This is a genomic window from Actinokineospora spheciospongiae, assembly GCF_003182415.1.
GTDB lineage: Bacteria > Actinomycetota > Actinomycetes > Mycobacteriales > Pseudonocardiaceae > Actinokineospora > Actinokineospora spheciospongiae.
The window spans coordinates 623,767-739,109 of record NZ_QHCP01000001.1; the positions used below are offsets into that span (position 1 = coordinate 623,767).

At 74.0% G+C, this 115,343-nt stretch carries 78 protein-coding genes and 3 pseudogenes (2 of these 81 only partly in view); 63 read left to right on the forward strand and 18 right to left on the reverse strand.

Annotated elements, in window-relative coordinates:
• Positions 1-2,537: the 5' portion of an ATP-binding protein gene (locus DFQ13_RS02640; protein ID WP_146241049.1), read on the reverse strand. 310 nt of this gene lie to the left of the window's left edge; 2,537 of the gene's 2,847 nt are visible here — the first part of the coding sequence; the start codon lies at positions 2,535-2,537; its stop codon lies off the left edge, out of view.
• Positions 2,538-2,762: 225 nt separating this feature from the next.
• Here DFQ13_RS02640 and DFQ13_RS02645 point away from each other — a divergent pair, with 225 nt between their 5' ends.
• From DFQ13_RS02645 to DFQ13_RS02655, 3 genes are all read left to right on the forward strand, one after another.
• On the forward strand, positions 2,763-4,328 hold the full coding sequence (locus tag DFQ13_RS02645) for a S8 family serine peptidase (RefSeq protein WP_110078643.1): 1,566 nt from the start codon (positions 2,763-2,765) through the stop codon (positions 4,326-4,328).
• A gap of 78 nt (positions 4,329-4,406) precedes the next feature.
• On the forward strand, positions 4,407-4,739 hold the full coding sequence (locus DFQ13_RS33515; RefSeq protein WP_181399801.1) for a hypothetical protein: 333 nt from the start codon (positions 4,407-4,409) through the stop codon (positions 4,737-4,739).
• Positions 4,736-6,235, forward strand: coding sequence for a hypothetical protein (locus DFQ13_RS02655; protein ID WP_219994233.1), 1,500 nt, complete (start codon positions 4,736-4,738; stop codon positions 6,233-6,235). The genes DFQ13_RS33515 and DFQ13_RS02655 overlap by 4 nt, the downstream gene beginning before the upstream one ends.
• A 184-nt stretch (positions 6,236-6,419) precedes the next feature.
• Here the strand turns inward: DFQ13_RS02655 and DFQ13_RS02660 are convergent, their stop codons facing one another.
• Positions 6,420-6,914: a sigma-70 family RNA polymerase sigma factor gene (locus DFQ13_RS02660; RefSeq protein WP_035290394.1), complete on the reverse strand. Its 495-nt coding sequence runs from the start codon at positions 6,912-6,914 to the stop codon at positions 6,420-6,422.
• A gap of 244 nt (positions 6,915-7,158) precedes the next feature.
• A complete protein-coding gene (locus DFQ13_RS02665; protein WP_110078644.1) occupies positions 7,159-9,015 on the reverse strand; it encodes an Hsp70 family protein in 1,857 nt (618 codons plus the stop codon).
• Between the two features lie 135 nt (positions 9,016-9,150).
• Between DFQ13_RS02665 and DFQ13_RS02670 the strand changes: the two genes are divergently transcribed.
• The 5 genes from DFQ13_RS02670 to DFQ13_RS02690 all read left to right on the forward strand — a co-directional run bounded on the left by DFQ13_RS02670 (position 9,151) and on the right by DFQ13_RS02690 (position 14,491).
• Positions 9,151-9,699, forward strand: a complete 549-nt coding sequence (locus tag DFQ13_RS02670) for a histidine kinase (protein WP_035285848.1) — start codon at positions 9,151-9,153, stop codon at positions 9,697-9,699.
• On the forward strand, positions 9,690-10,355 hold the full coding sequence (locus DFQ13_RS02675; RefSeq protein WP_084176101.1) for a response regulator transcription factor: 666 nt from the start codon (positions 9,690-9,692) through the stop codon (positions 10,353-10,355). The genes DFQ13_RS02670 and DFQ13_RS02675 overlap by 10 nt, the downstream gene beginning before the upstream one ends.
• A 41-nt stretch (positions 10,356-10,396) precedes the next feature.
• Positions 10,397-12,829 carry a hypothetical protein gene (locus DFQ13_RS02680; protein WP_146241054.1) on the forward strand — a complete coding sequence of 811 codons (2,433 nt, stop codon included), beginning with the start codon at positions 10,397-10,399 and terminating at the stop codon, positions 12,827-12,829.
• Positions 12,830-13,001: 172 nt separating this feature from the next.
• Complete coding sequence (locus DFQ13_RS02685; RefSeq protein ID WP_035285844.1) at positions 13,002-13,565, forward strand: isochorismatase family protein; 564 nt, start codon at positions 13,002-13,004, stop codon at positions 13,563-13,565.
• Positions 13,562-14,491 carry a GlxA family transcriptional regulator gene (locus DFQ13_RS02690; RefSeq protein ID WP_035285842.1) on the forward strand — a complete coding sequence of 310 codons (930 nt, stop codon included), beginning with the start codon at positions 13,562-13,564 and terminating at the stop codon, positions 14,489-14,491. The genes DFQ13_RS02685 and DFQ13_RS02690 overlap by 4 nt, the downstream gene beginning before the upstream one ends.
• Before the next feature lie 89 nt (positions 14,492-14,580).
• Here DFQ13_RS02690 and DFQ13_RS02695 read toward each other — a convergent pair whose 3' ends face one another.
• Positions 14,581-15,567, reverse strand: a complete 987-nt coding sequence (locus DFQ13_RS02695) for a sensor histidine kinase (protein WP_146241056.1) — start codon at positions 15,565-15,567, stop codon at positions 14,581-14,583.
• A gap of 392 nt (positions 15,568-15,959) precedes the next feature.
• Here DFQ13_RS02695 and DFQ13_RS02700 point away from each other — a divergent pair, with 392 nt between their 5' ends.
• The 6 genes from DFQ13_RS02700 to DFQ13_RS02725 all read left to right on the forward strand — a co-directional run bounded on the left by DFQ13_RS02700 (position 15,960) and on the right by DFQ13_RS02725 (position 21,653).
• Complete coding sequence (locus tag DFQ13_RS02700) at positions 15,960-16,472, forward strand: sigma-70 family RNA polymerase sigma factor (protein ID WP_200873425.1); 513 nt, start codon at positions 15,960-15,962, stop codon at positions 16,470-16,472.
• Complete coding sequence (locus DFQ13_RS02705; protein WP_110078648.1) at positions 16,456-17,544, forward strand: hypothetical protein; 1,089 nt, start codon at positions 16,456-16,458, stop codon at positions 17,542-17,544. The genes DFQ13_RS02700 and DFQ13_RS02705 overlap by 17 nt, the downstream gene beginning before the upstream one ends.
• Before the next feature lie 2 nt (positions 17,545-17,546).
• Entirely contained in the window at positions 17,547-18,575 is a 1,029-nt protein-coding gene (locus DFQ13_RS02710) for an ABC transporter ATP-binding protein (RefSeq protein ID WP_110078649.1), read from the forward strand.
• Positions 18,572-19,426, forward strand: coding sequence for an ABC transporter permease (locus tag DFQ13_RS02715; RefSeq protein ID WP_110078650.1), 855 nt, complete (start codon positions 18,572-18,574; stop codon positions 19,424-19,426). Before DFQ13_RS02710 ends, DFQ13_RS02715 begins: the two co-directional genes overlap by 4 nt.
• Before the next feature lie 21 nt (positions 19,427-19,447).
• Complete coding sequence (locus tag DFQ13_RS02720) at positions 19,448-19,981, forward strand: HAD domain-containing protein (protein WP_181399802.1); 534 nt, start codon at positions 19,448-19,450, stop codon at positions 19,979-19,981.
• Between the two features lie 778 nt (positions 19,982-20,759).
• A complete protein-coding gene (locus tag DFQ13_RS02725) occupies positions 20,760-21,653 on the forward strand; it encodes a hypothetical protein (RefSeq protein WP_110078651.1) in 894 nt (297 codons plus the stop codon).
• Between the two features lie 60 nt (positions 21,654-21,713).
• Here DFQ13_RS02725 and DFQ13_RS02730 read toward each other — a convergent pair whose 3' ends face one another.
• Entirely contained in the window at positions 21,714-22,322 is a 609-nt protein-coding gene (locus tag DFQ13_RS02730) for an SGNH/GDSL hydrolase family protein (protein WP_110078652.1), read from the reverse strand.
• 184 nt (positions 22,323-22,506) lie between these two features.
• Between DFQ13_RS02730 and DFQ13_RS02735 the strand changes: the two genes are divergently transcribed.
• From DFQ13_RS02735 to DFQ13_RS35875, 4 genes and pseudogenes are all read left to right on the forward strand, one after another.
• Complete coding sequence (locus tag DFQ13_RS02735) at positions 22,507-22,917, forward strand: hypothetical protein (protein ID WP_146241058.1); 411 nt, start codon at positions 22,507-22,509, stop codon at positions 22,915-22,917.
• A 147-nt stretch (positions 22,918-23,064) separates the two neighbouring features.
• Entirely contained in the window at positions 23,065-24,105 is a 1,041-nt protein-coding gene (locus DFQ13_RS02740; RefSeq protein ID WP_035278886.1) for a YhjD/YihY/BrkB family envelope integrity protein, read from the forward strand.
• 96 nt (positions 24,106-24,201) lie between these two features.
• Positions 24,202-24,855 (forward strand): hypothetical protein, encoded by a 654-nt coding sequence (locus tag DFQ13_RS32925; protein WP_146241060.1) that lies wholly within the window; start codon positions 24,202-24,204, stop codon positions 24,853-24,855.
• A 106-nt stretch (positions 24,856-24,961) separates the two neighbouring features.
• A pseudogene (locus tag DFQ13_RS35875) lies at positions 24,962-25,048 on the forward strand (IS5/IS1182 family transposase); the annotation flags it as partial.
• 489 nt (positions 25,049-25,537) lie between these two features.
• Here the strand turns inward: DFQ13_RS35875 and DFQ13_RS02755 are convergent.
• Complete coding sequence (locus tag DFQ13_RS02755; protein ID WP_110078654.1) at positions 25,538-26,257, reverse strand: hypothetical protein; 720 nt, start codon at positions 26,255-26,257, stop codon at positions 25,538-25,540.
• Between the two features lie 302 nt (positions 26,258-26,559).
• Positions 26,560-26,934, reverse strand: a pseudogene (locus DFQ13_RS35880) (helix-turn-helix domain-containing protein); the annotation flags it as partial.
• Between the two features lie 358 nt (positions 26,935-27,292).
• On the opposite strand from DFQ13_RS35880, the gene DFQ13_RS02770 reads away from it, so the two are divergent.
• Genes DFQ13_RS02770 through DFQ13_RS02785 form a run of 4 tightly spaced genes read left to right on the forward strand, consistent with a single transcriptional unit; the run spans position 27,293 to position 30,607 of the window.
• A complete protein-coding gene (locus tag DFQ13_RS02770; protein WP_219994235.1) occupies positions 27,293-27,973 on the forward strand; it encodes a DNA glycosylase family protein in 681 nt (226 codons plus the stop codon).
• Entirely contained in the window at positions 27,951-29,438 is a 1,488-nt protein-coding gene (locus tag DFQ13_RS02775) for a B12-binding domain-containing radical SAM protein (RefSeq protein ID WP_110078656.1), read from the forward strand. Before DFQ13_RS02770 ends, DFQ13_RS02775 begins: the two co-directional genes overlap by 23 nt.
• Positions 29,428-30,066, forward strand: coding sequence for a dTMP kinase (locus DFQ13_RS02780; protein WP_110078657.1), 639 nt, complete (start codon positions 29,428-29,430; stop codon positions 30,064-30,066). Before DFQ13_RS02775 ends, DFQ13_RS02780 begins: the two co-directional genes overlap by 11 nt.
• A 40-nt stretch (positions 30,067-30,106) precedes the next feature.
• Complete coding sequence (locus tag DFQ13_RS02785) at positions 30,107-30,607, forward strand: NUDIX hydrolase (RefSeq protein WP_110078658.1); 501 nt, start codon at positions 30,107-30,109, stop codon at positions 30,605-30,607.
• Between the two features lie 180 nt (positions 30,608-30,787).
• On the opposite strand, the gene DFQ13_RS02790 is transcribed toward DFQ13_RS02785, so the two are convergent.
• Entirely contained in the window at positions 30,788-31,159 is a 372-nt protein-coding gene (locus tag DFQ13_RS02790) for a PLD nuclease N-terminal domain-containing protein (protein WP_110078659.1), read from the reverse strand.
• Between the two features lie 76 nt (positions 31,160-31,235).
• Between DFQ13_RS02790 and DFQ13_RS02795 the strand changes: the two genes are divergently transcribed.
• Positions 31,236-31,394, forward strand: a complete 159-nt coding sequence (locus DFQ13_RS02795; protein ID WP_110078660.1) for an SAM-dependent methyltransferase — start codon at positions 31,236-31,238, stop codon at positions 31,392-31,394.
• 949 nt (positions 31,395-32,343) lie between these two features.
• Here DFQ13_RS02795 and DFQ13_RS02810 read toward each other — a convergent pair.
• Positions 32,344-32,736: a MerR family transcriptional regulator gene (locus tag DFQ13_RS02810; RefSeq protein WP_407643120.1), complete on the reverse strand. Its 393-nt coding sequence runs from the start codon at positions 32,734-32,736 to the stop codon at positions 32,344-32,346.
• 162 nt (positions 32,737-32,898) lie between these two features.
• On the opposite strand from DFQ13_RS02810, the gene DFQ13_RS02815 reads away from it, so the two are divergent.
• Positions 32,899-34,401 (forward strand): SulP family inorganic anion transporter, encoded by a 1,503-nt coding sequence (locus DFQ13_RS02815; protein WP_181399803.1) that lies wholly within the window; start codon positions 32,899-32,901, stop codon positions 34,399-34,401.
• A gap of 192 nt (positions 34,402-34,593) precedes the next feature.
• Positions 34,594-35,238 (forward strand): hypothetical protein, encoded by a 645-nt coding sequence (locus DFQ13_RS32935; RefSeq protein ID WP_146241061.1) that lies wholly within the window; start codon positions 34,594-34,596, stop codon positions 35,236-35,238.
• Positions 35,239-35,266: 28 nt separating this feature from the next.
• Here DFQ13_RS32935 and DFQ13_RS33520 read toward each other — a convergent pair whose 3' ends face one another.
• The 3 genes from DFQ13_RS33520 to DFQ13_RS02835 form a co-directional block, all read right to left on the reverse strand.
• Positions 35,267-35,929, reverse strand: coding sequence for a hypothetical protein (locus DFQ13_RS33520; RefSeq protein WP_035278878.1), 663 nt, complete (start codon positions 35,927-35,929; stop codon positions 35,267-35,269).
• Positions 35,926-36,786: an ATP-binding cassette domain-containing protein gene (locus tag DFQ13_RS02830; RefSeq protein ID WP_110078662.1), complete on the reverse strand. Its 861-nt coding sequence runs from the start codon at positions 36,784-36,786 to the stop codon at positions 35,926-35,928. Before DFQ13_RS02830 ends, DFQ13_RS33520 begins: the two co-directional genes overlap by 4 nt.
• Before the next feature lie 102 nt (positions 36,787-36,888).
• Positions 36,889-37,302: a nuclear transport factor 2 family protein gene (locus DFQ13_RS02835; RefSeq protein ID WP_084175292.1), complete on the reverse strand. Its 414-nt coding sequence runs from the start codon at positions 37,300-37,302 to the stop codon at positions 36,889-36,891.
• 169 nt (positions 37,303-37,471) lie between these two features.
• On the opposite strand from DFQ13_RS02835, the gene DFQ13_RS02840 reads away from it, so the two are divergent.
• Both DFQ13_RS02840 and DFQ13_RS02845 read left to right on the forward strand, forming a co-directional pair.
• The gene (locus tag DFQ13_RS02840) at positions 37,472-38,239 is read left to right on the forward strand and encodes a TetR/AcrR family transcriptional regulator (protein ID WP_181399804.1); all 768 of its coding nucleotides are present in this window, start codon (positions 37,472-37,474) and stop codon (positions 38,237-38,239) included.
• Between the two features lie 9 nt (positions 38,240-38,248).
• On the forward strand, positions 38,249-39,466 hold the full coding sequence (locus DFQ13_RS02845; protein WP_110078664.1) for a cytochrome P450: 1,218 nt from the start codon (positions 38,249-38,251) through the stop codon (positions 39,464-39,466).
• 762 nt (positions 39,467-40,228) lie between these two features.
• On the opposite strand, the gene DFQ13_RS02850 is transcribed toward DFQ13_RS02845, so the two are convergent.
• Positions 40,229-40,438 (reverse strand): MbtH family protein, encoded by a 210-nt coding sequence (locus tag DFQ13_RS02850; protein WP_035278874.1) that lies wholly within the window; start codon positions 40,436-40,438, stop codon positions 40,229-40,231.
• Between the two features lie 429 nt (positions 40,439-40,867).
• On the opposite strand from DFQ13_RS02850, the gene DFQ13_RS02855 reads away from it, so the two are divergent.
• The 6 genes and pseudogenes from DFQ13_RS02855 (at position 40,868) to DFQ13_RS02880 (ending at position 64,748) form a co-directional block, all read left to right on the forward strand.
• A complete protein-coding gene (locus DFQ13_RS02855) occupies positions 40,868-42,223 on the forward strand; it encodes a serine hydrolase domain-containing protein (RefSeq protein WP_110078665.1) in 1,356 nt (451 codons plus the stop codon).
• 135 nt (positions 42,224-42,358) lie between these two features.
• A pseudogene (locus DFQ13_RS02860) lies at positions 42,359-50,335 on the forward strand (amino acid adenylation domain-containing protein); the annotation flags it as partial.
• A gap of 19 nt (positions 50,336-50,354) precedes the next feature.
• Complete coding sequence (locus DFQ13_RS02865) at positions 50,355-62,693, forward strand: non-ribosomal peptide synthetase (RefSeq protein WP_110078667.1); 12,339 nt, start codon at positions 50,355-50,357, stop codon at positions 62,691-62,693.
• Complete coding sequence (locus DFQ13_RS02870) at positions 62,690-63,931, forward strand: MFS transporter (RefSeq protein WP_110078668.1); 1,242 nt, start codon at positions 62,690-62,692, stop codon at positions 63,929-63,931. Before DFQ13_RS02865 ends, DFQ13_RS02870 begins: the two co-directional genes overlap by 4 nt.
• Positions 63,932-64,032: 101 nt before the next feature.
• On the forward strand, positions 64,033-64,227 hold the full coding sequence (locus DFQ13_RS35885; RefSeq protein ID WP_110078669.1) for a helix-turn-helix domain-containing protein: 195 nt from the start codon (positions 64,033-64,035) through the stop codon (positions 64,225-64,227).
• Positions 64,191-64,748 (forward strand): hypothetical protein, encoded by a 558-nt coding sequence (locus DFQ13_RS02880; RefSeq protein ID WP_146241063.1) that lies wholly within the window; start codon positions 64,191-64,193, stop codon positions 64,746-64,748. The genes DFQ13_RS35885 and DFQ13_RS02880 overlap by 37 nt, the downstream gene beginning before the upstream one ends.
• Positions 64,749-64,759: 11 nt before the next feature.
• Here DFQ13_RS02880 and DFQ13_RS02885 read toward each other — a convergent pair whose 3' ends face one another.
• The 3 genes from DFQ13_RS02885 to DFQ13_RS02895 are packed head-to-tail and all read right to left on the reverse strand — an operon-like array spanning position 64,760 to position 77,174.
• Entirely contained in the window at positions 64,760-65,755 is a 996-nt protein-coding gene (locus DFQ13_RS02885) for a 3-oxoacyl-[acyl-carrier-protein] synthase III C-terminal domain-containing protein (protein WP_110078671.1), read from the reverse strand.
• Positions 65,752-71,103 carry a condensation domain-containing protein gene (locus tag DFQ13_RS02890; protein ID WP_110078672.1) on the reverse strand — a complete coding sequence of 1,784 codons (5,352 nt, stop codon included), beginning with the start codon at positions 71,101-71,103 and terminating at the stop codon, positions 65,752-65,754. Before DFQ13_RS02890 ends, DFQ13_RS02885 begins: the two co-directional genes overlap by 4 nt.
• 14 nt (positions 71,104-71,117) lie before the next feature.
• Entirely contained in the window at positions 71,118-77,174 is a 6,057-nt protein-coding gene (locus DFQ13_RS02895) for a non-ribosomal peptide synthetase (protein ID WP_233438231.1), read from the reverse strand.
• A 213-nt stretch (positions 77,175-77,387) separates the two neighbouring features.
• On the opposite strand from DFQ13_RS02895, the gene DFQ13_RS02900 reads away from it, so the two are divergent.
• The 6 genes from DFQ13_RS02900 (at position 77,388) to DFQ13_RS02925 (ending at position 82,115) form a co-directional block, all read left to right on the forward strand.
• The gene (locus tag DFQ13_RS02900; RefSeq protein WP_233438232.1) at positions 77,388-77,666 is read left to right on the forward strand and encodes an acyl carrier protein; all 279 of its coding nucleotides are present in this window, start codon (positions 77,388-77,390) and stop codon (positions 77,664-77,666) included.
• Positions 77,667-77,670: 4 nt separating this feature from the next.
• A complete protein-coding gene (locus tag DFQ13_RS02905) occupies positions 77,671-78,765 on the forward strand; it encodes an acyl-CoA dehydrogenase family protein (protein WP_110078675.1) in 1,095 nt (364 codons plus the stop codon).
• A gap of 216 nt (positions 78,766-78,981) precedes the next feature.
• Positions 78,982-79,512: an EF-hand domain-containing protein gene (locus DFQ13_RS02910; protein WP_110078676.1), complete on the forward strand. Its 531-nt coding sequence runs from the start codon at positions 78,982-78,984 to the stop codon at positions 79,510-79,512.
• 55 nt (positions 79,513-79,567) lie between these two features.
• Positions 79,568-80,644, forward strand: a complete 1,077-nt coding sequence (locus DFQ13_RS02915) for an isocitrate/isopropylmalate family dehydrogenase (protein ID WP_110078677.1) — start codon at positions 79,568-79,570, stop codon at positions 80,642-80,644.
• A complete protein-coding gene (locus DFQ13_RS02920) occupies positions 80,641-81,276 on the forward strand; it encodes a cysteine hydrolase family protein (RefSeq protein ID WP_052020645.1) in 636 nt (211 codons plus the stop codon). Before DFQ13_RS02915 ends, DFQ13_RS02920 begins: the two co-directional genes overlap by 4 nt.
• Positions 81,225-82,115, forward strand: coding sequence for a class I SAM-dependent methyltransferase (locus DFQ13_RS02925; protein ID WP_110078678.1), 891 nt, complete (start codon positions 81,225-81,227; stop codon positions 82,113-82,115). The genes DFQ13_RS02920 and DFQ13_RS02925 overlap by 52 nt, the downstream gene beginning before the upstream one ends.
• 26 nt (positions 82,116-82,141) lie before the next feature.
• Here the strand turns inward: DFQ13_RS02925 and DFQ13_RS02930 are convergent, their stop codons facing one another.
• Positions 82,142-83,170 carry a polysaccharide deacetylase family protein gene (locus DFQ13_RS02930; protein ID WP_110078679.1) on the reverse strand — a complete coding sequence of 343 codons (1,029 nt, stop codon included), beginning with the start codon at positions 83,168-83,170 and terminating at the stop codon, positions 82,142-82,144.
• 129 nt (positions 83,171-83,299) lie between these two features.
• Between DFQ13_RS02930 and DFQ13_RS02935 the strand changes: the two genes are divergently transcribed.
• The 16 genes from DFQ13_RS02935 to DFQ13_RS02995 all read left to right on the forward strand — a co-directional run bounded on the left by DFQ13_RS02935 (position 83,300) and on the right by DFQ13_RS02995 (position 106,519).
• Positions 83,300-84,874, forward strand: a complete 1,575-nt coding sequence (locus DFQ13_RS02935) for a putative glycoside hydrolase (RefSeq protein ID WP_110078680.1) — start codon at positions 83,300-83,302, stop codon at positions 84,872-84,874.
• A gap of 200 nt (positions 84,875-85,074) precedes the next feature.
• Entirely contained in the window at positions 85,075-85,833 is a 759-nt protein-coding gene (gene dhbA / locus DFQ13_RS02940) for a 2,3-dihydro-2,3-dihydroxybenzoate dehydrogenase (protein WP_110078681.1), read from the forward strand.
• A gap of 98 nt (positions 85,834-85,931) precedes the next feature.
• Positions 85,932-87,128, forward strand: a complete 1,197-nt coding sequence (locus DFQ13_RS02945) for an isochorismate synthase (RefSeq protein WP_110078682.1) — start codon at positions 85,932-85,934, stop codon at positions 87,126-87,128.
• Complete coding sequence (locus DFQ13_RS02950; protein ID WP_110078683.1) at positions 87,125-88,759, forward strand: (2,3-dihydroxybenzoyl)adenylate synthase; 1,635 nt, start codon at positions 87,125-87,127, stop codon at positions 88,757-88,759. Before DFQ13_RS02945 ends, DFQ13_RS02950 begins: the two co-directional genes overlap by 4 nt.
• 3 nt (positions 88,760-88,762) lie before the next feature.
• Positions 88,763-89,431 carry an isochorismatase family protein gene (locus DFQ13_RS02955; RefSeq protein WP_035278782.1) on the forward strand — a complete coding sequence of 223 codons (669 nt, stop codon included), beginning with the start codon at positions 88,763-88,765 and terminating at the stop codon, positions 89,429-89,431.
• Entirely contained in the window at positions 89,428-89,676 is a 249-nt protein-coding gene (locus DFQ13_RS02960) for a phosphopantetheine-binding protein (protein WP_110078684.1), read from the forward strand. The genes DFQ13_RS02955 and DFQ13_RS02960 overlap by 4 nt, the downstream gene beginning before the upstream one ends.
• Positions 89,673-90,542: a siderophore-interacting protein gene (locus tag DFQ13_RS02965; RefSeq protein ID WP_110078685.1), complete on the forward strand. Its 870-nt coding sequence runs from the start codon at positions 89,673-89,675 to the stop codon at positions 90,540-90,542. Before DFQ13_RS02960 ends, DFQ13_RS02965 begins: the two co-directional genes overlap by 4 nt.
• 36 nt (positions 90,543-90,578) lie before the next feature.
• Complete coding sequence (locus tag DFQ13_RS02970) at positions 90,579-91,574, forward strand: ABC transporter substrate-binding protein (protein WP_110078686.1); 996 nt, start codon at positions 90,579-90,581, stop codon at positions 91,572-91,574.
• Positions 91,575-91,621: 47 nt separating this feature from the next.
• A complete protein-coding gene (locus DFQ13_RS02975) occupies positions 91,622-92,584 on the forward strand; it encodes a FecCD family ABC transporter permease (protein WP_110078822.1) in 963 nt (320 codons plus the stop codon).
• Complete coding sequence (locus DFQ13_RS02980) at positions 92,581-93,603, forward strand: FecCD family ABC transporter permease (RefSeq protein ID WP_110078687.1); 1,023 nt, start codon at positions 92,581-92,583, stop codon at positions 93,601-93,603. The genes DFQ13_RS02975 and DFQ13_RS02980 overlap by 4 nt, the downstream gene beginning before the upstream one ends.
• Positions 93,600-94,376 carry an ABC transporter ATP-binding protein gene (locus DFQ13_RS02985; RefSeq protein ID WP_035278776.1) on the forward strand — a complete coding sequence of 259 codons (777 nt, stop codon included), beginning with the start codon at positions 93,600-93,602 and terminating at the stop codon, positions 94,374-94,376. Before DFQ13_RS02980 ends, DFQ13_RS02985 begins: the two co-directional genes overlap by 4 nt.
• A gap of 24 nt (positions 94,377-94,400) precedes the next feature.
• On the forward strand, positions 94,401-104,597 hold the full coding sequence (locus tag DFQ13_RS02990) for a non-ribosomal peptide synthetase (RefSeq protein ID WP_110078688.1): 10,197 nt from the start codon (positions 94,401-94,403) through the stop codon (positions 104,595-104,597).
• Positions 104,594-104,767, forward strand: a complete 174-nt coding sequence (locus DFQ13_RS33525) for a hypothetical protein (RefSeq protein WP_181399805.1) — start codon at positions 104,594-104,596, stop codon at positions 104,765-104,767. Before DFQ13_RS02990 ends, DFQ13_RS33525 begins: the two co-directional genes overlap by 4 nt.
• On the forward strand, positions 104,764-104,937 hold the full coding sequence (locus DFQ13_RS33530) for a hypothetical protein (RefSeq protein WP_181399806.1): 174 nt from the start codon (positions 104,764-104,766) through the stop codon (positions 104,935-104,937). The genes DFQ13_RS33525 and DFQ13_RS33530 overlap by 4 nt, the downstream gene beginning before the upstream one ends.
• Complete coding sequence (locus tag DFQ13_RS33535) at positions 104,934-105,107, forward strand: hypothetical protein (protein WP_181399807.1); 174 nt, start codon at positions 104,934-104,936, stop codon at positions 105,105-105,107. Before DFQ13_RS33530 ends, DFQ13_RS33535 begins: the two co-directional genes overlap by 4 nt.
• Positions 105,104-106,519, forward strand: coding sequence for a DHA2 family efflux MFS transporter permease subunit (locus tag DFQ13_RS02995; RefSeq protein WP_110078689.1), 1,416 nt, complete (start codon positions 105,104-105,106; stop codon positions 106,517-106,519). Before DFQ13_RS33535 ends, DFQ13_RS02995 begins: the two co-directional genes overlap by 4 nt.
• Before the next feature lie 83 nt (positions 106,520-106,602).
• Here DFQ13_RS02995 and DFQ13_RS03000 read toward each other — a convergent pair whose 3' ends face one another.
• Positions 106,603-107,844, reverse strand: coding sequence for a hypothetical protein (locus DFQ13_RS03000; RefSeq protein WP_110078690.1), 1,242 nt, complete (start codon positions 107,842-107,844; stop codon positions 106,603-106,605).
• A 254-nt stretch (positions 107,845-108,098) separates the two neighbouring features.
• Between DFQ13_RS03000 and DFQ13_RS03005 the strand changes: the two genes are divergently transcribed.
• The 8 genes from DFQ13_RS03005 to DFQ13_RS03040 form a co-directional block, all read left to right on the forward strand.
• On the forward strand, positions 108,099-108,701 hold the full coding sequence (locus DFQ13_RS03005) for a TetR/AcrR family transcriptional regulator (RefSeq protein WP_110078691.1): 603 nt from the start codon (positions 108,099-108,101) through the stop codon (positions 108,699-108,701).
• Between the two features lie 275 nt (positions 108,702-108,976).
• The gene (locus DFQ13_RS03010) at positions 108,977-109,828 is read left to right on the forward strand and encodes a hypothetical protein (protein WP_110078692.1); all 852 of its coding nucleotides are present in this window, start codon (positions 108,977-108,979) and stop codon (positions 109,826-109,828) included.
• Positions 109,825-110,796 carry a polysaccharide deacetylase family protein gene (locus tag DFQ13_RS03015; protein WP_110078693.1) on the forward strand — a complete coding sequence of 324 codons (972 nt, stop codon included), beginning with the start codon at positions 109,825-109,827 and terminating at the stop codon, positions 110,794-110,796. The genes DFQ13_RS03010 and DFQ13_RS03015 overlap by 4 nt, the downstream gene beginning before the upstream one ends.
• Positions 110,793-112,037: an O-antigen ligase family protein gene (locus DFQ13_RS03020; RefSeq protein WP_233438234.1), complete on the forward strand. Its 1,245-nt coding sequence runs from the start codon at positions 110,793-110,795 to the stop codon at positions 112,035-112,037. Before DFQ13_RS03015 ends, DFQ13_RS03020 begins: the two co-directional genes overlap by 4 nt.
• Complete coding sequence (locus DFQ13_RS03025; protein WP_233438235.1) at positions 112,027-113,097, forward strand: glycosyltransferase; 1,071 nt, start codon at positions 112,027-112,029, stop codon at positions 113,095-113,097. The genes DFQ13_RS03020 and DFQ13_RS03025 overlap by 11 nt, the downstream gene beginning before the upstream one ends.
• Positions 113,094-114,011: a hypothetical protein gene (locus DFQ13_RS03030; RefSeq protein ID WP_110078695.1), complete on the forward strand. Its 918-nt coding sequence runs from the start codon at positions 113,094-113,096 to the stop codon at positions 114,009-114,011. Before DFQ13_RS03025 ends, DFQ13_RS03030 begins: the two co-directional genes overlap by 4 nt.
• Positions 114,008-115,306, forward strand: coding sequence for a glycosyltransferase 87 family protein (locus DFQ13_RS03035; protein WP_233438236.1), 1,299 nt, complete (start codon positions 114,008-114,010; stop codon positions 115,304-115,306). Before DFQ13_RS03030 ends, DFQ13_RS03035 begins: the two co-directional genes overlap by 4 nt.
• On the forward strand, positions 115,303-115,343 hold the 5' end (the start) of the coding sequence (locus DFQ13_RS03040; protein WP_233438237.1) for an oligosaccharide flippase family protein. The gene runs 1,432 nt beyond the window's last position; only the first 41 of its 1,473 coding nucleotides appear in the window; its start codon is at positions 115,303-115,305; its stop codon lies off the right edge, out of view. The genes DFQ13_RS03035 and DFQ13_RS03040 overlap by 4 nt, the downstream gene beginning before the upstream one ends.

Genomic DNA, 115,343 nt, shown 5'->3' on the forward strand with positions numbered 1-115,343 from the left:
GCGGTGTCGCCGTCGTCGAGGGCGGAGCGGGCGGCGGCCTCGCGGGCCGAGGCGGCGGCGTGGGGGTGGGGCAGGGCGCTGTAGTGGTCGGCCGCGGCGGCGTAGCGGGCGACGGCTTCCCCGTGGCAGCCGCGGGCGGACGCGAGCACCCCCCTGGCCAGTTCGGCACCCGCGACGGCCAGCGGCGCGTCCCGCCCCTCGATCCCCCGCACGTACTCCGCGACCAGGTCGGCGGCCTCCTCGACCCGACCGCTGCGCGCATACGCCCGGGTCGCCAGCGGCACCAGATCAGCCGCCCACACCCAGTTCCCCTTGTGCCGGGCCTCCGCCACGGCCCGCGCGGCACCCACGGCGGCCGCCGCGACGTCCCCCCGCGCCAACGCGATCGCCACCCGCCCGGTCGCGACCGCGAGGGACACCGGCGCGTTCTCCGGTGCGGCGGCCAGCGCGTCGTCGAGGTGCCGGGACGCCAGGTCGCGGTCGTCGCAGGCCAGCGACAGCCACGCCAGCGCGAGCCGGGCATCAGCCGCGAGGTACCCCATCTCCCCGGCCTGTTCGATCAACGCCGCCGCCGCCGCGGACACACCGTCCCAACGCCCGACGGCGACGTCGAGCCGCAAACCCGTGCCGGTGGCCAACATCGACAGGAACGGCACGTCGGCGTCCACGAGCAGTGCCCCACCCGTGCGCAGGTACTCCCGCGCCGCGCTGTAGTGCCCGAGCCACGCCGCCGCGTCGGCCAGGTTGTTGTACGCCCGGCTGAGCTGCCGACGCACCCGGGACGACCTCGCGGACCCCGGCAGGTCCGCCGCGGCCGCCCACATCGCCGGAGCACCGGTCTGGGCGAGCGCGGTGACCTCGTTGGCGCGCACCGAGGCGATCAGCTCCAGGTCGCGCGCGCCGTCGAGGGCCGAGACCGCCTCGTCGAGCCACCGCAGGTGGAACCCGACCGGGCGCGCGCCGAAACTGGGCACGCACAGCGCCGCCATCCCGCGCGCGGCGAGCAGCGGGCGGTCGCGCAGGTCGTGGATGGCCATCTCGATCTCGTTCTGGCCCAGCTCCATCCGGCCCGCCTGGTTCATCAGCAGCCTGCCGAGGTTCAGCCGCACCTCACCGCGTGAGGACCGGCCGAGGGTGCCGTCGCGCAGCAGTGCGCCGAGGCGCTCGACGGTGCTGCTGTGCGCGATGGCGTTGAGCGCGACCCGGCTCAGCCGCACGGCCAGGGTGTTGCGGGCCCGGCTGGGCAGCGCGTCGTCGACGAGCGCCTCCTCCAGCAGGTGCAGCGCCAGCGCGGTGTCACCGACCTCGGTGGCCTGGTCGACCGCGGCGAGGGTCTTGCGCACCCAGTCGGTCAGGTCGCCCGCCCGCCGGTGGTGGTGCGCGAGCCGGACGACCGGCGGGTCGGGCGCGGCGGCGAGCAGTTCGGCGGCCCTGGCGTGCAGCCTGCGCCGTTGCGGACCGGGCACGCAGATGTAGGCGGCCTGCCTGGCCAGGGGGTGGCGCAGCGCGTAGCGACCGGTGTCGGTCTCGTGCAGGACCGCGGCGGCCAGCGCCCGGATCAGCGCGCTGCCGACCCGGCGCGCGGGCAGCCCGGCGACGGTGCCGATCTCGTGCTCGGTCGCGGGCATGTCCAGCACCGCGGCGGCGTGGACGACGGCGGACACGGTCGGCCCGAGCCGGGCGAGGCGGTCGGACATGGTGTCGCGCAGCAGGTCGGGGATGTCGACGAGGTCCAGCACGGTCGGGTTCGGGGCCGCGGTGGCACCGGTCTCCCTGACCTCGCGCAGCACCTCCTCGATGACGAACGGGATGCCCGCGGTGCGGTGGTGCAGGGCGAGGGCGAAGTCCTCGGGGACCTCGGCGGTGCCGAGCAGGTCCGCGGCGAGGGCGGCGACCGGGCCGGGGTCGAGCGGGCGCAGGCGCAGCAGCGAGTTGCGGGCATCGGCCAGCAGCCGGTAGCCGGAGCCGGGCAGGGCGGCGCCTTCCTCCCTGCGGTAGGAGAACACGGCCGACAGCCCCGGTGGCGGCGGGCTGGTGATGAACCGCAGCAGGTCCTGGGTGCCCTCGTCGGCCCAGTGCAGGTCCTCGACGACGAGCAGCGCGGGCCCGTAGGCGGCCAGCAGTTCGCGGACCGCGCGGAACACCCGGTGCCGCTCGACCGCCACGTCACCGCGTTCCGGCTCCGGCGGGAGCAACGGTGCCAACTCGGGCAGCAGTGACCGCAACACCCCGGTCACCGGCGGCAACGCGTCGGCGACGCCCGCCAGGAGGTCGCCGGTCTCGCGCAGGATGTCGACGACGGGGCCGTACGGCAGCGGTGTCCGCATCGGCTGGCACGCACCGACGAGCACCGTCCGAGCCGCGACCTGCGGCAGTCGCAACAGCTCGCGGACCAGCCGGGTCTTGCCGACTCCCGCCTCCCCCTCCAGCAACGCCACCGCGGGCGGGCGGCGGACGCACGCCGCCAGCTCGGCCAGCTCGGTCGCGCGGCCGACGAACACCGACGTCGGCAGTCGAACCGGGGGGAGCTGGATCACCAGCGCACGGTACCTCCGGGAACGGTGCCCGGTCGATGCGCGACTCACCGCCCGCCATTGCCGGATGCGTTCCCATTCCCATTCACATTCCCGGACTTTGAATGGGGGTACCCATCAATCCACCCGGCAGTTCACGGCCGGGCGCGCGCGACGCATTGTGGTGGCGCGGCGGTGTTTCCCTGACATTTCCCTGCCCCTTTCCACCGCGCGCAGAGGAGTCCTACGATGTTGAGTCGGAAAGCAGGGCTGGCCGCGCTCGCGCTCGGTGCCGCCTGCGCCGTGGCGGCCATCGCCGTCCCGGCCGGGGCGGCGCCCGCCGTGGGCGCCGTCGTCCAGGCGAAGGAGCACTACGCGGGCCAGTACATCGTCGTCCTGCGCGACGCCGCCGCCTCCGGTGCCGCCGTCGAGGCGAGCGCGCAGTCGCTGGTGAACACCTACGGCGGCACGATCGCCTCGCTCTACAAGCTCACCGCGCGCGGCTACTCGGTGCACGGCATGACCGAGGCGCAGGCCAAGCGGCTCGCGGCGGACCCGGCCGTGCGCACGGTGTACCAGGACGGCAAGATGCGCGGCAGCGACGTGCAGACCAACCCCACCTGGGGCCTGGACCGGGTCGACCAGCGCGACACCGCGCTCGACCGCAAGTACGAGTACAACGCCACCGGCGAGGGCGTCACGGTCTACAGCGTCGACAGCGGCGTGCGGATCAGCCACCAGGACTTCGAGGGCCGCGCCAGGTCCGGCTACGACTTCCTGGACGGGGACAACGACGCCTCCGACTGCAACGGCCACGGCACGCACACCTCCGGCACCGCGGTCGGCAAGACCTACGGCGTGGCCAAGAAGGCGAAGCTGGTCGCGCTGCGGGTGCTGGGCTGCGACAACAACGGCCCGGACTCGCTGCTGTCCGACGCCGTCGAGTGGATCACCGCCAACGGCGTGAAGCCCGCGGTGGTCAACATCAGCATCGGCCAGTTCGAGACCGGCATCGGCGACGAGCAGATCCGGGCGTCCATCCGCGCGGGCTTCGTGTACGCGGTGGCGGCGGGCAACAACAACGGTGCCAGCGCGTGCGACTACAGCCCGGCCCGCGTCCCCGAGGCGATCACCGTCGCCTCGATCGACCAGGGCGACCGCCGCTCCGGCTTCTCCAACATCGGCACCTGCGTCGACATCTACGCGCCGGGCGCCAACATCACCTCGCTGTCCCACAGCAGCGACACCGGCACCGCGGGCAACTCCGGCACCTCGATGGCCACCCCGCACGTCGCGGGCGCGGCAGCGCTGTACCTGCAGGGCCACCCGAACGCCGCCCCGGCCGACGTCGCGAACGCGCTGACCTCGATGGCCACCCCGAACAAGGTCACCGACCCCGGCACCGGCACGCCGAACAGGCTGCTCCACACCAAGGAGATCACCGCGGGCCCCGGCCCGGACCCGACCTGCGCCAAGCAGACCAACGCCGACGACGTCGCCATCCCGGACGCGGGCGCCGCCGCCACCAGCCCCATCACGGTGAGCGGCTGCACCGGCAACGCCTCCTCGACCGCCTCGGTCGAGGTCGGCATCGCCCACCCGTACCGCGGCGACCTCGCGATCTCCCTGATCGCCCCCGACGGCACCTCCTACCCCCTCAAGGCCTCCTCCGCCGGTGACCCGGCGGCGGACGTGCGCGCCACCTACACGGTCAACCTGTCCAGCGAGGCCAGGAACGGCACCTGGAAGCTGAGCGCCACGGATGTGTACCGCTTCGACACGGGCACGATCGACACCTGGTCGATCACGGTCTGATCCCACGACCCGAGCAGGCTCCGCCCTCCTTCCGCGGGGCGGAGCCTGCTCGCCTTCGGTCAGCCGTGGCGCCGCGCCATGCGGATCGCCCTGTCGGGCACGCGCCACGCCGACCTGTCCGGCCGCCCGCCCGACATTTCCGTCATCGGCCCTCTCGACGACGACGAGGCGAACCCGTGGATGGGCGACGGCAGCTCAGGAGTGGTCGAACAACGCGACGACGCCCTGCGGCGCCTTCTCGCCGAAGAAGACCCCGAGGTTCCGCGCCGAGCGTTCGGCGACCTCGCGGCTGCGGGGGAACAGCCGTTCCTCCTGGATCGCGAAGACCCTGTCTGCCTGACCCGGCCGTTCCGCGCGGCCGTGCCCGGTTCCCCGGAGACGGTCTCGCCCTCCGGGGAGAGGCACCCGTGACCGCAACAGACCGCGTCGGCCGCCGGATGCCGCTGCTGGTGGGCCTGCGCTTCACCCGGGGCATCCCGGGCTGCGCGGGCATCGTCATCGCCCGCGACCTCGGTGGCGGCCTTCGGTCAACGCCTTCGCCGCACCGCGCTGAGCGCACCCGCGGGCTCGTTGTGGTCGAAGACGTCCGCACGGGTGCCCACGGCGCTTATGATCAACTGATGTCCGCACGGGTGTCCACGGCGCGCCGAGTGCTGCGCTGGTCGCGCTGGTCGGCCGCTGTCCTGGTGAGCGCCTGCGCGCTGCTCGGGGTGGTCCGCCTGGTGGTGCCCGCCACGGCCGGTGCGACCGGCGAACCACCCGGCGTGCAGCGGCAGATGGCTTTCCTGCGCGCGGAACTGGACAGCGGTGCGGGGGAGGAAGCCCAGCGCCTGTTCCCGGAGGGGTACTTCTTCCTGCACGCCCTCCACGGCTTGAGCTGGGTCGAGCTGGGGATGCGGGAGCCGGTCGGCGAGCGGGCGGCGGCGTTGCGGGAGGCCCGGTTCGCCCTGGCGCGACTGGACTCGCCCGCCGGGCGGGCGCCGTTCAGCGCGGACCTGACCCCGGCGCACGGGGTCTTCCACCGCGGCTGGAGCAACTGGCTGCGCGGCGGGGTGTTGAGCCTGGAGCCCGCCGAACGGCGCGACCCGGCCGAGGTGCGCCGCTTCGCCGAGGACTCCGCCGCCCTCGGCGCGGCCTTCGACGCCTCGCCGACGCCGTACCTCACCGCCTACCCGGGACAGGCGTGGCCGGTGGACTCGACGGTGGCGGTGGCGTCGCTGCGGCTGCACGACACCCTGCTGCCGCCGCGGTTCGCCGGGACCGCCGAGCGGTGGCTGCGGGAGGTCCGGCAGCGGCTCGACCCGCGCACCGGGCTGCTCCCGCACCGCGCCGACCCCGTCGACGGCACCCCCGCCGAGGTCGCCCGCGGCACCTCGCAGAGCATGGTCAACCGCTTCCTGCCGGAGATCGACCCGGCCTTCGCCCGCGAGCAGTACCTGCGCTTCCGCGACCGGTTCGTGGTCTCGCCGCTGGGGCTCGGCCCCGCCGTCCGGGAGTACCCCGCGGGCATGGACGGCCCGGCGGACGTCGACTCCGGTCCGCTCCCCCTGGGCGTCAGCCTGTCGGCGACCGTGGTCACCATCGGCGCCGCCCAGGTCCACGGCGACGACCGGCTGGCCGGTGCGGTGGCCGCTTACGCCGAACTGGTCGGTGTGCCGGTCGGGACGCCGTGGAGCAAGCGGTACGGGTTCGGCCTGCTGCCGATCGGCGACGCGTTCCTGGCGTGGTCCAAGACCGCGCGGCCGTGGGTGGTCCCCACCCCGCCCGCACCCCCGGCGAACGTCTCGTCCGCGTGGTGGCTGCCGTTGGTGTCGCTGCTGGTCGTCCTCGCCGCCGCGCCCTGGCTGCCCGCCGCGGCCCGGCGCCTCAGGAACCGCCGGGGTGCGGGCACCGAGGCAGGCGGCTGATCGAAAGGTCGAGCCGCGCGCCAGACTCCACCACGAATGGGGTCACATCCGATCGGCACCCCTCTCGTCGCATGATCATCAACGAGGGCCCGCCATTCGAGTGAGTGATCGGTGTCGCGACCCGCCCGCGAGGACGGTCCACGAACGGGCGATTGTAGCCGGGGGGCGCGTTCGGCGCGGGTGCTCAGGCGGCTTCCTGGGCGGGGATGCTCGTGCGCAGGGTCCGCAGGGCGTTGTGCACCCGGCTCTTGACCGTGCCGACGGGGACCTTCAGGACCACGGCAGCCCCCGCCGCGGTGCGGTCGGCGAAGTAGACCTCGACCAGGGTGCGGCGGTGGGCGCTGGGCAGCGCCTCCAGCACGTCCTCCACCACCAGGCGGTCCAGCACCGCATCGGTCGGCTCCGGGGTGCTGGTGGGGTCGCCCTCGGGCATCTCGACCTCGGTCGGGCGGGAGGCGCGGGCCCGGTGCTGGTCGACGGCGATGTTGTGCGCCACCCGGTTCAGCCAGCCGCGCACGGAGCCGCGGTCCTCGGTGAGGCGGTCCTGGTGGCGCCACGCCCGCACCCAGGTCTCCTGCACGACGTCCTCGGCGCGGTGGCGGTCGCCGCCGGTGAGGCGGGTGGCGTAGGCCAGCAGACCGGCGCTGTGGCTGCGGACGATGCTGTCGAAAGTGGACATCGAGGCTTCCCCTTTTCCCGTGTTGCTCCGGTGGGGAAAGCCTGGCGCTTCCGGCCGCGCGAGTCGGTGGGACAGACCCTCCGACCCCGGGGGGAGCGCCCGCCGGTTGTCGGAGGGGTTCCCCCGCGGTAGGGGTAGGGGAATCCCCACCCCGGCGTCTGCGGGTCGGGGATTTGCCCGTGCGGTCACCTGATCTTCACCAGGGCGCCCCGCGCGGGCAACACCGCGGTGCTGGGGGCTCCGCTCAGGTGAGGTCGGAGCAGCGGGTGGCCCCCGGGTCCTCCGCGGCACCCGGCGCCCACCGCACGTTGGCGAAGGTCGCGTCGAACACGCCCTCGGTGTAGACGAGGAAGAAGGTGTTGACGTTCTTCGGGTCCAGCCCCTTCTCGATGAAGCACGAGACCGGGATGCGCACGGTCGACATCGTGCCGACCGGCAGCTCCTGGAACAGCGTGGTGGCCTCCACCTCCGCCGCGCACGGGTACTCGCAGTGCACGCCGATGGTGGTGCGCACCGCGGGCGTCTTGTTCACCACGACGTCGAACACCAGGGCGCTCTTCGCGTCCACGTAGGCGCTCATGTCGCGGCCGCCGCGCACGTCCTGGAAGTAGAGCTGCCCGGCGCCCTTGCCGGTCCAGGTGGTGTGCAGCCCGTCCTCGGTGCCCGCCTTGCCCGGTTCCACCGAGATCGCCGTCTGGGTCGCGGCGTGGGCCACCCCGAGCTGCGTGCCCGCCCAGTTGTCCGCGGACCCGATGATGCTCTTGAACGGGATGACGTCCTGCTTGTCGAACACCTTCACCTCGGTGGGCTTGTCCTGCGAGCCCGCGGCGACGGCGGGCGGCTTCCCGTCCTCGTCCCCGCCGGAGGTGAGCGCCACCGTGGTGACCGTCGCGACGAGCAGCACCGCCGCCGCGGCGGCTGCGGGCACCAGCCACTTCGGCCTGCGCCCCCGGCCCGACCCGGACGAACCGGGCGCGGCGGACGACCCGGCGGGGAACGCGGTGGTCGCCAGCCCCGAGGGCGGGGTCGGCGGGGCGGACGTGGCCACCTGCCGCGCCACCGCCGCCGCGCCGAGCGCCACGGTGAACTTCGGGTGCAGGCCCACCCGCACCGGCCTGCCGAAGGCGGCCGAGACCATCTGCGGCACCAGCGGGATGCGCGAGGAGCCGCCCGCGAGCAGCACCGCGGCGAGGTCGTCCGGCTTGAGCCCGGCCGAGGAGATCGTGCGGTGCAGCGCCTCGGTGGTCAACGCCACCGAGGGCCGGATCATGTCGTTGAACTCCAGCCGGGTCACCAACAGCTCCCGTTCACCCGAGGGCAACGGGATGCGCAGCGTCACGTCCGGTTCGACCGACAGGTCCTCTTTGGCCCGGACGCACAGCGCGCGGATCGCCGCCAGCGCCACCGCCGTCTCCGGGTCGGCCGGGTCGAGCGCGCTGACCGCGCCGTCGAGGCGGGCGTCGACGTGGGCGAGCAGCGCCTCGTCGAAGTCCATGCCGCCCAGCCGTTCGATGCCCTCCGGGGTGCCCAGGATCTCCATGCCGCCCGCGCGGGCCCGCAGGATCGTGGTGTCGAAGGTGCCGCCGCCGAGGTCGTAGACCGCGACCAGCTCCCCGTCGCCGAGCCTGCGCTCCACCGAGTAGTGCGTGGCCGCCGCTTCCGGCTCGGTGACGATCCGCGCCGCGGGCAGGTCGGCCAGGCGCGGCACCTCGTCGAAGTGCTCGCGCCGGTACGGGCCCCACACGGCCGGGCAGGTCAGCACCACCGACGACGGCGCACCGCCCTCCTGCGCGCCGACGAAGGCGACGACGTCGCGGAGCTGCGCGGCCAGCAGCGCGGCGGGGGAGTAGGCGGCACCGCTGAGCACCAGCGGCGTCGGGTCGCCGAGCCTGCGCTTGTGCCCGCGCGCCAACCGGGCCGGGTCCGACCTGCCCACCGCCTCGGCGACGTCGCCGGTGATCAGCGCGCCCTCGGCTGCCGCGTACACCACCGACGGGGTGATCACCCCGTCGCCGAGCGGGACCATCCGGGTGCCTGACTCCGAGGCCACGGCGGCCGCGGTGAAGGTCGTGCCGAGATCGATGCCGAGGCCGTAGCGCACTTGGACACTCCCTGCGTCGCGTCGCCGAATGATCAGGTCGGATGGTAATCCGACCGTTGTGCGGTAGGGATATCCCTACCCGCATCTGGGGTGGGCCACCTTGCCGATGGTGCCCGACTCGACCAGGCTGGCGGCGTGATCGGACTGCTGCTGGGGCTGCTCCGCCGCGCGGGCGGGTGGCGTCCCCGGCTGCGCCCGCCCACCCCGGACGCCGCTGAGCTGCGCCGCGACCTGGAACGGGTGCTGCACGACGGACCCGCGCTGCGCACCTCGGCGCTGGCGCTGGAGCTAGGCTTGCTCGCCGTGACCGTGACCGACCCCTGCCAGCGAGAGCGCGTCGAAGCCGCGCAGCACACCGTGCGCCTCGTCCTCGACGACCTGCGCCAGGTCGGGGAGGCGCTCTACCCGCCGGTGCTCCCCGGCGCGGGCATCGAACCCGCCCTGCGCTCGGTGGCCGAGCGCCACGGCCTGGCCCTCACCCTCGACGTGGTCGCGGCCGGGCTCGACGCCGACGCCCGGTCCCGCACCTGCCTGCTCGTGGCCGACCACCTGCGCTCGCTGCGCCCGGACACCGCCGTCGCGGTGCGGGTGCGCGCGGGCCGCCACCTCATCCGGGTGCGCATCACCGAGGACCGCCCCGGCGCGGCCCCCCGTCGGCACTGGGCGGTGCTCCGGTGCGCGTAGCCATCGCCGAGGACGGCGCCCTGTTCCGCGAGGGACTGGTGCTGCTGCTGGAAGCCGCGGGCCACGAGGTCGTCGGCTGCGTGCCCGACGGCGACCGCCTGCTCGCCCTGGTCACCACCGAACCGGTGGACGTCGCCGTGCTCGACATCCGGATGCCGCCGGAACCCGACGGCGGCCTGACCACCGCCGAGCGCATCCGCGCGCTGTACCCGGACATCGGGTTGCTGCTGCTGTCGCACTACGCCGAGACGCACTACCTGATGCGCGTGCTGGAGATCGGCACCGAGCGCATCGGCTACCGGCTCAAGGAGCGCGTGGCGGGCGTGCAGGTGCTCGACGACACGCTGGCGCGCATCGCCGCGGGCGAGATCGTGATCGAACCGGTGCTGGCCAAGCGGTTGGTGCAGACCCCGGCGGGCCGCGACGGCGGGGCGATCGACGCGCTGACCGAGCGCGAGCACGACGTGCTGCGGCTGATGGCCGAGGGCCGCACCAACAACGCCATCGCCGCCGAGCTGTTCATCTCCGCCAAGGCGGTGGAGAAGCACATCGCCGCGATCTTCACCAAGCTCGACCTGCCGGGCGACCCGTCCGTGCACCACCGCCGGGTCCTGGCCGTGCTGGCCTACCTCCAGGCGCGCCGGATCGACGGCTAGGCGTGCTCGCCCGGCGCGGGCGGGGACGCGCCCCGCACCAGGTGGCGGCGCAGGCACCCGCCGCCCTGCTGGTATCGGCGCTCGTCGGCAACCTCGCCGAACTGGTCGCTGGCGAGGTGGTGTTCGGCGTTCCCTCCGCAGGGGGGCTCGTCGTCGCGGTGAGCTGGCCGCCGCGCCCACCCGGGACACCGCTCGGCGCCGACTTCGCCGAGGTGGCCACCGCCCCCGGGGTGTCCGCGGCCGAACCGACCCCCGGCGGCGGCGTGGTGGTGATCACCAAGTCGGGCCGCGTCACCGGCACCGACCGGTCGGCGCTGCGCGAAACGGCCACCTGGCTGGGCCTGGCCACCCGCCTGGACCGGCTGCGCACCGCCCGCGACCAGGCCGCCCGCCGCGCCGAGGGGCTCGACGCCGACTTGGCCGCCACCCGCGAGCGCCTGGCCCAGGTCCGCGACCTGGAGCGGCGCAGGCTCGTCGGCGCGATCACGGCGGTGACCACCCGCGAGTTCGCCGACGTCCGCGCCCGCGCCGAGGAACTGGGCTCCGCCTTCGCCGCGGACGACAGCACGGCCGACCCCGTTGCGGGAAAGGCGAAAGCGGGCAGCGGTACGGCGGAAACGGGTGGCGCCACGGTGAACGCCGTGGACAACACCGCGGAAACGGGCGGTGGCAAAGCGGAAACGGGCGGCGGAACGGCGGAAGCGGGCGACAGCGCGGCGAAAATGGGCGACAGCGCAGCAAATATGGGCGCCAGCGCGGCAAATATGGGCGCCAGCGCGGTGGAAGCGGGCGGCGACGCGGTGGGTGCCGTCGACAACCCGGCGGGCCGGGCGGTCGCGGACGCGGCGGGGCGCGCGGTCGACGGGCTGCGCGACGCCCTCGACGAGTTGATCGACACCTTCCGCACGGTGGTGCGCGGCGTGCACCCCGCCATGCTCCCCGAGCGCGGCCCCCGCGCGGCGCTGGAGGAACTGGCCGCGACGCTGCCCCGGCCGGTGCGCTTCGGCGGCGACCTGGGCCGCCGCGTCGGTTGGGAGGTCGAGTCCGGGCTCTACCACGCCGCCGCCGCGGTGCTGACCGTGCTCGCGGGCCGCGACGCGGACACCCCCGTGGCGGTCGACCTCGGCAGGCAGGGCACCGTGCTGCGGGTCGTGGCCACCGCCGCCGAACCCGACCGCCCGGTGGCGGCCCTGGTCGCCGCCCTGGCCGACGACACCGAACGCCTCGCCGTGCTCGGCGGAGCGCTGACCTGCGCCGCGGCGGGCGGTGTCGCCACCGTGTCGGTCCGGCTGCCCGAGCGCATCGGCGCGGACGCCGTCAACGGGGAGACCACCACCGCCGGGCTCCTCGACCGCGTCCGCGACCTGCTGGAGCAGGGTTGGCAGGCGGCCACCGACCCCGCCGACCGCGACCGCTGGGCCGCCATCGCCGACCGCCTGGGCAGGCCGGTCCGGCTGGCCGTGGTCGGCCCGGCCCGCACCGCCGTCGTGGGCGCGCTGCTCGGCACCGAGGTCGCCGCGGCCGAACACCCCACCTGGTACGCCCGCGGCGAGAGCGGCGCGACAACGAACGCGAACGGGCACCGGGTCGTGCGGCTGCCCGCGGACTTCCTGCGCGGCCTGACCGTGGTCGAGGTGCCCGGCGCGCCCGACGCCGCGCTCGCCGCGGCGTTGTCCGCCGAGTCGGAGGGGTTCGCCCCGGCCGTCGACGCCGTGCTCTGCCTCACCCCACCCGAACCGGGCTTCCGCGAGACCCTGCGCGCGGGCAGGCACCGGGTGGCGCTGATCGACCCGGACCCCGGCCTGCGCCCCGGCCTCGCCCTCGTCGCCGCCACCCTGCGCGAGGAGGAGCACCGCGCCCTGCGCTCCACCGCACCGGACCCCGTCGCCCTGGCCCGCGTCCCACCACCGGACCTGCCCACCGCGGTGTCCACCGCCCGCGGCGTCGTGGAGCAGGGCGCGGCCGCCCTGATGTCCGCCCTGGCCCAGCGCAGCGGCCTGACCGCACTGCGGCGCGGGCTGGCCGACACCCTGCTGGCCCGCGCGGAGGTCATCACCGCCCGCCGCGCCCTGGTGGCCGTCGACGCGGCGCTGCCCGCCCTGCCCGCGAACCACCCGCTGCGCTGGTCGGTCGAACAGGTCCGCGTGGAGGCCCACGACATCGCCGAACTCGACCTCCTCGACGACATCACCCGAGGCGCGGTCCCCCTGCGCGCCGACCGAGCCGCCGCGCTGCGCCTGCTCGGCGCCCACGGCCTCGCCGCCCGCACCCGCCTCGGCCTGCCCGCCGACACCCCACCGGACCGGGTCCACACCGCGGCCCAGGCAGCGGCCGACCGGTGGCGCGCCCACGCCGAACACCCGGCGACCGGCGCCAGGACCCGGCACGCCTGCGAGGTCCTGATCCGCACCTGCGAGGGCCTGACGGCGCAAGCCCTCCCCACCCCGCGCAGCCGCACCTCCGCACCGGTGTGAGCGCCCGGCCACGTGGTGGCCCGGCAGCCGCGTGCGCGCCCGGCCCGCGCCGGCCACCCGGTCGCGGGCTGCCGACCCGCTCCACGGTCCGGGGACGAGCCTGACCGGATCGTTCCGCTCCCTGGCGCGCGCGTACCTGGTGGTGGCGGCCCGCGACGGCGAAGCTGGACCCGTGAGCGAAGCGCTGATCGTCATCGACGTGCAGGAGTCCTTCCGCAGGCTGCCCAACTGGGCGGAGCTGTCGAACCCGGACATCGTCAGCCGGGTGAACACCCTGGTCGAGCACGCCAGGGCCGAGGGGGACCCGGTGGTGTGGGTGCTGCACGCGGAGCCCGGCAGCGGCACCGCGTTCGACCCCGCCACCGGCCACGTCCGCCTGATCGACGGGCTGGAACCGCTGGAGGGGGAGCCGCTGCTGGTGAAGACCTCGCACAACGCCTTCACCACCACCAACCTCCAGCAGCGGCTGACCGCGCGCGGCACCGGCGGGGTGCGGGTGTGCGGCATCCGCACCGAGCAGTGCTGCGAGACCACCGCCCGGGTCGCCTCCGACCTGGGTCTCGCCGTCACCTTCGTGACCGACGCGACCGCGACCACCCCGCTGCCGCACTGGCGCACGGGCGTCGTCCTGGGGACCGACGAGATCGTCGAGCGCACCGAGTACGCCCTGGCCGGTCGGTTCGCCACCATCGCCACCGTCGCGGAGGTCACCGGCGCCGCGCTGACCGGATCGTGACCAGGGTCGTCTTCCTGCTGGCCCCCGGCGTCCACCTGCTCGACCTCGCGGGCCCCGCGCAGGTCTTCTCCACCGCCGCCGACCACGGCCTCGGCTACGACCTGGTCCACGCCGCCGAGCAGGACGAGGTCCGGTCCGCCCAGGGCGTGGTGCTGCGGGCTGGGCCGCTGCCCGACCTCACCCCGGAGGACCTGGTCGTCGTGCCGGGGTGGCGGTCGAGCGGCGGCCTGGGGCCCGTCCCGCTGCGCCGGGCCACCCTGGGGTGGCTGCGCGACCACCACACCGCGGGCGGCACGGTCGCCAGCGTCTGCGCGGGAGCCGACGCCCTCGGCCGCGCCGGGCTGCTGCACGGGCGGCGCTGCACCACCCACCACGAACTCCAGGACGACCTCGCCCGCCGGTACCCGGGCGCGACGGTCGTCCGCGACGTCCTGTACGTCGTCGACGGCACCGTGGTGACCTCGGCGGGCATCGCCAGCGGCATCGACCTCGCCCTGCACGTCCTCGCCACCCGCCACGGACCCGCCGCCGCCGCCCGCGCCGCGCGGGCCATGGTCGTCCACATCCGGCGCAACGGGGACGAGCAGCAGGTCAGCGCCCTGCTCCGGCACCGCGCGCACGTGTCCGAGACCGTCCACCGCGTCCAGGACACCATCGAGTCGCGGCTGACCGAGCGCCTTCCCCTCGCCGAACTCGCCCGCGTCGCCGCGTGCAGCGAGCGGACCGTCACCCGGGAGTTCGCCCGCGCCACGGGGACGACACCGCTGCGCTACCAGCAGGAGTTGCGGCTGGAGCGCGCCGAGCACCTGATCGGCCAGGGCACGCCGGTCGAGTCCGCCGCCCGCGCGGTCGGGTTCGCCGACGCCCGCATGCTCCGCCGCCTCCGCGCCCGACCCCACCGCGCACCCGCCCGCCCACCCTCGTAGCGGCGGAGGTCGCGCGGCAGGCGGCGTGCGCGCGGTGGTGCGTCGACCACACCCGCCGCCGGTCGGTCGGTCCACTCGGGATGGTCCGGTCAGAGGGGAACGAAACCGGCGACCACCGTTCCCCGGCCGGGTGCCGAGGTGACGCGCACGGAGCCGCCCACGGCGGCGGCGCGCGCGTTGAGGTTGTGCAGCCCGGAGTCGGCGGGCAGGGCGGACCGGTCGAAGCCGGGGCCGTCGTCGCGCACCTCGAACTCCAGGCCCCGGTCGGTGTCGCGCGTGCGGACCGTGATCCGGGCGCCAGGGGCGTGCTTGTGCGCGTTGTTCACCGCCTCCATGCACACGAAGTAGACGGCCGACTCCGCCACGGCCGGGTACCGGCGCAGCCCCGGGCCCAGGTCCAGCGCCACGTCCGCGTGCTCGGCCAGCTCGGCGACCAGCGCGGCGGCGAGGCCGTCGTCCACCAGGGCCAGCGGCAGGATGCCCGCCGCCGTGCGGCCCACCAGGGCCTCGGCCGCGTCGAGGCGGGTGAGCAGGTCGTCGAGCCGGGGGCGGGCCGCCGCGGCGCCGCCCTTGGCCACGGCGTGCTCCAGCAGCCCGACCGCCATCCGCAGGGCGACCAGGTGGTGCTGCGCCCCGTCGTGCAGGTCGCGTTCCAGCCCGCGCCGCTCCCGGTCCATGTCCGCCGCCGCGCGCCACCGCGCGTCCGCCAGCTCCCGCAGCGCCGCGTCCCCGGCCCGCCGCAGGTCGTCGGTCTCGGCCGCCAACCGAGCGGCGGCGAACACCGGTCCCAGCACCGCCGCCAACCCGCCCAGCGGCCCCGCCGACTCCGGGCACACCGCCACGACCCCCTGCGCCTCGCCGCTGTGCTCCACCACGGCCGACCAGGCGGGGCCGTCCACCCCCCAGCCGAACCGGTTCCCGGCGACGGTGAACCAGCACCCGTCGACCTCCGCGGCCCCCGCGATCGCCTCGGCCAGCGCCCCCAGGTCCGGCCACGGGGCTCCCGAGGCGCGGGGGAGCGCGAGGCAGTCGGAGACCGCCGCCACCGCCCGGCCTTCCCGTTCTCGCACCCGCACGCCACGACCGTACTCCGGCGATCACCCTCAGTCACCCGCGGTCTTCCGCGCGGCCGCGTTGGTGATGCTGCGTGACCGCGATGTGTTTGGAAGCCGGGATTCCGCTGTGGTTTTCGGTCGGGCCGGATGTGTTCACAGACCGTGCTCTTGCAGTGCTGTCCGGCTGGAACCGGGTCCGCCCGAAGTCCGGAGTGGTGTTGCCGGTGCCCGGATGGCGCTGATCGGCTGTGTGTTTGAAGCCCGGAATTTTTTCCGAGCGCTCCCGGGTGTCACATTCGTGGGCCCGGCGGTGCTGTAGGGGTATGGAGTTGGTTCAGCGCGGTCGAGCGGCCCCCGCGGCCGTCTTGGCGGTTCCCGGTGCCGGGGTGGGGCGGCGGGAGAGGGGGAGGGGCGTGGCGGACAGCGGTGGCGTGCGCCCGGACCTGGCCGAGGTGTTCCGCCGGGAGTACCGGCGGGTGGTCGGTGTGGCGGCCCGGGTCCTGGGGTCCCGGGACCAGGCCGAGGACGTGGCGCAGGAGGTGTTCCTCTCCTTCGGCCGTTCCTCGGTGCCCGACGGGGAAGCCCGGGGGTGGTTGTCGGTCGCCGCCGCGCACACCGCGTTGAACCTGATCCGCTCCGGGCGCCGCCGCGCGTCGCGGGAGGAGACCGCCGCCGTGGCCGAGCCCGTCGTCGTGGGCGACGTGGCCGACGCGGTGGTGGTGACCGAGGAGCGCGGCCGGGTCCGGGCGGCGCTCGGGCGGTTGCCCCGCAAGCAGGCCGTGGCCCTGGTGCTGCGGCACAGCGGCCTGAGCTACGCCGAGGTGGCCGCGGCGCTGGACATGTCCCCCGGCAGCGTCGGCACCACCGTGCGGCGCGCCGAAACCGCTCTGCGTGAGGAGTTGAACCGTCATGCGTCATCCGGGTGAGGGCGTGCTGCGCAGGCTGGTCGACGAGCCCGCGGGCGTCGCCGACGCCGATCGCGGGCACGTCGCGGACTGCGCGCGGTGCCTGGAGGAGTTGGCGGGTGTGCGGGAGGACGCCGCCCGCGTCGGCGCGGCGCTGTCGGTGGTGGGTGTGCGAGCCGACATCGACAGCGACGGAGCTGACGTCGACGCGGCCTGGCGGCGGCTGACGGCGGTGCCCGCGGAGCGGTCCGCGCGGGCGACGGCGCCGCGCCGGGGGCGCTCGATCCTGCGGCGCCCGGTCGTCGCGGCGCTCGCCGCCGCTGTCGTGCTGGCGGGGGCGGGCACCGCAGCCGCCAACGACTGGCTGCCGATCTTCCGGACCGAGCGGGTCGGCGCGGTCAGCCTCAGCACCGCCGACGTGATGGCCCTGCCCGACCTGAGCGCGTACGGCGACGTCGCCGTGACCCGGGACGGCGAGGTGCACCGGGTCCGCGACGCGGCGGCCGCGGCCGCCGAGACCGGGGTCGACGTGCCGGAGTTGGCCGTGCTGCCCCGGGGGGTCACCGGTGGTCCGGAGTACCGGGTGGGCGGCAAGGTCAGCATCGCGTTCACCTTCGCCGCGGAGCGCGCCGAGCGGGCCGCCGCCGGGGTCGGGGAGCGGATGCCGTCGCCCCCACCGGGGTTGGACGGCAGCCAGGTGCGGTTGGTGGCGGGCCCGGGGGTGGCTGCGGTCTGGTCGCAGGCCGCCGGTGTGCCCGCGCTCGTGGTGGGGCGCGCTGTCGCGCCCACGGCGGTGTCGGCCGGAGTGCCGTTCGAGGTGGTGCGGGACTACCTGCTGTCGTTCCCCGGTCTGCCCGACACCGTCGCGGCCCAGTTGCGCGCCTTCTCCAACGGCTCCACCCTGCCGCTGCCCGTGCCCGGCGACCACGTCACCAGTTCGACCGCGCAGGTGCACGGCGTGCCCGCCACGGTCCTGGCCACCCGGGACGCGACGATGGCGGCCGTGGTGTGGGTCGACGACGGGGTGGTCACCGCGGTGGCCGGGGCGTTCGACGCCGACGAGGTGCTGGCGATCGCCGGGGAGGTGCGCTGATCATGACCGGGCAGAACACGCGGGACGCCGCGCGACTGGTGGCCGACCTGCCGCCGACACCCGCCGCGTGGTGTTCGGGGCTGCGCAAGGGGTACCGGCGGCGCCAAGCGGTGGACGACGTGTCGTTCCAGGTCGGCCGCGGCGAGGTGGTCGGGCTGCTCGGACCCAACGGGGCGGGCAAGACCACGGTGATCAAGATGCTGCTCGGCCTGGTCACCCCGGACGCCGGGGAGGCCATGCTCCTGGGCCGCCCGGCCCGCGAACCGGCCGCCCGCGTGGGCGTCGGCTACCTGCCCGAGCTGTTCCGGTACCAGCCGTGGCTGACCGCGGCGGAGGTGCTGGCCCTGCACGTCCGGCTGGCCGGGGCCGACGTGCCGAAGCGGGAACAGCGCGACTGCCTGGAGCTGGTGGGCCTGGCCGACCGCGCGGGCGACCGCGTCGGCGGCTTCTCCAAGGGCATGCAGCAGCGGCTCGGCCTGGCGGTCGCCCTGGTGGCCCGACCCGAACTGGTGGTCCTGGACGAACCCACCAGCGCGCTGGACCCGCTCGGCCGCGCCGACGTGCGCGACATCGTGCTGTCGCTCAAGTCGCGCGGCGTCGCGGTGCTGCTCAACTCGCACCTCATCGGTGAGGTGGAACGGGTCTGCGACCGGGCGGTCATCCTCGACCACGGCCGCGTCGTCGCCTCGGGCACCCTCGCCGAACTGCTCGGCACCCGCGAACTCCGCCTCCGCCTGACCGACCTCACCCCGGCCGCCGAAGCCCGCCTGACCGCCACCGGCACCGTCAACCGGCAGGGCGACTGGTTCACCGTCGCCCTGCCCGCCGTCGAGGACGACACCACCGTCCCGGACCTGGTGCGCGACCTGGCCGCCGCGGGCGTGCGGCTGCACGCCGTCGAACCGGCGCGGATCAGCCTGGAGCAACGCCTGCTGGGCATCCTCCGCGCGGAGAACGCCCGCGCGGAGAACGAGAACGCCGAGAACAAGAGCGCGGGCAACAAGAGCGCGGAGAACGGGAGCACCCGATGACGACGGTCCGAACGGTGTTGACCATCGCCGCCCTGACCCTGCGCGAGGCGTCCCGCAGGCGCGTGCTGTGGGCCCTGGCCGTGCTCACGGTCGCCCTGCTCGGCCTGAGCGCCTGGGGTTTCTCCCGGTTGCTGGCGGAGTCCGGCGTGGATCTCACCAGCGGCCAGGCCCGGTTGGTGGCCTCCCAGTTGCTCAACCTGGTCATGTTCGGCTTCAGCCTGATCGCGGCACTGGGCACGGCGTTCCTCACCGGCCCCACCCTGTCCGGCGAGACGGAGTCGGGTATCGCCCTGTCGGTGCTCGCCCGACCGATCCGCCGCTCCGCGCTGCTGCTGGGCAAGTGGCTGGGCCTGGTGGCCTTCGGCAGCGGCTTCATCGTCGTCGCGGGCCTGGCCCAGTGCCTCGTGGTGCTGTGGACGGTGGACTACTGGCCCCCGCAGCCCGTCACCGCCCTCGCCCTGCTCGCCGCCCAGACGACCGTGCTGCTCACCCTGGGCCTGCTGCTGTCCACGGTGATCTCCCCGATGGCCTCCGGCGTGGTCGCGGTCGGCCTCTTCGGCGCCACCTGGGTGGCGGGCGTCGTCGGCGGCCTCGGCGCCGCCTTGGGCAACGAGGGCGTCGCCCGCGTCGGCACCGTCTCCCGGGTGCTCCTGCCCACCGACGGCCTCTGGCGCGGAGCCATGCACGGCTTCCAGGACGCGGCCGCACTGGCGGACGCGGGCCCCGGCTTCGACGGCTTCCCGTTCCTGAGCCAGTCCGCGCTCAGCCCCGCCTACCTGGCGTGGGCGGCGGTGTGGGTGGCCATGATCTGGGGCCTGGCAGCCACCTCCTTCGCCCGCAAGGACCTGTGACCACCGGGGTACCGTGCGCCCGTGCCCGCCCAACGCCCCCTGCTCTTCCTCGACGTCGACGGACCGCTCCTCCCGTTCGGCGCCCCACCGGAGCAGTACCCGACGTACGGCGCCACCGACCCGAACCCGCTCCTCGCCCGGCTCGACCCCCACCACGGCCCCCGCCTGACCGCCCTGGGCTACGACCTGGTCTGGGCGACGACCTGGGTGCACGAAGCCAACGAGAGCATCGCCCCACGCCTCGGCCTACCGCCCTCGGCAGTGGTCACCTGGCCGGAACCGACCACCGCCGAAGACGACCACGACGAGCGCAACGGCCTGCACTGGAAAACCCGCACCCTCATCACCTGGGCCGCGAACCGCCCCTTCGCCTGGGTCGACGACGAGATCACCCCCGCCGACCGGGCGTGGGTGGCCGCGCACCACCGGGGCCCGGCCCTGCTCCACCGCGTCGACCCCCGGCGCGGACTCACCGACACCGACTACGCCACCCTCGGCGAGTGGTCGCGGGAGACCCGCAGGCGGAGCCTGCCGCACACCCAGGGCACCGCCTGACCCCCCGAACCCCACCGCCGCATCAGCAACCGCCCACCCGAACCCTCCGGCGCAGCCACCAACCGGCCACCCGAAGCCGCCTGCCCACCACCAGCCCCCCGAACCCACCCGGCGCAGCGACAGCCAACCACCTCCGCAACCGCCGGCCCGGCGAGCGACTGCCCGGGTGGGTGGATGTGTTTGGCCGGGGGTGGCGATCATGTGACAGCCTGCCTGGGCGGTGGGGCATCTTTTCAGCCCCACCCGGTCACACTGGAGCACATGATCGCCATAGGGGCCCCGGCCAAACACATCCACCCAGCCGGGCACCCCCACCAAACGACCGGGCCTGAGCCGAAGCGCGCGGCGAAGCACATCCACCCAGCCGGGCACCCCCACCAAAACCCGGCGTCTTGCAGAACACAGGCACGGCGAAGCGCATCCAGCCACCCCAAAGCGCCTCCCCGTTCGCGGGGCTGCGGCTCGGTGCCGGTCATCGGCCGTCCCCTCGATCCGGTGTGGTCGTGCCGGGACTCGGCGTGGTCACGGTCCGGTGGATCGCCCGGGACGCGCGCGCTCGGAAGTGTGCAAAGGGGCGCGGCGCCACTGTCCTCATAGGCCGTTGGTCACTCCGCGTCAGAGCGGCTACTCCACGCGTGGGAACGTTGGTCCGTTGTTGAAACAGCGTTCGCGCGCTGTCCGATAGGGAGTTCGTACAACGTCCGAGCCGGGCGGTCCGGGCGCCACCCGCGCCGCGACCGCCGGTCGGGCGGTTCGACCCCCCTGGATCGGAGTGACGATGCCTGACCTGAACGTGGAGATCACCGCCGGGCTCGACCGGGCCGGGTGCGGGGTGGACGCGTGGGGCACGCTGGCGCACACCATCACCGAGGACGAGGCGACCGCCTTCGGCTTCGGCGACCGGGAGGGCATCCGGGTGGCGTGCGGTGCGGGCATCGGCAGGGAACCGGACCGGTGGTTCCTGCGCGACCCCACCACGCCCCGCCCCGGCCCGGGCGACCGCCGCCACGACAACTCCCACGACACCTTCGGTTGGCAGCCGGTCACGGTCACCCTCCGGTCCACCGGTGCGGAGTTCCTCGGCGTCGACGCCGTGCCGGTGATCGCCCACCACGTGCGGTGGGACAACGGGGGCGACCGCCCCGCGCGCCGCTCGGCGGGCCTGTCGGTCGCCAAGTCCGAGACGGTCATCCGCTCGCAGACCCTGAGCGGCGCCTTCGCCTGCACCGGCACGATCGGTGTCAGCGTCGACATCGAGGGGGAGCGGTCCTTCTGCTTCGAGGCGGGCTGGTCCGACACCGCCTTCCGGAGCCGGGTCGCCCGGGTGGGCGCGGATGCGGGCGGCGACGTGCCCGCGCACTCCGCCGAGACCGCCTGCCTGTTGACCGACTCGGTCACCGCGCGGTTCCGGGTCACCTACGAGGCGAGCCTCAGCGGGGTGCTGCTGACCGTGAACGACGACTGGTACGGCGGCCACCGCCACCGCGGCCTGGACCCCCGCTGGGTGCTCTGGCGGGCCGGTCTGCCCGCGACGGTCACCGTCCAGCACGACTACGCGGTCGGCTTCCACTCCGGCGCCGAGGTCGACGTGGCGCCCGGGCCGTTCACCCCGGGCCACCGGCCGGGGCGGGAGTGCTTCCGCGGTCGGGGCCGACTGGGGCACGCGGCCTGAACGGCGGGGGCGGCGCGGGGGGCATCCGCGTCGTCCCTCGCGGACACCGGGTCGCGCGGGTCACGCGGCCCGGTGCTCCGCGGCGGCTCGGATGTGCGGGGCGAGCGCTTCGGCGATGAGCGCGTACCCGGCGGGGGAGGGGTGGAACCGGTCGGCCGAGAACAGGCCCGGTTCCGCGGCGAACCGGTCGTGCAGGTCGGTCCCGACGGCCGCCACCGCGCCGCCCGCGCGCACCACCGCGTCGGCTTGGGCGCGGGCGTACATCGCGCTGACCTGGGAGACGAACGCCCGGTAGATGGGCGGCACGTGCGAGACCACGCTGAGGTCGGGTGCGGTGGCCACGACCACCCGCGCCCCCGCGCGGCGCAGGTCCGCGACCGCGTCGTGCAGCAGTTGCGCGCCCGCGGCGGGCGGGGTGAACGAGGTGAGGTCGTTGGCGCCGATCACGACCAGCGCGAGGTCGACCCCGGTGGGCAGCACCGCCCGCACCTGGGCGGCGAGGTCGGTCGACCGCGCGCCGGACACGGCGTGCACGCCGAGGTCCACCCGGTGCCCGGCCGCGCGCAGCACGTCGGACATGAGGTGGCCCAGGGTCTGCTCGGCCCGCGCGCACCCCACACCCGCGGCGAGGGAGTCACCGAGGACGCGGAAACGGAATTGTTCGCTCATCGCCGGTGACAACGTCCCACCCGGTTCCGGTGCTCCCGCGTGCCGCCTATCTCACACCGATCGCGCTCACGGGGGTCCACATGTGTACCGGTGGGCGGTGGTGGTAACCGCCCCCACACGGTGCTGTGGGTGTTCGCCGGAAGCGGTGGGGCGCGCGGCCTTGGGTGAGCGGAGGGGAGTGGTCATGGTCGTCGTGACGCAGGAGAAGACGAGCAACAGGGCAGTGGTCCGGGCGCGGGGAAGGGCGCTGGGTTGGGTCAGCCTGGGGTTGGGGGCGGCGCAGGTCCTCGCGCCCGGGGCGGTGCGGCGGCTGAGCGGGGTGGACGACTCCGACACCTCCCGGGTGGTGGTGCCGCTGGTGGGCGCGCGGGAGCTCGTCCACGCGGCCGGGCTGTTGGGGAGCAAGCGGACCGGGGCGTGGGTGTGGACCCGGGTGGTGGGGGACGCGATCGACCTGACCGGGCTCGCCGTCGCCATGGGGAACCGCGGCGGCGGGCGGCGCAGGCGGGTCGCGGTCGCGCTCGGGGCCGTCGCCGTGATCGCCGCCGCCGACCTGGCGACGGCGCTGCGGGCGCGGAAACCGTTGCCGCGCTGAGCATCCGGCGCCCGGGTGGCGGTGGGGCGTGGGAGGTGCGCGCCCGGGTGAACGGTGATCCCAGGCCGCTGCCGGTGGCCCCCGCACCCCCCGCGCCGTCCACCTACCGGCACCGTTCGGCAGGTCGGCCCGCCACCCAGTAGACATATGCCCGTGCGCACAAAACGATCACGGCCCGCGGTCGACTGGGGCGCGCGGTGGCGCCGGTCCCGCGAGCGGTACCGGTGGCTCGACCATCTCGCCCGCGCCGTCGACCGGTACATCGAGCACAGCGGCTACCAGTACGTCGCCTCGATCACCTACTTCAGCGTGCTCTCGCTGGTCCCCATGCTGATGGTCGGGTTCTCCACCGCCGGGTTCCTGCTGGCGGGCAGCCCCGAACTGCTCTCGGAACTGCGCATCGGGGTGGCCAACGTGGTGCCCGGTCCGCTGGACGAGGAGGTGGGGCGGCTGCTGGACAACCTCATCGACCAGCGCACCCACATCGGCGTGCTGGGCCTGCTGATCGGCCTGTACTCCGGCTGGAACTGGATGAACGCCCTGCGCGACTCGCTCACCGCCATGTGGGAGCAGCAGCGGGTCAACCAACCGCTGCTGCGGACCATCGTCCGCGACCTGCTCGCGCTGATCAGCCTGGTGCTGGCGCTGCTGGTCTCCTTCACGCTCACCGCCGTGGGTGGGGCCGTCGGCGGCGACCTGCTGCGGCTGCTGGGGGTCGACGACACCGCGTGGGCGACCGCGCTGCTGCGGCTGGCGTCACTGGTGCTGGTCCTGGTGGCCGACTGGCTGGTGTTCCTCTGGGTGCTGGCGAAGCTGCCCCGCCAACCGGTCGGCATCCGCAGCGCCGTGCGCGGCGCGGCGGCGGCCTCGGTCGGGTTCGAGCTGCTGAAGCTGGCGGGCAACGTCTACCTCGGCATCATCGGCGACTCGCCGACCGGGGTGGCCTTCGGCTCGGTGATCGGCCTGCTGGTGTTCATCTCACTGGTGTCGCGGCTGCTGGTCTTCATCACCGCCTGGACCGCCACCGGCCGCGACACCGCCAAGCGCCAACCGATCCGCCCACCCGGCGCGGTGCTCGTCCACGTCACCGCCACCGACCGGCCGAACCCGCTCGTCCCCGCAGCGGTGGGTGCCGTGGTGGGCGCGGTGACCGCCACCGTCCTCGGCCGCAAGCGGCGCCGCCGCTGACGCGCGGCGGCGGTCTGGCGATATGGTCCATTAGTTGAAGCTGGATGGGCAACTGAGGATGAATTTACGTTCGGTGTGCGACGAACCGAAAGGTTCATGATCGCAACTGAAGGCAAATCGGATGTGCATATCTTGACGCGCGCACTAGAGGTTTTAAGGCCAGAGGTGGCGGATTTCTTCCGCTTCGTCGACACGCAGAAGAGTCACCCCTTCTCCAGTGTGTCAGGTCTGCTTAAATTCGCAGAAGGGTCGGCGAGGGTAGATGTCCAGAACCAGGTGGTCTTTCTGTTTGACAATGACGCCGAAGGGGTTGGGGGTTACAGGCGGCTACCAGAATTCGACCTGCCCGCGAATATGTGCGGTATCATCCTTTCTGAGCTTGAGGAATTCCGCTCATTTCCGTCATGGGGTCCTGATGGGCATCACCGTTCCGACATCAACAGGAATGCCGCTGCGATCGAGTGTTACCTCGATCTTTATTCTGGCGATTGTCCGCCGCCGCAAGTGCGCTGGAGCAACTACAAGACGGAAACGGACACCTATCAGGGGGCTTTGGATAAGAAAGAGTTGTATAAAAAGCATTTTCTCGTGCAAACGGCTGAGGCGTTGAGAGGAGGGACCTACGACGTCCGCGAGATCGAAGCTATCCTCGATTGTCTCGTCGCGGAGCGTGTGGCTATCGCGGTCGACGATGAGAACCGGCGGCAGACGTTGGTTCAGTTCGAGGACGCGACCGGGTTCTCCTTCTGACCCGAACGCACATTGGGGAGTCGGTGGGGATGACTGCGGGTTGCCCGTAAGTGTGGTTAAGACCCGGTCTCACGTGGTGGATTTTGGTGTGGGATGATTTGTTTCCGTGGACACGTTGTCGTTGCGGTTGGTGCCGGATGCGTTGTGGGAGCTCGTGGAGCCCCTTGTTCCGGGATTCGCGGCCCGCCCGCAGGTCAGCGATCTTGAACCACGCACCGGCGGACTCGGTGGTCCCGGCGAAGCGGCGCCGAACCTCGTTCTCCCGCTTCCATTCGCGAGCGCGCCGCACGCAGGTTCCAACAGGCACGACGAAGCCGACGCCGCCCTTCGCGACCTGAACCTCCAGCGCCTGGATGCCCGCCCATCTGCGACGCGGGTGGGGCTTCGCGGTGTTGGGCCATTTCGGATGCCGGTGCACTGTTGGAAGTGTCTCGCCGTGCACAAGGTGGTGCATGCGGCCTGCGGAGACCAAGTCCAAGGCGGCGACGCGGGTGTGAGTGCCGGGGCGGGTGGTGGCGGCCTTGATGTGGCGGTCGGCCGCGGCGTGGTGCTCGCCGAGGGATTCGCGGGCACGGGCGACGCGGGAGTGCGCCGACGCCGGGGCCGGTCCCCAGGTGAGCGCCCAGAACGGGATGTCGTCGCCGGGGCCTGAGCCGGTGTCGTGCGGACGTGCAGTGAGTGCTCACCGACGGATTCCCGCGCGAGTGGCGAGGGCTTGGAGGTCTCGCTGCGGCGCATCTCCCGGTTTGTCGAGCAGCTCGCCGATGAGCCTGCGCATGGTCGTGCGGGTGCGCACCTCGTCCGGCGCGAGGCGTTCGATGACGTGGAGGAGCGTGTGGGCTCGCGCAGGTTTGCCCCATTGGGCGAAGCAGAGGGCGACGTCGCCGAGGTAGCGGGCGTGGCGTTCGGTGTCGGGGAAGGTGAGCGCTGATGCCGCGCGGGCGTGGTGAAGCGCCGTTCCGGCGTCTCCGAGGAGGTAGTGGGCGGAGACTTGGTGGCTGAGCACGTTCGCCGCGAGTTGTTGGTGGGCGGTCGTCCCTGGGGCGAGCCGGTCGACGGTGATCTGGGCCTCGTGGAGGAAGGTGGTGGTGCGGTCTCGGTCGCCGGCGCGCGCCGCGGCGTAGCCGGCCGAGCACATGAGCAGGCCGTGCAGAGCGAGGTGGTCCTGTTTCGGGTTCCGGGTGTTGATGTCGAGGTGTTCGGCTGCGGCGAGGGTGAGGGCTTGGGCGCGGTCGTGGTGCTGGGCTGCCCGTCTGCTGTCGGCTTGGGCGGCGCGGCGGAAGACGGACCCGAGCATGCGGTGTGCCTCGGCGAGCAGGAGCGGGTCGCTGGAGGTGGAGGCGGCGCGCATGGCGCGGTCGGCCGCGATCCACTCGGAACCGCTGGCGTCGAGCTTGAGCAAGACCCTGATTGTGAGGTTGTAGGTGGCGGTGACCAGAGCAGCCGTCCTGGTGGTGCCCTCCTGCTGATGGGTGCGTCGGCGGCGGAGATCAGCTTCGGGAGGCGGGCGGCCAGGTCAAGGTGGCGGCAGTAACGAAACTCGGAACGGGCGCTGTTCAGCGCGGCCGTGAGCGTCTGGTGTGGGGCCGCCGCGGCGTGCGTCCTCGGGTCGACGAGGGTGGCTTCCAGCAGGGACGCGAGGTGGGCGGCGGGGTCGGTGGGGGCGGAGAGGTTGTGCGGTGTGGTGACCGCGGCGGCGCCGATGGCGCTCGCGGTCTTCAGGAACGCGCGGCGACGCACCGGGTCGTCCTCCTCGTCCACGGTCAGGTGGGGTCCCACCGTAGATGCCGGGTGACTCCGCGGCGGTGAAGGGGCAGGTCGTGTCGTGGTTTCAACGGCGCCGAAGGCGTGTGCGGGCAACCCGAGGATGGCGGCCATCCGGGCGGCGACGTCAACTTGGTCGAGGGCGCGGCGACGCCCGTTCTCCATCCGTGAGATCGCCGACGGGGTGCAGCCGAACCGTTGCCCGAGGTGGGCCTGCGACCAGCCGAGGTGTTCGCGGGCGGCGCGGAGCACGGCTCCGCGGTCGCGGCGCCTGCTGGCGTCCCACACGGCGGCGGGCCATGTCCTGCTCACCATCACCCCCAGCGTTCATCCGACGAACGGCGCCCTGATTGTGGCATCGGCGTAGGCCCTGCGGGAGCGGTGTCCAGCGGTTGTGCCGCATCGGCACAACCGCTGGCGGACTGGCACAACACCTGGTCGACCAAGGCCGGGGCCCTTGATGTCGAGGCAGGCTCACCCGCGAGCTTGTCACCCCCGTCACCCGTTCGAGTCGCTTCGAGGAGTCGTAGAGAATGCGGCGGATCACCGCGTCGAGAGGACCCCCGTGCAAGCTGTCACGTTGATGACCGACCACCCGGCCTGGCGGCCGTCGTCCACTGAGCCTGGGACCTGGGTTCGTGCCTTCGGTGCTTCGACCGCGACGACTGCGATCGTGGTCGCCGCACGGGAGGTGCCCCGTGCGGCGGCGGTGGTCGCCGATGTCGTCGACCCGGCTGCGGTGCGCGGGCCGGAGGTTTTGCTGGAGCCGCTGCGCGCGGACGGGCCGGTGGTGCGGGTGCGCACCGGCGACCTGTGGGAGGCGGTGGGCACGGCGATCACTCGACAGGTCATCAAGGCCGGGCATGCCCGCAAGTTGCACCGCGCCTTCTGCGAAGCCCACGGCACGCGCACGGACACCGTCGCCGGACCAGCCTGGGCGTTCCCGCGGCCGGAAGTCGTCCTGACCTTGTCGGACGAGGACTTCGCCGGGCTCGGGATGACGTTCTTCCGCACAGCGCTGCGAGCCGCGGCAGAAGCGGTCAGCAAGCACCACCAGGACTGGGCGGGCCTGCCGGGCGCCGACCTGGTCGCCGCGCTGCGCACGATCCGGCGGATCGGCCCCTGGACGGCGCACGCCGCCGTGGCCGACCACACCAACCGCTTCGATTTCTACCCGTACTCGGACTTGGCCGTGCGCACCTGGGCGGCCCGTCTCGCCCCCTCCGTCGACTGGCCCGCCGACGACGCCGGGTTCGCCGCCCGGTGGCTGTCGATGGCCGGGGAGCACCTGTCCGATCTGACCTTGTTGACCTTGGCCTGGGGAGTTCGCCATGCACAAGGGGTCGCCGTGTAACCCCTCTTCGTCCACCTCCTTCCACTACATCTCCGGTGCCGATCCGACGCGCCCCGTCGACGTCGTGTTCGTCAACGCTCCGCTGCGGGACTACGAGCAGCGCCCGCGGGTGAACGACTTCACCCTGCCGGTGCTGGGCATGGCCTACATCGCCACCGTCGCCTCCCGCGCCGGGTTCAACGTCGGCGTCCTCGACGCCGAGGCGCACGGCCTGGGCATCGCCCGCACCGCCGACCTGGTCAACACCATCGCGCCGCGGTGGGCCGGGTTCAACCTGCTGGCACCGACCTACGAGATCAGCGCGCGCATCGCCTCCGCTCTCGACCCGGACATCAAAGTGCTGCTCGGCGGCCACCAGGCCAAGGCCATGCCCGCCCGCATCCTCACCGACCCGCGCATGCACCGCTGCGAGGCCCTGGTCCTCGGCGAAGGCGAGAGCAGGGTGCAACGCCTGCTGCACGATCACCGCGACCGCGCCTGCCTGCCCGCGGTGATGTGGCGAGACCCCATCACCCGCACCCCGGTCACCGGCGGCATGCCCGGCACCAGCCACCTGCTGGCACCCGACATCGACGCGCTCCCGTTCGTGGACCGCCGCTTCCTCACCCAGGACCCCCACCCCGACCGGGGCAGGCTCGAAGCGAACATGGTCGGCGCCCGCGGCTGCCCGTACGACTGCAGCTTCTGCGGTGCGGCGGTCAGCGCCAACCCCGACGTCACCATCCGCACCCGCAGCGCGGACGACATCCTCGCCGAGATGCACGAACTGCGCGGCACCGGTGTGACCGCGTTCCGCTTCGTCGACGACCTGTTCCTCGGCGCCCGCCGGGTCATCCGGACCATGGCCGACGCCTTCGGTTCCGAGAACATGGGTGACTGGGCGGCATGGGACGCCACCGGACGCATCAACGTCCTGCACCGCGAACCCGACAACATCCTCGACACGCTGCGCACCAACGGGCTGCGCGAGGTCGCACTGGGCATCGAGTCCGGCAGCGAGCGCATGCTGGACCTCATCGACAAGCGCATCGACCCCGACATCACCCTGAGCGTCGTGCGACGGCTGACCGAGCGCGGGATCAACGTCAAGGGCTACTTCATCCTGGGTCTGCCCACCGAGACCAGCGACGAGGTCGACGCCACCGTGGACTTGGTGCACCGGCTCTGGGACACCACCGAGAACCACCCGGGAACCTTCCGGGCCTCGGCGTTCGAGTACCGGCCCTACCCCGGCACCCCGGACTGGACCCGGCTCATGGCCACCGGCCGCTACAGCGAGGACCAACTGCTCGACTACACCGCCGTCGACCTCACCGCCGACGGCGCGGAGGAGTCCATGCGCGAACGCGACGAGTTCAACTTCTCGGTCAACCTCCAGTTCAGCGCCGCGCCCTTGGACTACGTGCGCACCACACTCATCGCCCTGACCCGCGCCCAACACGACCGCAAAGAGGCTGCCCGATGACCGGGATGCTCGTCAGCATCGACGGGCCCGCCGGTGCGGGCAAACCACCGTCATCGACCTGGTCGGACACCACCTGAGGGCCCTCGGGCACCTCGTGCACACCACGACCGAACCCTCCCGCGGGCCCATCGGCCAACTGGCACGCTCGCACGCCGACGTGCTGCACGGGTACGCCCTGGCATCCCTGGTCGCCGCCGACCGCTACCACCACCTCGACGCCGAACTGCGACCGCGACGCGACAGCGGGCACATCGTGCTGTGCGACCGCTACCTGCCCTCCACACTCGTGCTGCAACGCATCGACGGCGTGCGCTTGGACTTCCTCGAAGCCGTCAACGCCCACGTCGACCTGCCCGACCTCGCGGTCCTGCTCACCGTCGCTCCGCGCGTCGCCGCCACGAGGGTGCACGCCCGCGGCGGCGCGCACAGCCGATTCCACCAGGGGCCGAGCTCCACCGCTCAGGAGATCGTCTGCTACGAGCAGACCGCCACCTGGCTGACCGACCGCCGTGTTCCCGTCCTGCGCGTCGACACCACCACGAGCTCACCGAACGAGGTGGCCACCACAATCACCGAGGGCATCGTGGCCATGCTGTCCACCGAAAGGGTCAACCCACACCCCCGGTAGCCTGCGGGACGACCAGCTCACGCAGAGGAACACCGCGGGTATGGAAGACCAGTACACCATCATCGACGTCCACGTGCTCCTGCTCAACGACGACCACGTGCTGCTCATCAGGCGCCGGGGCGCCTATGGCGACGGGATGTGGCACCTGCCCTCCGGCAAGCTCGACCCGCACGAAGCACTGCCCGCGGGGGCCGCGCGCGAAGCCCACGAGGAGGTCGGAGTGCTCGTCGACCCCGAGGACCTCGAACACGCGGCGGTGCTGCACGTGGCCAACTCCGGCCCGACACCGCGACTCGGGGTTTTCTTCCACACCCGCCGTTGGACCGGTACCCCGACCAACCGGGAACCCGAGAAGTGCGCGGGCATCGACTGGTTCCCGCTGCACGACCTGCCCGACAACGTCATCCCGTACCCGCTGGCAGGCATCCGCGCGTTCACCTCCGGCACCCCCTTCGCCGTCATCGGTTGGGACGATTCACCCAGCAGCGGATTGCCGCGGCTGGTACCCGAGCGGAGTTGGCAAAGGCCCTGTCGTCAGTAGCCGAGACCGGTGCTGAGGTCCCGGTGTACGTCGCTATCGTCGAGCGCGTCGTCCAAGCGGGAATCGCGAGCATCGAGGTCGCCACGCAGGTCGTCGACTTCAACGCGATAGTGGACTGCGATCGCCTCGGACGGCGCGGCATGGCCGGAACACGGATGTGGGGCGGTTCACCGGGAGCCGCTACCGCGCCTCGCCGTCCTTGCCCTCCGCCTTCCGGGCCTTGCTCCGCTGCTCCTCGGCGCGCTCGCGGCAGCGGCGCAGGAACTCCGCGTCGGACTCGGCGTCACCGGCGGCGAAGCGGCCGGGTCGGTCATACTCCGGGAAGTGCGGCATCGTCCGCTCGTAGGCGCGCGGGCGGGCGGGCCCGCGGAGGGGCTTGCCCGCCACCAGCCAGACGATCGCACCCGCGAGCGGGAAGAACAGGACTATCAGGAGCCAGGCCATCTTGGGCAGGTGCCGGGTGTCGCCGTCGTCGGTGGTGATCACGTCGACGAGACAGAACAGCCACAGACCCAGGGTGAGAAGGCCGAAGAGACCGCCGAAGTAGAGCATCGCTGGAAACCCCCCATGGTTCGTGACCGCAGGGTAGCGCAATGCCGCGGACGCCGGAACGCGCGGAGTCGGCCACATGGTGAACCCGGAAACCGAGGTGCCGCGCCCGGCGCGCGTGTACGACTACCTGCTCGGCGGGGCTCGCAACCTTGTCGCAGCCCGCGCCTTCGCCGAGCGACTGGTGACGGCGAGATCCTGCCGGTCACCTATGATGAGGCCGAGCCGGTCAGCTTGACCCGGGGATTCCTCGCCGCGCCGAACCGCTTCCTGTGTCACCTGCTCACCGACGAACCCCAGTAGCCGCCAGGGTCCGTTCGGCGGGTCCGCTGCCTGGTGATCGTCTGATTGCGGATCAGCCTGCGGTGTGCCCACGCTGGTTCACCCGAGTGACCAACCGCCGAAACAAGCTGGGGCGGTGGAACTCGGCGTAGGTGTTCGCCGCGCACCCGAGTTCCGGTTCCGCGAGCGAGGGGTGGCCTGGATTTCCGGTGGCATCACGGTCACCAGCTCGGAAGGAACCGGAGCGGTGGTGGCGGTGTCGTCGTCCCAGCGGATCGCATACGCGTGGTGCCCGTGATCGTCGACTCCGGTCGCCGACTGGACCTCCTCGGCGGTGGACTGGCGGCTGTTCCTGCCCGAGCCCTGGGATGATCACAAGGCCGCCGAGGAGTAGACCGTTGCGGAGATCGCCGGGAAGCGAGCCCGCTGCGCGATCCCGGAACAGGTGGGAGCGATGGCTGCGGCGACGCGGTCCAGTTCGTAGGGGTGTGTCCAGGACAGCGCGCGGGCTGGCATCGTGCGTGCGAGGTGCGCCCACCAGTCCTCCTCCATCGGCGCCGCCGCCTGCGAAGAAGTACGTCACACCGAAGTCCAGTCGCTGGCGGACGAATCCGATGTCGGCCGCGCCGACTCGCGGTGCCTCGGTGCGCCCGACGGTCGAGGACTCGCGGCTTCAGGCGTCTCGCGGTGATGTCCTCGGTGTGCTGGCCGGTCCCGAGATCGGGAGCGTGTGACGGCCGTGGCAGCAGGAAGGAGAGAGTGGCGCCGGGAGCTGTGTGTCACTCATGGTGACCACCTCCGTCGGCCCGGTCGGCGCCTACGTACCCCGGCCACCAACGGGTGAACCGCCAGGTCGACGCCGCCGAACCGGGGGTGACGATCAACGACGCCAAGAGCCGTGCGGCTCAGTCCGTGGGCAGGCGGGCGGCCAGGGTTGCGGCGAACTCCTCGGCGCGGGCCAACTGGACCCGCAGGTCGTCGCAGCGCTGCTGGGCGGCTCGCTCGAAGTCGGCCAGGACGCCGAGGAGGGTGGCGCGTTCGCCGGGGTCGAGCGGTTCGGGGGCGTCGAGGCGGTCGGTGGCGGTGAGCAGTTCGCGCATCTGGTCGAGGGTGAAGCCCAGCGGTTTCATCCGGCGGATCACCATCAGCCGGGCGATGTCCGCCTCGGTGTAGAGCCGGAAGCCACCTCGGGTGCGCGCGGACGGGACGACCAGGCCCACCTCCTCGTAGTGGCGGATTGTGCGCAGTGACAACTCGGTGCGGGTGGCCACCTCACCGATGTGCACGTGTCCGCCCACCACTGCCACCCCCCGTCGCGCCGGGGGCGGTGTCACCGCTCACACCCGGTCAATCCCTATTCTAACGTGAGGGTAGGGTTCGCCGGGTCGGTCGGGTCGCCACTCCGAACCGCAGTCCACCCGCGCCCCACCCGGGCGACCCGAGCACGACAGGTTCCTCCCTTGACGACACCACCGCCGACGCCCCTGCCCACCCCGTCCCGGCGCAGGCCCGCGTGGCTGACGCCGAAGGTGCTGCGCACCGAGGTCCTTTCCGGACTGGTGGTCGCGTTGGCGCTCATCCCCGAGGCCATCTCGTTCTCCATCATCGCGGGCGTCGACCCCCGGGTGGGGCTGTTCGCCTCGTTCACCATGGCCGTGGTCATCGCGTTCGTCGGCGGGCGGCCCGCGATGATCTCCGCCGCCACCGGGGCCATCGCCCTGGTCGTCGCCCCGCTCGCCCGGGAGCACGGCTTCGGGTACCTGGTGGCGACGGTGATCCTCGGTGGGCTGATCCAGGTCGTGCTTGGCTCCCTCGGGGTGGCCCGGCTGATGCGGTTCGTGCCGCGCAGCGTCATGGTCGGGTTCGTCAACTCCCTGGCGATCCTGATCTTCCTGGCCCAGGTGCCGGAACTCGTCGACGTGCCGTGGCCGGTGTACCCGTTGGTCGGCGCGGCGCTGCTGCTGATGGTGTTCTTCCCCCGGCTCACCCGGGCCGTGCCCGCCCCGCTGGTGTCGATCGCGGCGCTGACCGCGCTCACCGTGGGCGCCGGGATCGCCGTGCCGACCGTCGGCGACAAGGGCGAGCTGCCGTCCTCGCTGCCGGTGCCCGGCCTGCCCGACGTGCCGTTCACCCCGGCCACCCTCGCCGTCATCGCGCCGTACGCGCTGGCGTTCGCGCTGGTCGGGCTGATGGAGTCGCTGATGACCGCGAAGCTGGTCGACGACATCACCGACACCCACTCCGACAAGACCCGCGAGTCCATCGGCCAGGGGATCGCCAACGTCGTCACCGGGTTCTTCGGCGGCATGGGCGGCTGCGCCATGATCGGCCAGACGATGATCAACGTGAAGGCGGGCGGCGCCCGCACCCGCCTGTCGACGTTCCTCGCCGGGGCGTTCCTGATGGTGCTGTGCATCGCGTTCGGGCCGCTGGTGTCCGACATCCCGATGGCCGCCCTGGTCGCGGTGATGGTGCTGGTCGCGTTCGGCACCTTCGACTGGCACTCCGTCGCCCCCGCCACGCTGCGGCGCCTGCCCGCCGGGGAGATCGGCGTCATGGTCGTCACCGTCGCCGTCGTGGTGGCGACCGACAACCTGGCGATCGGGGTGGTGGTCGGCAGCATCACCGCGATGGTGATCTTCGCCCGCCGCGTCGCGCACCTGGTCGAGGTGACCCCGCTGCCCGACCCGGACGGCGGCCGGGTCGTCTACGCGGTGACCGGCGAGCTGTTCTTCGCCTCCAGCAACGACCTGGTGTACCGGTTCGACTACGCGGGCGACCCCGACCGGGTCGTGGTCGACCTGACCGCCGCGCACATCTGGGACGCCTCGTCGGTCGCCGCGCTGGACGCGATCACCACCAAGTACGCGGCCTGCGGCAAGACCGTGGAGATCGTCGGCCTGAACACCCCGAGCGCGACGATGCACGGCAGGCTCACCGGGGAACTCGCCGGGAACGGCTGAACCCGACCGGGTGACACCCGGTTCAAGCCGGTCGCCGGGCGGGAACCCCCGGACCGTCCTCACCGGACCCCGAGGCGGCGGTCAGGGCGGAGGTCGAGGCGGCGCAGCACCGGCGGTCCTCGTCCCGCGCCCGCGCGTCGGCGGCCCGGGTGGACCCGCCCGCCCCGACAGCGACCCACAGAGGAGCACTCGTTGCCAACCCGTAGGGCTCTCGCCGCCTGCGCCGTCACCGCAGGCCTCCTGGGTGGCGCCACCGCGCTCGCCGCCGCCGCCCCGCCCGCCGCCACGGCCGACGCGCCGTGGGCCCTGGTCGCCCGCACCACCGCCGAGTGCCTCGGCACCCCCACCACCGAGCTGCCCGCCCTGCCCGGCCTCGCCGCGATCGAGGTCCCCCGCGACCTGGCCCGGTTGCAGGCCCCGGGCAGCGGCACCTGCTTCGCCGAAGCCGCCGCCGCCGCGACCAACCCGATCAAGGCCCTGGTCGACCAGGCGACGGCCCCGGCGGGCGCCCGCGCCGCCGCCCCGACCGCCCTGATCGGTGAACTCCTCACCGACCCGTGCGCGGGCACCCGGGTCAAGTCCGGCATCAAGGCCGTGACCGCGCTGGTGGACGTCGGTGCGAAGGACACCGCTGTCCTGGGCAGCCCGGAGAAGGTGGACTGCGTCCGGAACTCGGCCGAACCGGCGGCCGAACCGCTGCGGAACCTGATCACCAACGGCGCGGGGCAGTCGTCCCCGGCACCGACCTCGGCCGCGTCCTCGTCGGCGCCGAGCAGCTCCGGCACGTCCCCGGCCCGGCCGACGTCGTCGCCGCCGACGGGTTCCAGCGCCCCCTGACCCGGCCGGTCGCCCGGGTCGCCGCCGCTCAGTCCCGGCGGGTCGCGACGACCTGGGTGACCACGGCGCACAGCAGCAGCACCACCACGGCCACGACCGCGCTCCACGCGGTCGTGGCCAACACGCCCGCGGTGGCCGACTCGGTGCGCGCGAGCAGCAGGACCAGCGGGTTGATCGGCGGCAGCCCGCGCGTGAGCAGCACGACGACCAGCAGCAGCAGCGCGGCCAGCAGCGACCACCCCGGCCTGCGGATCACCAGCCGCGAGGTGACCATGCCGATGGCGGTGCCCAGGCAGGCCGCGGCCAGCAGCGCCAGCGCGCCGGTCGCCAGGTCCAGGGCGGTGACCCGGTCGTTGCCCAGCACCCCGGGCAGCACCACCACCAGCCCGGCCAGCACCGCCGAGGTCAGCAGCACCACGACGACCACCGCGACCAGCAGCGCCCAGGAGCGGCCGGTGTTCACGGCGGTGATCGCGCGCTGCACCGGGTCCTCCACGGCGATCAGCGCGGCGGTCGACCACGCGGAGCAGACCACCGCCACCGCGGTCATCGGCGCGAAGATCGGCACCACCGGCTGCGCGCCCGCGTCGTTGGCGAACAGGGCCATGCACGCGATGAACACCAACGCGGGCGGCAGGTACCGCTGGGAGTGGAACATGACCGCGGCGGTGTAGCGGACGAGGGCGATCACCGGAGCCCCCCGTGTTCCGGTCGGTGCGCACGGGCCGCCTCGTCCACCCGCACCACCGACCACCCCTGCCGCAACGCGGCCAGCAGGAACCCGTCGGCGTGCTCACCGGCCACCCGCACCACGACGAGACCACCGTCGTCGCGCGCGTCGAACACCCCGCGCAGCAGCGGGTCGGCCAGCGGTGGCCCCGGCAGCCGGGGCGGGCGCAGCACCACGCGGGTGACGGCGACCCGGTCGGCGGGGTCGACGTCCACCACCGAGGCGCGCCCCTCCCGCACCTGGCAGACGCGGTCCGCGGTGATCGCCACCACGGACTCGCGGTGGTCGGTGAACACCACCGCGCCGCCCTCCGCCGCGACCTCGGCGATCACCTCGCCCAACACCCCGTGCGCGGCGCGGTCCAGGCCGGACCACGGCTCGTCCAGCGCGAGCAGCGCGGGTGGCACCACCAGGGCCTGCGCCACCGCCACCTTCTGCAGGTTCCCCTTGGACAACCCGCGCAGGGGGGTGTCGGCGCCGCCGACGAGCGCGAGCCGATCCAGCAGCCCCGACCCGCGCTCGACGGCCTCGGCCGTGCCCAGCCCGCGCAGCCTGCCCATGTGCGCCAGGTACGAGCGGGCGGTCAGCCGCTCGTCGGACGGGAAGCGCTCCGGCACGTACCCGACCTGCCGCGGCCGGTCGAGCACCCGCCCGCTGCTCGGGCGGGTCGCGCCCACCACGATCCGCAGCAGGGTCGACTTGCCAGAGCCGTTGCCCCCGGTCACGGCCAGCACCTCACCGGGCACGAGGTCTAGGTCCACCCCGCGCAGCACCGGCCTGCCGCCGGAGTACCGCTTGCCGACACCACGCAGCCGCACGGACGCCCCTCCCACCGCGGTGCGCCACCGGTCTGCGATCGGTGTGCGCCGGGGGGCCGACCCTAGGACATGGTCGGTGAGGACGGGGTGTGACCCCGGGGGTCAGACCCGGGTGTCGTCGAAGTAGGTGCGGCGGGAGAGGATGAGGGCGCCGTGCTCGCCGGGTGGGTGGGCGACGGTGTCGAAGAAGTCGCTGAACCTGAGGTCCACTGTGGACCCGTCGCGCAGTGACCCGGTGAACCGGCCCTCCACCGCGGCCTGCTCGCCCGACCGGAACACCGACAGGGTGTGGTGGCGGCCGTGGTCGACCAGGCGGGTGGAGCGGTAGAAGGCCCGGAGGTCGACCAGCCCGGTGATCGTCGGGTAGCCGGGGCGCTTGTAGCGGATGTCGTCGTGGAAGAGGTCGAACAGGGTGGGATCGCCGGAGTCGACTCGGACGTAGTACGAGTGGACCAGGGCTGTGATGGCGTCGATGTCGGATCTCCTCGCCGCTGCGGTCCCCGACCGAACCGCCAGACCCTAGCCGAGCCCGCGCCCCGGCCGATAGCGCCGAACGGACGCTGGGCAAGGGTTCCGCACCGTTCCAAGTGGGCTCGGGATTGGCTGTTGTCCGACGGGGGCTCGGGCGCTTAGGGTCGGTCGTGACCAAAAAACCAGAACGGTCAAACGTCCTGGGGGCGCTCGGGTGAGCGACACCGGGGCCGACCACGCCGAGCGCGCCGAACGCATCCTGGACGCGGCGGGCGGGCTCATCCTGCGGTGGGGCTACCAGCGGGTGACGATGCAGGACGTCGCCCGCACCGCCGGGGTCGGCAAGGGCACGCTCTACCTGCACTGGCGCACCAGGGAATCGCTGTTCGTCGCGGTGCTGCTGCGCGAGTCCATCGCCATGGTCGACGCGCTGCTGGACCGGATGCGGGCCGACCCCGAGGTCGTGCTCCTGCACCGGATGCAGCGGGTGTGCTTCGAGGTGGTGCTCGACCGGCCGCTGCTGCGCGCGGTCTACAGCGGCGACGGCGAGCTGCTGGGCAACCTGGCCCGGCACGCGAGCACCATGGACGAGGGCAGGCAGGACGCCTTCCTGCGCTCCTACCTCGCCCGGTTGCGCGAGCACGGCCTGGTGCGCGCGGACACCGACCTCGACGACCAGGCGTACGCGGTGAATTGCGTCATCACCGGGTTCAACCTCACCGGCCCGGTCACCGCCGACGACGTGCCCGCCTCGGACGCCCGTCGCGCCCGGGCGCTGGCGAACACGCTGCGGGCGGCCTTCGAGCCCGATCGGCGGCCCGACGCGCGGGTGCTGCGGCAGCTCGCCCCCCGGGTGATCGCCGACCTGGAGGAACTGCGGGACGCCCACGCCCGCCACCGGTTCGGCGACCGCCGACCCGACAGCCCGCTCGGCAGCACGACCCCGAGCGCGACCGACACGACCGCGGGCACCGCCCGCTGAGAGGAAACCATGACCTCCTTATCCAACGGCCCCCGTCCCACCGAGCCCGCCGACCTGGTCGACCTGTTCACCCGGCTGGCCCACCACCGGGCCCACGAGCCGGTCGTGTTCAACGAGAGCATCCAGGCGTGGGAGGCGTTCAGCCACCAGGACGTCACCCGCATCCTGGCCGACCCGGCGACGTTCTCCAGCGACATGTCCGCCCTGGTGCCCAGCGACCCGGACATCGACAAGATCGCCAAGGGCAACCTGATCAGCATCGATCCGCCCCTGCACCGGCAGATGCGCGGTCTGGTCAGCAAGGCCTTCACCCCGAAGTTCGTCGCCGAGCTGGCACCGCGCATCACCGAGGTCACCGCGGAACTGCTCGACGGGCTGGCCGGGCGCGAGCGGTTCGACCTGGTCCACGAGCTGAGCTACCCGCTGCCGGTCATCGTGATCTCGGAGATGATCGGCATCCCCAGCTCCGACCGGGAGACCTTCCAGCGCTGGGCCGACGTCCTGCTCAACAACGAGCCCCCGGCCGACGAACCGCTGCTCGACGCCCTCGGCGACCAGGTGGCCGCGATCGCGCCCACGGTCCGGGAGATGGGCGCCTACATGCTCGAGCACGTGCGCAGGCGCCGGGTGAAGCCGACCGACGACCTGGTCACCGCGCTGGTCGACACGCAGGTGGACGGGCGCTCGCTGGACGACGACGAGATCGTCTGGTTCACCGCGCTGCTGCTGCTGGCGGGCCACATCACCACGACCGCGCTGCTCGGCAACACCCTGCTGTGCCTGGACTCGGCGCCGGAGGTGGTCGAGGACCTGCGGGCGGACCGCGACCTGGTGCCGGGGATGCTGGAGGAGGTGCTGCGGATGCGCCCGCCGTTCACCAAGCTGGCCCGGCTCACCACGGCCGACGTCGAGCTGAGCGGCACGACGATCCCGGCCGGGCAGATCGTGTTCGCGTGGCTGGCCTCGGCCAACCGGGACGAGTCGGTGTTCACCGACCCCGAGGTCTTCGACCCCCGGCGCGAGTCCGCCAAGCAGGCGGGGTTCGGCCACGGCATCCACTTCTGCCTGGGCGCCCCGCTGGCCCGGCTGGAGGCCAAGATCGCGGTGAACATGCTGCTGGACCGCTACCGCGACATCCGGGTGGACCCGCAGGGGGAGATCGACTTCTTCGACGTGCACGCGCTCCTGGGCGCCAAGTCGGTGCCCGTGCTGGTCCAGCCCCGCTGACCCGACTCACCCGAATGGCCCGGCAGGCACACCCGCCTGCCGGGCCATTCGCACGTGCAGACAACTGTGCCACGCATCACTCTCCGATCGGTTAGAGTGAGCCTCAAGTTGGGTAACCCGAGGTTGTCGCCCCCTCGCGTGGGCGGGACGGAGTGGTTGTCGGTGCAACCGACACCGGGACCGGCCCGCGTGGGTCGCGGCACACTTCGACGGGAGGGCGTTTCTTTCAGGTGGTGTGATCGTTCGTGCGGCCGAGGGGGTCGTGTCCAATCACCAGGAGCGGCCCGCGCCCGCGCAGTCGTGGGCTGCTGTTTTCCTGCGCGAGTCCCGGGGTGGACCGCGCATTCATTCATGAGTCGCTTCCGCGTACCCCACCGGCTGTGTGCTTTCGCCGGTCGATTTCCCGGCTCGATCGCTGCGGCGCATTGGTCGAATGTGCATCGAGTGCCGCGGTTTGCATATGACTGACAAGTTGCGGGCCAACGCGTGAATTATTCACGTCTTCAATGTGAATGAGTTTCCGGAGTGTGGCGACACGCCGATGCGTCTGCGGACGCCGGTTCCTTTGCGGCAATCGGGTGATGAAAACTCACAAAGCCACGTTGTCACGCTTTTGTGAGGACGTGGCACGTTTATGTCCGGTGGTCGCGCCACCGGTGGGCTCGACTCGGGGGAGCGCGGGTGGTCCCGTGGTGGGCCGCAGGGGCGGGCGGGTGGCCCGGGCGCGGGCGCGCCCGGACCACCGCGGGCCCGCGGTGGTCGTCACGCACCCATGGCCGCGCGCAAACTCGCAGGTCGCATGTCGGTCCACTCGGCCTCGATGTAGTCGAGCGCGGCCTGCCTGCTGTCCGGCCCCCGGCGCACGTGCCAGCCCGCCGGGACGTCGACGAACTCCGGCCACAGGCTGTGCTGACCCTCGTCGTTGACCAGCACCAGGTAGTTCGCGTCATCGGATTCGAATGGGTTGCTCATCGCGCGAGATCCTTCTGTTGGTTTCCGGGGAGCGGTGCGGGGAGGAGCTCCGGGCTGCTTCGACAGCGAGCCGATGAAGTGTAGCGAAGTCGCCGTGCGGTGTGCGACCTGTCGGGAGACGAGCCGGGAACGGCTTCGGGTGTTGCTGCCGGTGAATTGCGGTTCGACGCCCGGGGAGGTGGTGCGCGACAGCACACGAAAAACTGGGCGTGGTCGTTGGTTATTTACGACAAAACGAGCGATCGGACCGACTTAATGAGGAGGAAATGTTGCTCCGATCGGCGGTAGCAAATTCTTCCGCCGGTCACCAGGATGGGCTGATCCCCCGAGTGCGTCGAGTGGAAGGGGACGTGCACATGTCCTTCACACCCACGGAGTGGCGACCCCTTGCCCGATCAGTTCGATACGACCGACGCAGACAGACTCGACATGTCCGTTGATTCCCTCAACCTTTCCGCGATGCTCGGCGAACTCGCCGGGGAACACCGCGTACCCGGCGCCGCCCTCACCGTGCGCCTGCGGGGTGCGACCACCTCGGTGGTGACCGGCTGTGACCGCCACGAGGGCGGGCGCCCGGTGACCACCGCGACCAGGTTCCCGATCGCCTCGGTCACCAAGGCCGTCACCGCCACCCTCGTCATGGTCCTGGCCGCCGACGGTGACCTCGACCTCGACGAGCCGATCGGTCCGCACGTCCCGCAACTGCGGGAGCACCCGGTGGCCGCCGCGACGCCGCGCCAGTTGCTCAGCCACACCGGCGGGCTGGCCGCCGCGGGTGCCACCGATCCCGCGCACACCGCCTCGCCCCTGCGCTACCTGGTGGAGCACGCGCGCTCGACGGACCTCGTCCTCCCGCCCGGCTCGGGCTTCTCCTACTCCAACGCGGGCTACGTCCTCGCCGGGCACCTCATCAGCGACGTCACCGGCATGTCCTGGGCCGAAGCGGTGCGGACCGTCCTGCTGACCCCGCTGGGCATCCGCCCGGCGTTCGTGGTCGGGGCGGGCCCCGGCGAGGAGGACTTCGCCCCCGGTCACGTCGTCGGCGGGCTCGACGGCCGGACCAGGCCGGTCCGGCAGACGCTGTCGGCAGCGGAGGCCGCCGCGGGCGCGCTCGCGCTCAGCGCCGACGACCTCGTGGCCTTCGCCCGCCTGCACACCGAGGCCGCGGCCGCGGACCCGGACCTCGACGGGCTGCTGCCCGCCGCGACCGCCCGGGCGATGCGCGAGCCCGCACCCGCGGCCGAGCCCTACGGGTTGGCGGCGGGCTGGGGCCCGGGGCTGGCGGCGTTCACCGACGGTGGCCCGCCGTGGTGGGGCCACGACGGCACCGGCGACGGGACCTCGGCCCACCTGCGCATCCAGCCCGAGCAGGACGCGGTGGTGGCGCTGGTGACCAACGCCAGCACCGGCGCCGCGCTCTGGCGGGCGCTGGTCGGCGAGCTGCGCGCGCTCGGCGTCCCCGTCGCCGACCAGGGGCCACCCCCCTCCGGCCCGCCGCACCCACCGCCCGCCGAGTGCGTGGGCAGCTACCGCAACGGCGCCACCGAGTACCTGGTCGGCGACGACGGGGACCAACTGAGCCTCGCGGTCGACGGGGTCGCGGTGGCGGTCCTGCGGTTGCGACCGGACCTCGGCTTCACCATGCACGACACCGTCTCCGCGGGCCCCCCGCACGAGGGGCGGTTCCTGCGCGACCCGGTCACCGGCCGCGTCGACCGGCTCCAGGTCACCGGCCGCCTGGCCAGCCGCGCGGCCCCCGCCGCGGCGCCCGCGCACCAGCCCTGACGCCTTGCCCCGCGCCCGACCGCACCGGCGGGCACCCACGACCTCGGCCGCAGACGGCACCTCTCGGACAAAGGAGCGGCGATGCGCGACGCGCGCACGTACCCGACCACCACCCTGGCGGGCGACCACGCATCCCCCGGCACCCTGGCCGACCTGGTCGAGGCCCAGACCCGGCGCACCCCCGACGCCGCGGCGGTCATCCACGACGGCGGGCAGCTCAGCTACGCCGAACTCGACGACCGGGCCAACCGGCTGGCCAGGGCGCTGCTGCGCCGGGGCGCGGGCCCGGAGCGGATCGTGGCCCTGGCGCTGCCGCGCTCGGTCGACATCATCGTGGCCGAGCTGGCCGTGGCGAAGTCCGGCGCGGCCTTCCTGCCGGTGGACCCGACCTACCCGGCCGACCGGATCGCGTTCATGCTCGACGACGCCCGGCCCGTGCTGGTGCTCACCCGCTCCGACGTGGCGTCCTCGGTCCCCGCCGACGTGACCGCCGTGCTGGTGGACGCCGACGACGTTCGCGCCGAACTCGACCGCACCCCCGGCACCCCCGTCGAGGACGCCGAGCTGCCCGCCGGGCGGCACCCGGCGCAGCCCGCCTACCTGATCTACACCTCCGGTTCGACCGGCAAGCCCAAGGGCGTGGTGGTCACCCACCGCGGTCTGGCGTCCTTCTCCGCCGCCGAGATCGAGCACTTCGGCGTCGTCGAGGGCGACCGGGTGCTGGAGTTCGCCTCGCCCAGCTTCGACGCGTCGGTGCTGGAGCTGTGCATGTCGCTGCCCGCGGGCGCGGCCCTGGTGGTGCCGCCGCCGGGCCCGCTGCTCGGCGACGCGCTGGCCGAGGTCATGGCCGACGGCGAGATCAGCCACACCCTGATCCCCCCGGTGGCGCTGGCCACCATGCCGGTCGTGCCGCTGCCCGGGCTGCGCACGCTGATCGTCGGCGGCGAGGCGTGCACCGCGGACCTGGTGAACCGCTGGGCCCCGGGCAGGCGCATGATCAACGCCTACGGCCCCACCGAGTCCACTGTGGTCGCCACCTGGAGCGAGCCGCTGGAGCCCGGCCGGGGAACGCCGATCGGCCGCCCGATCCGCGACACCGAGGTCCACCTGCTCGACGACAAGCTGGCCCCGGTCCCCGTCGGCTCGCCCGGCGAGCTGTACGTGGCCGGGCCCAGCCTGGCCCGCGGCTACCTGGGCCGGTCCGCGCTGACCGCGCAGCGGTTCGTGGCCAACCCCCACGGCGCCCCCGGTGAGCGGATGTACCGCACCGGCGACATCGCCCGCTGGGGCGCGGACGGCCAGTTGGAGTTCGTGGGCCGGGCCGACCACCAGGTCAAGATCCGCGGCTTCCGGATCGAACCGGGTGAAATCGAGGCCGTCCTGGCCGAGCGGCCGGGGATCAGCGCCGCCGTGGTCGTCCCGCGCGAGGACCAGCCCGGGGTCAAGCGCCTGGTCGCGTACGTGACCCCGGTGGGCGACGTCGCCTCGGTCGACGTGGCGGGCCTGCGGGCCGCCGCCGCGGCGGCCCTGCCGGACTACATGGTCCCCGCCGCGTTCGTCGTGCTGGAGCGGTTCCCGCTGACCCCCAACGGCAAGCTGGACCGCGCGGCGCTGCCGTCCCCCGCCTCCGGCACCCGGCGGGTCACCGGCGACCTGGCGCGCACCGACCTGGAGCGGACCATCGCGGGCGTCTGGGCCGACGTGCTCGGCGTCGACGCGGTCGGCGCGCACGAGGACTTCCTCGCCGTCGGCGGCGACTCCGTGCAGGCCTTCCGGGTGCTCGCGCGGCTGCGCAGCGCGCTGGGCGTCGAGCTGTCGGCCCGCGCGGTGTTCGACACCAGGACCGTCGCCGGGCTCGCGGAGCTGGTCGCAGGCGGCGCGGCCACCAGGTCGGGCGGGGTCATCCCCACCGTCGCGCGGGACGAGCCGCTGCCGCTGTCCTCGGCTCAGCGCAGGCTGTGGTTCGTCGACCAGTTCGCCCCCGGCGGCACCGAGAACAACACCGGCATCGGCCTGCGCCTCACCGGCGCGCTGGACACCGCCGCGCTGGGCCGGGCCCTGGCCGAGCTGGTGCGCGGGCACGAGTCGCTGCGCACCACGTTCGAGTCCGCCGACGGGCACGGCGTGCAGGTGGTGCACCCGTCGGGGCACCTGCCGCTGCGCGAGGTCGACCTGTCCGCCGTCCCCGCCGCCGAACGCCCGGCGGCCCTGGAGGCGGTGCTGGCCGAGCACGGCGCGCAGCCGTTCGACCTCGGCACCGGCCCGCTGGCGCGGGCGCTGCTGGTCCGGCTCGATGCCGCCGAGCACGTGTTCGCGCTGCACCAGCACCACATCATCACCGACGGCTGGTCGGTGCGGATTCTCATCGACGAACTCGTGGACCTCTACGGCGCGTTCCGCCTCGGCGAGGAGCCCGCGCCGGTCCGGCGGGCGGTCGACTACGCGGACTTCGCCGCCTGGCAGCGCGGTCGGCTCGACGACGGCACCCTGGACGAGGACCTGGCCTACTGGCGCGAGCAGCTCGCCGGGCTGGTGCCGCTGGACCTGCCCACCGACCGCCCGCGCCCCCCGGTGCGCACGTCCGCGGGCGCGATCCGCCGCCGGGCGCTGCCCGCCGACCTGGTCGAGCGGCTGACCTCGGTCGCCAGGGAGAACGACGCGACGCTGTTCGCCAACCTGGTCGCCGCGGTGCAGCTCCTGCTGACCCGCCACACCGGGCAGCGCGACATCGCGGTCGGCGCGGCCACCTCCGGCCGCGGTCGCGCCGAGTGGGAGCAGGTCGTCGGGTTCTTCGTCAACACCGTCGTGCTGCGCTCCACCGTGGACGAGGAGCGGTCGTTCAGCGACCACCTCGCGCGGGTGCGGGAGACCGTGCTGTCGGCCTTCGCCCACGACGAGCTGCCCTTCGACCGGCTCGTGGACCTGTTGCAGCCCGAGCGCGACGCCGCGGCCAGCCCGCTGGTGCAGGCCCTGGTGGTGCTCCAGGAGGACTGGGCGGGCAGCCGCGCCGCGGCCGGGCTGGACATCGAGGAGCAGGACCTGCCCCGCCCGTCGGCCCGCTTCGACCTGGTCGTGGAGTTCTGGCCCAAGGACGGCGCGCTGAACCTGGTGGTGGAGTACAACACCGACCTGTTCGACGCGGCCACCGTCGACCGCATCGCCGGGCGGCTGCACGTGCTGCTGGAGGCGGTGGCCGCGGCGCCGCAGCGGCGGATGGCCGAGCTCGGGGTCATGCCCGACGACGAGCGCGCGCAGATCCTGGGTCCTTGGAGCGGGTCGTCGCCGGAGCCGGACGAGTCCAGTGTGGACGTTTCGGTGCCCGCGGTGTTCTCCCGCGTCGCGGCGGCCACCCCGGACGAGGTCGCGGTGGTGGGGGACTCCGGGTCGCTGACCTACCGCGAGTTGGACGAGCGGTCCGACCGGCTGGCGCACCGCCTGGTGGCGGCGGGCGTGCGGCCGGAGGACCGGGTGGGCCTGCTGGCCGAGCGGTCCGCGCACTACCTGGTCGTCGTCCTCGCCGTGCTCAAGGCGGGGGCCGCCTACCTGCCGCTGGACCTGCGCGCCCCGCGCTCGCGGCTGCGCAGGCTGCTCGACGAGGCCGGGGTGCGGTTGGTGATCCGCGACGCCGCGCTCGCCGACGTGGCCGCCGACCTGCACGACGGCCCCACCCTCGACTCCGCCGACACCGGTGCCGACGTGCCGGTGGGCGCCCCGGGCACCCGGCCGCTGCCCCGGCAGTTGGCCTGCGTGCTCTACACCTCCGGCTCCACCGGCACCCCCAAGGGCGTGGCGGTGACCCACCAGGACATCGTCCGGCGGGTGGCCGACGCGCACTTCTCCGGCGGCGGCCACGAGCGGGTGCTGCTGCACTCGCCGCTGGCCTTCGACGCCTCCACCTACGAGATGTGGGTGGCGCTGCTGCGCGGCGGCCGGGTCGTGGTCGCCCCGCCGGTCGACCTCACCGCCGACGTGCTGCGCCGGATGGTGGCCGAGCACGGGGTCACCGGCATGTGGCTGACCGCCGGGCTGTTCCGGATGATCGCCAGGGAGGACCCGGACAGCCTGGCCGGGATGCGCCAGGTGTGGACCGGTGGCGACGTGGTGCCCGGCGCCGCGGTCCGCCGCGTGCTGGCCGCCTGCCCCGGCCTGGTCGTGGCGGACGGGTACGGCCCGACCGAGGCCACCACGTTCACCACCCTGCACCCGATGCCGTCGGTCGACGCGGTGGAGGACGTGCCGCCGATCGGCCGCCCGTTCACCGGGATGCGGATCTTCGTGCTGGACGCGAACCTGCGGCCCGTCCCCGCCGGGGTGACCGGCGAGCTGTACATCACCGGTGACGGCGTGGCCCGCGGGTACCTCGGGCGCCCGGGTGCCACGGCCGAGCGGTTCGTGGCCTGCCCGTTCGAGCCCGGCGCCCGCATGTACCGCACCGGCGACCTGGTGCGCTGGCGCGGCGACGGGGTGCTGTGCTTCGTCGGCCGCACCGACGACCAGGTCAAGATCCGCGGCTTCCGGGTCGAGGTGGGCGAGGTCGAGGAGGTCGTGACGCGCCACCCCGCCGTCGCCGAGGCCGTGGTGACCGCGCACCGGCAGCCGGACGCCTCCGCGCGCCTGGTCTGCCACCTGGTGTTCGAACCGGGTGAGCAGGCGCCGATGCCCGCCGAGCTGGTCGCGTTCCTCGCCGACGAGCTGCCCGACTACCTGATCCCGTCGTCGTTCGAGGTGCTCAGCGCGCTGCCGCTGAGCCAGAACGGCAAGGTGGACCGCCGCGCGCTGCCCGCGCCCCGGGCGGTGGGCGCGGTCGACCGCGCCCACGTCGCGCCGCGCACCCCGGCCGAGGAGGCGCTGGCCGGGCTGTGGGCCAAGGTGCTCGGGCTCGACGCGGTCGGGGTCACCGACAACTTCTTCGAGCTCGGCGGCGACTCGATCATGAGCATCCAGGTGGTGGCCGAGGCCCGCAGGCTCGGCATGGACCTGACGTCGAAGGACATCTTCCTGCACCAGACCGTCGCCGCGCTGGCACCGGTGGTCGGGTCCACCACGACCTCGGCCGAGCAGGGCCTGGTCGTCGGCGCCGCCCCGCTCACCCCCATCCAGCACTGGTTCTTCGAGCGCCACCCGGCGGGCACGACGCGGTTCAGCCAGTACCTGGACGTGGAGCTGACCCCGGGGGTGGACGAGGCGGCGCTGCGCGCGGCGCTGGCCGCGGTCCTCGCCCAGCACGACGCGCTGCGCATCCGGTTCGACCGCGAGCAGGGCGGGTGGCGGCAGTACAACGCCCCGTCCGAGGCGGGGCAGGTCTTCGCGCGGGTCGAGGTGGCCGACGAGGCGGGCACCGCCGCGGCCAAGGAGCGGCTGCTCGCCGAGCTGGACCCGGTGGCGGGCCCGCTGCTGCGGGTGGCGCTGCTCGACCGGGGCGCCGACCGGGTGCCGCTGCTGTTCCTCGCCGTGCACCACCTGGTGGTGGACGCGGTGTCGTGGCGGGTCCTGCTCGCCGACCTGGACACCGGCTACCGGCAGGCGGCGGCGGGGCGCCCGGTCGACCTGGGCGAGAAGAGCACGTCGTTCCAGGCGTGGGCCCGTCGCCTCACCGAGCACACCGCGAGCGGCGGCTTCGACTCCGAACTCGACCACTGGGCCGCGGTGTGCCCCGGCGCGGAACCCGCCCTGCCCACCGACGGCACGGGCGCCAACACCGTCGCCTCCACCCGCTCGGTGACCGTCCGACTGGACCGGGACGAGACCAGGGCGCTGCTCAACCGGGTGCCCTCGGTGTACCGCACCCAGATCAACGAGGTCCTGCTGACCGCGCTCGGCCAGGCCCTGGCCGACTGGACCGGCTCGCCGCGCGTCCTGGTCGACCTGGAGGGCCACGGCCGCGAGGAACTGTTCGACGACGTCGACCTGTCCCGCACGGTCGGCTGGTTCACCACGCTGTTCCCGGTCGCGCTGGACCTGTCCGGCAGCCAGGAGCCCGGCGCGCTGCTCAAGTCGGTCAAGGAGCAGGTGCGGGCGGTGCCCGGTCGCGGCGTCGGCCACGGCGCCCTGCGCTACCTCGGCGACCGCACCACCGGGACCGGTCAGGCGCAGGTCTCGTTCAACTATCTGGGCCAGTTCGACACCGCGGGCGTGGTGGACGGCCTCTACAGCGCCCCCGCCGGGCCGCTGGGCCTCGACGAGGACCCGGCCGCGACCAGGGCGCACCAGTTGGAGGTCGTCGGCCGCGCCGACCGCTCCGGGCTGGAGTTCACCTGGTTCCACTCCGCGGAGCTGCACGACGGGGAGACGGTGCGCGCGCTGGCCGAGGCCATGCTCGCCCGGCTGCGCGCGCTGGTCGCGCACTGCGCCGAGCCGGGGGCGGGCGGCTGCACGCCGTCGGACTTCCCGCTGGCCCGCCTGGACCAGGCCGCCGTCGACCGGATCGTCGGCACCGGCCGCACGGTCGAGGACGTCTACCCGCTGACCCCCATGCAGAGCGGCATGCTGTTCCACAGCCTCGCCCAGGAGGGCGAGGGCCTGTACCTGGAGCAGGTCACCTGCACGCTGGCCGGGGTGGGCGACCCCGCCCTGCTCGCCGACGCGTGGCAGCGGGTCGTCGACCGCACCCCCGTGCTGCGCACCGCCGTGGCCTGGGAAAACCTCCCCGAACCCGTGCAGGTGGTGCACCGCTCCGGGCGGGTGCCGGTGGCGCACGAGGACTGGACCGCGCAGCCGGAACCGTGGCGCGAGCAGCGGCTGGGCGAGCTGCTGGCCCAGGACCGCGGCGACGAGCTTGACTTCACCGCGCCCCCGCTGATGCGGCTGCGGATCGCCCGGCTCTCCGCCGACGAGGTGCGCGTGGTGTGGACCTTCCACCACCTGCTGCTCGACGGGTGGAGCGTGTTCCGGGTGCTCACCGACGTCTTCGCCGAGCACGCCCGGCTCACCGGCCACCCCGGGGCGGGCGACCCCGTGCTGCGGCGGCCGTTCCGCGACTACGTGGCCTGGCTCGGGCGCCAGGACCGCGACGCCGCGCGGGAGCACTGGAGCGGCCTGCTGTCCGGGCTGACCGAGCCCACCCCGCTGCCGGTCGACCGGGTCGCCACGACCAGCCACGGCCAGCGCTCCACCGAGCGGATCACCGTCCGGCTCTCGGAGAGCACCAGCGAGCGGGTCGCCGAGCTGGGCCGGGCCAACCGGCTGACCGGCAACGCCGTCGTGCAGGGCGCGTGGGCGCTGCTGCTCGCCGACTGCGCCGGTCAGCAGAAGGTGTGCTTCGGCAGCACCGTGTCCGGCAGGCCAGACGAGCTGCCCGGGGTGGACGAGATCATCGGCATCTGCATCAACACCATGCCGGTGCTCGCCGAGGCCGACCCGAGGGCGCGGCTGGTGCCGTGGCTGCAACGCCTGCAACTGGCGCAGGTGGAGTCGCGGCGGTTCGGCTACGTGCCGCTGAACCAACTGCGCGGGCTCAGCGGCGTCACCGGGCGGGCCAACCTGTTCGACAGCCTGGTGGTGTTCGAGAACTACCCGATCGACGACCAGGCCGCCGCCGAGCACGGGCTGCGGCTGGGCGACGTGCGCGCGGTGGAGACCACCAACTACCCGATGAGCGTCATCGTCTACCCCGGGGACCAGTTGACCTTCGCCTTCACCTACGACCCGGCCGTGTTCGACGCGGCCACCGTCGAGGAGATGGGCAGGCGCCTGGGCGTGCTGCTCGACGCCGCGGTGACCGACCCGTACCAGTCGCTGCGGACCCTGCTCGACTCCCTCGGCGAGCCGATGCGGCCCGCTGCCACCGGCAACGGTGTGGCCGTCTTCGCGGACGAGCAGGTGACGGTGGCGCGGCACCAGGCGCCGCGGACGATCACCGAGACGCTGATCGCCGAGATCTGGACCGAGGTGCTGGCGGTGGACGAGGTCGGGGTCGACGACGAGTTCTTCGCCCTCGGCGGCGACTCGATCCTCAGCCTGCACGTCACCACCAAGGTGCGCGAGACCTTCGACGTCGACATCTCGCTGCGCGAGGTCATCGGCTGCCACACCGTCGCGGCCCTGGCCCGCGCGGTCGAGGAATCCATCCTGTCCGAACTCGAGTCCGCGGCCGCGGGCGACGAGCGCAACTGACCCAGGGAAAGACGACGCCGTGACCACGCCCGACCCGGTGGACCGCATCGCGGCCCTGCCCGCCGCCCTGCAGGAACGCCTGCGCCGCAAGCTCAGCGGGCAGGCCCGCCGCGCCACCGGACAGATCGCCCCGGCGCCGCGGGACCGCCCGCTGCCGCTGTCCTCGGCGCAGCAGCGGCTGTGGTTCCTCGACCAGTTCACCCCCGGGTCGACCGAGTACACCAGCGCGCTCGCCCTGCGGCTGCGCGGCGAGCTGGACGTGCCCGCGCTGCGGCTGGCGCTGACCTGCCTGGTCGAGCGGCACGAGGTCCTGCGCACCACCTTCTCCGCCGTGGACGGGCGGGGCGTGCAGGTCGTGCACCCGCCCGCCGAGCCGCCGGTGTCGCTGCTGGACGTCGGCGGCGACCCGGCCGGGCTCGACGACGCGCTGCGCGCCGAGCTGGACCGGCCGTTCGACCTGCGCACCGGCCCGCTGTTCCGGGTGGTGCTGGTCCGCGTCTCCACCGACGAGGCCGCCGCCGACGAGCACGTGCTGCTGCTCTGCGCGCACCACACCGTGGTCGACGGGTGGACGATGGGCGTGCTCACCGAGGACCTGGCCGCGTTCTACGCCGCGGCCCGCACCGCGCCGGACACCGCCCGCGCGGCGCTGCCCGCCCCGCGGTTGCAGTACGCCGACTTCGCCGCGTGGCAGCAGGAACGGCTCACCGACACCGCCGTGGCCGGGCACCTGGACTTCTGGGGCCGCGCGCTGGCGGGCCTGCGCCCGCTGGACCTGCCCACCGACCGGCCCCGACCCCCCGTGCGCACCAGCGCGGGGGCCACCCGCGAGCGCGTGCTGCCCATCGAGCTGGCCGCGGGCCTGCGCGCGCTGTGCGTGGGGCAGCGCGTCACGCTGTTCACCGCGCTGGTCGCGGCCACCCAGGCGCTGCTGGCCCGCTACACCCGCCAGGACGACATCGCCGTGGGCACGGTCACCGCCGGGCGCAACCAGCCGGAACTGGCCAAGCTCGCCGGGCTGTTCGTCAACACGGTGGTCCTGCGCTCCACAGTGGACTCGCAGCGGTCCTTCCGCGACCTGCTCGGCGCGGTGCACGCCACGGTGCTCGACGCCTTCTCCCACGACGAGGTGCCGTTCGAACGCCTCATGGAGCACCTGAAGGTGCCCCGCGACGTCAGCCGGACCCCGCTGTTCGACGTGATGGTCGTGTTGCAGAACGCGGGCGCGGGCGCCCCCGCGCTGCCCGGGCTGGTGGCCGAACCGGTCGACCTGGCGCAGACGAACGCGAACTTCGACCTGAGCCTCGAATTCGAGGAGCAGGGCGACGGGCTGTGCATGCGCTTCAACCACAGCACCGACCTGTTCGACGCCGAGACCGTCGACGACATGGCCGCCCGGCTGGAACTGCTGCTGACCGCCGTCGTCACCGACCCGGACCGCCCGCTGCGCGACATCGCCCTGCTCACCGGCGCCGAGCAGGCCGCCCTGCTGACCACGCCCCCGGCACCCGCGACTTCCGAGAGCACTCTGCCGGAGCTGTTCGCGGCCCAGGCGGCGCGCAGGCCCGACGCGACCGCCGTCGTGCTGGACGGGGAAACCACCACCTACGCCCAGCTCAACGAGCGCGCGAACCGGTTGGCGCACCTGCTCATCGAGCGCGGTGTGGGCGCGGAGCGGCTGGTGGCGCTGGCGCTGCCGCGCTCGGTCGAACTGGTCGTGGCCGTGCTGGCGGTGCTCAAGGCCGGTGGCGCGTACCTGCCCATCGACCCGGAGTACCCGGCCGAGCGGATCGCCTACCTGCTCGGCGACGCCGAACCCGCCCTCATGCTGTCGACCGGGGTACCGCTGTCCGGTGTGGACTCGGCGGTCCCCGTGGTGCGCCTCGACGACCCGGAGACCACCGCCGCCCTGGAGCGCTGCCCGGCCACCGACCCCGCGCCGAACCCGGCCGGGCCGGACGCGGCGGCCTACGCCATCTACACCTCCGGTTCCACCGGCAAGCCCAAGGGCGTGGTGGTCCCGCACCGCAACGTCGTGCGGCTGCTGTCGGCGACCGACCACTGGTTCGGCTTCGACGAGACCGACGTGTGGACGCTGTTCCACTCCTACGCCTTCGACTTCTCGGTGTGGGAGCTGTGGGGGCCGCTGCTCAACGGCGGCACCCTGGTCGTGGTGCCGCACGCGGTCACCCGGTCCCCGGCCGACTTCCTGCGGCTGCTGGCCGCCGAGAAGGTCACCGTCCTCAACCAGACCCCGTCGGCGTTCTACCAGCTCACCGCCGCCGACCGCGACCAGCCCGACGTCGGCGCGGAGCTGGCGCTGCGGGTCGTCGTGTTCGGCGGCGAGGCGCTGGACCCGGGCAGGCTGCTGGACTGGAGCACCCGCCACCCGCTGGAGCGGACCCGGCTGGTCAACATGTACGGCATCACCGAGACCACGGTCCACACCACGTTCCACGAGCTGGCCGGGTCCGACCTGGCCGCCCCCGGCGTCAGCCCGATCGGCGAGCCCATCCCCGACCTGCGGCTGCACCTGCTCGACCCACACCTCAACCCGGTGCCGCCGGGCATGGTGGGGGAGTTGTACGTGGCCGGTCCGGGTGTCGCCCGCGGGTACCTCGGCCGCCCCGGGCTGACCGCCCAGCGGTTCGTGGCCGACCCGTTCGGCCCGCCCGGGGCGCGGATGTACCGCAGCGGTGACCTCGCCCGCCGGGACCTGCACGGCGGGCTGGAGTACCGGGGTCGCGCCGACGACCAGGTCAAGGTGCGCGGCTTCCGGATCGAACTGGGCGAGATCGAGGCCGCGCTCGTCGCCCACCCCGAGGTCTCCGGGGCCGCGGTCGTCGTGTCCGAGGGCGCGGGCGGGCACCAGCGGCTCGTCGGCTACGTCGTCGGCGCCCAAGCCCCGGAACCGGCCGAGCTGCGCACCTGGCTGCGCCGCGGCCTGCCCGAGCACATGGTGCCCGCGGTGTTCGTGGCCCTGGACCGGCTCCCGCTGACCCCCAACGGCAAGCTCGACCGCGCGGCACTGCCCGCTGCGGAGGTCACCACCACCGCGACCGAGGACCGGGTGCCGCCGCGCGGACCGGTCGAGACCGCCCTCGTCGAGGTGTGGCGGGACGTGCTCGGCGTGGACGCGGTCGGCGTCACCGACAACTTCTTCGAGCTGGGCGGCGACTCCATCCTGAGCATCCAGGTGGTGTCCCGGGCCCGGCGCGAGGGCCTGCGGTTCACCACCCGGCAGATGTTCCTGCACCAGAGCATCGCCGAGCTGGCCGCCGTGGTCGACACCGCCACCGCGCCCGCCGTCGTGGAGCGGGTGACCGGCCCGGCCCCGCTGACCCCGATCCAGCGCTGGTTCTTCGACGAGATCGGCAGCCGCGACCACTACGCGATGTCGGTCATGCTCAACCTGCGCGGCCCGGTCGACCCGGCCGCGCTGTCCGGGGCGCTCGACGCCCTCCTGGACCACCACGACACCCTCCGGCTGCGCTTCACCGAGGTGGGCGGCCAGTGGTCGCAGGACGTCGTGGACGTCCCCCGGGGCACCGCCCTGACCACGGTGGACCTGTCGGCCGTGCCGGAGTCGGACCGGGCGGCGGAGGTCGAGCGGCACGCCGTGGCCGCCCAGTCCGGGATGGACCCGAAGACCGGGCCGCTGCTGCGCGCGGTCCTGTTCACCGACGACACCGGCCCCGCGCGACTGCTCATCGCCGCGCACCACCTCGTGGTGGACGGCGTGTCCTGGCGCATCCTGCTCGCCGACCTGGAAACCGCCCACGGGCAGGTCGCCGCCGGAACCCCCGTGCAGCTCCCGCCCACGACCACCGGGTACCGGGACTGGGCGCGGCGGCTGAGCGAGCACGTCGCCTCCGGCGGTTTCGCCGAGGAGGCCGCCTACTGGGCGACCGCCCTGGACGGCGTGCCCACCGACCTCCCGGTCGACCACGACGGCGACAACACCGTGGGCTCCACCCGCGTGGTGACCGCGCGGCTGGACCGGGCGACCACCGACGCCCTGCTGCGCCAGGCCCCGCCGGTCTACCGGACCCGCATCGACGACCTGCTGCTCAGCGCGCTGGGCCGGGTGCTGGCCGACTGGACCGGGCGCGACTCGGTGCTGATCGGCATGGAGGGCCACGGCCGCGAGGACCTGGTCGCCCCCGGCGGCGCCGACGCCCCGCAGTCCGATGTGGACCTGTCCGGCACGGTCGGCTGGTTCACCGCGAAGTACCCGCTCGTCCTGCGACTGCCCGCCGGGCGCGGGCGGTGGGCGGAGACGATCAAGTCGGTCAAGGAGCAGATCCGGGCCGTGCCCGGCAAGGGCCTGGGCTACGAGGCGCTGCGCTACCTCAGCTCCGGGGGAGCGGCGCTGGCCGCCGACCCGGTGCCGCAGGTGTGGTTCAACTACCACGGCCAGTGGGACGCGGGCTCGCCCGGCTCCGGGCTCCTCGGCACCCGCTGCGCCCCGGTCGGCAGCGACCACGCGCCCGCCGACACCCGCTCGCACCTGCTCGACGTCACCGGCATGGTCGAGGACGGCGAACTGGAGCTGAGCTGGCTCTACTCCGCCGAGGTGCACGACGAGCACACCGTGCGCGACCTCGCCGACGCGCTGGTGGCGGCGCTGCGCGAACTGGTGGCGCACTGCGCCGAGCCCGCCTCCGGTGGCGCCACGCCGTCGGACTTCCCGCTCGCCAAGCTCACGCAGGCCCAGGTCGACCTGATCGCCGCCGACGGCCGCGACGTCGAGGACATCTACCCGGCCACCCCGATGCAGGCCGGGATGCTGTTCCACAGCCTGGTCGACACGGAGGTGGGTGCCTACTCCGACCAGGCGCGGCTGCGGCTGGCCGGGATGAGCGACCCGGCGCTGCTCGCCGAGGCGTGGCAGCGGGTCGTCGACCGCACCCCCGCCCTGCGCACCCACCTGGCCTGGGACGGGGTGGACGAACCGGTCCAGGTCGTGCGCAGGCGCGTCACCCTCCCGGTCACCCACCACGACTGGCGCGGGCGCCCCGACGCCGAGCGCGACCTCGCGGACCTGCTGATCGCCGACCGCGCGGCGGGCTTCGACCTGGCCACCGCGCCGCTGACCCGGGTGTCGGTCGTGCGGCTCACCGACGACGAGGCCGTGCTGGTGTGGTCGTTCCACCACGTCCTGCTCGACGGCTGGAGCGTCGCGCAGGTCTTCGCCGAGGTCGCCGAGTGCTACACCGCCCTGCTGGCGGGCCGCGCGCCGGACCTGCCCACCCGCAGGCCGTTCCGCGAGTACGTCCGCTGGCTGGGCACCCTCCCGCCCGAGCAGGCGGAGAAGCACTGGGGCGCGGTGCTGGCGGGCTTCGGCAGGCCGACCCCGCTGCCCTACGACCGCACCCCGGGGCCCGCGCACCGCGGCGAGTCCTCCGCCGTCGTGCGGACCGTGGTCGACGTGGAGTGGTCGGCCCGGCTGGACGCGACCGCGCGGCGCAACGGCCTGACCGTCAACACCCTGGTCCAGGGCGCGTGGGCGCTGCTGCTCGCCCGGCACAGCGGTGAACGCGACGTGGTGTTCGGCACCACCGTCTCCGGCAGGCCCGCCGAGCTGGCGGGTGTGGAGTCGATGGTCGGCATGTTCGTCAACTCGGTGCCGACCAGGGCCGCGGTCGACGAGTCCGAGCCCGCGGTGTCCTGGCTGCGCCGGTTGCAGGCCGAGCAGACCGAGTCGCGCGCCCACGAGGCCACCTCGCTGGCCCGGCTGCGGTCGTTCACCGACCTGCCCGCCGGGGAGAACCTGTTCAACAGCATGGTCGTGTTCGAGAACTACCCGCTCAGCGACGCCGCCGAGGTCGGCGCGCTGCGGGTGGTCGACGTGCACGCGGTGGACACCACCACCTTCCCGCTGAGCCTGAGCGCGCACCTGCACGACCGGCTCAACCTGGCGCTGTCCTACGATCCGACGCTGTTCGACCACGACACCGTGCAGCGGTTGGTCGAGCAGTTGTGGTCGCTGCTCAACGGCATCGCCATGGACCCGGAGCGCCCCCTGGGCGACCTGCCGTGGCTCTCGGCGGCGGACCGGCAGACCCTGCTCGTCGAGTGCAACGACACCGCCGCCGAGGTGCCCACCGCGCTGTTCACCGACGCCTTCGCCGCCAGGGCCGCCACCGACCCCGAGGCGACCGCGCTGGTGCACGGGGACACCCGGCTCAGCTTCGCCGAACTGGACTCCCGGGCCAACCGGCTCGCCCACCACCTCGTCTCGCTGGGCCTGAGCCAAGAGCAGGTCGTCGCCGTGGCGCTGCCGCGCGGCGCGGACGCGGTGCTCGCCCTGCTGGCGGTGCTCAAGGCGGGCGGGGTGTACCTGCCCGTCGACCCGAAGCTGCCCGCGGAACGGCTCGCGCTGATCACCGAGGACGCCACCCCGGCGCTGGTGATCACCACCGCGACCGACGCCGGTCTGCTCCCCGGCGTGCCGGAGGTGTTCGTCGACGACCCGGCCACCGCCGCGCTGCCGGAAACCGCCCCAACCGCCCCGCGCCCCGAGAACGCCGCCTACGTCATCTACACCTCCGGGTCGACCGGCCGCCCCAAGGGCGTCGTCGTCGACCACCGCGGCCTGGGCAACCTCTGCCACGACCGCGTGGCGGCCATGGCCGGGCACGGGCGGCTGCGGATGGCCATGACCTCCCCGTTCTCCTTCGACGCGTCGCTGGAGGAGGTCGTCCTGCTCGCGGGCGGCCACGAGCTGCACGTGGTCGACGAGTCGATCCGGCTCGACGCCGAAGCGCTGGTCGGCTACGTCACCGACGCCCGGCTGGACCTGCTCAACCTGACGCCGTCCTACCTGCGCCAGCTCATGCCCGCCGGGCTGCTCGACGGCCCAGGGCACCGCCCGTCGGTCCTGCTCATCGGTGGCGAGGCGTGCGGCGAGGTGCTGTGGCGCGAACTGGCCGCACTGCCCGACACCGCCTCCTACAACCTCTACGGCCCCACCGAGTGCACCGTGGACGCGCTCTCCGCGCCCGTCGCGGGGGACAAGCCCGTGCTGGGCGTGCCGCTGCGCAACGTCCGGGCGCACGTGCTCGACGCCCGGCTGCGGCCGGTGCCGGTCGGCGTCATCGGCGAGCTGTACCTGGCGGGCGACCAGCTCGCCCGCGGCTACCTGGGCAGGCCGGGCCTGACCGCGGGCCGGTTCGTCGCCGACCCGTTCGGCCCGCCCGGGAGCAGGCTCTACCGCACCGGCGACCTCGCCAGGTGGAACCCCGACCTGGTCCTGGAGTACCGGGGTCGGGCCGACGAGCAGGTCAAGGTCCGCGGGCACCGGATCGAGCCGGGCGAGGTCGAGACCGCGCTGCTGGCCCACCCCGGCATCACCGAGGTCGCCGTGGTGGCCCACGACGCGGGCGACGGTCACCGTCGGCTCGTCGCCTACCTCGTCCCCGCCACCCCGGACGCCGCACCCGGTGCCGCTGAGCTGACCGGCATGTTGCGGGCCACCCTGCCGGAGTACATGGTGCCGTCGGTGTTCATGCCGGTGCCCGCGCTCCCGCGCAACCGCAACGGCAAGCTCAACCGCCGGGCCCTGCCCGCCCCCGACCCCGTGGTGGCCGAGCGGGCGGGGCACCAGGAGCCGCGCACCGAGACCGAGCGGGTGATCGCGCGGATCTTCGGCGAGGTCCTGGGCGTCGACCGGGTCGGCGCCCGCGACGGGTTCTTCGACCTGGGCGGCGACTCCATCCTCAGCATCCGGGTCATCTCCCGGCTGCGCGCCGAACTCGACGTCGCCCTGTCCCCGCACGCCCTGTTCACCACCCCCGCCGTCGCCGACCTCGCCCAGGCCGTGCAGGCCCAGCGCGGCGTCGTCGCGGCCGCCCACGCGCCCATCCCGACGACGTCGGGCGAGCGCGCGCCGCTGTCCTTCGCCCAGCAGCGGCTGTGGTTCTTGCAGCAGTTCACCCCCGACAGCGTCGAGCACGTCGCCCCGGTGACGCTGCGGCTGCGCGGCGAACTGGTCGAGGACGCGCTGCGGACCGCGCTGACCGCACTGGTCGCCCGGCAATCCGCCCTGCGCACCACCTTCCCGGCCGTGGACGGCGTACCCACCCAGGTGGTGCACCCGCCCGCCCCGGTGGACCTGCCGGTGGTCGACGCCTCCGCGCACACCGACCCGGAGTCCGAAGTGGACCGGCTGCTCGCCGAGGACGCGCGCACCCGGTTCGACCTGGCCGAAGGCCCGCTGCTGCGGGCGCGGCTGCTGCGGGTGTCGGACCGGGAGCACGTGCTGAGCATCGTGCTGCACCACATCGTCACCGACGGCTGGTCCGCCGGGCTGATCGTCGACGAACTGGCCGAGGGCTACCGCGCGGCGCTGGCCGACCGGCCCGCCGACCTGCCGCCGCTGCCGGTGCACTACCCGGACTTCGCCGCGTGGCAACGCGAACGCCTGGCCGGGGAGGCGCTGCACACCGACCTGGACTACTGGCGCGGGCAACTGGCCGACTCGCTCCCGCTGGACCTGCCCACCGACCGGCCCCGGCCCGCGGTGCACACCACCCCCGGCGCGCTGGTCGACTTCGAGCTGCCCGCCGAGCTGACCGGCAGGCTGCGCGGGCTCGGCCGGACCGGGGGCGGCACCCTGTTCACCACCCTCGTGGCCGCCTGCCAGGTCCTGCTGGGGCGCTGGGCGGGCCAGGACGACGTCACGGTGGGCACGGTCGTGTCCGGCCGCGACCGGGCCGACCTGACCGACCTGGTCGGCTGCTTCGTCAACACCCTCGTGCTGCGCGGCCACGTGCCCGACCAGGCGCCGTTCAGCGAGTTCGTGGCCACCACGAACAAGACCGTGCTCGCCGCGTTCGCCCACCAGGACGTGCCCTTCGAGCAGTTGGTGGACCGGCTGGCGCCCGAGCGCGACCCCAGCCGCACGCCGCTGTTCCAGGCCGCCGTGGTGCTCCAGAACACGCCCCGGTCGCGGATCGCACTGCCCGACCTCACCGTCGAGCAGGTGCCGCTGCCGGTGCGCACGGCCAGCTTCGACGTGCTGTTCCAGTTCGAGGAGGTCGGCGACCGGCTGCACGTGGCGCTGAACTACAACACCGACCTGTTCGACGAGACCACCGTGCGGCGCCTGGCCGGGCACCTGCGCACCCTGCTCGACGGCGTCGCCGCCGACCCGGGCCGCCCGGTCGCCGACCTGCCGATGGTCCCCGACGACGAACTCGCCCTGCTGACCGACCAGTGGAGCGGGCGGGGTGTTCCGGTCATGTCCAGTGAGGACACTGTGGTGGGGGCGTTCGCCCGGATGTGCGAGAGCACGCCGAACGCGGTCGCCGTGGCCTCCGGTGCCGTGTCGCTGACCTACCGGGAACTCGACGCCAGGGCCAACCGGCTCGCGCACCGGCTGCTGGCCGAGGGCGTGCGCCGCGAGGACCGGGTGGGCATCCTGCTCGGCCGCTCCCCGGAGGTCGTGGTCGCGGTCCTCGGCGTGCTCAAGGCGGGGGCGGCGTACGTGCCGCTCGACCTGCGGGCACCCGTGGAGCGGCTGCGCGAGCTGCTGGCGGGGGTGGACGTCCGCGTGCTGGTCACCGACCAGGAATGGGCACCGACCGCGTCGGCGGCCCACGTCGGCAACCACATCGTGGTCGACAGCACCGTTGTCGACAGCGCCGCGCGGGACGACCAGTGGCCGGACACCGCGCCGGACATCACCCCGCACCCGGACGACGTCGCCTACGTCATGCACACCTCCGGTTCCACCGGCAGGCCCAAGGGCGTGGCGATCAGCCACCGCGGCATCGTCGGCTTCGCCGCCGATGGCTGCTTCAGCGCCGACGGCGCGCGCCGGGTGCTCATGCACGCCACCCTGGCGTTCGACGCCTCCACCTACGAGCTGTGGGTGCCGCTGCTGCGCGGCGGGTCCGTAGTGGTCGCCCCGCCGGGGGAGCTTGACGTGGACACCCTGCGGGCGGTCATCGCCGAGCAGCGGGTCAGCGGGCTCCTGCTGACCTCCGGGCTGTTCCGCGTGGTGGCCACCGAGGCACCGGAGATTCTGACCGGCGTGTCCGAGGTGCTGGCGGGCGGTGACGTCGTCCCCGGCGGCGCCGTGCGCCGGGTGCTGGCGGCCTGCCCGGGCATCACCGTGGTCAACGCCTACGGGCCCACCGAGGTCACCGTCATGGCCAGCTCGCACCCGATGCGCGCGGCCGACGAGGTGAACGACGTCGCCCCGATCGGGCGCCCGCTGGACGCGACCAGGGTGTTCGTCCTCGACGCCCGCCTGCGCCCGGCGCCGGTCGGCGTCGCGGGGGAGCTGTACGTGGTCGGCACCGGCCTGGCCCGCGGCTACGTGGGGCAGCCCGGGGTCACCGCGGAGCGGTTCGTCGCCTGCCCGTTCGTCCCGGGTGCCCGCATGTACCGCACCGGCGACCTGGTGCGCTGGCGCGCGGACGGGCTGCTGGAGTTCGTCGGCCGCTCCGACGAGCAGGTCAAGATCCGCGGCTTCCGGGTGGAGCTGGGCGAGATCGAGTCGGCCCTGGTCGAGCACCCCGACATCGCCGAGGCCGTGGTCACCGCCCGCCGCCGCGACGGCCGCACCCGCCTGGCCGCGCACCTGCTGGCCGCCCCGGACCGCGCGGTGCAGGTCGACACCCTGCCCGCGTACCTGCGCGGCACCCTGCCGGACTACATGGTTCCGTCGGCGTTCGCCGTGCTCGACCGGCTCCCGCTCAGCGCCAACGGCAAGGTCGACCGGCGCAAGCTGCCCGACCTGGAGGCGACCGAGCAGGCCGCGCCGGAGCACGTGCCGCCGCGCACCCCGGTCGAGGCCGCGCTCGTCGAGGTGTGGGCGACCGTCCTGGACAACGACCGCATCGGGGTCACGGACAACTTCTTCGAGCTGGGCGGCGACTCGATCCTGAGCATCCAGGTCGCCGCCCGGGCCCGGTCCGCCGGTCTCGCGGTCACGTCCAAGGACATCTTCCTCAACCCCACCGTGGCCGCGCTCGCCGAGGTCACCGGGGCGATGGAGGAGCAGTCCGACGACCGAGCGCTGGTCGAGGGCGCGGTCGCGCTGACCCCGATCCAGCGCTGGTTCCTCGACCACCGCTCGGTCCCGCAGCACTTCGACCAGTCCGTGCTGGTGGAACTGGCCCCGGACGTGGACTGGGCCGCCCTGCGGTCGGCGCTGACCGCGCTGACCACCCAGCACGACGCGCTGCGGATGCGCTTCGAGCGGGTGGACGGCACCTGGCTCCAGCACAACGCCGCCACCGAGCCCGCCGACCTCCTCGCCACCCACGACCTGTCCGAACTGGACGGTGACGGGCTGCGCGCGGCGATGGCGGAGGTCGCCCAGCGGATGCAGTCCGGGGTCGACCTGGCCACCGGACCGCTGCTGCGCGCGGCCCTGTTCGACCTCGGACCGGACCGCGCCCCGCAGCTCTTCGTGGCGGTGCACCACCTGGTGGTGGACGCGGTGTCGTGGCAGACCCTGCTCGCCGACCTGGACACCGCCCACCGGCAGGCCGCCGCGGGCGAGCCGGTCGACCTCGGCCGCAAGACCACCTCGTTCCAGGCGTGGGCCGAACGCCTCACCGAGCACACCCGCGGCGGCGGCTTCGACGACGAACTGCCGCACTGGCAGGGCATCGACGGCGCCGACGCCGCCCTGCCCGCACCGGACGCCCCGGCCGACGCCACCCCGGGCGCGGCCGTCGTCGAGTTCACCCTGGACCCCGAGGACACCGACGACCTGCTGCACCGGGTCCCCGCGGTCTACCGGACCCGGATCAACGAGGTGCTGCTCACCGCGCTGTCCTGGGCGGTGTCCCGGTGGACCGGTCGGCAGCGGGTCCTGCTCGACCTGGAGGGCCACGGCCGCGAGGAGCTGTTCGACGACGTCGACCTGTCCCGCACGGTCGGCTGGTTCACCACCCTGTACCCGGTGGCGCTGGAGGTCCCGCCGGACCTGGCACCGGAGTCGGTGGCCCTGGTCAAGTCGGTCCGCCGCGCCCTGCGCGCGGTCCCCGGCAACGGCATCGGCCACGGCGCCCTCCGCCACCTCAGCGACACCCCGCAGGTCGGCCCGAACACGGCGATGGTCTTCAACTACCTCGGCCAGTGGGACGGCCCCACGGCGACCGGCGGCGGCCTGTGCCGCACCCTGCTGCCCACCTTCAACCACGACCACGACCCGAACGACCACGGCGCCCACGAACTGGAGGTCGTCGGCGGCATCCGCGACGGCAGGCTGGGCTTCTCCTGCCACTACCGAGGAGAGCACTACCGCGAGGTCACCATCACCACCCTGATGACCGACTTCGCAGACGCCCTGCGCCGCATCGCCGCGACCGCCGGTGGCAGGCAGGCGGCACCGTGAGCACCCCGCTGCGCAAGAACCGCAACTACACCATCCTCTGGGGCGCGCAGGCCGCCTCCGAGGTCGGCTTCAACGCCGTCACCATCGCCCTGCCGCTGCTGGTGCTCGTGGTCACCGGCTCCCCGGCGGCCTCGGGCCTGGCGGTCGGCGCCAGCGCGGCAGCCCAACTCGTCGCAGGTCTCCCCGCAGGCGCCCTGGTCGACCGCTGGGACCGCAAACGAGTCATGCTCCTGTGCGAAGCGGGCCAGATCCTCGCCGCGGCCAGCATCGCCGCCGCGCTGTGGTTCGACGTGCTCGGCCTGGCGCACATCATCGCCGCGGCGGCGCTGATGGGCCTGTGCCGGGCCTTCTTCGAACCCGCCGAACACGCCACCCTGCCCCGGGTCGTGCCCGCCGAACAGGTGCACAGCGCGATCGCGGGCAACGCCGCCCGCGGCTACCTGGGCCAACTGTCCGGCACCGCCCTCGGCGGAGCCCTGTTCACACTGGCCAGGGTCGTCCCGTTCGCGGTGGACATGGTCCTGCACGTGTTCTCGTTCATCGCCCTGCTGTTCCTGCGCGTCCCCGCGCAGGAACGGGCACGGGCCTCCCTGAGCAGACTGCTGCCCGAGATCGGGCACGGCCTGCGCTGGGTGTGGGGCCAGCGCTTCATCCGCGCCACGGCCGCCTGCCTGATCGGGGTGAACTTCTTCTTCACCGCGTTCTACATCGTCATCATCGTCCTGGCCCACCAACGCGGCCTCTCACCCGCCGAGATCGGCGTCATGGCGGCCATGTTCGGCATCGGCGGCCTCCTCGGCGCCCTCGCCGCCCCCACCCTGAACCGCCTGCTCACCCCGTACCTGTCCATCGTCGGCATCTTCGTGGCCCTCACCCTCCTCACCCCGGTGGCCGTGTTCATCCACAACGGCTACCTGATGGGCCTGCTGCTCGCGGGCATCGCCTTCCTCGCCCCCACGGCCAACGTCACCATCAGCACCTACCAACTCCTGCTCACCCCCGACGAGATGCGCGGCCGCTTCAGCAGCGTCATGGCAGTCCTCGGCGGCGCCTCCGCGGCGGCGGGTCCTGCGGTGGGCGGGCTGCTGGCCGGGCTGGCGGGCGGCACCCAGGTGATCCTGCTGTGCACGGCCGGGATCGCGGTGCTGACCATCCTGGCCCTGATCAGCCCCGCGCTGCGCGCCTTCCCCGACAAGAACGACCTCCTCGAAGCCCAGAAGGAACCCGCCCACCACTGACCGTGGACGTGGGGAGTTCGTGGGGTGCGGGCGCGGGCGGAGTGGGCGCTCGACACCGGCTGTTACCTTCGGATGGGGTTCCAGAGGAAGGAAGTCGGGGGATGAGCCGTTCTCGGCGGCGGTCGGGGTTGGCGGCGGCTGCGCGAAAGGCCGCCGGGTACCCGCAGGAGGGCCTCGCCGAGGCCCTGCGGGTCGACCGGACCACGGTGGCGACCTGGGAATCCGGGGAACACGAGCCGCAACCGCACATGCGGCCGGTGTGCTCGGTATCGATATCGCGGGGGTCGACGGCCTGATCAACGAGACCGGCCTCCCGCTCCCACCGCGTGATGGCGCCCCGGACCAGGGGTGGGGGCGTAGTGCTGACGAACGGGTGCGTCGCAGCCAGGAGGAGTGGCTGGTGGTCCGAGCGGCGGCGCGAGGACGGGACCGTGAATCGTCCGAACTGGCGGTGTGGCTGTACCCGGAGTCGGTGCGCACCCCGGGAGGCCACATGCTGGCGGGGGCGGGGTGGTTGCTGGACACCCCAGTCCCGCTGGAGGATGTCCGGTTGGAGTTCGACGATACCCATCCCGCACCTCCCGCCCTGGACGTGCCGCTTGATCACGTGCTGCCGTTGACCGACCGGAGCGACCGATACCTGTCGTTCAGCAGAGCGGTCCGGGACCTCGTCCGACCCCGGTTGCTGGAGAACCGGGTGAGCTACCGGTTGCTCGGCGTCGACGCCGTCGACCGCCTTCAGACGCGCATGAGTTCCGGATCAGCGTCGCTGCTGCGGATGGCGTGGCGGGACCGCGATCTTTTGCTCCAAGACTGAGGAGCGGTCCGTTACAGCAGGTGGTGTGCGTTGTCCTGGGGGCCGATTTCCACCAGCAGGGCGCTCCAGGCGGCGACCGGGCTCACGTTGAGCAGCACCGCGCGGTCGCCCGGGTGGAGTTCGCCTTGGTCCAGGGCGCTGTAGAGGTTGAGGAAAACGTCGTTGGGGCCGAGGTGGCCGTAGCGGGTCAGGTTGTCCTGGCAGGACTTGGCCAGCGGGGCGCCCAGAATCTCCTCGTGGTTGCGCAGAGAGGTGACCGAGAGGTTCTGGCTGATGTGACAGGCCACATCCGAAGCGTCCAACCCGTTCCGGTGCAGGAGCCGGTCGGTGAGGGAGCGCAGGCGGTTGCGGGTTTCGACCGCCAGCTTGAACGAGTACGTCGGCAGGTCGGCGCACTCCTCCCGCCACCGCTCGAACGGCCGGTCGCGGTAGTCGACCCGGAACAGGTCCGCGTAGTCGCCGTTGGTTTCCAGCAGCATGTCGCGCACGAGGACCGGGCCTTCCCTGGCGATCACCAGCGCTCCGCCGCTGTCGCCGTTCAGCGTGACTGGGTGGCGGTAGCGGCCGGGGGTGGCCGGTTTGCTGCCGTGGGCCACCAGGATCGTCCGCAGGTCCGGGTTGGCGCGCAGCAGGCCCTCGGCGGTGAGCAGGGCGGGGGTCAGTGACGCGCAGCCAAGGCCGCCCACCGAGAAGGCCATCGCACGGCGGGTGCCCAGGGTGGTTTGCAGGCGGGTGGCCTCGGAGCTGACCAGGGTGTCCGGAGCGCGGGACTCGATGACGAGCAGAACATCCACGTCGTCGGGTTCGCGGTCCGCCGCGATGAGGGCGCGGCGGGCGGCGAGGGCGGCCAGATCGGTCGGGCCCAGGGAATCATCGACCGCGACGCTGTCGATGCCCAGGGCGGCGCAGGTGGCGCGTTCGGGCGGGGACAGGTGCGCCAGTTCGGGCAGGTCGGCGACCGGGACCGGGTCGGGCAGGTGCCAGCCCGCTGCAGCCAGGGCGATCACCCGTCCGCCAAGGCGGTGAAGGCGGCCCCGATCCGCGCGGCCACGGCTTCCAGTTCGGCCTGGCTGAAACGGTTGACGCTGGTCAGTTCCACGCACAGCCGGGATTCGCGCTCGGCCACGGCGACGATCAGCGGGAACCAGGTGGAGACCGCCTGCTTGAGGTTGACCGCCAGGTCCCACCGCATCCTGATCAGCCGCACCCCGGCGTCGAACGCGGCCATGTCGCTGGGGGCGTGCAGCAGGATGGCCTGCGGCTCGGGCAGGGCGCGGAACCGGGCGACCGCCGGGTTGTGAGGCGACAGGTGCCGCAGCATCCCGTGGCCCACGCCGTCGTTGGGCACCGAGCGGACCCGGTCGACCACGTCGGGCAGGCAGTCCCGCACTGCGGCGCCCGGTTCGATGGGCAGGACGACCGGGTGCAGGGTGGTGAACCAGCCCACCGCCGGTCCCCGGCCCGCGTGCCGGTAGGCGCTGGGGGTGGCCTCGCCCTCCACGGTCAGGTAGGCGCCCGCCGTCCCGCTCCACTGGGCCAGCCCGTGCGCCACCGCGCACAGCGCCACCTCCCGTTCGGACGCGCTGCCCGTGGTCGGGACGGTGTCGAGGAAGTACCGGGCCGTGCCGCCCCCGCCTTCTCCCGGTGGGAGGCCCAGGTCGGCGCCCGCGTGGGCGATGGCCGTCCAGTAGTCCAGTTCGGCGGCCAGGGTGTCGGAGGTGGACATGTCGCGCAGGTGTTCCGACCACCGCCGCCAGCCCGGGGCGTGTGGTTGGGGTGCCAACGCGCGACCGGCGACCAGGTCGGTGAGGGCGGCGTCCAGGTCGTCCATGAGCACGACGGTGGACATGTTGTCGAAGACGAAGTGGTGGACCAGCAGGACGAGCAGCGCGCTGCGGCCGTGGCCGCGCTGGTAGTAGCGGGCACGCACCACCGGGCCGCGCTTGAGGTCCAGGTCGGTGCGCAGGTCCCGGCAGTCGGCGGCGATGCGTTCCCGTTCGCGCTGCTCGTCCATCGGCGGCAGGACCGAGACGTCGAACGGGGTGTCGCCGGGTGGGGCGCACTCGGCGTGCAGGCTGAGGCTGTTGCCGCGGAAGCGGTAGCGCAGTGGTTCGTGCCGGGCCAGCAGGTGTTCGACGGCGGCGCGGGCGTGTTCGGCGGTGACGGCGGTGGAGGTCAGCTCGAACACCTGCACCTCCACGAAGTCCGCGTTGCCGTCGGGTACGTGCTCCAGGAAGTGGTGCATGATCGGTGTCAGCGGGATGTGCCGGTCGGGGGCCTGGGCGGGTTCCCGCTCGTGGCCGTCCACGGCGGCGACGAGGGCCAGTTCGTCGATGGTGCGGCACTGCAGGAGTTGCTGCGGGGTGACGTGCACCCCCGCCTTGGCCGCTCGGGCGGCCACCCGGACGCCCAGGACCGAGTCGCCGCCGAGGTCGAAGAAGTTGTCGCTCGGCTTGACGTCGTCGAGGGCCAGCAGGTCGGCGACCACGGCGGTGAGGACCTGTCCGGCGCGGGAGGTGCCATTGGGGGAGTGGGGCATGGGCTGGGGTTCCCTCCACTGTGGAGCGGGTGCCGGAGTGGGGATCGGGTGCGGCGGCCGGTCGGGGTCGGCGGCGACCTCGGCGACGATCTCGGGCAGCCACTTGGCCAGCCGCTCGGCCGTGGCGCGGTCGAACAGGGCGGTGGCGTACTCGATGTAACCGCTCATCGGGCCCTCGCCCTGGTCGACCACGCCCACGGTCAGGTCGAACTTGGCCGTGCCGGGGGCGATCCCGACGATGGCGCCGTCGAGGTAGCGGGAGCAGCCCAGCCCACCCAGTTCAGCGGTGTCCTGCGGCACGTTCTGGTAGGTGTAGGCCACGTCGAACAGCGGGTGCCTGCCGGGGTCGCGGCGGCCGAGCACGTCGGCGACGACCTTCTCCAGCGGCACCTCCTCGTGGTCGAGCACGTCGGCCACCGTGCGCGCGCAGCGGCGCACCAGCTCGGTGAACGGCGGGGAGCCCTCGGTGCTGGTGCGGAACGGCAGCACGTTGTTGAAGTAGCCGATGAGGTCGTGCGTGGCGGGGTTGACCCGCCCGGAGGTGGCCACCCCGATCACCACGTCGGTGTGCCCGGCCCAGCGGTGCAGCAGGGTGTCGACCACCGCGAGCATGGTCACGAAGCTGGTGACCCCCTGCTGCCTGCTGAACTCGCGGACCCGCTCCGCCTGCTCCCCGGTCACCTCGAACTCCACCATGGCGCCGGTGAAGTCGCGCGTCGCGGGCCGGGGCCGGTCCAGCGGCAGTTCGTCGGCGCGCAGGCCCGCCAGGGCGCCGCGCCAGAACCGCAGGCCCTCGGCCAGCACCCCGTCGGCGAGCCTGCGGCGCTGCCAGGCGGCGAAGTCGGCGTACTGGGCGCCCAGCACCGGCAGCTCGGGTGCCCGCCCGGCCAGCCGCGCCCGGTAGAACTCGCTGAGGTCGCGGAAGAACGCCGTGGGTGACCAGCCGTCGTAGACGATGTGGTGGTAGGTCCACAGCAGCACGTGGTCGTCGTCGCCCAGCCGCAGCAGCGCGGTGCGCACGAGCGGCCCCTCGGCCAGGTCGAAGGGCAGCAGCGCGTCCTCGTCGATCAGCCGCCGGGCTTCGCGGTGCCGTTCGTCCTCGGGCAGGGCGGACAGGTCGTGCACCGCCACGCGGTGTTCCTCCGCGCGCACCAGGGCGTGCGGCACGCCGTCGTCGTCGGCGGCGATCCGGGTGCGCAGCACCTCGTGCCTGGTGACCAGGTCACGCACGGCCGCCGTGAGGGCGGCCTGGTCGAGCGGTCCGCGCAGGCGCAGGTCGTGGGTGATGTTGTAGAGGGCGGTGCCCGGGTTCAGCCGGTCGAGGTACCAGAGCTGTTCCTGGCCGAAGGACACCGGCAGCGGGCCGCCCCTGGGCAGGACCGGGATGTCCTGGTGGGCACCTGCCGACCCGCCCTCGGCCCGGAGCTGCGCCACCCTGGCGGCGAGGTCGCGCACGGTCCGGTGGGCGTAGAGGTCGGCGAAGGTGAGCTGGATGCCGAACTCGTCCTCCAGGGAGCGCAGCACGCTGATCCCGGCGATGGAGGTGCCGCCCAGGGCGAAGTAGTCCGAGTCGGGCGCCAGGTCGTCGGCACCCAGCACCCGCCGCCACACCGCCATGACGCGGTCCTCCGGCGCACCCGGCATCGGGGTGGGTGACGCGGACGCGGGCCTGCTCACCGGCTGCGGCGCGGGTGCCCCGACCGGTCGGCACCAGCAGCGCACCGGGTCGAACGGGTAGGTCGGCGCCGGGATGCGCGGGATGTCCGCCCCGGCGTAGTGGGCGTCCCAGTCGAGGCGGACCCCGAGCCGGTGCAGGGCGCCGAGCTGGCGCAGCACGCTGCCGCGCCCGGGTGCGGCGAACAGTTCCACCCGGGGCAGCTCCGGCCGCAGCCGCCGCAGTTCCCGGGCGAGCACGCCGTCGGTGGCCAGGTCGACGAGCACCGCGCCGTCGCGGGTGAACCGTTCGGCGACCCCCGCCAGCCGCGCGTGGTCCAGCTCGCTGCTCAGCGCCATGCCCTCCGCCGCCCGCAGTGCGGCGTCGAGGGTCATCTCTTCCCGCGCCACCCGCACCACCAGGTTCCCCGCCCCCGACCCGACCAGGTGGTCGTGCCGAACGCCCAGCGACCGGGCCAAGGCGAGCAGCGCCACGCCCGTCGCCACCAACCGGGCGGCGGGGGCCTCCGGCAGCGGGGTGTCCGCCAGGGCCGGGAACGTCGTGCACAGCTCCCGCCAGGTCTCCTCCTCCACGACCGCGTCACCGGCCAGCAGCACCACCACCGGCCGCTCATCGGGCGCGGGCTCCCGGGGCGGCACCGCGACGCGCAGGGCCTCGGCCAGCTCCCGCGTGGTGCGGGCGGTGAACGCACCACGGTAGGGGTGGTCGTCGCGGCCCCGGTTCAGCGCGTGCGCGACGGTCCGCAGGTCGTGGTCGGTGGTGGCGGCAAAGTCGGCGAGCCGGTCGCAGTAGCGGCCGAAGGCCGAGGCGGACTTCGCCGACACGGTGACCAGTTCGTCGCCCAGGTCGGGCACGGCGGCCCCGGGGCGCGGCGGTGCCTGCTCCAGCACGGCGTGCACGTTGGTGCCGGTCATGCCGAAGGCGCTCACCCCCGCCCGGCGCGGCCCGTCCTTCGCCCACGGCGCGCGGGCGGGGTTGACGTGCACCGGGCCGGACAGGTCGAGCATCGGGTTGGGGGTGGTGAAGTGCGCGGTCGGGTACAGCTCGCCGCGGCGCACCGCCAGCAGCGCCTTGAGCAGCCCGGCCATCCCGGCGGCGCCGTCGAGGTGCCCGAGGTTGCCCTTGATCGACCCGATCGGGCAGCCGGGGGCGGGCACACCCGCGTCGGCGAAGGCCTGGCGCAGGGCGTCGACCTCGATCACGTCGCCCAGCGGGGTCGCCGAGCCGTGGCACTCCACGTAGCCGACCGAGTCCGCCGCCACCCCGGCGTCGCGCCAGGCCGCGGTGATCACCTCGGTCTGCGCCTTGCGGCTCGGCGCGCCCATGCTGGCCATCCGGTGCCCGTTGTGGTTGACCGCGATGCCCTTGATCACCGCGTGCACCGGGTCGCCCGCGGCCACCGCGTCGGCCAGCCTGCGCAGCAGCACGACCGCGCCGCCCTCGCCCGCCGCGGCGCCGGTGGCGCGTTCGTCGAAGGGGCGGCACCGCCCGTCGGTGGTCTCCACCCCGCGCGCCGGGACGTGCCCCTCGGTGGGGATGAGCACCGGGCGCAGGCTGATGCCGCCCGCCAGGGCCAGGTCGGCGGCGCCGCGGCGCAGTTCCGTGACCGCTTGGGCGACGGCGGCCAGGGCGCTGCTGCACGCGGTGTCGACGGTGAACGCCGGGCCGGTGAGGTCGAAGTGGTAGGCGATCCGCGCCGCCAGCGCCGCGGGCAGCGACCCCAGCGTGTGCAGCGGGTCGTCTTTCCCGTACAGGGTGTCGTAGTCGGAGCGGGCGTGACCGAGGACCACCGCGGTCCGCGACCCCTGGAGCCCGCTCGGGCGCAGGCACGCGTCCTCGATGGCCGCGTGCGCCAACTGCATGAGCAGCCGGTGGTGCGGGTCCATCGCCTCCGCCTCGCGCAGCGGGATGCCGAAGAACCGGTGGTCGAACAGGTCGATCCGGTCGAGGTAGGCCATGGGCAGGTACTCGGTGCCCGGCTCGCCCCCGGTGTGGCGCACCCGCGTCGGCGTCGGCGGCGCCACCCGGTCCTCACCCGCGGCCAGCAGGTGGTGCAGCTCGTCCAGGTCGCCCGCGCCGGGCAGCAGCGCGGCCACCCCGATGACGGCGATGTCCCCGCCCGGCCCGTCCCGATCCGCCACGCCGCTCTCCCGTCTCACAGCTCGTAGTCGCGCGAGTCGACCGCCGCCGAGGAGTGCTCGACGAAGGCGGCCAGGGCGCCGACCGTGGGGTTGTCGAACAGGGCGCGCGGTGACAGCGCCACGCCGAAGGCCGCGCCCACCCGGGCGGCGACCCGCATCCCCAGCAGGGAATCCCCGCCGAGGTCGAAGAAGTCGTCCCACACCCCGACCCGCCGCACCGCCAGGACGTCGGCCCAGATGTCGGCCACGGCCCGCTCGGCGGCCCCGCGCGGGGCGGTGAACTCCCGGGGCCCGGGCGGGGGCGCGACCACGGGTGCGGCGGTCGCCGGGAGGTCCACGGCCGGGACCGCGCCCCGCGTCAGGTCCGCCAGCAGCCCGGCCAGTTCGGCGCACAGCCCCTCGGCGGTCGCGGCGTCGAACAGCTCCGGGTCGTAGCCCAGTTGCAGCGCCAGCGGCTCACCCGGCCGGGAACCGCCCTGGGCGACCAGGTGCAGCGGGTAGTTGGTGTTCTCCACGGCGACGATGTCACCCAGTCGCGGCCCGCCCGCACCGGCCGGTTCGTGGTCGAGCGGGTAGTTCTCGAACACCACGACGCTGTCGAACAGGTTCCGACCCGGGGGCACCGCGCCCAACCGCTGGACCCGGGGCAGCGGCAGGTGCTCGAACCCTCGGGCCTCCGCCTGCGCGGCCTGCAACCGCCCCAGCCACCCCGGCAGGTCGGTCGTGTCGGCCGGGTCGACCTCGACCCGCACCGGCACGGTGTTGACCAGCATCCCCACGATCGAGTCGGCGCCCGCCAACCCGACCGGGCGCCCGGAGACCACCGACCCGAAGCACACGTCGCGCCTGCCGCCGCGCCGGGCCAGCAGGAGCGCCCACCCGCCCTGCACGACCGTGTTCAGCGTCAGCCGGTTGCGCCGGGCGAAGCCGCGCACGTCGGCGGTGACCCCCTCCGGCAGGACGAGGTCGTGCGCCGACGACGAGCACGAGCGGTGCGCCCGGCCCGGCGGCCGGTCGAAGGGCAGCGGGGTGGGTTCGGCGAAACCGGCGAGCACGCCCCGCCAGTGCCGCTCGGCGGCGTCGGTGTCGCGCGCCCGCGCCCAGGCCACGTGGTCGCGGAACGGGCGGCGCGGTCGCGGCGTGCCACCCGCGACCACGGCCAGCACGTCCGACACCACCTGGAACAGGCTCCACCCGTCGAGCAGGACGTGGTGGAAGCTCCACACCACCCGGACCTCGGTCTCCCCGGTGCGCACGAACACCAGCCGCAGCAGCGCCGCCGAGGCGGGGTCGATCCCGGTGGCGCGGTCGTCGGCGAGCAGCCGCCGCAGCCGCTCCTCCCGCTGCGCCTCCGGGATGCCGCGCCAGTCGTGGTGCGCGACCGGGACCGCCACCTCGCGCCGCACCACCTGGAGGGGTTCGCGCAGTCCCTCCCACACCACCGACGTGCGCAGCACGGGGGTGGCCTCGACCACGCGCGCCCAGGCCCGTTCCAGCGCCGCCGGGTCGTCGAGGCCGGTCACGGTGAACGCGACCTGCTCCAGGTACAGGCCGGGCAGCGACAGGCCGTGGAACAGCATCCCGCTCTGCATGGGGGTCAGCGGGTAGACGTCCTCCACCGACCGGTCGTCGCCGACGACCCGGTCCAGCTCGGCCTGGTCCAGGCCCGCCAGCGGGAAGTCCGACGGGGTCGGCCCGCCCACGCCCGGTTCGGCGCAGTGCGCGGTGATCTCGCGCAGGGCGGTCAGCGTCTCCTCGGCCAGCCTGGCCACGGTCGCCTCGGTGTGGGCGCCGGGGGAGTGGGTCCACTCGAACTCCAGCTCACCCCCGGCGGTCACGCTCGCGACGACGTCGAGGCGGGCCGTGCCGGTGGTCGGGTGGGCGCGGTCGAGCCCGATGCCCTCGGGGGTCGGCGGGAACAGGTCGTCGTGGGCGGAGTCGAAGCGCCCCAGGTAGTTCAGCCTGGCCACGGGTCGGTGTACGGCCGGTTCGCGGTCGGTGAGCCAGCGCAGGGCGCCGTGGCTGAGGCCGTGCCTGTGCGCGTCGCGCAGCCTCTCCTTGGCCGACTTGAGCACCACGCCCCAGTCCGGTGCGCCGCGCAGATCGGCATTGGAGGGGAACAGCGCGGTGAAGGGGAACAGGGTGGTGAACCACCCGACCGTGCGGGTGAGGTCGACCCCGTCGAGGACGTCCTCCCGGCCGTGGCCCTCCAGTTCCAGCGGGACGCGGTGGTGCCCGGTCCAGCGGGCAAGCACCACGCCCAGCGCCGCCACCAGCACGTCGTTGACCCGGGCGCGGTAGGCGGTGGCCGCCGCGCGCAGCAGGGCAGCGGTGTCCTCGGCCGGGAGGCTCGCGGTGACGGCGCGCTCCGGGTGCCCCGGTTCGCCCTTCACCACCGGGACGTCCACGACCGCCTGCGCCCAGTACGGCAGGTGGTGGTCGAACCCGCCGCTCCCCGCATGTTCGGCCAACAATCGCGCCCAGTCGCGGAAGGAGGTGGTCTTGGGTCGTGGCTCGATCGCTCGACCGGCCGCTGCCTGCTGGTAGCCGGTGCGCAGGTCCGCCAAGAGCACCCGCCAGGACACCCCGTCGACGACCAGGTGGTGGGCGGCGAGCACCAACCGGCCCGAGGCCACGACCCCGGCCCGGAACAGGTGGCCCGCGTCCAGATCCATCCCCGTCCGCACCAGCAGCAGAAAATCCTCCACTGTGGACTGGTCAGGAACGAGGACGTCCTCCGCACCCGGTGGCGGCACGTCCTGGACCCACTGCCCCCGCACCTGCCGGAACCGGGTGCGCAACGCGTCGTGCCGCACGGGCAGCGCCTCCACCGCCGCGCGCAGCGCCACCCGGTCCACGTCCGGGGGCAGCTCCACCGCGATCCACTGGAGGAAGTGCTCGCGGGAGGTGGTGACGGTGGCGAAGAACCAGTGCTGGATCGGCGTCAGCGGCGCCTGCCCGGTCACCGGCCCCTGCTCGGCGGTGACGGCGGGCTCGGTGTCGGCGGTCGCGGCGACCCCGGCCAGGGTCTGGCGCAGGAACACGTCCTTCGGGGTGATCCGCAACCCCAGCTCCCGGGCCCGGGACACCACTTGCAGGCTGAGGATGGAGTCCCCACCCAGGGCGAAGAAGTTGTCGTCGGCGCCGACGCGCTCCACACCGAGCACTTCAGCCCAGACCCGCGCCAACACCTCTTCGTCGCGACCGCCGGGCGGGACGTGGGTCCGGGCCTGCCGGGTGGGCGCCGAGGGCAGGGCGGCGCGGTCGAGCTTGCCGTTGGGCAGCAGCGGCAGCGCGTCGAGCGGCACGACCACGGCGGGCACCAGGTGCGCGGGCAGGGTCGCGGCCAGGAACGCGCGCAGCTCCGCCCCATCGGCACCCGGGGCCACCACGTGGGCGACGAGCCGCTTGTGGCCGGGCACGTGCTCGCGGGCGACCACGACCGCCTCGGTGACCGCCGGGTGCCCGCGCAGCGCGGCCTCGACCTCGCCCACCTCCACCCGGAAGCCGCGGATCTTGACCTGGTCGTCGGCCCGCCCGAGGAATTCCAGCACCCCGGCGGGCGTCCAGCGGACCACGTCCCCGGTGCGGTAGAGCCGTTCACCGGGGTGGAACGGGTCGGCCACGAACCGCTGCGCGGTGAGCCCCGGGCGCCCGCGGTACCCGCGCGCCAAGCCGGTCCCGCCGACGTACAGCTCACCGGGGACGCCGATCGGGACCGGCTCCAGGGTGTGGTCGAGCACGTGGCAGCGGGTGCCCGCGATCGGCCGCCCGATCGGCACCGGCGCCTCACCCGGCCCGACCACGTGCGCGGTGGCGAAGGTGGTGCCCTCGGTGGGGCCGTACCCGTCGACCAGCCGCAGGCCCGGGGCCCGCCGCAGCACCTCGGCGCAGTGCTCGGGGGCGATCACGTCACCGCCGCAGCCCAGCCAGCGCAGGCCCGCGAACACCCCCGGGTCGGCGGCGGCCACCTCGTGGAACAGGCCCGCGGTCAGCCACAGCGTGGTCACCGACTCGGCGGCGAGGAACCGGCCCAGCTCCTCGGCCGAGAGCAGGCCGCGCACGCACAGCGCCAGCCGGGCGCCGCAGAGCAGGGGCACCCAGATCTCGAACGTGGAGGCGTCGAACGCGGTCGTCGAGTACTGGGCCACCACGTCGCGCGGCCCGACCCGCAGCGGGTCCCCGGCGGCGAGGCGGGCGATCGAGCGGTGCTCCACCAGCACGCCCTTCGGCCTGCCGGTGGACCCGGAGGTGAACATGACGTAGGCACCGCCACGCGGGTGGACCCGCACCGGGGGCGCGTGCCCGGGGTGCCCCGACCGGCCGCCGTCGTCCAGCGCCACCACGGGTGTCGCGGCGGGGAGCCGGTCGCGCAGGGCCGCGTGGGTGAGCACCAGGCCGGTGCCGGAGTCGGCGACCATCAGCGCCAGCCGGGCGGGCGGGTAGTCGGGGTCCAGCGGCACGTACACCCCGCCCGCCTTGAGCACGGCGAGCATCGCCACGATGACGTCGACCCCGCGCGGCAGGCACAGCCCGACGCGGTCCTCGGGGCGCACACCCCGCTCCAGGAGCCCGTGCGCCAGGCGGTTGGCCTCGGTGTCCAGCTCGCGGTAGGTCAGCGCCGCGCCGTCGCAGGTGAGGGCCACCGCGTCGGGGCGGGCGGCGGCCTGCGCGGCGAACAGCTCGTGCACGCAGTGGTCGGTGGTGCGCTCGCCCTCAGCCCACTCGGCCAGCAGGCGCTGCTCAGCGGGCGGGGTCAGCGGCAGCCGCGCCACCTTGCCCGCCGGGTCGGCGGCCACCCCGTCGAGCAGCACCAGCAACTGGTCGGCCATCCGCGCCACCGTGTCCGCCTCGAACAGGTCGGTGCTGTAGACCAGCTCCAGCCGCAGGCCGTCCTCGACGGGGATGTACTCCACGGTCAGGTCGAAGGCGGAGGTCCGGTGCGGCAGCGCGAACTCGGTGACCTCCAGCCCGGCCAACCGCGGGGTTCCCCCCGGGGTGTTGCGCAGCAGCACCATCACCTGCGCCAGCGGCGACCGGCCCGGGTCGCGCTCGGGTCGCAGCAGCTCCACCAGCCGGTCGAACGGGACCGCGTCGTGGTCCAGGGCGTCGAGGACGGTGCCGCGCACCCGGTCGAGCAGGTCGGCGAACGACAGCGATCCGTCCACGTCGGAGCGGACGACCACGGTGTTCACGAAGAACCCGACCAGGCCCGCCAGCTCGGTGCCGTGGCGCCCGGAGGTGGCGGTGCCCACCGCCACGTCCCGCTGGCCGCCGCGCCTGCCCAGGAACACCTGCGTCGCCGCGACCAGGGTCATGAACAGCGTGGCACCCCGCTCGCGGCCCACCCGGGTCAGCCGCGCCACCAGGTCGGCGGGCACGGCCCGGGTCAGCCGCGCGCCGCCGGTGGTGCGCGCGGTGGTGTGCGGCCGATCGGTGGGCAACTCCAGGGCGTTCAGGCCGCCGAGCTGCCGTTCCCAGTACGCCAGGTGCCGGTCGAGCACCGCGCCGGTGAGCTGCTTGCGCTGCGCGCGGGCGAAGTCGACGTAGCGCAGCGGCAGGGCGGGCAGCTCCGCTCCCTCGCCGCGCACGGCGGCGGAGTACAGCACCCCCAACTCCTCCGCGAGCACGCCCATCGACCACCCGTCGGTCACGATGTGGTGCAGGCACAGGACCAGCAGGTGTTCGGTCGGGCCGAGCGCCGGCAGCGCGGCCCGCACCGGCGGACCGTGGCGCAGGTCGAACGGCTCCCCGGTGACCTCCAGCAGCACCGCCTCCACATCGGCCTCGGCGCAGGGCGTCGGCGCGGGCCGCAGCGGGAACGGCGGGCCCACCACCTGCGCGCCGCGGCCGTCGACGGTGTGGAAGGTGGTGCGCAGCGACTCGTGCCGCTCGACCAGGTGGTCCAGCGCGGCGTGGAGCGCACCCAGGTCGAGGGGGCCGCGCAGGCGGAAGCCGACCGCGGTGTTGTACTCGGCGCCGGGGTGGAACTCGTGCAGGAACCACAGCCGCTGCTGGGCGGGCGACAGGGGCGCGGCGAGCGATTCCGATCCTTGGCGCAGCAGAACCACCCCGCAGTGCAATTGGCCCGCACCGGACCCGGAGGTGCGATATTCGCAGTCGTTCCGACCCGGGTGACACCGCCGTCCGGCTGATAACGGAATCGGGAGTGGTAAATCACTCCCGGTGAGTGGCGGGGCGCTGTAATGCGCTGGTCCGTTCGGCGCTGTCCCGGCCTCGGCGGGGTGTGTTACGTTCGCTGGGGAGCCCACCCGGGAGGCCATGTGAGCAGTCAGTTCTCGCCGCAGGAGGTCGACGGTGACGTTTTGCGGCAGGTGCGCGCGTTCTTCGACACCGCGCTCCCGGGGAATGCCATCGGAGCCGATGATGACTATTTCGCACTCGGCGTGGTGAACTCGCTGATGGCCCTGGAAATGGTGACGCACGTGGAACGGGCCTTCGGTCTCCAAGTGGAAACAGAAGACCTCGAACTGGACAATTTCCGCACGATGAACAACATGGCGAGGTTCGTCGAGCGCAAGCTCGCCGCGGCGCGGGGCTGAGGGCGTGGACCACGCGGCGTTCGCCGAGTCCGCGCGCGCCGGGGCCGCCGCGTGGGACGCGGGCGCGGGCCTGCCCGCCGAAGTGGTGCGGTCGGTCGCCGACGCCGGGTTCCTCGCCGCGGACCTCCCCGTCGAGCACGGCGGGCGCGGCTGGTCGGCGACGGAGGTCGGCGAGCTGTGCGCGAGCCTGGGCGGGGTGTGCAGCGCCCTGCGCGCCCTGGTCACCGTGCAGGGCATGGTGGCCGCCACCGTCCTGCGCTGGGGCGACCGGGGGCAGCGCGCCACCTGGCTGCCCGCCCTGGCCGGTGGCGACCGGCTGGCCGCCTTCGCCGCCACCGAGACGGGCGCGGGCACCGACCTGTCCGCTGTGGACACCGAGATTTCGGCCACCCCGGGCGGGTTGCGGGTGCGGGGGCGCAAGGTGTGGGTCACCTTCGGGCAGAGCGCCGACGCGTTCCTGGTCCTGGCCCGGTCCGGGGGAGGGTTGCGGACCGCCCTGGTGGAGGCCGATCGCCCCGGCGTGACGGTGGAACCGGTCACCGGGCAGCTCGGGATGCGCGCCGCGCGGATCGCCAACGTGCGCTTCGACGACGTGACCATCCCGGCTGCCAACGCGATCGCCCCACCCGGCTACGGCCTCTCGCACGTGGCCGGGACGGCGCTGGACCACGGGCGCTTCACCGTGGCCTGGGGCTGCGTCGGCATCGCCGAGTCCTGCCTCGACCACACCGCCACCCACGTCGGCACCCGGACCCAGGGCGGGGCGCGGCTGGCCGACCACGACGCCGTGCGCGCCCTGCTCGGCCGCTGCCTGGCCGAGGCGCGGGCGGCCCGCGCGGTCTGCGCCCACGCCGCCGCCCTGCGCGAGCGCGGTGAACCCGCCGCCATCGCCGAGACCGTGCTGGCCAAGTACACCGCCTCCCGGGCGGCCACCGCGGTGAGCGAACACGCCGTGCGCCTGCACGGCTCGGCCGGGATCGCCCCGGACAGCACCGTCGGCCGCCTGCACCGCGACGCGGTGGTCATGCGGATCATCGAGGGCCCGGACGAGGTCGCCGAGCGCCACCTCGGCGACCACGCCCTGCGGCGCCGCCGCTGACCCGGCGTCCCCGCCGGGACCTGCCCGTGGTGCACACCGCCGAACGGGTGTCGTTCGCGCCCGCCGATCGGTGGACCCGAACGGAGTTCCCGGTGCGCAGCGGTAGCGCCGTTCACCCTTTCTGATGGTCTTTGATTGGGTTCCCGGAGCGGTGCCCGGGGTCTGGCATAGTTCCCAACCGGCATCGGAAGGCAGCCGCGACAATGGGGAGCAAATATGCGCAGTGAGGCGTTGGACCGGGTCGAGCTCATCTTCACGCTCTTCGATTCGAATGGCAACGGGTACATCGAGGCCGACGATTTCGAACTGACGGCGGAACGCGTCGTCGAGGCCGCACCCCGGGCGAGCGGAGCGGCGAAGAACGCGATGCTCGCCGCCTACCGGAAGCACTGGTCGATCCTGGAAGCGGAATTGGACGCCGACCGGGACGGCCGGGTCAGCATGGAGGAGTACTGCTCCTGCGTCCTGTCCCCGGAGCGCTTCGACGACACCCTCACCGACTTCGCCGAGTCGCTCGCCGCGCTCGCCGACCCCGACGAGGACGGGCTCATCCACCGCCCGGACTTCGTGGCGCTGATGACGGCGATCGGCTTCGAGTTCGACAACATCAACACCCTCTTCGACGCCCTGGAGCCCACCGAGGACGACCAGGTCCGCGTGCTCGCCTGGGTGGAGAGCATCAAGGACTACTACAGCCCGGACAAGGCCGGGATCGTGGGCGACCACCTGGTCCCCACCCCCGCCTGACCGCCCCTCCGGGGCGCGCGCGGCGCGCCCCGGCCGTCCGGTGCGAAGGAGCACGGTGGAATCGACTGTCGGACTCGCTGTCGGCCGGGGGACCGGGCCGGAACTCGCGCGGGTGTTCGAACGGACCCTGACCGCCCTCGGTGAGTTGTTCTCGACCAGTTTCACCATCACCCGTTCCCCCCGGCTCTACCATTCCTACAACTCGTTGAAAACCCTCGACGCCGATCAGATCCGGTCGATCACGCGGGACGACGCCCGGCACTACGAGGAATTCTGCCGGGCCCAAGCGGAACTCGGGGTTTCTGCCGTATTCCGCACGGCGATCAACGCGCAATCCCTCTACCTCGTCCGCGAGCACCTGCGGGCGGTGAAGGTCGACGTCATCGAATCACCCGGTGCGACGCTGCTGCTGGTCCGCGACGAGGCCCAGGGCTTCTACACCGGGGAGAACACCCATTCCCCCGGTGCGGTGACCCGGACGATGGCCTTCACCGAGGACGTCACCGACGAGGTGATCGCCTTCGCCGTGCGGCGGGCCCGGCAGCAGTGGCCGGACACCGGGGCCGACCAGGTCGTCATGGCCTACAAGTTCCACCTGCTCGACGGCGCGCTCGGCGAGTGGGTCGCGCGCAGCGCCGCCCGCCACGGCGTGCGGATCGCGCTGGGCCAGCCGGACACGGTCAACCGCAACCTCATCGAACACGGCCTCTCGCCGCGGATGATGATCATCGGCGGCAACGAGTGGGCGGACGTGATGCACCCGTTCCTGCTCGACCGGTTCGGCTCCGAGCGTCAGGAGAACCGCTTCACCGAGAACATCCACCTGTGCCCCGAGGTGCGCGGGCTGGTCGAGTACCAGACGGTGCACGGCTCCGCCGACGACATCGAGGGCCGCGACGTGGTCAACCCGGTGGCGACGGTGCGGGCCGCGGCGGCCATCGCGGAACGGCACGGCTCCTGCGCGGGCGCGATCGCCGCGGTGGAGCGCGCCCTCGACTCCGTGCTGACCCGGGGCACCCGCACCCCGGACCTCGGCGGCACGCACTCGACCACATCGGTGGTCGACGCCCTGCTCGCCGAGTTGGGCACGCCCACCCGAGCCGGGGAACCCGTGCTGGCGGCGGAATCGTGACCGGTCGGGAACGCGCGGCGCTCCTGGTGATCGACCTGCAACACGACTTCTGCACCGGTCCGGTCGTCGCGGCGCGGTTCGGCGGCGACACCGCGAAGCTGGACGCCGTCACCGCGAACGCGGCCCGCGCAGTCGACGTGGCCAGGGCGCACGGGGTGGAGGTCGTGTTCGTCCGGTTCCTCGGCGACCTCGAACACCAGGGGCCGAGCTGGCGGCGGCGCGACCAGGCGCTGGGCAAACAGCCGAAGTGCCTCGACGGTTCCCGGGGCGCGGAGTTCCACCGGGTCTCGCCCGCGCCCGGCGAACGCGTCTTCACCAAGCGGGCCTGCTTCGACGCGTTCCTCAGCGACGGCTTCGCCGGGTACCTCGACCACCGGGGCTTCGACCGCCTGGTGTTCGCGGGCGTCTACGCCGACGTGTGCGTGGACTCGACCGCGCGGACGGCCTTCCAGAAGGGGTTCCACATCACCGTGCTGGCGGACTGCACCACCAGCCTGCACGGGTCCGATGAGGAGGTCCTGCGCTTCATGGGCGCGCTGTACGGCGCCCGCGTGACAACCCTTGCCGAGGAGGAGAACGCGTGGTCGACGTCCAGCCAGGAGCGGCCGGAGTGGAACGCGGCGTCGGCCTGACCGCGCTGCTGGTCGCCGCGGCCCGCGCCATCGAGACCCACCGGCACGACTCACTGGTCCAGGACCACTACGCCGAGCACTTCGTGCGCGCGGCACCGGTGTCCGCCGGGTGGCCGACGCGGATCGAGGACGCGCCCGACGGCGACACCAGCCCGCTGTGGGGTCGGCTGGCGCGCTACTTCGGCCTGCGCACCAGGGTTTTCGACGACCACCTGCTCCGGTCCGCCCGCGCGGGCGCCCACCAGGTCGTGCTGCTCGGCGCCGGGCTCGACTCCCGGGCCTTCCGCCTGGACTGGCCCCCGGGCTGCGTCGTCTACGAGGTCGACCGGGACGAGGTCCTGGCCTTCAAGCACCGGGTACTCGACGGCGTGGGCGCCACGCCCCCGGTCACCCGCAGGCCGATCGCCGCCGACCTCCGGGACGAGTGGGCGGGCGCCCTGCTCGACGCCGGTTACGACCCCACCGCCCGCAGCACCTGGTTGGCCGAGGGCCTGCTGCTCTACCTCCCGGCCGGGGCGGAGAAGCGGCTCGTCGACACCGTGGACAGCCTGGTCACCCCGGGCAGCGACCTGGCCTACGAGGTCAAGGTCGGCGTGGAACCGGAGAAGGTGCGGGACAACCCGGTCTACGCCACCACGCGGCAGCAGATCGGCATCGACCTGCTCGGGCTGTTCGACGGCGAACCCCGCCCCGACTCGGCGGCCGACCTCGGCGCCCGGGGGTGGTCGACCACCACCCGCACCCCCTTCCACTCCACCCGCCTGCTCGGCCGCGGCCCCGAACCGGAGCCCGACGACGCGCTGGCGGCGAACCGGTGGGTGTTCGCCACCAAGCCGTGAACGCGCCCCGACCGGTGGGGCTGGGCTCAGTACGGCTGGGCCTGGGCGCGGAAGGTCTCCGCCACCGCGCCCGCGTCCTGCGGGAAGGACACCCGGTCGGCCACGCCGTCGGAGGTGTAGCGCTGGGCGGGTGCGGCGGCGAGCTTGTCCAGCCACACCGTGGAGGCGAACTCGGCCTCCTTGCCGGTGGCGGCCTGGGACCGGATGCGCGGGATGCGCACCGGGTCGAAGTCGCCGGAGTAGGGCGACGGGGCGGGGTTGGCGCCCACCAGCAGCGCCCCCCGGTAGTGGTACTCGGCGCCGTCGGAATGCCCGTTGACGGCCAGGCCCGCCTCGCGGGGGTGGATGCCGAAGGGCAGCGCGATGACCTCCGGCGCCCCGCCCGCCGCGCGGATGGCCTGGTCGCCGCGGGCGATGTCCTGCTGGGCGGCCAGCGGGCCCGCGGTGCGCAGGTTCGAGTGGGTCAGGGTGTGGTTGCCGACCTCCATGCCGTGCGCGCGCAGCCACGGGATCGTGCGCAGGCCGCCGGGGTCGGCGAAGGGGTCGGCGTTGACGAAGAAGCTGCCCACCGCGCGGAAGGTGGGGTGGGCGGCGGCCACCTCCCGCATGATCGCCACCGCGGTGCCCGGCACCGGGGTGCCCTCCGGGGTCAGGGCGAACTGGGAGGGGTCGCCGTCGTCGAAGGTGAGCACGACCGGGTGGGTGCCCGCGGGGATGTCGATCTCGCCCTTGGCGTACTGCGCGGCCGTGACGGTCACGTAGCCCTCGCCCGCCAGGCGTTCCAGTTCGGCGCGGAAGTCCTCGGGGGAGCGGTCGTAGACGCTGTTCGGGTTGGCGATCACGCGGTGGTACATGAGCACCGGCACCTGGCCCAGTTCGTTCGCCGAGACCTCCCGCGGCGTGGGCGGCGGCGGGCTCGCGGACGTCGGGGCCACCGGTGCCGCCGAGATGACCGGTGCGCTCGGGGCGGTGGCTTCGGGACTCGCGCAGGCCGCGGCCAAGGCGAGCACGGCCGTGGCGGCGGTCACCCGTCCGGCGGCAGCGAGGTCAGTCATGATCACCTCTCCACGGTCGACCGGTCGCCCGCTCGGCGCAACGCGGGCCACACGAAAGTATGACCTGGGATTACGGCACCGCCGAATGGGGAAAGCCGGGGCGAAACCCGTCAGCGGAGGGATTCTCACGTGGCAACTCAGGCTAGCCGCAGGCGGCGCGTCATACCGCTGCTCATCGGGGCGCTGGTCGTGCTGGCGATCGTGGCGCCGCTGAGCGTCCGGGCGCTGACGGCGTCCGACCCGGTGGTGTCCGGTGTGGACGAGGGCGCCACCGTCACCACCGACGCGGTGCGCCTGCTCAGCGTCAGCGCTCCGGAGGGCCAGGACCTGGCCGACGTCCAGGTGTTCCTCGACGGCGCCCCCGCGCAGACCCGCCGCGACGGCGACCGGCTGCTGCTCGCCGACCCGGCGCTGCCCGACGGTGCGCACAGCGTCTCCGCCCGCGTGCCCGCCAGGATGATGCCCGACCGCGAGGCCACCCGGAGCTTCACCGTCGACGGCACCGCGCCCGTGCTGGAGGTCGACCCGGTGGCGGTCAGCGACCCCCGCAAGCCCTTCACCCTCAAGGGCAAGGCGACCGGCGCCACGGCCGTGACCGCCGACGACAAGACCGTCCCGATCGGCGACGACGGCGCGTTCGCGGTCCAGTTCGACAAGGCCCCCGCCAAGGTGCTGCTGTCCGCCAGGGACGGTGCGGGCAACAGCGCCAAGCAGGACTTCACCGTGCCGGTGCGCCACCCCGGCATGAAGGCGGTCCACATGACCGCGATGGCGTGGACGTCGGACGCCCTGCGCGAACCGGTGCTCCAGATGGCGCGCGAGGGCCGGATCAACACCATCCAGCTCGACATCAAGGACGAGAGCGGCGAGGTCGGCTACCAGTCGCAGGTGCCGCTGGCCCGCGAGATCGGCGCCACCCGCAGCCACTACGACGCCAAGGCCGTCGTCGACCAACTGCACCAGGCGGGGGTGCGGGTCGTCGGCAGGCTCGTCGCGTTCCGCGACCCGATCCTGGCCAGGGCGTCGTGGACCTCGGGCAAGACCGACCGGGTCGTGCAGACCCACGACGGCAGGCCGTGGTCGGGCGGCTACGGCGACTACGCCTTCACCAACTTCGCCAACCCCGAGGTCGTGGGCTACAACCTGGACCTGGCCACCGAGGCGGCGACCATCGGCTTCGACGACGTCCTCTACGACTACATCCGCCGCCCCGAGGGCGCGCTGGGCCAGATGAAGCTGCCCGGCCTCCAGGGCACCCCGGAGCAGGCCATCGCCGACTTCCTCGCCAAGAGCCGCGACGCCGTGCGCGACCGGGGTGCCTTCCTCGGCGCCTCGGTCTTCGGCATCGCCGCGTCCCGGCCGGGCCCGGTGGCCCAGGACATCCCGCTGATGTCGAAGCACGTCGACTACATCGCCCCGATGGTCTACCCCTCGCACTGGGGTCCCGGTGAGTACGGGGTGGCGCAGCCGGAGTCGCAGCCCTACGACATCACCGCCCGCTCGGTGGCCGAGTTCGTCGCCAAGGCCAAGGACAGCGGCACGCAGGTGATCCCCTGGTTGCAGGCGTTCAGCCTGCGCAAGTCCTACGGCCCGGCCGAGGTCCAGGCGCAGATCAAGGCGGCCCAGGACAGCGGCGCCAGTTCGTTCCTGCTGTGGAACGCGTCCTGCCGCTACGACACCGCGGGCCTGCAACCCGCCACCTGACATACGCGGCGGCATTCGCGAGGGGCGGTGGGCCAAGTGCCCGCCGCCCCTCGCCATGTCCGGGCACGGCTGGGACCACCCCCTGACATGCGCGAATCCAGATGTGTTCTGGGTCATAGGCACCTTGTCTTGCGGAAACGACGTCGTTAATTGGTAACTTAGGCAAGGCTTAGTTAACAACGCGCAAAGGGGGTGCACGGGTGGGTGGGGAAACCGGGTTGACCGGGAAGGTTGCGGTGGTGACCGGTGCCGCTCGGGGGATCGGCGCCGCCATCGCGGGCGCCCTGGCCCGGGAGGGTGTCACCGTGGCGGCGGTCGACATCGAGGCCGGGGTCGCGGGCGGGGCGGTCGTGCCGTTCGCGGCCGACGTGGCCGACCCGGCGGCGATCGCCCGGGTTGTCGACGAGGTCGAGCGCGACCTGGGGCCGATCGACATCGGGGTCTGCGCGGCCGGGGTGCTGCGACCGGCGTCGGTGTGCGACACCCGGGACGAGGACTGGGCGGCGACGTTCGCGGTCAACGCCACCGGTGTGCTCACCGTGCTGCGCGAGGTGTCCCGGCGCATGGTGCCGCGCGGGCGCGGGGCGCTGGTCACCGTCGGGTCCAACGCCGTCGGCGTGCCGCGCGCCGAGATGGCCGCCTACGCCGCGTCCAAGGCGGCGGCGACGATGCTCACCCGGTGCCTGGGGCTGGAACTGGCCGGGTCCGGGGTGCGCTGCAACGTCGTCTCGCCGGGGTCGACCGACACCGAGATGCAGCGCGCGCTCTGGACCGGGGGGAACGGTCCCGAGCGGGTCATCGCCGGGGACGCGGAGCGGTTCCGCGTGGGCATCCCGCTCGGCCGCATCGCCGATCCCGACGACATCGCCGACGCCGTGGTGTTCCTGGTGTCCGATCGGGCCCGGCACATCACCATGCAGAACCTGTACGTCGACGGCGGGGCGACCCTGTGCGCCTGATCCTCCGCGGTTCGTAAGTTTCCCCCTCCAGTCCTGCCCCGCCCGGGTGCGCCGGGTGGGAACGTCCGAAGTGATCTGTTTGCGAAAGGGAATTCCGCGTGTCCGCTGCCGCCCTGGTGCGTCCCCGTCCGGTCCACCGGGCTGCCGACCTGCTGTCCGCCTACCTGCCCGGGTCGTTCTACTACTCCTCGGCCCGCGGCTCGCTGCTCGCCGACGGGGTGCACGCCCCGGTCGACGCCCCGCACGGCACCCGGGCCACCGCCGCGGCGGCGGCGTTGACGGCGGCGGCCGTGGCCGGGGTCGAGGAACCGGTGGTGGTCGGCGCGATCGGGTTCCGCCCGGACGGTCCGAGCAGCCTGGTCGTCCCCGCGCTCGTCCGCCGGGCCGGCGCCCCCGGGGGCGACGGCCCCACCGGAGCGGCCCGCGTGCCCGCCTGGACGGTCACGCCCCGACCCGAACCGGCGGCCTACACCGCCGCCGTGCGCCGCGCCTTGGACCTGATCGACGACGGCGACCTGGACAAGGTCGTCCTGGGTCGGTGCCTCGACCTGCTCGCCGACACCCCGGTCGCGGTGCCCGCGCTGCTGGCCCGGTTGGTGCGCGCCGACCCCGCCGCGCACGCCTTCGCCGTGGACGTCAGCGCGCCGGGCGACCCGGCCCCGCGCACCCTGCTCGGGGCGAGCCCGGAGCTGCTGGTGTCGCGGTACGGCGCCGAGGTGGTGGCCAACCCGCTGGCCGGTTCGCTGCCCAGGGTGGCCGACGAGGACGAGAACCGCAGGCGCCGGGCGGCGCTGCTGGCCTCGGCCAAGGACCGCGCCGAGCACGCGCACGTCGCCGCCGGGGTGGCCGAGGTGCTGGGCCGGTTCTGCTCCGACCTGCACGTGCCCGCCGAGCCGTCGGTGATCGGCACGCCGACGATGTGGCACCTGTCGACCCGCGTCACCGGACGGGTCGCCGACCCGACCGACCCGGGGTCCTCCGCGCTGGCGCTGGCCGAGGCGCTGCACCCGACCCCCGCCGTGTGCGGGGTGCCGGTGGTCCGCGCCCGGGACGCGATCGCCGACCTGGAACCGCTGGACCGAGGCCACTTCACCGGCCTGGTGGGTTGGACCGACCTCAACGGCGACGGCGAGTGGGTGGTCACCATCCGCTGCGCCGAGGTGTGCGACCGGTCGGTGCGCCTGTTCGCCGGGGCCGGGGTCGTCGCCGGGTCGGACCCGGCGGCGGAACTGGCCGAGACCGGCGCGAAGTTCCGCACGCTGCTGCGCGCGCTCGGCGCCGAGGACCCGCGATGACCCTCGACCACACCCCGTGGCCCGCACCGGTCGCCGCGCGCTACCGCGCCGCGGGGCACTGGCGCGGCCAGACCTTCGGCGCGCTGCTGACCGCGCTGGCCGAGGCGCACGGCCCCCGCGTCGCAGTGGTGGGCGAGCGGGACGGGACCACCAGCCGCTGGACCTACGCCGAGTTCGACGACCGCGCGCACCGCATCGCCGCAGGCCTGGTCGACTCAGGCATCCGCCCGGGTGAGCGGGTCGTGGTGCAGTTGCCGAACGTGCCCGAGTTCGCCCCGGTCCTGTTCGGACTGTGGCGGGCCGGTGCCTGGCCGGTGTTCGCCCTGCCCGCGCACCGCCACAGCGAACTGCGCCACTTCGCCGAGCAGAGCGGGGCCGCCGCGATCCTCACCGTCGGCGTGCACGAGCGGCACGACCACGCCGCCACCGCGCGCGCCGTGGCCGCCGACGTGGCCTCGGTGCGCCAGGTGCACGTGGTCGGGTCCGCCGACTTCGACGACCTGTCCGCCACCGCCCCGCGCGAGCTGCCCGACCCCGACCCGTCGGGGGTGGCGTTCCTGCAACTGTCCGGGGGCAGCACCGGGCTGCCGAAGCTGATCCCGCGCACCCACGACGACTACCTCTACAGCGTCCGCGAAAGCGCCCGCATCTGCGCGCTGACCCCCGACAGCGTCTACTTGGCCGCCCTGCCCGCCGCGCACAACTACCCGCTCAGCTCACCCGGTGTGCTGGGGGCCTGGCACGCGGGGGCGAAGGTCGTGTTCTCGCCGCGCCCGGACGCCGACACCGCGTTCCGGCTCATCGAGCGCGAGGGCGTGACCATCACCGGGGTCGTGCCGCCGCTGGCCGCGGCCTGGGTGCAGACCGCCGCGCGCACCGGGCACGACCTGTCCACACTGGACGTGCTGCTCGTCGGTGGGGCCAAGTGCGGCCGGGAACTGGCCGAGCGCGTCGGACCCGCCCTGGGGGTGCGGTTGCAGCAGGTGTTCGGCATGGCCGAGGGCCTGGTCTGCTACACCCGCCTGGACGACCCGGCCGAGGTGGTCCTGGGCACCCAGGGCCGCCCGATCTCCCCCGACGACGAGGTCCGCGTGGTCGACCCGGACAACCCGCAGGCGGGCTCGGACGACCTGGTGGCACCGGGGGAGACCGGGGCGCTGCTGACCCGCGGCCCGTACACAATCCGCGGCTACTACCGCGCGCCGGAGCACAACGCGCTGGCGTTCACCCCGGACGGCTTCTACCGCACCGGGGACCTGGTGCGGCAGACGGAGTCCGGGCACCTGGAGGTCGTCGGCCGGGCCAAGGAGCAGATCAACCGGGGCGGGGAGAAGGTCGCCGCCGAGGAGGTCGAGGACCACCTCATGGCCCACCCCGACGTGCTCGACGCCGCCGTGGTCGCGGTGCCCGACGACTACCTCGGCGAGCGCACCTGCGCCTACGTCGTGCCGGTCGCCGGGGCCGCGCCCACCGCGCCCGCCCTGCGCCGGTTCATCCGCGGGCGCGGGGTGGCCGCGTTCAAGGTGCCCGACCTGGTGCAGGTGGTCGAGGCGTTCCCGGTGACCGGGGTCGGCAAGACCAGCAAACGCGAACTGCGGGTGGCCCTGGCCGCCCTCGTGAAGGAGGCGTGACCCGTGTCCCTGCCCGAGATCGGTTCCTACCGGCTGCCCGAGGCGTCCGAACTGCCCGCCGGTCGGGTCGACTGGCGGCCCGACCCGGCGCGCGCGGCGCTGCTGGTGCACGACGCGCAGCGCTACTTCCTCGCCCCGTACCAGGGGGCGCCGCTGCCGGAGGTGGTCGCCAACACCGCCGCCCTGCTGGAGGTGGCCCGCCGCGTCGGGGTCCCGGTGTTCTACACCGCCCAGCCGGGCCGCCAGGCCGACGAGGACCGCGGCCTGCTGCTGGAGTTCTGGGGCGCGGGCATCGGCGCGGTCATCGACGACGACCCGCGCGCCGCCGACATCGTCGACGAACTCGCCCCCCGACCCGGCGACACCGTGCTGGACAAGTGGCGCTACAGCGCGTTCCAGCGCAGCCCGTTCACCGAGCAGCTAGCCGACCTCGGCCGCGACCAGCTCCTGATCACCGGCGTCTACGCCCACATCGGCTGCCAGACCACCGCGGTGGAGGCGTTCATGCGCGACGTGCGCCCGTTCCTGGTCAGCGACGCGGTGGCCGACTTCTCCCGCGAGCACCACGACCGGGCCTGCGAGTACGTCGCGCAGCGCTGCGGCGCCGTCACCACCACCGCCGCCGCGCTCGCCGCGCTGTCGGCGCCGATCCCCGCCGGAGCGCAGCGATGAGCACCCCCGATACCGCCCTGACCGCCGAGCGGCTGCGCGCCGACGTCGCCGAGGTGCTGGGCTGCGACCCGGCCGAGGTGACCCCGGACGCCGACCTGTTCGACCTGGGCCTGGACTCCATGCGCACCATGGCGCTGGTCGAGCGCTGGCGCGCGGCCGGGGCGCCCGCCGTCGAGTTCGCCGACCTGGCCGAGGAACCCCGGTTGGAGCGCTGGACCAGCCTGGTGGCCGGGGCGGGCACGTGAGCCGGGTCGACCACCGCCACCGGCACCGCGAGCGCATCGCCGAGGTCCGCGCGGGCACCGCGGCGGAGAAGGTCGGCTACCCGATCCGGGTGCGCACCGCCGAGGTGGTGCGCACCGCCATGGTCGGCTCCGGTCTGCTGCGGGTCACCCTGGGCGGCCCGGGGCCCGGGGGGTTCGAGGCGCACTCGCCCGACGAGCACGTGAAGGTGCTGTTCCCGGAGCCGGACGGCACCCTGCGCCTGCCCGAGCCCGACGGCGACCTGCTGCGCTGGCCCAAGCCGTCACCCACTTCCCGCGAGTACACCGTGCGCCGCTACGACCCGGCCACCGGTGAACTCGACCTGGACGTGGCCCTGCACGCCGGGGGACTGGGCGCCGACTGGGCGCGCACCGCCGAACCCGGCGCCGAGGTGCACGTCGCGGGCCCGCCCGGTGGGCTGATCGTCCCGCACACCTACGACCGCTACCTGCTCGCGGGCGACCTCACCGCGCTGCCCGCCATCGCCCGCTGGCTGGAGGAACTGCCCCGCACCGCCTGCGGCTGGGCGTTCGTCGAGGTCGCCGACGCGGGCGAGCGGATCGACCTGCGCGCCCCCGAGGGCGTCGAGGTGCACTGGCTGCACCGCGACGGCGCCGCGCCCGGCACCACCGACCTGCTGGAGCGGGCGGTGCGCGGGATCGACGTGCCCGGGGGCGAACGGATCTACGCCTGGATCGCCGGGGAGGCGGGCTCGATCAAGCCGCTGCGCCGCTGGGTCCGCGACGAACTGGGCCTGGGCAGGGCCGACCACGACATCACCGGCTACTGGAAGCGCGGCGTCGCCGACTTCGACGACGAGGACGACCACCCGCACGACCACCACTGATCCCCCCGAATTACGAGCGAAACCCCGAGGAACCCCATGCCCATCCCCAGAATCACCGGCATCGCCAGCGCGCTGGTGCTCACCATCGGCCTGGCCGCCGGTTGCGGCTCCGGCGACGCCGAGTCCGGCGCGGGCGCGGGCGACACCCGCGTCTTCGCCGCCGACAACGGCCAGATCACCATCCCGGTCGCCCCGAAGCGGGTCGTGGCCACCGGGTACGCCGTCCCGGCCCTGCTGGAGGCCGACGCACCGCTGGTGGGGATCTCCTCCTGGCAGCGGGGGCTGCCGATGATGACCGCCGAGGACCGCGCGAAGTACGACGAGCTGAACAAGGTGGCGGGGGAGTCCGCCGCGGAGACCAACTACGAGGCGATCGCCCAGGCCGAGCCGGACCTGATCGTCATCGGCGTGCCCAAGCCGGTGCTCGCCGACATCGACCTCAAGCGGCTGGAGGCGGTGGCCCCGGTCGTGGCCATCGGCCCCTCGCTGCCCTCGGCGTGGCGCGACCTCTCGCGCAAGCAGGCCGACGCGGCGGGCGCGCTGGCCACCTTCGACGCCAACCGCGACGCCTACCAGGCCAAGACCAAGGAACTGGCCACCAAGTACGCCTCGGTGCTGCCCGGCCTCAAGCTCGCCCACCTCGGCGCCTACGGCGAGGTCGCCAACGGCAACTTCCAGCGCGAGTTCAACGGCTCCTGGGGCACCAACATCGCCCAGGACCTCGGCGCGGACTACTACGGCCAGGTCAAGGTCAAGGGCGGCGGCTCCAAGGACGTCAGCGAGTACCCGTCGATCGAGGAACTGCCCGCGGCCTTCGCCGAGGCCGACGCCATCACCTACTCCGTCGCCGCCGACGGTTCGGTGCCCAAGCCCGTGCAGTACGTCCTGGACTCCCCGCTGTGGAAGGAACTGCCCGCGGTGAAGGCGGGCAAGGTCTTCGCGCTGCGCTACACCGAGGCCGCTACCTACCGCTCGGCCATGACCACCGCGGACGCGATCGACCGGGCGTTCGCACCGCTGTTGGCCCCGTGACCGCTGTCCAGGCCGCACCCGCGCGCTCCCGGTCGGGGGCGCGCGGGGTGTGGCTGCTCCTCGCACTGGCCGTGCTCGCCGCGGTGGCGGTGCTCAGCCTCGCCGTCGGCGCGCACACCATCGCCCCCGCCGGGGTGCTGCGGGCAGTGTTCGAGCCCACCGGCTCCAGCGACGACCTGGTGGTGCGCGACATCCGCGCACCCCGGGCGCTGCTGGCCGTCGCCGCGGGTGCGGCGCTGGGCGTGGCCGGGGTGCTGGTGCAGGTGCTCTCGCGCAACCCGCTGGCGGAACCGGGCATCCTCGGGGTGAGCACCGGCGCCGGGTTCGCCATCACCGTCGGCTCCGCGCTGGGCGCCACCGCCACGGCCGCCGGGCAGCTGGTGCTGGCCGTGGTCGGCTCGGTGCTGGCGATGGCGCTGGTGTACGCGGTGGGCCACCGCTCGCCGCTGCGGCTGGTGCTCGCCGGGGTCGCGCTGAGCTCCGTGCTGACCGGGGTGTCGCTCGGGCTGCGGCTGCTGCTGCCCGACGTGTTCGACGAGTACCGGTTCTGGGTCGTCGGGTCGCTGGCCGGGCGGGAGCAGGCGCCGACGCTGCTGCCCCTGCTGGCCATCGCCGCCGCCCTGCTCGGCGCGCTGCTGCTGAGCAGGCAGCTCAACACCGTGGCGCTCGGCGAGGCGGTCGCGCACACCCTGGGGGTGAACGTGGCCGGGGTGCGCGCCGGGGCGCTGGTGCTGATCACCGTGCTGGCCGGGGCGGCGACCGCCGTGGCCGGTCCGATCCTGTTCGTCGGGCTGATCGTGCCGCACCTGGCCCGGCGCGTGGCGGGCGGCTCGGTGCCCTGGCTGGTCGTCTTCGCCGCCGTCCTCGGCCCGGTCCTGCTGCTGGTGTCCGACATCGGGTCGCGGGTGCTGCTGCCGGTCGGGGAGGTGCCGGTCGCGATCGTGACCGCGTTCCTCGGCGGGCCGGTGCTCATCTGGGCGGTCCGCCGCTACGGGGCGGCGCCGCTGTGACCGCCGTCGTCCTGCGTCGCGGCCCGGTGTCCTTCCGGGTCGAGCGCCGCACCCTCGTCTTCACCGCCGCGGCGGTCCTCGTCATCCTGGGGCTGGGGCTGCTCGGCCTCTGCTACGGCGCGGTCTGGGCCAGCCCGGCCAAGGTCTTCGCCGCGCTCTCGGGCTCCAGCGGCGGTTCCAGCGTCGTCATCCGCGACTGGCGGCTGCCCCGGGTGCTCTCCGGGGTGGTCTTCGGGGCCGCGCTCGGCGTGGCCGGGGCGATCTTCCAGGGCATCACCCGCAACCCGCTGGGCAGCCCGGACGTGATCGGGCTTGACTCGGGCGCCTACACCGGGGCGCTGATCGCGCTCACCGTCGCGTCCGGGACCTCCGCGCAGCTCACCACCGGATCGGTCCTGGGTGGCGTGGCGACCGCGACGGCGGTGTACCTGCTCTCGCGCAAGGGCGGGCTGTCCGGGCTGCGGCTGGTGGTGATCGGCATCGCGGTCAACGCCATGCTGACCGCGGTCAACTCCTGGATCGTGCTGCGCGCCGAACTGGAGGTCGCCATCGCCGCGGGCTCCTGGAGCGCGGGCTCGCTCAACGGCGTCGGCTGGGACGACCTGGCGATCCCGTTCGCCGTGCTGGCCGTGCTGCTGGTGCTGCTGGCGCTGCGGTCGCAGGCCACCCACCAGTCCGGGCTGGGCGGCGAGGTCGCCGTCACCACCGGCGTCGGCCTGGAGCGGCTGCGGCTGCACCTGGTGCTGATCGGCGTCGGCTGCACCGCCACCGTCACCGCCGTGGCCGGTCCGATCGCGTTCGTGGCGCTGGCCGCCCCGCAGATCGGCAGGCGGCTGGCCGGTGCCCCCGGCGTGCCGCTGCTGCCCGCCGCGCTGACCGGCGCGGCCCTGCTCCAGGGCGGTGACCTGCTCGCGCAGGCGCTGCTCGCCCCCGTCGCCCTGCCGGTCGGCGTGGTCAGCACCGCCATCGGCGGCTGCTACCTGATCTGGCTGCTCACCAAGGAGGTGCGGCGGACGTGACCGCCCGCTTGACCGCGCGGGACCTGACCCTGCGCTACGGCGACCGGGTGGTCTCCACCCGGCTGACGCTGGACGTGCCCGACGGCGCGTTCACCGCCGTCGTCGGCCCCAACGCCTGCGGCAAGTCCACGCTGCTGCGCGCGTTCGTGCGGCTGCTGCGCCCCACCGGGGGCGCCGCCCTGTTCGACGGGCGCGCGGTGGGGGAGTACCCGGGCAAGGAACTGGCGCGGGCACTGGGTTTCCTGCCGCAGGAGCCCGTCGCCCCGGAGGACGTCCGGGTGCGCCAGCTCGTCGCCCGGGGCCGCTTCCCGCACCAGAGCCTGCTGTCCACCTGGTCGGTCGCCGACGAGGAGGCCGTCACCGAGGCGATGGAGGCCGCCGGGGTCACCGACCTGGCCGACCGGCCGGTGCACGAGCTGTCGGGCGGTCAGCGGCAACGGGTGTGGGTGGCGCTGGTGCTGGCGCAGCGCACCCCGTACCTGCTGCTCGACGAACCGACGTCGTTCCTCGACATCACCCACCAGTACCAGTTGCTGGAGCTGCTGTCCCGCCTGCGCGACGCGGGCCGCACCGTGATCGCGGTGCTGCACGACATCAACCAGGCCTGCCGCTACGCCGACCACCTCGTCGCCCTGCGCGACGGCCGGGTGGTCGCCGAGGGGCCGCCGTCGCGGGTCGTCGACGCCGCGCTGGTCGACAAGGTCTTCGACCTGCCGTGCGTCGTCGTGCCCGACCCGGTGACCGGCACCCCGATGGTCGTCCCCTCCTTCTGACCTCCCGATCCCCAGGAGCACGCGTTGAGCACAGCCCACGCCGACACCACGTCCACGGTGGACCCCGACCTGCCCGGGTCCGCTCTGGAGCTGACCGGTGCCCAGCGGGGCATCTGGGACGCGCAGCGGCTGGAGCCGGACTCGCCGTACTACGTCGTCGGCGACGTGCTGGAGATCAGCGGGACCGAGCCGGTGGACGTGGCGGCGCTGCGCGCGGCGATCCGCGCCACCACCGAGGAGGCCGACAGCCTGCGGCTGCGCGTGTCCGACACCCCGGACGGCCCGCGCCAGGTGGTCTCCGCCGACCCGGTGCCGCTGCCGGAGGTCATCGACCTGCGCGCCGAGGCGGACCCGGTGGCCGCCGCGCACGCCCTGGTCGCCGCCGAGCGCGACCGGGTCGCCGAGGCGTGCCGGGGGATGGTGGACCGCCCGCTGTTCTCCCACACCGTGCTGCGCCTGACCGACCGGGAGGTGTGGTTCACCCAGCTCGGCCACCACCTGGTGTTCGACGGCTACACCGCGGCGATGCTGGCCCGCCGCACCGCCGCCCACTACACCGCCCTGGTGCGCGGCGAGCAGCCGCCGCCTGCGACCTTCGGCCGGTTCGCCGACGTGGTCGCCGCCGACCTGGCCTACCGGGGCAGTGCCCGCGCCGAGCAGGACCGGGCCTACTGGCGGGAGCGGTTCACCCCACTGCCCGACCTCGACGACGGCACCGGGACCACCGGCCTGCCCGAGCGCACCGTCACCGCCCGCGCCGTGCTGGACGCGGCGGACCTGGCCCGGTTGAAGGCGGTCGCGGAGGGGGTCGGCGCGACCTGGGGCGAGGCGCTGATCGCCTGCTACGCGGCGTTCCTGCACCGGGTGCTGGGGCAGGCCGACGTGGTGTTCGCGCTGCCGCTGATGTGCCGGGTCGGGTCGGCGCTGCGCACCCCGGCCATGGCGGTCAACGTGCTGCCGCTGCGGGTCGCGGTGTCCGGCGGCGACGGGCTGCCCGAGCTGACCGCGCGGGTGGCGGTGGCGATGCGGGAGATGCGCGCGCACCAGCGCTACCGGGGCGAGGACCTGCCCAGGGACCTGGCCGTCGCCGGGGCGGGGGCGCTGCTGCACGGGCGCGGGGTGAACCTCAAGGCGTTCGACCTCGCCCTGGACTTCGCCGGGTCCACCGGGGTCATGCGCAACGTCGCGGGCGGCCCGCCGGAGGACATGGGGCTGAGCGTGCTGCCGACCGGGGACGGCGGGCTGCTGCTCGGCTTCGAGGTCGACGCCCGCACCCACGACCAGGCCGGGGTCGACCGCAGGCTCGACGCCCTGCGCGCGCTGATCACCGCGCTGACCGACCCGGCCGCCCCCGCCGTCGGCCGGGTGGACCTGGTCGCCCCCGAGGACCGCGCGCACCTGCTGGCGGAGTGGCGCACAGCGCCCGCACCCGGCACCCCGCTCGACGTGCCCGCCCTGCTGGCCGGTCTGACCGACGGGGGCGGGGAGACCGCGCTGGTGTGCGGGGCGGAGCGGCTGGCTACGGCCGAACTCGTAGCCCGGGCGCACCGCCTGGCGCGGCTGCTGCGGACGCGTGGCGTCGGCGCCGACGACGTGGTGGCGCTGCCGCTGACCCGCTCGGTCGACCTGGTCGTGGCGCTGCTGGCGGTCCTCGACGCGGGGGCCGCCTTCCTGCCGCTGGACGCCGAGCACCCCGCCGAGCGGCTGCGCGCGACGACCACCGAGGCCGGGGCGGTGCTCGCGCTCGCCGAGGCGGCCACCGCCGACGCCGTGCCCGCCGGAGTGCCGCACCTGCTGCTGGACGCACCGGAGGTCCGCGCGGAACTGGCGGGCTTGCCCGGCGCCCCACTGTCCACTGAGGAACTGTCGGCGCCCCGGCACCCCGACCACCTCGCGTACGTCATCTTCACCTCCGGGTCCACCGGAACCCCCAAGGGCGTGCTGGGGCGCGTCGGCGGCCTCGCGTCGCTGATCCACCACCACCGCTCGACCACCGTCGCGGAGGCCGAGCGCAGCGCGGGAAGGCGGCTGCGGTCCGCGCACACCTACTCCTTCGCCTTTGACTCCGCGCTCGACCAACTGCTGTGGCTGCTGTGCGGGCACGAACTGCACCTCTACCCGGCCGACCTCGCCCGCGACGCGGAAGCCCTGCTGACCGCGTTCACCCGCGACCGCATCGATGTCGTCGACACCACCCCGTCGATGGCCGCGCCCCTGGTCGAGGCGGGCCTGCTCGACGGCGCCCACCGCCCGACCCTGCTCATCCTCGGCGGCGAGGCCGCCCCACCCGCGCTCTGGCTCCGGGTGGCCGAATCCGGGGTTCCCGCCCGCAACCTCTACGGCCCCACCGAGGCCACTGTGGACAGTGTGGGTGCCCGGATCGACGGCGGTGCCCCCACGATCGGCTTCCCGGTCCCCGGAACGCGCGCCTACCTGCTGGACAACGCGCTGCGCCCGGTCCAGCCCGACAGCCCCGGTGAGCTGTACCTGGCGGGACCGCACCTGGCCCGTGGCTACCTCGGCCGACCGGGGGCCACCGCGGAGCGGTTCCTCGCCGACCCGTTCGGCGACCCCGGCGACCGGATGTACCACACCGGCGACCTGGCCCGCTGGGTGCCCGGTCGGGGGCTGGAATACCTGGGCCGCCGTGACGGGCAGGTCAAGGTCCGCGGCCACCGGGTGGAACTCGGCGAGGTCGAGGCCGCCCTGGGCGCGCTGCCCGGGGTCGGCGCCGCTGCCGCCGCCGTCCGCACCGACACCGGCACCGCCCGGCTCGTCGGTTACGTCGTGCCCGCCGCGGGCGCCACCCCCAGCCCGGACGGGGTGCGCGCGGCGCTGGCCGACCGCGTCCCCGACCACCTGGTGCCCTCGGCGGTCGTGGTGCTGGACGCGCTGCCGGTGACCACCAACGGCAAGCTCGACCGCGCCGCCCTGCCCGCGCCCCGGACCTCGGGCGCGGGCCGCGCCCCGGGCACCGAGCGGGAGCGGCTGCTGTGCGCGACGGTCGCCGAGGTGCTGGGTGTCGACCGGGTCGGCCCGGACGACGACTTCTTCGCTCTCGGCGGCGACAGCATCACCGCCATCAGCGTCAGCAGCCGGTTGCGCGCCCACGGCCTGGACCTGCGCCCCCGCGACCTGCTCGCCCGTGGCAGCTTCGCCGCCCTGGCCGCCGCCGGGCGCGACCTGCGCGCTGCCGAGCTGGCGGACCCCGCCGAGGCCGACGACCCGACCGGGCCGGTGCCCGCGCCGCCCATCGTGCGCGCCCTGCTCGACGGGAACCCCGACCCGACCGCCATCGCCGGGTACGCCCAGTGGACGGTGGTCGACCTCGACGGCCCCCTGCCCCTGGACCGCCTCGTCCACGGTGTCGGCGTGCTCCTCGACCACCACGACGCCCTGCGCCTGCGGGTGTCGCCCGAGGGTGAGCTGGTCGTGGCGCCGCGCGGGTCGGTGCTCGCCGACCGCGTTGTCAGCGAGTCCACCGTGGACAGTGCAGCCGAGGTTGCCCGCGCGGCAGCCGTGTCCCTCGACCCGGTCTCCGGTGACCTGGTGCGGGCCGTCCTGCTGCGTGGTTCAGACCGGCTGGTCGTCGTCGTCCACCACCTCGCCGTGGACGGCGTGTCCTGGCGCGTGCTGCTGCCCGACCTGCGTGCCGCGTGCACCGGCGGTTCCCCGGCCCCGGTCGGCACCTCGTGGCGCCGCCACGCCCACCGGCTCGCCGAGCAGGGCGCCACCGGCGCCCGCCGCACCGAGGTCGAGCACTGGCGGGCCGCCCGCGACGACTTCCGCCTGGGCGCCCGCCCGCTGGACCAGGCCCTCGACACCACCGCCACCGCCCACCGCAGCACCACGCTCGCCTCACCCGAGGCCAGCACCGCCGTGCTCACCTCCCTGCCCACGGCCTACCGCGCGGGCGCCGATGAGGTGCTGCTGGCCGCGCTGGTCCTGGCCCTGCGGCTCTGGCGCGACGAGCAGCGCGACGCGGTCACCGTCACCGTGGAGGGCCACGGCCGCGACCAAGCCGGGCTCGACCTGTCCCGCACCGTCGGCTGGTTCACCGCCGAACACCCCCTGCGCCTCCCCGCCGACGCCGTCCGCGCCGACGCCGACCTGGCCGACGCGCTCGCGGGCGGCGACGCCACCGGCCGGTTGGTGCGCGCGGTCAAGGAGGCCAAGCGCGCCGTCCCCGACAGCGGCACCGGGTACGGCGTGCTGCGCCACCTCGACCCGGAGACCCGCGCCGGGTTCGCCACCCCGCCGCCGGACGTCCTGCTCAACTACCTGGGTCGCTTCGCCCCGCTGTCCGGGTGGCGGCTGCCCGAGGACGACCCGTTCGCCGTCGTCGAACCCCCGGCCAAGGCGCTGGAACAGGTCCTCGCGCTCAACTGCTTCGTCCGCGAGGACACCACCCCCCGCATCGCCGTCGAGTGGACCGCCGCCGGGTTGGTGCTCACCCCGGCGGAACTGGCTGGGTTGCGGCGGGCGTGGGATACCGCGCTGGCCGCCCTCGCCGCGCACGCCGACCGCATCGGACCCGACGGCGGCGGCCTCACCCCGTCCGACCTGCCGCTGGTCGACCTCGACCAGGACACCATCGACGCCCTGGAGCGGCGCGGCCGGGTGCTCGACGTCCTGCCCGCCACCCCATTGCAGGTGGGCCTGTCATTCCACACCCTCCTGCGCGCGGACCAGGACACCGACGTCTACGTGGTGCAGGCGATGACCCTGCTGCGCGGTGCCCTCGACCCCGACCGGATGCGCGCGGCAACCGGGGAACTGCTGCGCAGGCACCCCGCGCTGCGCGTCCACCTGCACACCACCGCCACCGGCGAGGTCGTCCAGGTCATCCCGGCCGGGACCACCCTCGACTGGCGCCACGCCGACCTGTCCGGGCACACCGCGGACGACCGCGACCGCCTGCTGGCCGAGCACTGCCGCGCCGACCTGGACCGCCCCTTCGACCCCGCGACCCCGCCGCTGGTGCGCTTCCTGCTGTGCACCCTCGGCCCCGACGAGCACCGCCTGGTCATCACCAACCACCACGCGCTGCTCGACGGCTGGTCCATGCCCCTGGTCGGGCGCACCCTGCTGGCCACCTACGCCGAACTCGGCGGTGGACCACCCGCGCCGACCGCCCCCGCGCTGACCGACCACCACCGCCTGCTGGCGGGCCGCGACCACGCCGCCGGGCTTGACGCCTGGCGCACCGCCCTGGCCGGGCTCGACGGCGGAACCCACCTGGCCCCCGCCGCCGCGGTGTCCACAGTGGCCCGACCGGAACGCGTGACGGTCAACCTGGGCCGCGACTTCAGCGACCGGCTCCGCGGCTTCGCCCGTAACCGAGGCGTCACCGCCACCACGGTCTTCCAAGCCGCGTGGGGGGTGTTGCTCGGCAGGCTCACCGGCCGCCGCGACGTGGTGTTCGGCTGCCCGGTCTCCGGCAGGCCCGCCGAACTCGACGGCGTCGAACGGGTCATCGGCCAACTGGGCAACACCATCCCCGTACGGGTCCGCACCGATCTCGCCGAAACCGCCGCCGCCCTGCTCGACCGAGTGCACACCGACAGCGTCGCCCTCGCCGAGCACCACCACGTCGGGCTGCCGGACGTGCAGCGGGCCGCCGGTCTCGGCGACCTGTTCGACACCATGCTGGTGATGGAGAACTTCCCGCTCTCCAGCCGCGACCGCACCACCCTGGCCCCCGGCCTGGACCTGGTCGGCGTGGACATCACCGACGCCACGCACTACCCGCTGACCGTCATCGTCATCCCCGGCGAAGAGATCGTGGTGGGCCTGGGCTATCAACCGCAGGCCTTCGACGAGGACACCGTGCGGGGCTACGGCCGCTGGCTGCGCACCCTGCTGGAGGAGATCGTCACCGACCCGGACCGCCCGGTGGCCCGGCTGCGCGCCCTCGACCCGGCCGAGCACCACGCGCTGCTGGCGCTGGGCGAGGGCGCCGAGCCGAGCAGGCCCGTGGGCGGCTGCCTGGAGGAGTTCGGCCGGTGGGTGCGGGAAACCCCGGACGCCGACGCCGTGGTCTGCCGCGACCGCACCCTGTCCTACGCCGAACTCGACCGCCGGGCCAACCGCCTCGCCCACGCCCTGCGCGAGCGCGGGGTGCGCCCGCAGGACCCGGTGGCCGTCCTGCTCGGCCGGGACGTGGAGCTGGTCGTGGCCCTGTTCGGCGTGTTCAAGGCCGGGGCGGTGCACGTTCCCATGGACCCGACCTACCCGCCCGACCGGCTGGCCTACATGCTCGACGACATCGCCCCCGCCGCGGTCGTGGCCACCCCGGACTCCCTCGCCGTCGCGGTCGGGGTCTCGGTGCTCAACCCCACCGCGCTCGCCGGTCCGTCCACTTGGGATGAAGACCCGGTCGAGGCGCGGCGGGGGATCACCGGCGACTCGAGCGCCTACGTCATCTACACCTCCGGCACCACCGGCAGGCCCAAGGGCGTCGCCGTGGCGCACCGGGGCCTGCCCAGCCTGGTCACCCTCCAGGAGGACGTGGTCGGCATCGGCGCGCGCGAGCGCTACCTGCACTTCGCCTCGATCGGCTTCGACGTGGCGTTCTGGCAGTTCATGCTGCCGCTGCTCTCCGGCGGCGCCTCGGTCATCGCCCCGGAGGAGGTGCGCATGCCCGGCGACGAGCTGCTGGACTACATCACCGAGCACCGGGTGACCGGGGTGAACCTGCTGCCGTCGTTCCTGGCCGCCATGCCGGACGACCGCGAGGTGGACCGCGACCTGTTCTTCGTCGTCGGCGCCGAACGCCTCGACCCCGAGCTGGCCCGCCGCTGGGGTGACCGCCGGGCGCTGTTCAACGCCTACGGCCCCACCGAGGTGACCATCAACTCGGTCACCTGGACCTACCGGCCCGACGACCCCGGCCCGCTGCCCATCGGCCGCCCGGACCCGCACGTGCGCGCCTACGTCCTGGACGCGGGCCTGCTCCCGGTGGGCGTCGGGGTGACCGGTGAGCTGTACCTGGCGGGGCCCAAGCTCGCCCAGGGGTACGTCAACCGCGCCGCGCTCACCGCCGAGCGGTTCGTCGCCGACCCGTACGGCCCGCCGGGGGAGCGGATGTACCGCACCGGCGACCTGGTGCGCTGGCGCCCCGACGGGCAACTGGTGTTCCTCGGCCGCGCCGACCACCAGGTCAAGCTGCGCGGGTTCCGCATCGAGCTGTCCGAGGTCGAGACCGTCCTGAGCCGCCACCCCGGGGTGCGCGCCTGCGCCGTGCTGGTGCGCGGGGACCGGCTCGTCGGGTACGTCATGCCCACCGACGGCGCCGACCCCGACCCGGCGACGCTGCGCGCGCACCTGGGCGCCGACCTGCCCGACCACATGGTGCCCACCGCTTTTGTCCTCCTGGACCGGCTGCCGCTCGGCCCCACCGGCAAGCTCGACCGCGACGCCCTGCCCGCCCCCGCCGCGCACACCGCCGCCGAGGACCGGGCGCCCGCGACCGAGACCGAGGCCGCGCTGCTGGCGGTGTTCCGCGAGGTGCTGGGCGACGTGCGCCTGGACGACTCGTTCCTCGACGTCGGCGGCGACAGCATCGTCTCGCTGCGGGTGGTGTCCCGAGCCCGCCGCGCCGGGCTCACCCTGACCGCCCGCGACGTGTTCGAGGGCGGCACCATCGCCGGGATCGCTGCCCGCTGCGGAACCGACGAGTCCACAGAGGACGTACCGGCGGTGGGTGACGCGCCGCTGACGCCCGTCATGCGGGACCTGGTGAGCCGTGGCCGGGCGGACTCCTTCTGCCAGTGGGTGCAGGTGTGCGTCCCACCGGGCGACGAAACCATCTGGCGCGCGGTGCTCGACGCGGTCCTGGCCCGCCACGACGCGCTGCGCGGCCACCTCGCCGACACCGACGACGGCCCGGTGCTGCGCATCCCCGAGGCGGGCGCGGTGACCGCCGCCGACGTCCTCACCGCCGTCCCCGCCGCCGCGGACCCGGGCGCGCAGGCGGAGGAGCACATCACCCGCCTGCGCGCCGCCATGGACCCGCGCACCGGGCCGCTGCTGCGCGCGGTGTGGATCGACGCCGGTCCCGCCCTGGGCAGGCTCGTCCTGGTGGCGCACCACCTGGTGGTCGACGCCGTGTCCTGGCGGGTGCTGCTCGACGACCTCGCCCACGCCCACTCCGGCGCCGACCTGCCCCGCTCCGGCCTGCCCCTGCTGGCCTGGGCGGACGCCCTGCGCGCCGCCGCACCGGCACGGGAGGTCGAGCGGGAGCACTGGCGCCGCGTCGCCGCCACCCCGCACGCCCCGCTCTCGGGAACCGTGCTCGACCCGGTCCGCGACACCGCCGCCACCGCCGTGCACCACCAGGTCCGCATCGACCCCGACACCACCCGCGCCGCGACCGCCACCCTGCCCGCCGCCTACCGCACCACCCCGGACGCGGTGCTGCTCACCGCGCTGGCCAGGGCTGTCGCCGCCTGGCGCGGCACCACCCCGGACCTGCTGGTCGCCCTGGAGGGCCACGGCCGCCCCGCGCACCGCCCCGACTTCTCCGGGCCGGTCGACCTGGCGCAGACCGTCGGCTGGTTCACCGCCGTGCACCCCGCCCGCATCACCCCGCCCCCGGGCACCGCGCTCGCCCTGCGCGCGGTGCGCGACCACCTGCGCGCCGCGGGCGACGGCCTCGGGTACGGCATCCTCGGCGGCGACCTGGTCCGCCACCCCGACGTGAGCTGGAACCACCTGGGCCGCTTCCCCGCCGCACCGACGGGGGAAACCGCCTGGCAGCCCCCGCCGGGCGCCGACCCGCTCGGCTCCGGCGGCGACGAACTCCCGCTCCCGTACCCGCTCATGGTCAACGCCCTGATCCGCGACGACGGCGACGGCGAAGCGCTCGGCGTCCGCTTCACCTGGCCCGCCGCCCTGTTCACCCCGGCCGAGATCACCGACCTGGGCGAACACTTCACCCGCGAACTGACCCACCTCACCGCCGGGCTCCCCGACGGCCAGGTCCTCCCGCTGACACCGATGCAGGAACTGATGCTCGACCAGGCCCGCTCCCCGCACGGCGACCCCTACACCGCGCAGGCCGCGTTCACCCTGCACGGCGACCTGGACCTGACCGCCCTGCGGGCCGCGGGCGCGGAACTGCTCGCCAGGCACCCCAACCTGGGCGCGGTGTTCCCACCCGCCCACGCGGTGCAGGTTCTGCCCACCCGCCCCGAACCCGGGTTCCGCGTCCGCGACGTCACCGACGCCGACGTGGACGCGGCGCTGGCCGAGGACCTGGCCGAACCGTTCGACCTCGCCGCCGGGCCGCCCCTGCGGCTCACCGTGCTGCGCCGTGGGGACAGCCGCGCCGACCTGGTGCTGACCAGCCACCACGTCCTCTCCGACGGCTGGTCCGCCCCGCGCATCCTCACCGAGCTGTTCGCCCACTACAGCGGCACCGCCCTCCCGGAGCCGGTCCCGTTCTCCCGGCACACCCGGTGGCTGGCCACCCGCGACCACGCGGTGGACCTGCGCGCCTGGCAGGTCGAACTGGCCGACCTGCCCGAGGGCGGCCACCTCCTGCGCGGCAGGCCCGCCCCCGTCGCCCCGGCCGACCCGGTCCTGTTCGACGTCCCCGCACCGGTCGTCGGCGCGCTGTCCACCGCCGCCACCGGCCGCGGGCTCACCGCCAACACCCTGCTGCAAGGGGCGTGGGCGGCGGTCCTCGCCACCCGCTCGGGCCGCCGCGACGTCAGCTTCGGCACCATGGTCGCCTGCCGACCGGCCGAGGTGGACGGGGTGGAGGACATCATCGGCCTGCTCGCCAACACCGTCCCGGTGCGCGCCCACCTCACCGGCACCACCGCGGCGGCACTGGCCGACCTCCAGGCCCGGCAGCAGGCGCTGGTGGAGCACCAGCACCTCGGCCTCGCCGAACTGACCGCCCTCACCGGCCGCGCCCGCCTCTTCGACAGCTTGGTGGTCTTCGAGAACTACCCGGTCGACCCGGCGCGGCTGCGCGAACCGGCCCCCGGGCTGCTCGTCACCGGCACCCGGTTCCGGGAGCGCACCCACCACCCGCTCACCCTCACCGTCGTCCCCACCGGCACCGGGTGGACCGGGGTCCTCGCCCCGCAGGCAGGCATCTTCGACCCCGGCGAGGTCGACGCCCTCGCCGCCGACCTGCTCCGAGCCCTGCACGCACTGCCCGCCCTGCTCGACGCGGACGTGGAGCGCCTGCTGGGGGACATCTCGTGAGCGGGCGCACGGTGCCTGCCGCACCGGTCGTGGAGGCGCCCCGGTGGCGGGCCGCCTTCGTGGTGGTGCCGGGCACCTCCCTGGTCGCCATCGCCGTCTCGGTCGTCCTGGACGTGCTGTCCGACCTGCTCGGCAGGGACATCGATCGAATGCTGGGGGAGTTGTCGTGAGTGAGCGCACGGCACCGGCTGCGCCGGTGGTGGACGCGGCGCTGTGGCGGACCGCTTTTGTGGTGGTGCCGGGCACCTTTGAGGCTGCCACCGCCGTTGCAGTCGCCCTGTGTGTTTTGCGTGGCCTGTTCGGTGAGGGTGTCGATCGAGTGCTGGGGGAGTTGTCGTGAGTGAGCGCACGGTACCGGCTGCGCCGGTGGTGGACGCGGCGCTGTGGCGGACCGCTTTTGTGGTGGTGCCGGGCACCTTTGAGGCTGCCACCGCCGTTGCAGTCGCCCTGTGTGTTTTGCGTGGCCTGTTCGGTGAGGGTGTCGATCGAGTGCTGGGGGAGTTGTCGTGAGCGGGCGCACGGTACCGGCTGCGCCGGTGGTGGACGCGGCGCTGTGGCGCACGGCCTTCGTGCTGGTGCTCGGCACCTTCATGGCCACCCTGGACACCACCATCGTCTCGGTCGCCCTGGACGTGCTGGTCGACCGGTTCGACGCGTCGGTCACCGGCATCCAGTGGGTCAGCACGGCCTACCTGCTGGCCGTGGTCGCCGCCGTCCCGGCCTCGGGTTGGCTGGCCGACCGGTTCGGCGGGCGGCGCACCTGGGCGGTGGCGGTCGCGGTGTTCCTGGTGGCGTCGGCGCTGTGCGCGCTGGCCTGGTCGCTGCCCAGCCTGATCGCCTTCCGCGTGCTCCAGGGCCTCGCGGGCGGGTTGCTGCCACCGGTGGGGCAGGCGCTGCTGGCCCGCGCCGCGGGCCGCGACCGCATCGGCCGGGTGATCAGCGTGGTGGGCGTGGTGCCGCTGCTGTCCCCGGTCCTGGGGCCGCTCGCGGGTGGCGCCATCCTGGGCGCGGCGTCCTGGCCGTGGCTGTTCCTGGTGAACGTGCCCGTCGGCGCGGTCGCACTGCTGCTGGTGCGCCGCTGCGTCCCCGCCTCGGCGCCGGTCGAGCCGCGCGCCCCGTTCGACCTGCGCGGCGCCGCCCTGCTCGCACCCGGGTTGGCCGTGCTCGTCTTCGGCCTGACCGAGGTCGGCCGGGGTCGGGCCGTCCCGCTGGGCGTGGCGGTCGCTGCGGTCGCCGTTGGGGCGGTGATGCTGGTGGCCTTCGTGGTGCACGGGCTGCGGACCACCCGGGTCCCGCTGATCGACCCGCGCCTGTTCACCCGCCCACCGCTGGGGGTCGCGGCGGTGGCGCTGGTGGTCCTGGGTGCCTCCGTGTTCGGCACGATGTTCCTGCTGCCGCTCTACCTGCAAGGCGCGGGCGGCCTCACGGCGTGGGAGACCGGGCTCCTGCTCGCCCCGCAGGGCCTCGGCGCCGCCGCGGGCTCGCTGTGGGTGAGCCGGGTCGTGCACCGCGTCGCCGCCCGCACGCTGGTCCTGAGCGGGATCACCCTCGTGGCGCTGGGGACCGCCGTGTTCACCCAGCTCGGCCACGACGTCCCGGACGCCGCGATCGCGGTGTCCCTGCTGGTCCGGGGTCTCGGCGCCGCCATGATCGGTGCCCCGGTGCTGGCCCTGGCCTACCGCGGCGTCGAACCGGCGCACCTGCCGCGCGCGGCGGGTGCGCTGAACCTGCTCAACACCCTCGGCGGCTCGGTGGGCACCGCGGTCCTCGCCGTCGTCCTGCAAACCCGGCTGACCGGTCGCGGGCCGGACGCCGCCGCGGCCTTCGGCGACACCTTCTGGTGGGTGCTCGCCCTGACCGCCCTCGCCGCCCTGGCCGCCACCCGCCTGCCCGGGCAGCGGGCGCGGGGCGCGGCGGCCTGACCCCGGTGCGGGAAAAACCCGGCCTGTGACCCCGGAGACGGGGCCACAGGCCGGGTCGATCAGTCGGTCAGTCGATCAGTGGATCAGGTGACCGGGTTCTCGACGAGGAAGACCTCCGGGAACGGCTTGGCGCAGTTGATCGCGATCTCACCCGCGTTGCCGTCGAACCGGAAGGTGGCCTTCGCGGTGCCCAGGGAGATGGCGACGCTCTCCGAGGTCGCCGTCGGGCGGAACGGACCGGCGGTGATGGTGCCGGTCGTGGGCAGGGACAGGATGATGTCCTTGTCCCGGACCAGCGGCGTGCTGGGGATGGTGATGCCCTCGGCCACGTTCTGGACCGCGGGAGTGCCACCGCGCACGTTGAGGTTCAGCTCGTTCACCACACCGGAGAAGCTGCCCTTGAAGCCCATGTCGAGCAGCTTGTTCACGGTCGCCTTCGGGATGGTGAGCGCACCCGACGCCTTGGTGAACGACATCGACCCGTTCCGCGTGACCGACAGCGGGATGGTGCCACCGACCGCGATGCCCGCGTCGATGCTCTCCCCGCCGAAGGAGCACTTGTAGGGGGCGTTGATGATGCCGTCGAGGAACTCGGGGGCGACCGGCGGGAAGTTCAGCGGCGCACCGGTGATCTTCGACGGCGGCTGGCCGGGGGCCCCGCCGATGCCGAGGGTCAGCAGCGCGTTGCCCGCGGTGGGCAGGCACTTGGCGTCGACCTTGATCTGCAGGCCCCACGACGCCTTCAGGGTGACGTGGGCGACCGCCTGGTCGAACGCCAGCGTCGTGGTGCCGCTGTTCGGCGCGGTGTACGGGCCGACGTCGAAGGTGCCCTCCAGGGGCAGGCCGACGACGAGCGGCTTGCCCGACTCGATGGGGATGTCGATGATGGTCTGCGGCTTCTCCGCGACGTTGATGCTCGGCGGGGTCGAGTTGGACGCGCTGATGTCCAGCTCGGTGATGGTCGCGTCCACCCGGTTGATGCCGACGGCGGCCGCCAGCTCGCTCAGCCAGGTGGGGAATTCGATGAAGCCCGAGCCCTGGGTCAGGTAGAACTGTTGGCCGGGGCCGAGGCTGGTGGTGACCACGCCCTGGACGTCGACGCTGGTGCCCAGGTCCAGGATCTTGATCCCGGCCAGGTCGGGCAGGGTGATGGCGCAGCTGATGGGGAGGTTGAAGCGGCCGGTGTCCACACCGATGGCGGGGACGTCCGGGATGTTCAGCGCTTGCGCGGGTCCCGCGGAGGTCAGGGCCACCACGGCAGCAGCGGTCGCCGTGAGGGCCAGTCCTTTGCGTAGCAGGGAATTGCGACGTCGTCGTCCGGACATGCGATGGCTCCTCGAAATACGGTTCAGGGCTAGAGGAAATAGGTCGTACCGGAAGTTACCGACCGAGGAAACCGCACTTCAAGTGCTACCTGGATTTGCGCGCAACTCGACGAAAATGCAGGTCGAAGATGTTGCCCCCAGGTGGGCCGAGTGGGTGGGAGTAGCGCGATCCGCGCCCTCCACTTTGCTCTGGAACGACAAAGAACGCCGTCGAGGGCTCTTTGGTACTTGTACGTATCAACAGCGAGGATGTCATGGCAGGATCGGGTACGACCACCCCTGGACCCTCGGCGGAGGCGCACCGGCGCAGGCTGCTCGGGGCCGTGCTCCAAGTGGTCGCCACCAAGGGCTACGCCGACACCACGATCGGTGACGTCGTGGCGCGGGCGATGGTGTCGCGGCGGACCTTCTACGAGTGCTTCGCCGACAAGGAGGAGTGCTTCGTCACCGCCTACGAGGGGGCGTCCGAGGCCGTGCTGCGCCGCATCGACGAGTCGGTGGACCCGCGCGACGACTGGGTCCGGCGCCTGGAGACCGGGGTCGGGGTCTACCTCGCCGCGGTCGCCGCCGACCCGTCCGTGATCACCGTGTTCGTGGTCGAGATCGTCCGCGCCGGACCGCGCGCCCTGGCCGCCCGGCGGCGGGCCTACCGGCGCTGGGCGGCGGTCCTGGGTCAGGTCAGCGAGCGCGCCGCGATGCTGGGCGAGGACATGTGGCAGGCCGCGCTCGCGGCGATCAACGAGCGGGTGCTCATCGCGGCCGAGCGCCAGGAGGTGTCTGGCGACGCCGTGCGGGCCGACGTCATGGATGTCCTGCTGTCCCTGCTGACCGCACCGGGGCGCGACCCCGCGCCCTGACCTGCCGCGGGCACGACTCCCCGACCTCCCGAGGTCGGGCGCACCCGTTCGCCCTCCGTCGAGCCGAATAATCGCCATTTGCGGAAATCGATCGTCAAGGTATCGAACGGCTGAACTCTTTCACTCGCTGGTACCGGGCGTTCGCGACCGGGGTGGAGTACGTTTCTCGGTGTTCTTCGGTCGAGCAACGCATTGCCCGTCGTCGGTGATGGGATCGCGGTCTCGTTGTGCACCGGCGGGCAAAATCCGGTGAGCGTTCTTGAGGAGTCGTCACAGTGCTCGGCCACGTCGAACTCGCCGCGTCCACGGCGATGTACGGCGTGGGGATCGTCGCCCAGCGCGCCGCGGCCCGGCGCGCGGTGGACTCCGCGCCCGCCGTGGGCTCCGCGGGGGTCGGGCTGTTCGCCCGGCTGGTCCGCGACCGGCTCTACCTGGTCGGGTTCGCCGCCCAGGTGGGCGGTTTCCTGCTCGCCTTCCTCGCCCGCGCCTCGCTGCCGCTCTACCTGGTGCAGGCCGGGGCGTCGTGCGCGGTCGGGCTGGCCGTCGTCGTCGGGTTCCTGGCGCTGGGGTGGCGGGTGCGGGTGGTGGAGGTGGTCGTCCTGCTGGTCATGGCCTTCGGGCTGGTGCTGCTGGCCGCCTCGGCGGCGCCGTCGCCCGCCCGCCCCCTGCCGCCCGGGGCCGACCTGTTCCTGCTCGCGGCGGTGGCCGCCATCGCCGTCCTGGCCGTGCTCGCCTGCCGGTCCGCCGCGGTGACGTCGCTGGTCGTGCTCGCCGGGGCGGCGTTCGCGGTGGTCGCGGTCAGCGGCCGGTCGCTGGCCGCCGGACCGCTCGCGCAATTGCCGCTGCGCCCCCTGGCGTGGGTGATGGTGGCCGCCGCGCTCGTCGGGCAGGCGTGCCTGTCCGTGGGGCTCTCCCGCTCCTCGTCCACGGCCGCGGTGGCGCCGATGGACGCCGTCACCGTGGTGCTGACCTCCGCGGTGGGCCTGGCCGTGCTGGGCGACCGGGTCGTGCCGGGGCGGCAGTGGTGGGTGGTCGCGGGCCTGCTGTCCGTCCTGCTCGGCGTGGTCGTGCTGGGGCTGGTCTCCCGCGCGGTGGCGCCCGCGGTCGTGCCCTCGGAGGCGGTGTGAGCGACCGGCCCGTCGCCAGCCTCTCGCTGGACCTGGACAACCTGTGGGCCTACCGCAGGACCCACGGGGACCCCGACTGGGCGCGGATGCCCAGCTTCCTGCCCACCGCGGTGCCCCGGCTGCTGGAGGTCTTCGGCGAGCACCGGGTGCGGCCAACGGTGTTCGTCGTCGGCGCCGACGCCGAGCGCGAGGACGGTGCGAAGGCCGTCGCCGCGATCACCGCCGCCGGGTGCGAGGTCGCCAACCACTCCCACGGCCACGAACCCCGGCTGCACCGCTACAGCCGCGCCCGGCTCGACGAGGAACTGGGCCGGACCGAGGAGGCCATCGTCGCGGCGGGCGCCCCCAGGCCGCGCGGCTTCCGCGGACCGGGCTACAGCGTCTCCAGCGCGCTCCTGGCCGCGCTGGTCGACCGGGGCTACACCTACGACGCGAGCACGCTGCCCACCTGGATCGGCCCGCTGGCCCGCCGCCACCACAACCGCGGCACCCGGGCCGGGGCGTCCGAGAGCCGCGACGAGCTGTTCGGCGGCGTCGGCCGGGTGTGGGCGCCGAACACCGCCTACCGGTGGCGGGTCGGCTCGCACACCGGGCTGGCCGAGCTGCCGGTGACGACGATGCCGCTGGCGCGCGTCCCCGTCCACGGCGCCTACCTCCTGCACCTGCACCAGGCCTCACCCCGGCTGGCCAGGGCCTACTTCGCCTCGGCGCTGCGGCTGTGCCGCGCCCTCGGGGTCGCCCCATCGCTGCTGCTGCACCCCACCGACGTGCTCGGCGGCGCCGACGCCCCGGGCATGGAGTTCTTCCCCGGCATGGCGGTGCCCACCGGGGAGAAGGTCGCCCTGCTCGGGTGGGTGCTCGCCGAGCTGGGCAGGCACTTCGAGGTGGTCGGCACCGGCGAGCACCTGCGCCGCGGCGGCGTGCCCCGGCGCGTGCGCGACGCCCGCCTCGCGGAGCGCGGCTGGTGAGCGCGCCCCCGCTGGTGGTGCGCGGAACCCGCTCCGCTGCCACCGCCTCGACGTGGTGGCTGCGCGCACTGGCCTGCGCCGCGGTGGCGCTGGCCCCGGTGGAGGGCTACCTCACCGCCGTGCACGGGCAACTGGCGAAGCTGGCGCCCGCCCTGCTGATCGTGTCCTACGTGGTGGTCCGGGTGCGGCAGCGGCGGGTTCCCCTGGTGCACCCGCTGCACCTCGTCCTGGCGGCGCTCACCGCGCTGCTGCTGGTCTCGGCCGCGGCGCACACCCAGGCGCCGTTCGCCTGGGAGTACACCCAGCGGTGGCTGCCGTTCCTCGTGCTCACCGCGCTGCTGGTCGACCTGGCCGCGCGCGAGGTGACCGTGCGCGCGCTGATGGGGGCGTACGTGTGCGGGGCCGTGGTGGCCGGGGCGGGCGCGCTCTACAGCCTGGTCGTCGAGGGCTCCCCGAGGGCGACCGGCCCGTTGCAGGACCCGAACGACCTGGCCTTCGTCCTCGCGGTGGCCCTGCCCCTGCTGATCGCGCTGCGCCCGGGGCGCGGGGCGCGCGGCGCCCCGGTGGCCCTGCTCGTGGGTGCCGCGGTCGTCCTGCTCGCCGGGATGGCCGCGACCTTCTCCCGTGGCGGGGGACTGGCGCTGCTGGCCGCCGGGACCTGGCTGCTGGCGCGGCGGGCGCTGCCGCCGCGCGCGGTGGCCGTCGCCTTCACCGGGCTCGCCGCGCTCGTCGCCGCCGCCGTGGCCACCGGGGGGCAGGTGTTGGCGCGGGCGTTGCAGGAAAAGAGCTTCATCGCCGCGTCCAATGTGGACACCCGGGAGATCCGGTGGCGCGCGGCCCTGCGGATGCTCGCCGAGAACCCGGTCCTCGGGGTGGGGCCGGGCGGCTTCCGCAGCGGGTACGCCGCGTTCTCGCACAACGCCGAGATCGCCGAGCAGACCCCGGTCGCGCACAACATGTTCATCGAGGTGGCCGCCGAACTCGGCCTGCCCGCCTTCGCGCTGTTCGCCGGGATGGCCGCGGTGGCGCTGGTGGCCGCCGAACGCGTCCTGCGCGCGGGCGCGGACCGCGCGCCGATGCTCGCCGTGCAGGCGGGCCTGATCGCCACGGCGGTCGCCTCGTGCTTCCTGTCCGAGCAGTACTACCTGCCGTTGTGGCTGCTGGTGGCGCTCGCCGCGGCGGCCGATCTGCGTGTTCGTCGAAGAAAGGTTCTCGGTGCGGGTTCTTCACGTGATCAGTGAGATGGGCAGCGGGGGCGCCGAGGCGCTGGTCGCGGGCATGGTCACCGCGGGCGGTGAGTTCGGCTGGGAATCGGCCGTGGCCAGCGGTGGCGGCTACCGGGCCGAGGCGCTGCGCGGGCGCGGGGTGTCCACGTTCCCGGTCCCGGTGCCCCGCCGCCGGGCGGGCGGCCTGCTGCGGGCGGCCACCGCGACCAAGGCGGCCCTGCGCGGCTTCGCCCCCGACGTCGTGCTCGCCCACAACGTGTCCGCCAGCGTGGTGACCAGGCTCGCCATGCTCCCCGGGCGCAAGCCGCCGCTGCTGACGGTCTTCCACGGGGTCGCCGACACCGACTACGGCGCCACCACCCGCATCCTGCGGCACACCTCCGCCGCGGTCGTCACCGTGGCCACCGCGACCGCCGACCGGCTCCGGGTGGCGGGACTGCGCACCCCGGACCCGGTCGTGATCCCCAACGCGGTCTTCCCGCACACGCCCACCCGCAACGGCGCCGCGGTCCGCGCCTGCCTCGGGATCGCGCCGCGCATCCCGGTGGCGCTGTGCGTGGCCCGCCTGGAACCGCAGAAGCGCCACGACGTGCTGCTGCGCGCCTGGGCCGCCCTCGACGGCGACGCGGTGCTGCTGCTGGCGGGCGACGGCAGCCTGCGCGGCGAGCTGGAGCGGCTGCGCGACGAACTCGGCCTCGGCGACGGCGTCCGGTTCCTCGGCGACCGCGACGACGTCCCCGACCTGCTGACCGCCGCCGACCTCACCGTCCTCACCAGCGACTGGGAGGGGATGCCCATCGCCGTGCTGGAGTCGCTGGCGGCGGGCCGGGCGGTGGTGGCGACCGACGTGGACGGGGTCCGCGAAGTCCTCGAACCCGGTGGCGGCCTCCTGGTCCCCCGCCGCGACCCGGCCGCGATCGCCGACGCCCTGCGGGCGCTGCTGTTCGACCCGGACGAGCGGGCCGCCGTCGCCGCGGCCGGGCGCGAGGCCGCGCACCGCGGGCACGACCCGCGGGCGCTCATGGCCTCCTACGACCGGCTCCTGCGCGGCGCCCTGGCGGGGGTGCGCCGATGAACGCGCTCGCCGCGGTGCGCCGGGTGCTCGGCCGGATCGGGCGACCCACCGTCGAGGGCGTGGGCGTCGGGGTGCTCGTCGGCGCGCTCGTGCTGGTGGCGGGCGCCGGGCAGGACGACCAGTACGAGGGCCGCGTCGGCCTGCTCGTGGTGCCTGCGGCGGCGAAGGCCGACGGCACCGGGGAGGTTGCCTACGGCGAGGTCGTCGCCCTGGCGCTGCCCGCCCTGGTCGAACTGGCCCGGACCCCCTCGGTGTTGCAGGCCGCCGCCACGGCGACCGGGACCTCCACCGAGGACCTGGCCGCGCACGTGGCCGTGGAACTGGTCCCGGCCTCGGGCCTGACCAGGCTGTCGCTGCGCGGCTCCTCCGCCGAGCAGGCCGCCGCCGCCGTCCTGGCCGTCGCCAGGGAGCTGATGCGGGCGGACCTGCTGGCCCCGGCGGGCACGCTGCGGCTGCTCGACGAGCGGCCCGACGTCACCAGGGTGGCCCCGGACTGGGCGCTGATCTGGGGCATGGCCCTGGTCGCGGCCGTGGTCGCGGGGGTGGCGACCGCCGCGCTGCGCTCCCTGCGCGGGACCGGCGCCGACACCCGCGCCGTGCGCGCGGCGCTGGCCGGTGCGGGCGTGCACCACCGGGTGGCCACCCTGCGCGAGGCCGACCCGGCGCTGCACGAACGGCTCCTGGCCCTGTGCACCGCGGCGGCCCGACCGGCCCAGGTGGTGGCGGTCGCCCCGGACCTCGGCAAACGCGCCCGGAGCATGACCCGGCGGCTGGCCGAGGCCGGTCAGGGGACCGCCGAGGGCGCCGCGGTGGTCGCGATGACCCACGGCGGTCGCAGGCGCCAGGACGAACTGGCGACCGTGCTCTCGGTGTTGCCCACTTCCTCGACCCTGGTGGCGGTGGTGCTGGCATGAACGCCCCGATGACCCGATCCCGCTCCGCGCTGCTCACCGCCGTCGCGGCCGTGCTGGGCGCGGCAGGCGCCTGGTGGGCGCTGCGCCCGGCGTGGCAGGTGCCGCTGCCGACCGGGGCCAACCTGGCCGAGGTGCGGATGCAGGACTTCCGCGACGCGCTCTACTTCCCGATCCGCGAATTCCTCGCGGGCGGCAACCCCTACGACCCGGCGGTGATGTTCGGGAACTGGCCGGTGCGCCAGGGCTTCAACCTCTACCAGCCCTACCACCTGGTGCTGCACCTGCCGTTCGCGCTGGGGGACTACCACGTCGGCGCCGTGGCCTACGGCCTCACGTCGGTGCTGCTGCTGGTGCTGCTCGCGGCGCTGGCGGCCAGCCGGGTCCGCCTGCGGGTCCCGCTCCCGCTGGCCCTGGGCACGGCGGTGATCGCCGCGCTGCTGGTGTTCAGCCAGGTCGGCAAGGCCCAGCTCTACCTCGGGCAGGTCAACCCGCTGGTCGCCCTCGGTGCGGCCGGGGCGCTGGCGCTGCGGTCGAGTTCCCCGCGCTTGGCGTCGCTCGCCCTGGCGGTGGCCTGGCTCAAACCGCAGTTCGGGCTCCCGCTCACCGTGCTGCTGCTGGCGCGCGGGTCGCGGCGGGTGGCGCTGACCGGGACCGCGCTCGCCGCGGCCGCGAGCCTGCCGGTGGTCGCGCTGCTCGTCGTGCGCGGCGGCGGCATCGGCCCGTTCCTCGACGCCATCACGGCCAACCTCGCCAACGCCACCGGCACCGACTACGGCGCGGTGGATTCCCCGACCGCCCAGCGGGTCGACGTCGCCGCGGTGTTCTTCCGCCTCACCGGGTGGCTGCCACCGGGCATCGAGCCCGCCGTGCTGCTCGGCGTCCTCGGGGTGAGCGCGGTGCTCGTGCGGCGGCTGGACGCCCTGGCCGACACCGACTCCGGGTTCGACACGGGCGCGGTGGCCGACCTGCTGACCGGCGTGGCCGTGGTGGTCGCCGTGGTCCACCAGCCCGGTGACGTGCTGCTGGCGGTGCCCGCCATGGCCGCCGCGGCGGTGGCGTGGCGCCGCAGGCGGTGGCGCGTGGCCGGGTTGGCGCTGGTCGCGCTGGCCGTGCCCTTCCTGCACCTGCACGTGGTGGACACCGCGATCAGCGCCGTGCTCGGCGGCCGGGCCTCGGTGACCGTCGACGGCGTCGCGGTGATCGCGGCCTGGGTGCTGCTGGTCGCCTTCGCCGTCCGGGCCACGAGGACCCCCCGACCCGCCGCGGCGGACCTGTCCGCGGGGACGACCGCGTGACCGGGGTGCTGGGCGCCCGCGCGATGCGCGGATCGCT

Coding starts and splice junctions, on each gene's coding strand:
- DFQ13_RS02645 (WP_110078643.1), top strand. CDS start 2,763: ATGTTGAGTCGGAAAGCAGGGCTGGCCGCGCTCGCGCTCGGTGCCGCC.
- DFQ13_RS33515 (WP_181399801.1), top strand. CDS start 4,407: ATGCGGATCGCCCTGTCGGGCACGCGCCACGCCGACCTGTCCGGCCGC.
- DFQ13_RS02660 (WP_035290394.1), bottom strand. CDS start 6,914: ATGTCCACTTTCGACAGCATCGTCCGCAGCCACAGCGCCGGTCTGCTG.
- DFQ13_RS02705 (WP_110078648.1), top strand. CDS start 16,456: ATGCGTCATCCGGGTGAGGGCGTGCTGCGCAGGCTGGTCGACGAGCCC.
- DFQ13_RS02710 (WP_110078649.1), top strand. CDS start 17,547: ATGACCGGGCAGAACACGCGGGACGCCGCGCGACTGGTGGCCGACCTG.
- DFQ13_RS02715 (WP_110078650.1), top strand. CDS start 18,572: ATGACGACGGTCCGAACGGTGTTGACCATCGCCGCCCTGACCCTGCGC.
- DFQ13_RS02725 (WP_110078651.1), top strand. CDS start 20,760: ATGCCTGACCTGAACGTGGAGATCACCGCCGGGCTCGACCGGGCCGGG.
- DFQ13_RS02730 (WP_110078652.1), bottom strand. CDS start 22,322: ATGAGCGAACAATTCCGTTTCCGCGTCCTCGGTGACTCCCTCGCCGCG.
- DFQ13_RS02735 (WP_146241058.1), top strand. CDS start 22,507: ATGGTCGTCGTGACGCAGGAGAAGACGAGCAACAGGGCAGTGGTCCGG.
- DFQ13_RS02740 (WP_035278886.1), top strand. CDS start 23,065: ATGCCCGTGCGCACAAAACGATCACGGCCCGCGGTCGACTGGGGCGCG.
- DFQ13_RS32925 (WP_146241060.1), top strand. CDS start 24,202: ATGATCGCAACTGAAGGCAAATCGGATGTGCATATCTTGACGCGCGCA.
- DFQ13_RS02775 (WP_110078656.1), top strand. CDS start 27,951: ATGCACAAGGGGTCGCCGTGTAACCCCTCTTCGTCCACCTCCTTCCAC.
- DFQ13_RS02785 (WP_110078658.1), top strand. CDS start 30,107: ATGGAAGACCAGTACACCATCATCGACGTCCACGTGCTCCTGCTCAAC.
- DFQ13_RS02790 (WP_110078659.1), bottom strand. CDS start 31,159: ATGCTCTACTTCGGCGGTCTCTTCGGCCTTCTCACCCTGGGTCTGTGG.
- DFQ13_RS02795 (WP_110078660.1), top strand. CDS start 31,236: ATGGTGAACCCGGAAACCGAGGTGCCGCGCCCGGCGCGCGTGTACGAC.
- DFQ13_RS02845 (WP_110078664.1), top strand. CDS start 38,249: ATGACCTCCTTATCCAACGGCCCCCGTCCCACCGAGCCCGCCGACCTG.
- DFQ13_RS02850 (WP_035278874.1), bottom strand. CDS start 40,438: ATGAGCAACCCATTCGAATCCGATGACGCGAACTACCTGGTGCTGGTC.
- DFQ13_RS02855 (WP_110078665.1), top strand. CDS start 40,868: ATGTCCGTTGATTCCCTCAACCTTTCCGCGATGCTCGGCGAACTCGCC.
- DFQ13_RS35885 (WP_110078669.1), top strand. CDS start 64,033: ATGAGCCGTTCTCGGCGGCGGTCGGGGTTGGCGGCGGCTGCGCGAAAG.
- DFQ13_RS02910 (WP_110078676.1), top strand. CDS start 78,982: ATGCGCAGTGAGGCGTTGGACCGGGTCGAGCTCATCTTCACGCTCTTC.
- DFQ13_RS02930 (WP_110078679.1), bottom strand. CDS start 83,170: ATGACTGACCTCGCTGCCGCCGGACGGGTGACCGCCGCCACGGCCGTG.
- DFQ13_RS02950 (WP_110078683.1), top strand. CDS start 87,125: ATGACCCTCGACCACACCCCGTGGCCCGCACCGGTCGCCGCGCGCTAC.
- DFQ13_RS02960 (WP_110078684.1), top strand. CDS start 89,428: ATGAGCACCCCCGATACCGCCCTGACCGCCGAGCGGCTGCGCGCCGAC.
- DFQ13_RS02970 (WP_110078686.1), top strand. CDS start 90,579: ATGCCCATCCCCAGAATCACCGGCATCGCCAGCGCGCTGGTGCTCACC.
- DFQ13_RS03000 (WP_110078690.1), bottom strand. CDS start 107,844: ATGTCCGGACGACGACGTCGCAATTCCCTGCTACGCAAAGGACTGGCC.
- DFQ13_RS03005 (WP_110078691.1), top strand. CDS start 108,099: ATGGCAGGATCGGGTACGACCACCCCTGGACCCTCGGCGGAGGCGCAC.
- DFQ13_RS03030 (WP_110078695.1), top strand. CDS start 113,094: ATGAACGCGCTCGCCGCGGTGCGCCGGGTGCTCGGCCGGATCGGGCGA.
- DFQ13_RS03035 (WP_233438236.1), top strand. CDS start 114,008: ATGAACGCCCCGATGACCCGATCCCGCTCCGCGCTGCTCACCGCCGTC.